Source organism: Saccharothrix tamanrassetensis, assembly GCF_014203665.1.
In the GTDB taxonomy this organism is placed as follows: domain Bacteria; phylum Actinomycetota; class Actinomycetes; order Mycobacteriales; family Pseudonocardiaceae; genus Actinosynnema; species Actinosynnema tamanrassetense.
In genome coordinates, this window is the sequence record NZ_JACHJN010000003.1 from 567,896 (window position 1) to 682,930 (window position 115,035).

The 115,035-nt window shown below is 70.0% G+C and carries 103 protein-coding genes, 1 tRNA gene, 1 pseudogene and 2 riboswitches (2 of these 107 only partly in view); of the genes and pseudogenes, 64 read left to right on the plus strand and 41 right to left on the minus strand.

Translation table 11 applies throughout. The features are described 5' to 3' along the window. On the minus strand, positions 1–525 hold the 5' portion of the coding sequence (locus FHS29_RS11835; protein ID WP_184690622.1) for a pyridoxal phosphate-dependent decarboxylase family protein. It extends 858 nt beyond the left edge of the window; the window shows 525 of its 1,383 coding nt (coding positions 1–525); it begins with the start codon at positions 523–525; its stop codon lies beyond the left edge, outside the window. Positions 526–596: 71 nt separating this feature from the next. Beyond that, a complete protein-coding gene (locus FHS29_RS11840) occupies positions 597–1,106 on the minus strand; it encodes an Lrp/AsnC family transcriptional regulator (protein ID WP_184690623.1) in 510 nt (169 codons plus the stop codon). Positions 1,107–1,165: 59 nt separating this feature from the next. On the opposite strand from FHS29_RS11840, the gene FHS29_RS11845 reads away from it, so the two are divergent. Together FHS29_RS11845 and FHS29_RS11850 are read left to right on the plus strand one after the other, a co-directional pair. Continuing rightward, a complete protein-coding gene (locus FHS29_RS11845) occupies positions 1,166–1,759 on the plus strand; it encodes a LysE family translocator (RefSeq protein ID WP_184690624.1) in 594 nt (197 codons plus the stop codon). 228 nt (positions 1,760–1,987) lie between these two features. After that, positions 1,988–3,247: an oxygenase MpaB family protein gene (locus FHS29_RS11850; protein ID WP_184690625.1), complete on the plus strand. Its 1,260-nt coding sequence runs from the start codon at positions 1,988–1,990 to the stop codon at positions 3,245–3,247. 87 nt (positions 3,248–3,334) lie between these two features. Here FHS29_RS11850 and FHS29_RS11855 read toward each other — a convergent pair whose 3' ends face one another. Beyond that, positions 3,335–3,799 carry a hypothetical protein gene (locus FHS29_RS11855; protein WP_184690626.1) on the minus strand — a complete coding sequence of 155 codons (465 nt, stop codon included), beginning with the start codon at positions 3,797–3,799 and terminating at the stop codon, positions 3,335–3,337. A 283-nt stretch (positions 3,800–4,082) separates the two neighbouring features. On the opposite strand from FHS29_RS11855, the gene FHS29_RS11860 reads away from it, so the two are divergent. From FHS29_RS11860 to FHS29_RS11895, 8 genes are all read left to right on the plus strand, one after another. Next, positions 4,083–4,295 (plus strand): EsaB/YukD family protein, encoded by a 213-nt coding sequence (locus tag FHS29_RS11860; RefSeq protein WP_184690627.1) that lies wholly within the window; start codon positions 4,083–4,085, stop codon positions 4,293–4,295. Positions 4,296–4,354: 59 nt separating this feature from the next. After that, positions 4,355–4,918, plus strand: a complete 564-nt coding sequence (locus FHS29_RS11865) for a ubiquitin-conjugating enzyme family protein (RefSeq protein ID WP_184690628.1) — start codon at positions 4,355–4,357, stop codon at positions 4,916–4,918. Continuing rightward, on the plus strand, positions 4,918–5,784 hold the full coding sequence (locus tag FHS29_RS11870; protein WP_184690629.1) for a Mov34/MPN/PAD-1 family protein: 867 nt from the start codon (positions 4,918–4,920) through the stop codon (positions 5,782–5,784). Before FHS29_RS11865 ends, FHS29_RS11870 begins: the two co-directional genes overlap by 1 nt. A gap of 8 nt (positions 5,785–5,792) precedes the next feature. Next, complete coding sequence (locus tag FHS29_RS11875; protein WP_184690630.1) at positions 5,793–6,059, plus strand: hypothetical protein; 267 nt, start codon at positions 5,793–5,795, stop codon at positions 6,057–6,059. Continuing rightward, positions 6,056–7,288 carry a ThiF family adenylyltransferase gene (locus FHS29_RS11880; RefSeq protein WP_184690631.1) on the plus strand — a complete coding sequence of 411 codons (1,233 nt, stop codon included), beginning with the start codon at positions 6,056–6,058 and terminating at the stop codon, positions 7,286–7,288. The genes FHS29_RS11875 and FHS29_RS11880 overlap by 4 nt, the downstream gene beginning before the upstream one ends. A 249-nt stretch (positions 7,289–7,537) precedes the next feature. Further along, a complete protein-coding gene (gnd, locus tag FHS29_RS11885; protein WP_184690632.1) occupies positions 7,538–8,977 on the plus strand; it encodes an NADP-dependent phosphogluconate dehydrogenase in 1,440 nt (479 codons plus the stop codon). Positions 8,978–9,001: 24 nt separating this feature from the next. Then, a complete protein-coding gene (locus FHS29_RS11890; RefSeq protein WP_184690633.1) occupies positions 9,002–9,616 on the plus strand; it encodes a rhomboid-like protein in 615 nt (204 codons plus the stop codon). Between the two features lie 398 nt (positions 9,617–10,014). Continuing rightward, positions 10,015–12,219 (plus strand): SulP family inorganic anion transporter, encoded by a 2,205-nt coding sequence (locus tag FHS29_RS11895; protein ID WP_184690634.1) that lies wholly within the window; start codon positions 10,015–10,017, stop codon positions 12,217–12,219. 311 nt (positions 12,220–12,530) lie between these two features. On the opposite strand, the gene FHS29_RS11900 is transcribed toward FHS29_RS11895, so the two are convergent. After that, entirely contained in the window at positions 12,531–12,848 is a 318-nt protein-coding gene (locus FHS29_RS11900) for a hypothetical protein (RefSeq protein ID WP_184690635.1), read from the minus strand. 195 nt (positions 12,849–13,043) lie between these two features. Between FHS29_RS11900 and FHS29_RS11905 the strand changes: the two are divergent. The 14 genes and pseudogenes from FHS29_RS11905 to FHS29_RS11965 form a co-directional block, all read left to right on the plus strand. Next, positions 13,044–13,889 (plus strand): annotated as a pseudogene (locus FHS29_RS11905) (helix-turn-helix domain-containing protein); the annotation flags it as partial. Between the two features lie 21 nt (positions 13,890–13,910). Further along, positions 13,911–14,102, plus strand: coding sequence for a DUF397 domain-containing protein (locus tag FHS29_RS38470; RefSeq protein ID WP_246440262.1), 192 nt, complete (start codon positions 13,911–13,913; stop codon positions 14,100–14,102). Positions 14,103–14,568: 466 nt separating this feature from the next. Further along, positions 14,569–15,237: a DedA family protein gene (locus tag FHS29_RS11910; protein WP_184690637.1), complete on the plus strand. Its 669-nt coding sequence runs from the start codon at positions 14,569–14,571 to the stop codon at positions 15,235–15,237. A 528-nt stretch (positions 15,238–15,765) separates the two neighbouring features. After that, positions 15,766–18,621 (plus strand): AfsR/SARP family transcriptional regulator, encoded by a 2,856-nt coding sequence (locus FHS29_RS37640; RefSeq protein WP_312864872.1) that lies wholly within the window; start codon positions 15,766–15,768, stop codon positions 18,619–18,621. Positions 18,622–19,144: 523 nt separating this feature from the next. Further along, positions 19,145–21,463 carry a chitinase C-terminal domain-containing protein gene (locus FHS29_RS11920; RefSeq protein ID WP_184690639.1) on the plus strand — a complete coding sequence of 773 codons (2,319 nt, stop codon included), beginning with the start codon at positions 19,145–19,147 and terminating at the stop codon, positions 21,461–21,463. Positions 21,464–21,717: 254 nt separating this feature from the next. Further along, on the plus strand, positions 21,718–21,906 hold the full coding sequence (locus FHS29_RS11925; RefSeq protein ID WP_184690640.1) for a hypothetical protein: 189 nt from the start codon (positions 21,718–21,720) through the stop codon (positions 21,904–21,906). A gap of 11 nt (positions 21,907–21,917) precedes the next feature. Continuing rightward, complete coding sequence (locus FHS29_RS11930) at positions 21,918–24,890, plus strand: helix-turn-helix transcriptional regulator (RefSeq protein WP_184690641.1); 2,973 nt, start codon at positions 21,918–21,920, stop codon at positions 24,888–24,890. A gap of 565 nt (positions 24,891–25,455) precedes the next feature. After that, positions 25,456–26,208, plus strand: a complete 753-nt coding sequence (locus FHS29_RS11935; protein ID WP_184690642.1) for an ABC transporter ATP-binding protein — start codon at positions 25,456–25,458, stop codon at positions 26,206–26,208. 4 nt (positions 26,209–26,212) lie between these two features. Further along, positions 26,213–28,720 carry an ABC transporter permease gene (locus tag FHS29_RS11940; protein ID WP_184690643.1) on the plus strand — a complete coding sequence of 836 codons (2,508 nt, stop codon included), beginning with the start codon at positions 26,213–26,215 and terminating at the stop codon, positions 28,718–28,720. A 443-nt stretch (positions 28,721–29,163) separates the two neighbouring features. Beyond that, entirely contained in the window at positions 29,164–30,444 is a 1,281-nt protein-coding gene (locus FHS29_RS11945) for an extracellular solute-binding protein (RefSeq protein ID WP_184690644.1), read from the plus strand. A gap of 83 nt (positions 30,445–30,527) precedes the next feature. After that, positions 30,528–31,424, plus strand: coding sequence for a carbohydrate ABC transporter permease (locus FHS29_RS11950; RefSeq protein ID WP_376774417.1), 897 nt, complete (start codon positions 30,528–30,530; stop codon positions 31,422–31,424). 5 nt (positions 31,425–31,429) lie between these two features. Continuing rightward, the gene (locus tag FHS29_RS11955) at positions 31,430–32,272 is read left to right on the plus strand and encodes a carbohydrate ABC transporter permease (protein WP_312864873.1); all 843 of its coding nucleotides are present in this window, start codon (positions 31,430–31,432) and stop codon (positions 32,270–32,272) included. 4 nt (positions 32,273–32,276) lie between these two features. Further along, a complete protein-coding gene (locus FHS29_RS11960) occupies positions 32,277–33,698 on the plus strand; it encodes a GH1 family beta-glucosidase (RefSeq protein WP_184690645.1) in 1,422 nt (473 codons plus the stop codon). 464 nt (positions 33,699–34,162) lie between these two features. After that, positions 34,163–34,636 carry an NUDIX hydrolase gene (locus tag FHS29_RS11965; RefSeq protein ID WP_184690646.1) on the plus strand — a complete coding sequence of 158 codons (474 nt, stop codon included), beginning with the start codon at positions 34,163–34,165 and terminating at the stop codon, positions 34,634–34,636. 103 nt (positions 34,637–34,739) lie between these two features. Here FHS29_RS11965 and FHS29_RS11970 read toward each other — a convergent pair whose 3' ends face one another. The 4 genes from FHS29_RS11970 to FHS29_RS11985 all read right to left on the minus strand — a co-directional run bounded on the left by FHS29_RS11970 (position 34,740) and on the right by FHS29_RS11985 (position 37,893). Beyond that, the gene (locus tag FHS29_RS11970; protein WP_184690647.1) at positions 34,740–35,771 is read right to left on the minus strand and encodes a LacI family DNA-binding transcriptional regulator; all 1,032 of its coding nucleotides are present in this window, start codon (positions 35,769–35,771) and stop codon (positions 34,740–34,742) included. Positions 35,772–35,911: 140 nt separating this feature from the next. After that, positions 35,912–36,310 (minus strand): hypothetical protein, encoded by a 399-nt coding sequence (locus FHS29_RS11975; RefSeq protein WP_184690648.1) that lies wholly within the window; start codon positions 36,308–36,310, stop codon positions 35,912–35,914. Between the two features lie 90 nt (positions 36,311–36,400). Further along, positions 36,401–37,498 carry a winged helix DNA-binding domain-containing protein gene (locus FHS29_RS11980; RefSeq protein WP_184690649.1) on the minus strand — a complete coding sequence of 366 codons (1,098 nt, stop codon included), beginning with the start codon at positions 37,496–37,498 and terminating at the stop codon, positions 36,401–36,403. Further along, complete coding sequence (locus FHS29_RS11985; protein ID WP_184690650.1) at positions 37,495–37,893, minus strand: hypothetical protein; 399 nt, start codon at positions 37,891–37,893, stop codon at positions 37,495–37,497. Before FHS29_RS11985 ends, FHS29_RS11980 begins: the two co-directional genes overlap by 4 nt. Positions 37,894–38,010: 117 nt before the next feature. Between FHS29_RS11985 and FHS29_RS11990 the strand changes: the two genes are divergently transcribed. The 3 genes from FHS29_RS11990 (at position 38,011) to FHS29_RS12000 (ending at position 43,288) form a co-directional block, all read left to right on the plus strand. After that, positions 38,011–38,559, plus strand: a complete 549-nt coding sequence (locus FHS29_RS11990) for a DM13 domain-containing protein (protein WP_184690651.1) — start codon at positions 38,011–38,013, stop codon at positions 38,557–38,559. A gap of 248 nt (positions 38,560–38,807) precedes the next feature. Further along, positions 38,808–39,803 (plus strand): AraC family transcriptional regulator, encoded by a 996-nt coding sequence (locus FHS29_RS11995; RefSeq protein WP_184690652.1) that lies wholly within the window; start codon positions 38,808–38,810, stop codon positions 39,801–39,803. A gap of 113 nt (positions 39,804–39,916) precedes the next feature. After that, entirely contained in the window at positions 39,917–43,288 is a 3,372-nt protein-coding gene (locus FHS29_RS12000; RefSeq protein WP_184690653.1) for a phosphodiester glycosidase family protein, read from the plus strand. A 549-nt stretch (positions 43,289–43,837) separates the two neighbouring features. Here the strand turns inward: FHS29_RS12000 and FHS29_RS12005 are convergent. The 3 genes from FHS29_RS12005 to FHS29_RS12015 are packed head-to-tail and all read right to left on the minus strand — an operon-like array spanning position 43,838 to position 47,602. Beyond that, on the minus strand, positions 43,838–45,901 hold the full coding sequence (locus FHS29_RS12005; protein WP_184690654.1) for a 3-hydroxyacyl-CoA dehydrogenase NAD-binding domain-containing protein: 2,064 nt from the start codon (positions 45,899–45,901) through the stop codon (positions 43,838–43,840). Beyond that, positions 45,901–47,103, minus strand: coding sequence for an acetyl-CoA C-acetyltransferase (locus tag FHS29_RS12010; protein ID WP_184690655.1), 1,203 nt, complete (start codon positions 47,101–47,103; stop codon positions 45,901–45,903). The genes FHS29_RS12005 and FHS29_RS12010 overlap by 1 nt, the downstream gene beginning before the upstream one ends. A gap of 55 nt (positions 47,104–47,158) precedes the next feature. After that, complete coding sequence (locus FHS29_RS12015; RefSeq protein ID WP_184690656.1) at positions 47,159–47,602, minus strand: GNAT family N-acetyltransferase; 444 nt, start codon at positions 47,600–47,602, stop codon at positions 47,159–47,161. Between the two features lie 106 nt (positions 47,603–47,708). Between FHS29_RS12015 and FHS29_RS12020 the strand changes: the two genes are divergently transcribed. The 8 genes from FHS29_RS12020 (at position 47,709) to glyA (ending at position 54,933) form a co-directional block, all read left to right on the plus strand. Then, entirely contained in the window at positions 47,709–48,857 is a 1,149-nt protein-coding gene (locus FHS29_RS12020; RefSeq protein ID WP_184690657.1) for an acyl-CoA dehydrogenase family protein, read from the plus strand. Then, a complete protein-coding gene (locus FHS29_RS12025) occupies positions 48,857–49,999 on the plus strand; it encodes a CaiB/BaiF CoA transferase family protein (protein WP_184690658.1) in 1,143 nt (380 codons plus the stop codon). Before FHS29_RS12020 ends, FHS29_RS12025 begins: the two co-directional genes overlap by 1 nt. A 468-nt stretch (positions 50,000–50,467) precedes the next feature. Continuing rightward, positions 50,468–50,629, plus strand: coding sequence for a hypothetical protein (locus tag FHS29_RS12030; protein ID WP_184690659.1), 162 nt, complete (start codon positions 50,468–50,470; stop codon positions 50,627–50,629). Between the two features lie 191 nt (positions 50,630–50,820). Continuing rightward, positions 50,821–51,309 (plus strand): helix-turn-helix transcriptional regulator, encoded by a 489-nt coding sequence (locus tag FHS29_RS12035; protein ID WP_184690660.1) that lies wholly within the window; start codon positions 50,821–50,823, stop codon positions 51,307–51,309. Between the two features lie 201 nt (positions 51,310–51,510). Continuing rightward, on the plus strand, positions 51,511–51,882 hold the full coding sequence (locus FHS29_RS12040) for a hypothetical protein (protein WP_184690661.1): 372 nt from the start codon (positions 51,511–51,513) through the stop codon (positions 51,880–51,882). 21 nt (positions 51,883–51,903) lie between these two features. After that, complete coding sequence (locus FHS29_RS12045) at positions 51,904–52,206, plus strand: DUF3817 domain-containing protein (RefSeq protein ID WP_184690662.1); 303 nt, start codon at positions 51,904–51,906, stop codon at positions 52,204–52,206. A 68-nt stretch (positions 52,207–52,274) separates the two neighbouring features. Next, positions 52,275–52,362: riboswitch (glycine riboswitch) on the plus strand. Between the two features lies 1 nt (position 52,363). After that, positions 52,364–52,452: riboswitch (glycine riboswitch) on the plus strand. Between the two features lie 105 nt (positions 52,453–52,557). Next, entirely contained in the window at positions 52,558–53,658 is a 1,101-nt protein-coding gene (gene gcvT, locus FHS29_RS12050) for a glycine cleavage system aminomethyltransferase GcvT (protein ID WP_312864898.1), read from the plus strand. A gap of 9 nt (positions 53,659–53,667) precedes the next feature. Beyond that, positions 53,668–54,933, plus strand: coding sequence for a serine hydroxymethyltransferase (gene glyA, locus FHS29_RS12055; RefSeq protein ID WP_184690664.1), 1,266 nt, complete (start codon positions 53,668–53,670; stop codon positions 54,931–54,933). A gap of 99 nt (positions 54,934–55,032) precedes the next feature. On the opposite strand, the gene FHS29_RS12060 is transcribed toward glyA, so the two are convergent. Further along, positions 55,033–55,698 carry a hypothetical protein gene (locus FHS29_RS12060; protein WP_184690665.1) on the minus strand — a complete coding sequence of 222 codons (666 nt, stop codon included), beginning with the start codon at positions 55,696–55,698 and terminating at the stop codon, positions 55,033–55,035. Between the two features lie 179 nt (positions 55,699–55,877). On the opposite strand from FHS29_RS12060, the gene FHS29_RS12065 reads away from it, so the two are divergent. Continuing rightward, complete coding sequence (locus FHS29_RS12065) at positions 55,878–57,935, plus strand: S9 family peptidase (protein WP_184690666.1); 2,058 nt, start codon at positions 55,878–55,880, stop codon at positions 57,933–57,935. A 600-nt stretch (positions 57,936–58,535) separates the two neighbouring features. Here the strand turns inward: FHS29_RS12065 and FHS29_RS12070 are convergent. From FHS29_RS12070 to FHS29_RS12085, 4 genes are all read right to left on the minus strand, one after another. Next, positions 58,536–59,378, minus strand: coding sequence for a spermidine synthase (locus FHS29_RS12070; protein WP_184690667.1), 843 nt, complete (start codon positions 59,376–59,378; stop codon positions 58,536–58,538). Beyond that, the gene (gene speD / locus FHS29_RS12075; protein ID WP_184690668.1) at positions 59,375–59,785 is read right to left on the minus strand and encodes an adenosylmethionine decarboxylase; all 411 of its coding nucleotides are present in this window, start codon (positions 59,783–59,785) and stop codon (positions 59,375–59,377) included. Before speD ends, FHS29_RS12070 begins: the two co-directional genes overlap by 4 nt. A gap of 58 nt (positions 59,786–59,843) precedes the next feature. Continuing rightward, positions 59,844–61,016, minus strand: coding sequence for a type III PLP-dependent enzyme (locus FHS29_RS12080; protein ID WP_184690669.1), 1,173 nt, complete (start codon positions 61,014–61,016; stop codon positions 59,844–59,846). A 74-nt stretch (positions 61,017–61,090) separates the two neighbouring features. Further along, positions 61,091–62,284, minus strand: a complete 1,194-nt coding sequence (locus tag FHS29_RS12085) for a metallophosphoesterase (protein ID WP_376774419.1) — start codon at positions 62,282–62,284, stop codon at positions 61,091–61,093. Positions 62,285–62,407: 123 nt separating this feature from the next. On the opposite strand from FHS29_RS12085, the gene FHS29_RS12090 reads away from it, so the two are divergent. The 3 genes from FHS29_RS12090 (at position 62,408) to pabB (ending at position 65,980) form a co-directional block, all read left to right on the plus strand. Then, positions 62,408–62,911: a SigE family RNA polymerase sigma factor gene (locus tag FHS29_RS12090; RefSeq protein WP_184690670.1), complete on the plus strand. Its 504-nt coding sequence runs from the start codon at positions 62,408–62,410 to the stop codon at positions 62,909–62,911. Further along, entirely contained in the window at positions 62,908–63,849 is a 942-nt protein-coding gene (locus FHS29_RS12095) for a hypothetical protein (RefSeq protein ID WP_184690671.1), read from the plus strand. The genes FHS29_RS12090 and FHS29_RS12095 overlap by 4 nt, the downstream gene beginning before the upstream one ends. Before the next feature lie 88 nt (positions 63,850–63,937). Then, positions 63,938–65,980, plus strand: a complete 2,043-nt coding sequence (gene pabB / locus FHS29_RS12100; RefSeq protein WP_184690672.1) for an aminodeoxychorismate synthase component I — start codon at positions 63,938–63,940, stop codon at positions 65,978–65,980. 78 nt (positions 65,981–66,058) lie between these two features. Here the strand turns inward: pabB and FHS29_RS12105 are convergent, their stop codons facing one another. Beyond that, positions 66,059–66,400: a histone-like nucleoid-structuring protein Lsr2 gene (locus FHS29_RS12105; RefSeq protein WP_015104119.1), complete on the minus strand. Its 342-nt coding sequence runs from the start codon at positions 66,398–66,400 to the stop codon at positions 66,059–66,061. 274 nt (positions 66,401–66,674) lie between these two features. Here FHS29_RS12105 and FHS29_RS12110 point away from each other — a divergent pair, with 274 nt between their 5' ends. From FHS29_RS12110 to FHS29_RS12120, 3 genes are all read left to right on the plus strand, one after another. Continuing rightward, positions 66,675–66,956, plus strand: coding sequence for a metal-sensitive transcriptional regulator (locus FHS29_RS12110; RefSeq protein ID WP_184690673.1), 282 nt, complete (start codon positions 66,675–66,677; stop codon positions 66,954–66,956). A gap of 151 nt (positions 66,957–67,107) precedes the next feature. Then, positions 67,108–67,181, plus strand: a tRNA-Leu gene (locus FHS29_RS12115). 85 nt (positions 67,182–67,266) lie between these two features. After that, positions 67,267–68,523 carry a site-specific integrase gene (locus FHS29_RS12120; protein WP_184690674.1) on the plus strand — a complete coding sequence of 419 codons (1,257 nt, stop codon included), beginning with the start codon at positions 67,267–67,269 and terminating at the stop codon, positions 68,521–68,523. Between the two features lie 2 nt (positions 68,524–68,525). Here the strand turns inward: FHS29_RS12120 and FHS29_RS12125 are convergent, their stop codons facing one another. Further along, the gene (locus tag FHS29_RS12125) at positions 68,526–69,686 is read right to left on the minus strand and encodes an NsdA family TPR-like regulatory protein (protein WP_184690675.1); all 1,161 of its coding nucleotides are present in this window, start codon (positions 69,684–69,686) and stop codon (positions 68,526–68,528) included. Between the two features lie 146 nt (positions 69,687–69,832). Here FHS29_RS12125 and FHS29_RS12130 point away from each other — a divergent pair, with 146 nt between their 5' ends. The 4 genes from FHS29_RS12130 to FHS29_RS12145 all read left to right on the plus strand — a co-directional run bounded on the left by FHS29_RS12130 (position 69,833) and on the right by FHS29_RS12145 (position 71,211). Beyond that, positions 69,833–70,102 carry a hypothetical protein gene (locus FHS29_RS12130; protein WP_184690676.1) on the plus strand — a complete coding sequence of 90 codons (270 nt, stop codon included), beginning with the start codon at positions 69,833–69,835 and terminating at the stop codon, positions 70,100–70,102. Beyond that, on the plus strand, positions 70,099–70,443 hold the full coding sequence (locus tag FHS29_RS12135; protein ID WP_246440166.1) for a hypothetical protein: 345 nt from the start codon (positions 70,099–70,101) through the stop codon (positions 70,441–70,443). The genes FHS29_RS12130 and FHS29_RS12135 overlap by 4 nt, the downstream gene beginning before the upstream one ends. Before the next feature lie 137 nt (positions 70,444–70,580). Then, positions 70,581–70,958, plus strand: coding sequence for a hypothetical protein (locus FHS29_RS12140; protein WP_184690677.1), 378 nt, complete (start codon positions 70,581–70,583; stop codon positions 70,956–70,958). 25 nt (positions 70,959–70,983) lie between these two features. Next, positions 70,984–71,211, plus strand: coding sequence for a transcriptional regulator (locus FHS29_RS12145; protein ID WP_184690678.1), 228 nt, complete (start codon positions 70,984–70,986; stop codon positions 71,209–71,211). 140 nt (positions 71,212–71,351) lie between these two features. On the opposite strand, the gene FHS29_RS12150 is transcribed toward FHS29_RS12145, so the two are convergent. The 5 genes from FHS29_RS12150 to FHS29_RS12170 all read right to left on the minus strand — a co-directional run bounded on the left by FHS29_RS12150 (position 71,352) and on the right by FHS29_RS12170 (position 75,295). Continuing rightward, the gene (locus tag FHS29_RS12150; protein ID WP_376774413.1) at positions 71,352–73,304 is read right to left on the minus strand and encodes a cell division protein FtsK; all 1,953 of its coding nucleotides are present in this window, start codon (positions 73,302–73,304) and stop codon (positions 71,352–71,354) included. A 230-nt stretch (positions 73,305–73,534) separates the two neighbouring features. Next, entirely contained in the window at positions 73,535–74,329 is a 795-nt protein-coding gene (locus tag FHS29_RS12155; RefSeq protein ID WP_312864899.1) for a hypothetical protein, read from the minus strand. A 23-nt stretch (positions 74,330–74,352) separates the two neighbouring features. Next, on the minus strand, positions 74,353–74,682 hold the full coding sequence (locus FHS29_RS12160; protein ID WP_184690680.1) for a hypothetical protein: 330 nt from the start codon (positions 74,680–74,682) through the stop codon (positions 74,353–74,355). Continuing rightward, entirely contained in the window at positions 74,679–75,014 is a 336-nt protein-coding gene (locus FHS29_RS12165; protein WP_184690681.1) for a WhiB family transcriptional regulator, read from the minus strand. Before FHS29_RS12165 ends, FHS29_RS12160 begins: the two co-directional genes overlap by 4 nt. Further along, entirely contained in the window at positions 75,011–75,295 is a 285-nt protein-coding gene (locus tag FHS29_RS12170) for a helix-turn-helix domain-containing protein (protein ID WP_312864874.1), read from the minus strand. Before FHS29_RS12170 ends, FHS29_RS12165 begins: the two co-directional genes overlap by 4 nt. A gap of 149 nt (positions 75,296–75,444) precedes the next feature. On the opposite strand from FHS29_RS12170, the gene FHS29_RS12175 reads away from it, so the two are divergent. Continuing rightward, the gene (locus FHS29_RS12175; protein WP_184690683.1) at positions 75,445–75,819 is read left to right on the plus strand and encodes a helix-turn-helix domain-containing protein; all 375 of its coding nucleotides are present in this window, start codon (positions 75,445–75,447) and stop codon (positions 75,817–75,819) included. Between the two features lie 147 nt (positions 75,820–75,966). Continuing rightward, positions 75,967–77,130: an NsdA family TPR-like regulatory protein gene (locus FHS29_RS12180; RefSeq protein WP_184690684.1), complete on the plus strand. Its 1,164-nt coding sequence runs from the start codon at positions 75,967–75,969 to the stop codon at positions 77,128–77,130. On the opposite strand, the gene FHS29_RS12185 is transcribed toward FHS29_RS12180, so the two are convergent. Next, complete coding sequence (locus FHS29_RS12185; protein WP_312864875.1) at positions 77,116–77,679, minus strand: NUDIX hydrolase; 564 nt, start codon at positions 77,677–77,679, stop codon at positions 77,116–77,118. The genes FHS29_RS12180 and FHS29_RS12185 overlap by 15 nt on opposite strands. A gap of 63 nt (positions 77,680–77,742) precedes the next feature. After that, positions 77,743–79,077 (minus strand): YopA family protein, encoded by a 1,335-nt coding sequence (locus tag FHS29_RS12190; RefSeq protein ID WP_184690686.1) that lies wholly within the window; start codon positions 79,075–79,077, stop codon positions 77,743–77,745. Between the two features lie 555 nt (positions 79,078–79,632). Here FHS29_RS12190 and FHS29_RS12195 point away from each other — a divergent pair. Beyond that, the gene (locus tag FHS29_RS12195) at positions 79,633–80,154 is read left to right on the plus strand and encodes a helix-turn-helix domain-containing protein (RefSeq protein ID WP_184690687.1); all 522 of its coding nucleotides are present in this window, start codon (positions 79,633–79,635) and stop codon (positions 80,152–80,154) included. Beyond that, a complete protein-coding gene (locus FHS29_RS12200; RefSeq protein WP_221455764.1) occupies positions 80,154–80,810 on the plus strand; it encodes a nucleotidyl transferase AbiEii/AbiGii toxin family protein in 657 nt (218 codons plus the stop codon). Before FHS29_RS12195 ends, FHS29_RS12200 begins: the two co-directional genes overlap by 1 nt. 699 nt (positions 80,811–81,509) lie before the next feature. On the opposite strand, the gene FHS29_RS12205 is transcribed toward FHS29_RS12200, so the two are convergent. After that, on the minus strand, positions 81,510–81,962 hold the full coding sequence (locus FHS29_RS12205) for a hypothetical protein (RefSeq protein ID WP_184690689.1): 453 nt from the start codon (positions 81,960–81,962) through the stop codon (positions 81,510–81,512). Positions 81,963–82,173: 211 nt separating this feature from the next. Here FHS29_RS12205 and FHS29_RS12210 point away from each other — a divergent pair, with 211 nt between their 5' ends. Further along, positions 82,174–82,815 carry a hypothetical protein gene (locus FHS29_RS12210; RefSeq protein WP_184690690.1) on the plus strand — a complete coding sequence of 214 codons (642 nt, stop codon included), beginning with the start codon at positions 82,174–82,176 and terminating at the stop codon, positions 82,813–82,815. A gap of 148 nt (positions 82,816–82,963) precedes the next feature. Here the strand turns inward: FHS29_RS12210 and FHS29_RS12215 are convergent, their stop codons facing one another. Next, positions 82,964–83,587: a maleylpyruvate isomerase family mycothiol-dependent enzyme gene (locus FHS29_RS12215; RefSeq protein ID WP_312864876.1), complete on the minus strand. Its 624-nt coding sequence runs from the start codon at positions 83,585–83,587 to the stop codon at positions 82,964–82,966. Between the two features lie 404 nt (positions 83,588–83,991). Between FHS29_RS12215 and FHS29_RS12220 the strand changes: the two genes are divergently transcribed. After that, complete coding sequence (locus FHS29_RS12220; protein WP_184690691.1) at positions 83,992–84,804, plus strand: hypothetical protein; 813 nt, start codon at positions 83,992–83,994, stop codon at positions 84,802–84,804. After that, positions 84,801–85,682 (plus strand): hypothetical protein, encoded by an 882-nt coding sequence (locus tag FHS29_RS12225; RefSeq protein ID WP_184690692.1) that lies wholly within the window; start codon positions 84,801–84,803, stop codon positions 85,680–85,682. Before FHS29_RS12220 ends, FHS29_RS12225 begins: the two co-directional genes overlap by 4 nt. A 94-nt stretch (positions 85,683–85,776) precedes the next feature. Here the strand turns inward: FHS29_RS12225 and FHS29_RS12230 are convergent, their stop codons facing one another. Both FHS29_RS12230 and FHS29_RS12235 read right to left on the minus strand, forming a co-directional pair. Beyond that, on the minus strand, positions 85,777–86,199 hold the full coding sequence (locus FHS29_RS12230) for a VOC family protein (protein ID WP_184690873.1): 423 nt from the start codon (positions 86,197–86,199) through the stop codon (positions 85,777–85,779). An 89-nt stretch (positions 86,200–86,288) separates the two neighbouring features. Further along, entirely contained in the window at positions 86,289–86,786 is a 498-nt protein-coding gene (locus tag FHS29_RS12235) for a pyridoxamine 5'-phosphate oxidase family protein (RefSeq protein WP_184690693.1), read from the minus strand. Positions 86,787–87,371: 585 nt separating this feature from the next. Here FHS29_RS12235 and FHS29_RS12240 point away from each other — a divergent pair. The 4 genes from FHS29_RS12240 (at position 87,372) to FHS29_RS38095 (ending at position 91,879) form a co-directional block, all read left to right on the plus strand. Then, positions 87,372–88,478 carry a sugar ABC transporter substrate-binding protein gene (locus FHS29_RS12240; protein WP_184690694.1) on the plus strand — a complete coding sequence of 369 codons (1,107 nt, stop codon included), beginning with the start codon at positions 87,372–87,374 and terminating at the stop codon, positions 88,476–88,478. 77 nt (positions 88,479–88,555) lie between these two features. Continuing rightward, complete coding sequence (locus FHS29_RS12245) at positions 88,556–89,452, plus strand: helix-turn-helix domain-containing protein (protein WP_184690695.1); 897 nt, start codon at positions 88,556–88,558, stop codon at positions 89,450–89,452. A gap of 178 nt (positions 89,453–89,630) precedes the next feature. Beyond that, on the plus strand, positions 89,631–91,532 hold the full coding sequence (locus tag FHS29_RS12250; protein ID WP_184690696.1) for a S8 family serine peptidase: 1,902 nt from the start codon (positions 89,631–89,633) through the stop codon (positions 91,530–91,532). 146 nt (positions 91,533–91,678) lie between these two features. Continuing rightward, positions 91,679–91,879, plus strand: coding sequence for a phosphatase PAP2 family protein (locus tag FHS29_RS38095; protein ID WP_376774420.1), 201 nt, complete (start codon positions 91,679–91,681; stop codon positions 91,877–91,879). A 53-nt stretch (positions 91,880–91,932) separates the two neighbouring features. On the opposite strand, the gene FHS29_RS12260 is transcribed toward FHS29_RS38095, so the two are convergent. The 6 genes from FHS29_RS12260 to FHS29_RS12285 all read right to left on the minus strand — a co-directional run bounded on the left by FHS29_RS12260 (position 91,933) and on the right by FHS29_RS12285 (position 100,602). Next, complete coding sequence (locus FHS29_RS12260; protein WP_184690697.1) at positions 91,933–93,663, minus strand: sigma-70 family RNA polymerase sigma factor; 1,731 nt, start codon at positions 93,661–93,663, stop codon at positions 91,933–91,935. 104 nt (positions 93,664–93,767) lie between these two features. Further along, positions 93,768–96,311, minus strand: coding sequence for an ABC transporter substrate-binding protein (locus tag FHS29_RS12265; RefSeq protein WP_184690698.1), 2,544 nt, complete (start codon positions 96,309–96,311; stop codon positions 93,768–93,770). A 225-nt stretch (positions 96,312–96,536) separates the two neighbouring features. Beyond that, positions 96,537–97,280, minus strand: a complete 744-nt coding sequence (locus tag FHS29_RS12270) for a GAF and ANTAR domain-containing protein (RefSeq protein ID WP_184690699.1) — start codon at positions 97,278–97,280, stop codon at positions 96,537–96,539. After that, positions 97,277–98,086: a GAF and ANTAR domain-containing protein gene (locus FHS29_RS12275; protein ID WP_312864878.1), complete on the minus strand. Its 810-nt coding sequence runs from the start codon at positions 98,084–98,086 to the stop codon at positions 97,277–97,279. The genes FHS29_RS12270 and FHS29_RS12275 overlap by 4 nt, the downstream gene beginning before the upstream one ends. Before the next feature lie 158 nt (positions 98,087–98,244). Continuing rightward, positions 98,245–99,261 carry an NsdA family TPR-like regulatory protein gene (locus tag FHS29_RS12280; RefSeq protein WP_512700865.1) on the minus strand — a complete coding sequence of 339 codons (1,017 nt, stop codon included), beginning with the start codon at positions 99,259–99,261 and terminating at the stop codon, positions 98,245–98,247. Positions 99,262–99,699: 438 nt separating this feature from the next. Further along, positions 99,700–100,602 carry an acyl-CoA desaturase gene (locus tag FHS29_RS12285; protein WP_184690875.1) on the minus strand — a complete coding sequence of 301 codons (903 nt, stop codon included), beginning with the start codon at positions 100,600–100,602 and terminating at the stop codon, positions 99,700–99,702. A 370-nt stretch (positions 100,603–100,972) separates the two neighbouring features. On the opposite strand from FHS29_RS12285, the gene FHS29_RS12290 reads away from it, so the two are divergent. The 3 genes from FHS29_RS12290 (at position 100,973) to FHS29_RS12300 (ending at position 101,963) form a co-directional block, all read left to right on the plus strand. Then, entirely contained in the window at positions 100,973–101,443 is a 471-nt protein-coding gene (locus FHS29_RS12290; protein ID WP_184690701.1) for a DUF5994 family protein, read from the plus strand. A gap of 212 nt (positions 101,444–101,655) precedes the next feature. Continuing rightward, on the plus strand, positions 101,656–101,808 hold the full coding sequence (locus FHS29_RS12295) for a DUF6307 family protein (protein WP_184690702.1): 153 nt from the start codon (positions 101,656–101,658) through the stop codon (positions 101,806–101,808). Further along, positions 101,805–101,963: a hypothetical protein gene (locus FHS29_RS12300; protein ID WP_184690703.1), complete on the plus strand. Its 159-nt coding sequence runs from the start codon at positions 101,805–101,807 to the stop codon at positions 101,961–101,963. The genes FHS29_RS12295 and FHS29_RS12300 overlap by 4 nt, the downstream gene beginning before the upstream one ends. Here FHS29_RS12300 and FHS29_RS12305 read toward each other — a convergent pair. Both FHS29_RS12305 and FHS29_RS12310 read right to left on the minus strand, forming a co-directional pair. After that, entirely contained in the window at positions 101,948–102,592 is a 645-nt protein-coding gene (locus FHS29_RS12305) for a response regulator (RefSeq protein ID WP_184690704.1), read from the minus strand. The two genes, FHS29_RS12300 and FHS29_RS12305, sit on opposite strands and share 16 nt — an antisense overlap. Continuing rightward, positions 102,580–103,803 (minus strand): sensor histidine kinase, encoded by a 1,224-nt coding sequence (locus FHS29_RS12310; RefSeq protein WP_184690705.1) that lies wholly within the window; start codon positions 103,801–103,803, stop codon positions 102,580–102,582. The genes FHS29_RS12305 and FHS29_RS12310 overlap by 13 nt, the downstream gene beginning before the upstream one ends. Positions 103,804–103,934: 131 nt before the next feature. Between FHS29_RS12310 and FHS29_RS12315 the strand changes: the two genes are divergently transcribed. Further along, positions 103,935–104,690, plus strand: coding sequence for an ABC transporter ATP-binding protein (locus tag FHS29_RS12315; protein WP_184690706.1), 756 nt, complete (start codon positions 103,935–103,937; stop codon positions 104,688–104,690). A gap of 3 nt (positions 104,691–104,693) precedes the next feature. Continuing rightward, positions 104,694–107,219, plus strand: a complete 2,526-nt coding sequence (locus FHS29_RS12320; RefSeq protein WP_184690707.1) for an FtsX-like permease family protein — start codon at positions 104,694–104,696, stop codon at positions 107,217–107,219. Positions 107,220–107,326: 107 nt separating this feature from the next. On the opposite strand, the gene FHS29_RS12325 is transcribed toward FHS29_RS12320, so the two are convergent. Continuing rightward, entirely contained in the window at positions 107,327–108,694 is a 1,368-nt protein-coding gene (locus tag FHS29_RS12325; protein ID WP_184690708.1) for a serine hydrolase domain-containing protein, read from the minus strand. Between the two features lie 224 nt (positions 108,695–108,918). Between FHS29_RS12325 and FHS29_RS12330 the strand changes: the two genes are divergently transcribed. After that, positions 108,919–109,794, plus strand: a complete 876-nt coding sequence (locus FHS29_RS12330) for a serine hydrolase (RefSeq protein ID WP_184690709.1) — start codon at positions 108,919–108,921, stop codon at positions 109,792–109,794. Between the two features lie 163 nt (positions 109,795–109,957). Here the strand turns inward: FHS29_RS12330 and FHS29_RS12335 are convergent, their stop codons facing one another. Further along, positions 109,958–112,099 (minus strand): ATP-binding protein, encoded by a 2,142-nt coding sequence (locus FHS29_RS12335; RefSeq protein WP_184690710.1) that lies wholly within the window; start codon positions 112,097–112,099, stop codon positions 109,958–109,960. A 208-nt stretch (positions 112,100–112,307) separates the two neighbouring features. Between FHS29_RS12335 and FHS29_RS12340 the strand changes: the two genes are divergently transcribed. Next, positions 112,308–113,339, plus strand: coding sequence for a hypothetical protein (locus FHS29_RS12340; protein ID WP_184690711.1), 1,032 nt, complete (start codon positions 112,308–112,310; stop codon positions 113,337–113,339). 5 nt (positions 113,340–113,344) lie between these two features. Here FHS29_RS12340 and FHS29_RS36265 read toward each other — a convergent pair whose 3' ends face one another. Both FHS29_RS36265 and FHS29_RS12355 read right to left on the minus strand, forming a co-directional pair. Continuing rightward, positions 113,345–114,994, minus strand: coding sequence for a ScoMcrA-related endonuclease (locus FHS29_RS36265; protein WP_221455766.1), 1,650 nt, complete (start codon positions 114,992–114,994; stop codon positions 113,345–113,347). 37 nt (positions 114,995–115,031) lie between these two features. Continuing rightward, a protein-coding gene (locus FHS29_RS12355; protein ID WP_184690712.1) for a DNA/RNA helicase domain-containing protein crosses the window boundary here: on the minus strand, positions 115,032–115,035 show its final stretch. It continues 1,844 nt past the right edge of the window; 4 of the gene's 1,848 nt are visible here — the last part of the coding sequence; the start codon falls outside the window, past its right edge — the gene reads right to left on this strand; it ends in the stop codon at positions 115,032–115,034.

Sequence of the window (115,035 nt, forward strand, 5' to 3'; positions counted from 1 at the left end):
CGAGGAGACGTAGACGGTCTCGTCACCGTCCACACCGGACCGACGCCACTTCCCCGACTTGCGGTGCAGCGCGGCGAGCATCGCGACCAACGCCGCACTGGACGCGGTGTCCTGGATGACCCCGCCGCCGACGAACGACTCGGGCAGACCCATCGCGCCGACCAGTTCGTCCATCAGGTGCTGCTCGACCTCCGTGCACGCGGGGGAGGTGGACCACAGCATCCCCTGCACGCCCAGCCCGGACGACAGCAGGTCGCCCAGCACCGACGGCAGGGAGGCGTTGGACGGGAAGTAGGCGTAGAAACCGGGGTGTTGCCAGTGCGTGGTGCCCGGCACCACGACCCGGTCCAGGTCGGCGAGCAGCCCGTCGAACCCCTCGCCCCGCTCGGGGAGGGCGGACAGCTGCGACCGCACCCAACCGGGCTCGACCCGGGAACGCACCGGCAGGTCGCCGAGCCGTTCGCGGTAGTCGGCGATCCAGTCGATCACCTCGTGGCCGATCCGGCGGAACTCGTCAGGCTGCATACCCGGACGTTAACGCGCGCCGCGCCGTCCCGGCCCCACCCGGTGTCCTACTCCGCGGAACCGACTGCCCTTCAGGGCACCCGGCGGCGGCGGTGGGTGGGGCGCTGGTCGTTCGGCGGCGTGAGGGCCCGGGTCTCGACGCGTTCCAGCACGACCGCGCTGGTGAGGTTGCGGACCTCGGTCCGCGAGGCGATCTTGTCCATCAGGAACGCCTGGAGGTGCGTGCTGTCCGCGACCGCGATGTGCACCAGGAAGTCGGCCTGGCCGCTGACGTGGAACAGCGACCGGGTCTCCGGCTGCGCCATGACGAACGCGCGGAACGCCGCCACCACCGGCCGGGTGTGCGGTCGGACGTTCACCGAGACGACGGCCTCCAGCGGCAGGCCGGTCAGCCGGGGGTCGACCACGGCGTGGAACCCCGTGATCACCCCGAGTTCGCGCAGCCGCCGGACCCGTTGCAGGCAGGTGGAGGGCGCCAGCCCGACCAGGTCGGCCAGGGTCCGGTTGGGCAGCGTGGCGTCGTTCTGCAACTCCTCCAGGATCCGCCAGTCAACCGAATCCAGTTCGGCTACCTCGTTCACAACCGAACACTGTACTGATCGGCTGGATCCACGCCGAACGTCACTTGGAATATCCGCGCGTGCACATCGCCTGGACTTCGTTCCTCCTGGCGCTGGTGGTGATCACGATCGTCCCCGGCCCCGACTTCGTGCTCGTGACCGGCAACGCCGTGCGCGGCGTCCGCCTGGGCGCCCTGACCGCGCTCGGCGTGGTGACCGGCCTGCTGGTGCACGCCGTGCTGGCGACCCTGGGTCTGTCCGCCCTGGTGGCAGCCGCCCCGGCAGCCCTGTGGGCGGTGAAGGCCATCGGCGCGGCCTACCTGCTGTACCTGGGCGTGATGACCCTGCGCTCGCGGGGCGCGACGGCCGCCCCGCCCCGCTCGGAGAAGTCGGTGTTCCTGCGGGGAATGCTGTGCGACCTGCTGAACCCCAAGGTCATGCTGACGTTCCTCAGCCTCATCCCGCAGGCCATGGACCCCGCCGCCCCGCCACTGCCGCAGGCGGCCTTGCTGTCGGCGGTGACCGTCGGCGTCTTCGCCGCGTTCTGGACCTGCGTGGTGCCGACGGCGGGCCGACTGGCGCGACTGCTGGCCCGGCCCGGGGTCCGCCCGGTCTTCGAACGCCTCTGCGGCGCCGCGCTGATCGGCATGGCGGCGTCCGTCCTCGCGGTGTGACCCCCGCGTCCGGGCCGTGCCCGATCGGAAGGCCGGTGCGCCGTGGTACCCGGAAGCGTTGACGTACCGCGACCTGCGGACATCCGCCGTCCCGGGCCGGCGACCTCCATCGGGTGAACTGTGCCGGCAGGTCGGCTCGCCGGCCGGGAGGCGTGCGTTACTGGCTGGAGCAGCATGTCCGGCCGTCCTCTGGAGACGGTGACCTCGCGCTCAAGGAGTGTCCACGCCATGACCGGCAACGAAGACTCCGGTGATCTCGGGCGGATGGGTGACCCGGTCGCGGAACGCGTCGTGGCGGAGCTGGTGGCCGAAGGCCGCCTGGGTGAGGTCAACCGGCTGTTGCGGGAGTGGCGGTCCAACGACCAAGCCCTGCCGGAGGGCTTGCCCGCCCCTCTGCGGGAGTTCCTGGAGCAGGCGCGCGGGGCCGTGCCGGACTGGGCCGACCAGACCCGGCTGAGGCGGGTGCGCGAGTTCTTCCAGGACGACGGCATCCACATCGGCGCCTCGCTCGCCCTGGGGTCCATGGCGCTGGCCTACGCCGTTCCGCTGGGCGCGAAGATGATGAGCCTGACCCACCGGCTGAAGTACCCCGAACGGCGCATGGCCAACACCGCGCAGTTCGTCTTCGACCTGATGAGCCCGGACCCCTTCGGCCCGGACAGCCGGTTCGTGGTGAGCGCGGTGAAGGTCCGCCTCATCCACGCCACCATCCGCCACCACCTGCGGGCGAGCGGCAGCTGGGACGAGGAGCGCGACAAGGTCCCCGCCTCGCAGGAGCACCTGCTGATCGTGTGGCTGGCGCTGTCGGTGCAGGTGATCGACTTCCTCGGCCGGCTGCGGGTCACCGTGACCGACGAGGAGGCCGAGGACTACCTGCACACCTGGCGGGTGGCGGGAACCTTCCTGGGCATCTCGCCCGACGCCATGCCCGACACCACCGCGCAGGCCCGCCAGGTGCTCGCCGACGCCCTGGCGCGCGGCGGCGGACCGTCCCCGGAAGGCGTCGAGCTGACCGGGCACCTGCTCGACCTGTACGCCGACGCGGTGCCCGGCCGCCTCTTCGACGGGATCGTCCCGGCCTACCTGCGGCACCTCGTCGGCAAGGACATCGCGGGGTGGCTGGAGGTCCCGCGCTCCTGGTTCTGGCAGGCCGCCCTGGGCGGGTACCTGTCGCTGGTCGGGCTGCTGGAGAAGGTCGAGGACCGGTTCCACCTGGGCAAGCGGGTCCTGGACAAGGCCGGGCAGGTCATCTGCGACCTGGAGTTCCGGATCCTGACCCACGGGAAGAGCGCCCCGCTGGAACTGCCCCTGGAGTTGGCCGGCTACAACCCCGACCCCGGGCAGGTCGCCTCGGCGGCACCGGTGGAACACGCGGGCGAGCAACCCGTGATCCCGGTGGAGGAGCTGGTGGCGGAGATCCTGCCCGAACCCCGCGCCGCGTCGGAGCCCGACCTCGCCGCGTCGCGGGAACCGGGGACGCGTCCCTGAGCCGGGCTGTCGTTGCGCGGCCCCGACTTCGCAGTCGTGACCGGCAGCGCCGTGCGCAGCGTCCCCCTCGGGGCTACCGCTGCACGTTCACTCGACCTCGAAGGTCTGGTTACCGGTGGTGTGCAGGACGGTGAAGTCCACCTCGGCTTCCACGGTCGGCCGCGCGCCGATGCGCGGCGTTTTGACGATCTTGAATCGCGACCTGAGACGGTCGGCCTCGGGAGCGCGGCGGAGGACCCTCGTCACAGCGGTGTCGTTGTTCGCGAGCAATTCGGTCAGCACGCTCGTGACCCGCTGCACGCTGTCGGCCGCACCTTCGGCCCCGATGGTCAGGGCGTCGTGATCGGGGCCCAATTCCACGTTGAAGGTCATCTTGAGGGAGTCCCGCTCGAAGACCTCCGTGGTTGCCACTTTGCCGAACCTCAGTTGCCTTTTCGCGAGCATTCCTCGTAACACGCGTGGCTGGTTGGACGGTCTGAGCAGCAGGTAAAGCAGGGTGAGGCTCAGGATCGCGAGCAGGCCGGTGGTGATCCCGAGAATTGCGGAGAGCATGTGCTCGTTGCTCCGATCCGTGGCCGTGAACGTCGATCGCTGAGTCGTTGAGCTTCCGCACAAAGTTACCGGTATCACCCGACCGGCGTAACGCTGAACGCTTCGCGATCGGTACCTGTAACGGCGGGGCCTACCACAGCGAACCCAGGACGAAGCATGTCGATGCTCTCGTGCCATGTTTTTGTGGCTGTGGACTGCGAACGATTGGATGAGCGTGTCCGACGGCAAGGTGACCCTGACGTTTGTACATCCGACAGCACCCTCGGAGACCCTGAAAGCCCGGGTGAGCCCCAGTGCCACGCCCGTGTACCTGGTGGAGCAGCTGGTCGCGGCGGGGTTCATCCCACCGGCGAGCAGCGTCGGCCAGTACAAGCTGCGGCGGGAGGACGGCGTGCAGCTGCTCGATGAAGTCACGCTCGAAGACGCCGGCGTGGTGGACGGGGCACAACTGACAGTCGACCACTCGGTGACCGGTGCCGTGTCGGGCGGGAGGTAGGCGTGCGCGGAGCAGAACTCGCCGAGCGATTGAGGTTCGACTACCGCATCTTGTCCGACATGCGTTGCCCGACTTTCGACTTCGAGGCTTACCGCACCAGTTGGGAGCTGGAGAAGCGGATCAACCCGATCCGCCACGACGAGGATGCGGCGCAGGCCAAGAAGTACCGTTTCCTGCTCCGTGTCCCCACCCTCGTCTCGGCGACGGAGTGGGCCGCCGAGACCGAGATCGGCATCGATGTCGACGTCGTCGACTACCCCCGGCGCCAGCCCAACACCTTCATCCTGTCCACCCACACGCCTTGGTCACCGCACTTCAAACCGGGCGCGCCGGTGTGCATCGGGGCGGAGTCCTGGGAAGCCCGCAACGGACACGTCGTGCTCGGCGACCTGGTCGTCCACCTCCAGCGCCTGTTGAACTGGGATGAAAAGGGCCGCGGGTCGGGGTATCAGGGGTGGAACGGCGCGGCGATCGACCACCACCGCAGAGTGCTCGGTGGTCGGCCGCTGAACGCCTCGGTCGTCTACGCGCAGTTGCCCGGTTGGCTGCACGGTGAAGTCCCGGGGCTCGAGTTCGACGTCGAAGTCCGGAACCGGCGGAATCGCGGATTCGAGGTGCTGTGATGGCCGACGCCGGATTCGAGGTGCTGAGTCGGGACAACGGTCTGCCCACGCGGTCCCGTCAGCACTTCAAGGGTTGCCCCACCTTCCGGGGTGACCGGACCGCAACCGTCCTGGTTGCTCCTGCGGTCGCGCTGGCCCTGCGCCGAGGGGCGGAGGCCGCACAACCGACCGAAGTGGGAGGTCTGCTGGTCGGCAGGCGTTTCCGCGACAAGCACGGTCCCTATGTCGTCGTCCTGGCCCATCTGCAAGCGCCCCTGGGCGACGGCTCTCCCGGTCGCATCACGTTGACGGCGGAACGGACCGCACAGCTTCGAACCCTTGCTGCCGCTCACCACCCGAGCATGGATGTCGTGGGTTGGTGGCACAGCCACAACGTGCCGAGCGAGTACAGCCGTGTGGACAGGGAATCCCAACTCCTGTGGTCCGACCCGCTGCACGTGGGCTTGTTGGTGTTCGCCGGAGGAACGCCCTGGGGTTTCTGCTACCTGGGGTCCACAAGCGTGTTGCTGTCGAGCGACACTCCCGTGTTGGCGGAACTCGCCGGCACGGACCGAGGTGAACAGACCCCCGGGAACCTCCAGTCGGGCCGCGGTGCGATACCCGGCCGGACCAAACTGCGGGCTTGGCGCAGGGTCCTGAAGCTGCGGCCGAAGCACAAGGGCGGCATCGCGTCCTCCGGTGGGAAAGGTCATCCGCCGGTCGTCTCGGTAAGCGGGGGTGAAGTGCCTGCCGCGTGGGGTGCTCCGCCACGCCGGTCGTGGGATCCGCAGCAGCACAATACGGCAGTCCTCTACGTGGTCATTCTTGTGCTCGCTTTGGGCGTCCTGGTCCTCGCGATCACTCTGGCCAACCTCAGTTTCCGCTGACCACTGCCGTGGACCTGACAGCGGTGATCGTCGTATTGGTGGTGGTCGCGGCACTCGGTGCGTTGGCGCTGTGGTACCGGGCGCGAATACCCGGAGATGAATCCGATCCGGACTTCGAGATCATCGCGCGACCGCAGCGACCGCGTCAACCGCCGCTGCCCGCTCCGGATCGTGGGTTCCACGTCGTGGCCAGGGATCACAACGTCGACGGATACTGCCTGCTCACCGGCATGCAGGTGAAAGAGTGCACATGCGACAAACATCGGACAGCGTGAGCGACGGAATTCAGTCCCGGTCCATTCTCGCGGGGTACGACCCGGCCGTCCTCGGTGAGGGCTCGGTGCTCATAGTGGGCGCCGGTGCGCTGGGGCAGAACATCGCCCAATCGCTCGCTTTGAGCGGTGTCGGAACCCTGCACCTGGTCGACTTCGACGTGTTCGAGGCGCACAACGCCACACGGTCGCCGTTCTTCCCCACCGCGGACGAGTTCGAACGGCACTCGGGTCTGAAGGCGCCGCAGGTGGCCGAGAGGTGCGCCGCCATCGCCACAGCCTCGCGACCGGACATGCGGGCGTCCGCGACCATGATCCAGCGACTGGGCGACCGGCCAATCGCGGCAGCGGATGTCGTAATCTCCGCAGTCGACAGCGTAACCGCCCGTGCATGGCTCAGCGAGCGCAGTCGACTCCACGGAAAGCCGATGGTAGAGGGTGGTTTCGCGGGATCGCTCTTCAACTTCTCGACCTTCTCGGCAGCCTCCGGGCGCGTTTGTTACCGCTGCCACAACCCGTTTCGCGAGTCGGCGGCCTCATGCACCAGATATGCGCTGGCCGCAGAGGCCGAGAATATCGTACCTGCCATCCAGACAGCCGCCGCCGTCCTCGGCGGTTACATGGCCGAACAGTGCATCGGACTACTCCACGGCAAACTTCCGTCGGACGACGTCCGGTATTACGGTGACATCCGGCGCGCCACTGTGTCGAAGGCGCGGTTGCAGGTGAACCCGCACTGCCCCGGCCACCACGACAACCTGCCGGTGCTGACGCAGGTCGACGTGCGTGACTGGGCGGGATCCGCAGCCGATCTCGCGACCGCTGTCGCGAACCGGGTCGGGCGGGGCGTCATCCGGCTGGCGGAGCCGTTCCACATCACCTACTCCTGTACCGGTTGCTCCCGGTTCTGCGCGGTCATGGCCACCGAATCGGCCTGGTTGGTCGACTCCCGATGTGTCGACTGCGGCGGTCCGTGGCAACTGTCCGACGCGAAGATGCCGTCATCGGTCGCCGAACTGCGCGTGCCTGACGACCTGGTCGGAGAAAGCCCCCTGGCTGTGGCGCCGATGGCCGTTCTCGGGGCCACCGAAGGAGCTTCCTTCGTGTTCGAGGGCACCGCCGGGCTCGGTCTTATCGTGCTGACCGACCAGCCGGTGGAGGCCACTGCTCCTGGCGAGGACGGTCGGCAGTGCAGCGGCCCGCCACAGGTGATTCCGGATCGGCGGCCCTAGGGTCGGGATTCGGGCGGGCCGGCAGGGTCCGCGGTCGCCGCCGTTCGGCTCCCGGTGGGTGGCCCGCCGCGGCACTGTCCGATGTGGTCGTGAGCCACCTACCGCCGCGCTCGTTCCGAGGTGGTCGCGGGCAGCGGGTGCCGGCGCGGCGGTCCGCTGGGTCCGCCGTGGACGGCCCGGCCGACGACAACCCCGAATGAGGGGCCGCACACACGTGCGCGCGGGCCGGGATTTGGGCAGGCTGTGGAGATGACCACCTCCGAGGCACCCGCGCGGATCGCCGTCACCGGGCTCGCCGTCATGGGCAGCAACCTGGCGCGCAACCTCGCCCGGCACGGCTTCCGCGTAGCCGTCCACAACCGCACGTCCACCCGCACCGAAGCGCTGATCGAGCAGCACGGGCACGAAGGCGACTTCGTGCCCGCCGAGACGCTGGAGCAACTCGTCGCGAGCCTCCAGACCCCGCGCCAGATCATCATCATGGTCAAGGCCGGCGCGCCCACCGACGCCGTGATCGACGAGTTGGTGCCACTGCTGGAGCCCGGCGACATGGTGATCGACGGCGGCAACGCCCACTACGCCGACACCCGCCGCCGCGAGGCCGCGCTCCGCGAAGCCGGACTGCACTTCGTCGGCGCGGGCATCTCCGGCGGCGAGGAGGGCGCGCTCAACGGCCCGTCGATCATGCCCGGCGGCTCCGCGGAGTCCTACCGGCACCTCGGCCCGGTGCTGGAGTCCATCGCGGCGGAGGTCGACGGGGTGCCGTGCTGCGTGCACGTCGGCCCGGACGGCGCGGGGCACTTCGTGAAGATGGTGCACAACGGCATCGAGTACGCCGACATGCAGCTCATCGCCGAGGCGTACGACCTGCTGCGCCGGGTCGGTGGCCGGACGCCCGCGCAGATCGCCGACGTGTTCCGCACCTGGAACAGCGGCGACCTGGAGTCCTACCTGGTGGAGATCACCGCCGAGGTGCTCGGCCACACCGACGCCGACACCGGTGCGGCGCTGGTGGACGTGATCGCCGACGAGGCCGAGCAGAAGGGCACCGGCCGCTGGACCGTGCAGGAGGCCCTGGAACTGGGCGTCCCGGTGACCGGCATCGCGGAGGCGGTCTTCGCCCGCTCGCTGTCCGGCCGGGTCGACCAGCGCACGGCCGTGCGGGACGCGTTCGGGCCGTCCGACGTGACCGCGCAGCCGGACGACGACCTGGTGGAGGACGTGCGGCTGGCGCTGTACGCGTCCAAGGTCGTCGCCTACGCGCAGGGCTTCGACCAGATGCGGGCGGCGAGCGCCGAGTACGGCTGGGACCTGGACCTGGGTGCGATGGCGACCATCTGGCGCGGCGGCTGCATCATCCGGGCCCGGTTCCTGGACCGCATCCGGGAGGCCTACGACAAGCAGCCCGAACTGGCGTCGCTGCTGGTGGACGACTACTTCCGGGACGCGGTGCGCAACGCCGAGCAGGCGTGGCGGCGGGTCGTGGTCAAGGCCGTGTCGGCCGGGGTGCCCGCGCCCGGCTTCGTGTCCGCGCTGGCCTACTACGACGGGCTGCGGTCCGAGCGGCTGCCCGCGTCGCTGGTCCAGGGACTGCGCGACTTCTTCGGCGCGCACACTTACCGGCGCACCGATCGTGGCGGCAGTTTTCACACTCTCTGGTCAGGTGACCGGTCCCAGGTGGACGCCTGACCCGTCCGGCCAGACCATGGCCGGGTGCGTGATCGCTTCCGGCGCAACCCGGTCACGGCGGGCTACCTGCTCGCCGTGGCGGGGCTCGCCCTGCTCATGCGGTTCGTGTTCGCCGAGCAGATGTCGGCACAGGTCAAGACCTCGCTGAGCACGAACGCGGGCAACCTCGCCGACCACCCGGTGAACGCCCTGCTGGGCAGCGCCTTCGTGCTGGACCCCGGCGACGGCCTGGTGTTCACCGGCCTGGCGCTGGTCGGCGTCGCGGTGTGCCTGGGGAACTTCGAGCGCGAGGTCGGCTCCTGGCGCGCGGCGGGTGTGGTGCTGGCCGGGCACGTCGGCGCGACGCTCGTGACGGCCCTGGTGATCGCCCGGGGCGCCTACCCGATGGACCTGACCCGCGTCACGGACGTGGGGGTCGGCTACGTCGCGTTCGCCGCCGCCGGCGCCGTGACCGTGCTGCTGCCCGCGGTGCTGCGGGGCCCTTGGCTGGCCGTACTGGTCGGCTACCCCCTGTTCACCGCCGAGTGGTTCGGCGTGGTCCCCCAGTTCGGCGCGGTCGGACACGTAGCCGCCGCGTTCATCGGATCGGGTTGTGGCGCGTTCGCCGTTCACCGGGTCTACGCGGCGGTCGGCCGCTAGCCCCGTCACCAGGGGTGACATCCCCGGCAAAGATCAACACGACCGGGTGGAACCGCTGTCAGGCACGGCACATCGTCGTCATCATGGTGGGGACGCGAGCTGTGCGACGCGGGCTGTGCCGACACGTCCCCTGTGCCGACACGGAGGTGCCACTGTGGCGACCCCCCACCACCGCGCCGAGGCCGAGCCGAGACTCGATGCCTTCTGGCCGCGCCTGCTGCTGCCCTTACCGCCGCGCTGACATCACCGCTGAGCACCCCGCGCCGGACCGGCGAGGGGGCGCTGCGCCCATGCCGGAATCAGGACACCCGTCTCAGCACCCGTCTCAGCACACCGTGTCGGAACGGCAGGCCGGAACACCCATGTCGGAACACCTGTGCCCGAACGAAGGGAAACCGATGAACCGCCCACGCCCCAACAAGTCCCACGCCGGCGAGCACACCACGGCCGGTCCTCCGGGCGGCCTGGCGACCGTGCTGCGCTACGACCTGCCCGCGTCCGTTGTGGTGTTCCTGATCGCCGTGCCGCTGTCCCTGGGCTTCGCCGCCGCGACCGGCGCGCCGCTGATGGCGGGCCTGATCTCGGCCGTGGTCGGCGGCATCGTCGCGGGCGCGCTGGGCGGGGCGCCGATGCAGGTCAGCGGACCGGCGGCGGGCATGGTGGTGATCACCGCGGGCATCATCGCCGAGTACGGCTGGGCGGCCACCGCGATGATCACCGTCGGGGCCGGGCTGGTGCAGGTCGCGGCGGGCCTGAGCAGGGTCGGCCGGGCCGCGCTGTCGCTGTCGCCCGCCGTGGTGCACGGCCTGCTCGCGGGCATCGGCGTGACCATCGCCGTCGGCCAGTCCGTGGTGCTGCTCGGCGGGCAGCCGGGCGCGACCGTGTTCGGCAACCTCGGCCGGCTGGTCGGCCCGGTGTCCCCGGCCGCCCTGCTGGTGGGCGGGGTCGCGGTGGCCGTGCTGGTGCTGTGGCCGCGCGTGCCGGGCTCCTCGTACCTGCCCGCGCCGCTGGTGGCGGTGCTGGTCGCGACGTTCGCGGGCACCGGGCTGGACGTGGCGCGGGTCGACCTGCCCGCCGAGGCGCTCAGCCAGGTCGTGCTGCCGCAGATGCCGTCCGGGACGTTCCCCGCCATCGCGTTCGCGGTGCTGACCGTGGCCGTGGTGACGGCCGTCGAGTCGCTGCTGTCCGCGGTGGCCGTGGACAAGCTGCACGACGGACCGCGCGCCGACCTGGACCGGGAACTGGTGGCGCAGGGCGTGGCGAACGCCGTCGCCGGGTCGCTCGGCGGCCTGCCGGTCAGCGGCGGCATCGCGCGCGGGTCGACCAACGTGGCCGCCGGGGCGCGCACGAGGGCGTCGACCGTGCTGCACGGCGTGTGGATCGCGGTGTTCGTGCTGGCGCTGGGCTCGCTGCTGGAGCTGATCCCGTTGGCCGCGCTGGCCGGGGTGCTGCTCGTGGTGGGCGTTCGGCTGGTGAGCGTGCCGCGGATGCGGACCCTGTGGCGGCACGGCGAGTTCACCGCCTACGCCGTGACGGCGGCCGGTGTCGTGGCGCTGGGATTGGTGGAGGGCGTGCTGCTGGGCGTCGCGGCGGCGGCCCTGCGGTCGCTGTACCGGCTGACGCACAGCTCCGTGCGGATCGAGGAGGAGCCCGACGGCTGGCGGGTCGTGATCCGGGGTTCCCTGGTGTTCCTCGGCGTGGGGCGCCTGGTGCGCGACCTGCGGACGATCCCGTTGGGCAAGCGCGTGGTGCTGGAGCTGCACATCGACTTCCTGGACCACGGGGCGTTCGAGGCGATCGACGACTGGCGCGCGGGCTACGTCCGGCTGGGCGGGCACGTGGAGGTCGACGAGGTGCACGACACGTGGTTCTCCAAGGCCGCGCGCGGGATCCCGGCGTTGCGCAAGACGCCGTTGTCGCCGCTGCCCCGGTGGTTCGCGCCGTGGTCGCACTGGCAGCGCCGGCGCGCGGTGACGCTGCCCCGGCCGCGCGAGGACGCCGACCCGATGATCCGGGGGATGCACGAGTTCGAGCGCTCCGCCGCGCCGTTGGTGCGGCCGTTCCTGGCGGAACTGGCGCGGCGCGGGCAGCGACCCCGGCAGCTGTTCATCACGTGCGCGGACTCGCGCGTGGTGCCGAACCTGATCACCACCAGCGGACCCGGCGACCTGTTCTGCGTGCGCAACATCGGGAACCTGGTGCCGGTGGACGGCGACGACTCGGTGGGTGCGGCGGTGGAGTACGCGGTGGAGGTGCTCGCGGTGGAGACCATCGCGGTGTGCGGGCACTCGGACTGCGGGGCGATGAAGGCGCTCGTGAGCGGGTCGGCGCGGCCCGGCTCGCAGCTGTGCTCGTGGCTGCGGGCGGCGGAGTCGAGCCTGATCCGGTTCCACGCGCCGGGCGCGGCGGAGCTGCCGGCGGTCGAACGGCTGGCGGTGGCGAACGTGGCCCAGCAGCTGGACAACCTGATGACCTACCCGAGCGTGCGGGAGGCCGTGGCGGCGGGGTCGTTGCGGCTGGTGGGGATGTACTTCGACATCTCGGAGGCGCGGGTGTACCTGGTGGACCCGGACCGCGACGGGCTGGAACCCGTGCGGACCTAGCCGGCGCGAACAGGCCCAGGCGAACAGGCCCAGGCGAACAGGCGCGCACGGAGACGCCCCCACGGAGACGCCCCCACGGAGACGCCCCCACGGAGACGCCCCCACGGACAGGCGCACACGGACAGGCGGGTGCGAACAAGCGGGTGCGGAGAGAGCGGCGCGAAGAGGTCCGCGGCGGAACCGGCCCCGGTCGGGGGTGCGAGGTCGGTTCCGCCGCGGGTGCGGTCGGGCGGCGCGGATGGGGCTCGATCATCGGGGGGAGGCGCGTCGCCCGGCGCGGAGCGGGTCGTGCCCGCTCGTCCTTGGGATCGCTACACCACGCTCCGCACGTGCTTGCGCCTGCCCGGCGACTCGGCGGCCACCGTCATCGCCAGCTGCGCGCCCAGGTAGGCGCGGCACGGTGCCGGCAGGCGGCGGCTCAAGCGCCTGGTCCGGCAGGTGGGGCAGCGGCCGTGCTCGTCCGGCGTGTGCTCGTCCAGCAGCGCCCTGAGCGCCGCCACCACGCGGGGCAGTTCGGAGCGGGCAAGTTCCGTCGCGGTCTCGTCGTCGCCGGTGGCTGCCAGCCGCACCAGCGTGTCGAGGTGCTCGTGCAGCGACTTGTCGAGCTGGCTGAAGACCGTCACGGACACCTTCAGCGCTCCTTCCCGGCCCTTCGGCGTTCGGTGTCGGTCTCCGGGGGCGTGCCCCGGATGCGTGCCCCAGCAGCCTGCGACCGCCGACCGGCCGACTGCAAGTTGCACTACACGAATGGATGACAGCCCTTTGCTCCGTCCGCGCACACCCCCGACACTCACTCGGGCACGGACCCACGAGGAGGTGTGGCGATGGCACGCGGGAGCAGCCCGACGCTCCGCAAGCGCAGGCTCGTCAGCGAGCTGCGCCGGCTGCGCGAGGAGGCCGCGCTGACCATCGAGGAGGTCGGCGAGCGGCTGGAGTGCTCCGCGTCCAAGATCAGCCGGATCGAGACCGGCCGGGTCGGGGTCACGCCGCGGGACGTGCGGGACATGCTCGCCGCGTACGGCGCGGACCCGGTCACCCTGGGCGAACTGGTCCAGCTGGCCCGCGAGGCGCGGCGCAAGGCCTGGTGGGACGAGTTCGGCGACATCGCGCCCGGCCGGTACATCGGGTTCGAGGCGGACGCCGACTCGGTGCGCACCTACCAGGGCCTGATGATCCCCGGCCTGCTCCAGCACGAGGGCTACACCAGGGCGCTGATCGCCGACGTGCTCCCGCACGCGTCGCCCGACGAGGTCGACCGGCGGGTCGCGCTGCGCAAGGCCCGGCAGGCGCTGCTGCTGGAGGAGGACCCGCTCACCCTGCACGCGGTGATCGACGAGGCCGCGCTGCGCCGGGTGGTCGGCGGACCCGCCGTGATGGCCGCACAACTGCGGAAACTCGGTGAGGTCGGAAAACTCGACAATGTCACTCTTCAGGTTGTTCCTTTCACCGCCGGCGGTCACGCTGCGATGGACGGACCGTTCGTGATACTGACATTCCCGGAGAAGTCGGATCCCGACGTGGTATACCTCGAAAGCACGCGTAGCGACGTCTATTTGGAGCAGCCGTCCGACGTCGTGAGGTATTCCGACATGTTCGCGCGACTCGCCGCGGCGTCATTGGGCACGGTCGAATCAATGGCGGTGGTCGAGCAGGTCGCCCGCGAACTCTCGCCAACCGGGAGTGAACAACCGATGAAGCAGGAGTGGCGCAAGAGCAGGCGATCGTCCGCCTCCGGACCGGAGTGCGTGGAAATCGCGTTGGACGGGGTCCGCGCGGCGGTGCGGGATTCGAAGAACCGCACCGCCGGCGCGCTGGACTTCGACGCCGGGCAGTGGTCCCGGTTCCTCGGCGTCGCCAAGAGAGGCACCTACGACGAACGCTGAGCCGGCGCCGGGCCGGACACCGTGGCGCGGGTCCGGCGCGGCGCCGGCCGGCCGACGAGTGGGGGCGGGCCCGTCAGGGCCCGCCCCTGACTTCGGTCGGGCCACCGGTACGACCAAGGTCTGATCCGGCACCAGACCCCGGGCCGATGCGCCGGCCGACCCGTTCCGGTGGACTCTTCGCCGGAAGGGGTGGTGTCGTGGCCCGGGTCTTGCGCCCTCGCGGTGTTCACCCGGGCGACGCCCGCCGACGACCTGTCGTTGTCGCACCGCTCGGAATGCCGCACCCCGGTAGCTCTAGCCTGCGCGGCGGGGGCGTCGGCGGTGATGGCACGATCCTGCGGAAATCCGGCGGTCCTCGCCGCGGCGCCGGCGGCCCGCCCGCACCGCGGCGACCGGCTCACGACGGCCGGGCACCGGCCGGTGGCCCTGCCCGTCGCGGCTTCGACCACTACCTGGGGGACATGACATGGCGTTTCTGACCGACGCGCTGGAGGGGCTCGCCGGACTGCCGCAGCCCGCCGTGCTGGCGGTGACCGGAGCCCTGACACTGGCGGAGTGCACGCTCGGCGTGGGCTTCATCGCGCCGGGGGAGAGCGCGCTGCTGCTCGCGGCGACGACCGTGACCAGCGTGCCGAGGTTCCTCGTCATGTGGCTCGTGGTGTCGGTGTGCGCGGTGGCGGGCGACAGCATCGGGTACTACCTGGGCCGCCGGTACGGCGACCGGATGCGGGACAGCAAGGTGGTGCGCAAGCTCGGCCAGGAGCACTGGGACAAGGCCGGTGCGCTGCTGCGCCGGCGGGGCGCGTGGGCGGTGTTCTTCGCCCGGTTCATGCCGGTGGTGCGGACCCTGGTGCCCGCGTCGGCCGGTGCGTCGAAGCTGGAGTACCGGCGGTTCCTGCCCGCTTCGATCGCGGGTGCGGTGTCGTGGTCGGCGCTGCACATCGGCATCGGGTCGGCGGCCGGCGCCTCGGCGAAGATGATCGAGTCGACCTTCAACGGCGCGATGTGGGTCCTGATGGGCGTGGCGGTCGTCGTGGGCGTGGTGGTGTTCCTGCGCCGCCGCCGGAAGGCCGCCGCTGCCGCCGCCCGGTCCTCGGCGGCGCGCGAGCCGCAGGAGCTGGAAGAGGTCGGCTGATCGGGTTCTCGCGGGGTTGTTGAACGATCCGGGCAGGGGGGCTTCGGATCGTTCAACAACCACCCGCGAGCAGCGCCGCCGCCAGGTCCACGCTGCGGTGGTCGGTCGTCCTCGGCCGGGGGTGGCCGAGTGGGGATCGTCGGGCCGATCCCCGGGATGGTCGAAGGGGCCACGTTCGGGGGTTCGGATCCCGAACGTGGCCCCTTCGACCGGGGGGAGGGCAAAGGGGAAGAGCCATCCCCTACCGGATGGCCCCTCCCCGTGGAGCTGGGGACGAGGGCGGGCCGGCGTTCCGCCGCCGCGGGCTGGATGCCCCTTGCACGCCGGCCTGCCCCCGTCGATCAGGGAGAGCAGCGGGAGTTCCGCTGTCTGGTCCAACCTCCCCCACCGGGGTTCGCCCTGTGTGGTTGGTCGGACACGCTTAGCGTAAGAATGCGGCTACAGCACGACTGGAGCCGGACTGAAGTGATCTCCTAGGCTGCGTCGTGTGGTCGGGTCAGCTTGAGCCCTTCGGCGAAGGATCGGTCGGTGGAGTACGACGGCGGGGAGCCCTTGCGGTTCGAGGTGCTCGGCCTTCTCCGGGTGCGGCGCGGCGAGCGGGAGGTCGACCTCGGCGCCGCCAAGCAGCGTGCCGTGCTCGCGGTGCTGCTGCTCGGCCGCAACACCCCGGTCAGCCGGAACCACATCATCGACGCGGTGTGGGGTGACGCGGCGCCCAGCAGCGCGGTCAACCTGGTGCAGACCTACGTGGCCGGGCTCCGCCGCGCGCTGGAGCCCAGCCGGGCCCGCCGCGCGCCCGCCGAGCTGCTGACCTCGGTCGGCGACGGCTACCTGCTGCGGCTGGACCCGGCGGCGGTGGACCTGGACGCGTTCGAGCGCGGTGTGGTCGCCGCGGGCCGGCTGCGGTCCACCGGCGACCTGGAGTCCGCCGCGCGCACGCTGGACGACGTCCTGGCGCTGTGGCGGGGCGAGCCCCTGGGAGGCGTGGCCGGGCTGTTCGCCGAGGTGGAACGCGGCCGGCTGGCCGAGCGCCGGCTCGCGGTGCTGGAGGAGCGGGCCGAACTGCTGCTGCTCATCGGGCGCGGCGCGGAGCTCGTGCAGGACCTGGCCGCGCTGGTCGGCGAACACCCGCTGCGGGAGCGCGGGCACGGGCTGCTGATGCGGGCGCTGTGCCAGGCGGGGCGGCAGGCCGAGGCGCTGGGCGTGTACCGCGAGGCGCGCCGGGTGCTGATCGAGGAGCTGGGCGTGGAGCCCGGCCCCGAGCTGCGCCGGCTCCAGCAGGCCGTGCTGTCCGGGGAGAACCCCGAGCCCGAGCGGCCCACCCGGCCCATCACGATCCCGGCGGCCGCGCCGGAACCCGTGCTGCAGACGATCCCCGCGCAGCTGCCGCGGGCACCGGTCGCGCTGATCGGCCGGGACGCCGAGGTGGAGCGGCTGGACGGGCTGCTGGCGTCCTACCCGTCCGGCGGGCTGGTGCTGGTCGTCACCGGGCCCGCCGGGGTCGGCAAGACGGCCTTGGCGCTGCACTGGGCGCACCGGGTGCGCGAGGAGTTCCCGGACGGGCAGCTCTACATCGACCTGCACGGGTACGACCCGAACCAGGAGCCGTTGGGCGCGGGCGAGGTGCTGAACCGGTTCCTGCGGACGCTGGGCGTGCCGTCCGGTGACATCCCGGTGACCGTGGAGGAGCGCTCGGCGCTGTTCCGGACGCTCGTCGCGGACCGGCGGATGGTGGTGATGCTGGACAACGCCCGCGGCTCGACCGAGCTGATGCCGCTGCTGCCCGGATCGCCGTCGTGCGTGGTGGTGACGTCGCGCCGGCGGCTGGTCGGGTTGGTGGCGCACGCCGACGCCCGGCTGGTGGAGCTGGACATGCTCGACACGGACGCGGCGGTGGAGGTGCTGGGCCGGGTCGCCGGCCGGGACGCCACCGAGGTCGGTGCGCTGCGGCGGTTGGCGGTGCTGTGCGACGGGCTGCCGCTGGCGCTGCGGATCGCGGCGGCGCGGCTGGCGGTGTCGCCGTCGCTGCGGGTGGCCGAACTGGTCGCCGAGCTGGACGACGAGCACGGGCGGTTGGCCGCGCTGGGCCTGGAGGACGAGGACTCGACGGTCCGGGCGGCGCTGGACGCGTCCCGGCGGGCGCTGTCGCCGTTGCCCGCCCGGCTGCTGGCGTTGCTCGGGCTGCACCCCGGGACGGACGTGACGGCTTACGTGGTCGCGGCGATGGCCCGGGTCCGGGTGTCCGAGGCGCAGCGGGCCCTGGACGCGTTGACGGCGGCGAACCTGCTGTCGGTCGGCGAGCCCGGCCGGTACGGGGCGCACGACCTGGTGCGGGTGTACACGCGGACGCTGGCGGGCGAGCTGGCGCCGGAGGTGCGCCACGAGGCCACCAGCCGGATGCTGGACTTCTACCTGCACTGCGCGGACCTGGCCGACGGGTTGCTGCCGGTGGGGCGCGGCAGCGTGCGGGTCGCGCCCGAGCTCGTGCCGCAGGAGGTGCCCCGGTTGACCGGGGCCGGCGACGCGACGGCCTGGCTGGACGCGGAGCAGGGGAACCTGATCGCGGCGGCCGAGTTCGCCGGGGACGGCGTGGAGCGGGCGTGGCTCGTGCACGCCTGGCAGCTGCCGTACACGCTGTCGCGGTTCTTCTGGCTGCGGGCCGATCGCTCGACCTGGTTGCGCACCACCGAAGCCGCGATGCGGGCGGCCACCTCGCTGGGCGACCCCGAAGCGCGGTTCGTCACCCTGTTCAACCTCGGGGTCGCCTTCTCGCAGTTCCAGCGGTGGGACGAGGCGTTGGTGCGACTGCGGGAGGCCTTGGAGGTCGCGCGGTCGAGCGGGGACGTGAACGCCCAGGCGCGGGCTCTGACGACGGTCGGCGACATGCTGCAGACGTTGGGGCGGATGGACGAGGCCGAGACGTTCTACCGGGAGGCGCTGGAGGTCAGCCGGGCCGCCGGGTCGCGGTGGGCGGAGGCCACGGCGCACCACAACCTCGGGCCCCTGTACCTGGCCATGCGGCGGTACGAGGACGCCAAGACCTGGCTGCGCGAGGCGGTGCGGATCTACCAGGAGGTCGGCGAGCAGTGCGGCGAATCGGTCTGCCACACCGATCTCGCCGCGGTGCTGCTGGAATCCGGGGAGTTGTCGGAGGCGGTGGCTTCGGCCCGCACCGCGTTGTCGGTGGCTTCGGCGGCGGTGAGCCCTTACCACCAGGCTTTGGCGCACGACCGGCTGGCAATGGTGTTCGACCGGCAGGGAATGGCCGGGGCGGTGGCGCACTGGCAACGGGCGCTGGCGTTGTTCACGGAGTTGAATGCGCCGGAGGCGGATCAGGTGCGGGCTCGGTTGGCGCGGGTCCGGTCGGCGTCGTCGGTGGGATGACGTTTCGGCGCGGGTTCGGGTGGGTGGGTCGAATCGTGCGCGAGTCGGCGGTGACGTTCCGGACGGGAACGCCGGGTTCTCCATTGTGGCTCGGCCCGATCTGCGGGGTTCACCGGGATTCGGCGGAATAGTGGAACGCCGCACCTCTCGCTGAGGTGGTCCTGCGGCAAGTCGCGGACGTGGTCCTGCCGTACCTCTCGCTGACGTGGTTTGCCGCCAAGGACACGGCGCTCTCCGCGCGAGCGGCGGTGGGGCAGTCCCTCGCGCGTCACGGGGTGGGTGGCCGGCGTGGTGGCGTAGCCGCGGAGGTTGGTGCTGTTGCCGCGGAGGTTGGTGCTGCGGGCGGTGTGTTCGCGCTGGTGATTGGGCTGTTCCGGGGGTGTGGAGGCGCCTTCCGGAGTCGGCGGATCCTCCGGGATCGGTTGAGTGGTCTGGACCTATTGACAGAAAGGTCTGGACCTATTTACGTTTCGTTGGCTCCACTCTGCGTCGAGGTCGCCGCCTGGTGCAGGAGGTACGGCTAGTGCCCAGAAGGTTGCTGCCGCTGATGGCTCTGCTCGCCACGGTGGCCGGATTCGTCATCGCTGTCGTGGCCCCGTCCACGTCCAACGCCGCCTCGGGGGAGGAGTGCCGCCCTGACGGCCTCTACCAAACCCCGGGCGTCGCCGTCCCCTACTGCTCGGTGTACGACACCAACGGCCGGGAGTCGTTGGGGACCGACCACTCCCGCCGGGTGATCGGTTACTTCACCAGTTGGCGCACCGGCAAGAACGGCGCGCCCTCCTACCTCGCCTCGGACATCCCCTGGACCAAGGTCACGCACCTCAACTACGCGTTCGCGCACGTCGACGCGGCGAACAAGGTGTCGGTCGGACCGGACGGGCCGGACAACGCCGCCACCGGGATGACCTGGCCCGGTGTCGAGCTCGACCCGAGCCTGCCCTACAAGGGGCACTTCAACCTGCTCAACAAGTACAAGAAGCAGTACCCCAACGTGAAGACGCTCGTCTCCGTGGGCGGCTGGGCCGAGACCGGCGGTTTCCTGAACCCCGACGGCTCCCGCAACGCGTCCGGCGGCTTCTACAAGATGGGCCAGTCGCAGGCCTCCATCGACACGTTCGCCGACTCGGCCGTGCAGTTCATCCGCACCTACGGGTTCAACGGCGTCGACATCGACTACGAGTACGCGACCTCCAACAAGTACGCGGGCAACCCGGACGACTACTGGATCTCCGACGCCAACCGCGGCACGCTGTGGGCCGGCTACGAGAAGATCATGAAGACGCTGCGGGAGAAGCTCGACCGCGCGTCCGCCGCCGACGGCAAGCACTACCTGCTGACCGCGGCCGTCCCGGCGTCCGGCTGGCTGCTGCGCGGCCAGGAGGCCTACCAGGTCACCAGGTACCTGGACTACCTCAACATCATGTCCTACGACCTGCACGGCGCGTGGAACCACTTCGTCGGCCCGAACGCCTCGCTGTACGACGACGGCAAGGACGGCGAACTCGCGGCGGGCGGCGTCTACGGCGCGTACGACGGCATGGGGTACCTGAACACCGACTGGTCGTACCACTACTACCGGGGCGCGATGCAGGCAGGCCGGATCAACATCGGCGTGCCGTTCTACACGCGCGGCTGGCAGGGCGTCACCGGCGGCACGAACGGGCTGTGGGGCAAGGCGGCGCTGCCGGACCAGACCAAGTGCCCGCCCGGCACCGGCGGCAACGTCGGCTCGACCACCCCGTGCGGCAACGGCGCGGTCGGCATCGACAACCTGTGGCACGACCTGGACAAGACCGGCGCCGAGACCCCGGCGGGCGCGAACCCGATGTGGCACGCCAAGAACCTGGAGAACGAGATCACGCCGGACTACCTGGAGCAGTACGGCCTGGACCCGAAGAACGACCCGACCGACCGGGTCTCCGGTTCGTACACCCGCCACTACGACAACACGCTGACCACGCCGTGGCTGTGGAACGCCGAGAAGAAGGTGTTCCTGTCCACTGAGGACGAGCAGTCCATCGCGGCCAAGGCGAAGTACGTGGCGGACAAGGGCATCGGCGGCGTGATGATCTGGGAGCTGGCGGGCGACTACCGCTTCGACAGCGCCAAGAACCAGTACACCATCGGCGACACCCTGCTCACCAAGCTCAACGACGGGCTGCGCGGCGCGGCGCCCTACGGCAACCAGAAGGCCGCCGGGACGCCCCCGTCGCAGGTGCTCAACGTGTCGGCGACGGTGTCCGGGTTCGCGCTGGGCGACAACAACTACCCGATCAACCCGAAGCTGAAGATCACCAACAACTCCACGACCACCCTCCCGGGCGGCACGAAGATCGAGTTCGACTACGGCACCAGCGCCCCGGGCAACATGTCCGACCAGTCCGGGTTCGGGCTGCGGGTCACCGCCAAGGGGCACAGCGGCAGCAACGTCGGCGGCATCAAGGGCGACTTCCAGCACGTCGAGCTGACCCTGCCGTCCTGGCAGACGCTGGCGCCGGGCGCCTCGGTGGACGTGGCGCTGAGCTACCAGCTGCCGATCGCGTCGCCGTCGAACTTCAAGCTGACCTTCGGCGGCAAGTCCTACGCCATCGCCTCGGACCACCCGCGGGCCGGCGGCGGACCCGACCCGACCGACCCGACCGACCCGTCCACGACGACCACCACGACCACGACCGACCCGGCCTGCGCGGTGGCCGCCTGGGACGCCACGAAGGTCTACAACGGCGGCAACCAGGTCTCCCACAAGGGCAAGAAGTGGCAGGCCAAGTGGTGGACGCAGGGTCAGGAGCCGGGTACCACCGGCGAGTGGGGGGTGTGGAAGGACCTGGGGGCCTGCTGAGGTCCCGGGCCTGCTGCGGCCCGGGGCCCGCGGGAACCGTGACGAGGTCTGAGGCCGTGAGGCTCGACAGACCGTGATCAGGTCCCGCCGAGGTCCTGCTGAGGCATCCCTTACCCGCCGTCTGCCACCCCTTACGGCGGCGGGTAAGGGAAACCAGCACGCCAACCCACGTGAACACCCGATGCCCGCCCGGGTGCCTCAGGACGACTCTTCTCCTCATCAGCGAGAACGAACGCAACGAGGAGACAGTCACCATGGAATGGACGCCCGAGGCACTGAAGGCGGAGATCGACTACCGGCAGGCGGCCCTGCGCGCCGACGCGGCGCAGTTCCGCATCGCCCGGCGGAGCGCCCCGCCGAAGCGGTCCTGGTGGCGGCGGGTGGGCCGGCGGGCGCACCCGAAGGTCCCGGCACCGCGAAATGGTCACCGCGACGCCGCCTGAGGTGTGCGAACATGCCACCCGTGGCACGCCTTGGTACCGGAATCCCCTTGGTGGCGCGTAGCCGGGAGATGACCAGGCTGCGCGCCGCCCTCGACGAAGCCGCCCGCGGCCAGGCGGGAGCCGTCCTGCTGGCCGGTGACGCGGGCGTGGGCAAGACGCGGCTGGTGGACGAGCTGTCCGCCGCCGCGGACGCCCTGGTGCTGACCGGACGATGTCTGGACATCGGCGAGACCGGCCTCCCCTACCTGCCCTTCACCGAGGTGCTGGGGCAGGTGCGGGAGGCCGGTCTGCTCGACATCGGGGCACGTCCGGCGCTGGGCAGGCTGCTGCCCGAACTGGCGCTGCCCGCGTCGCAGGACGGCAGCGGGCTGTCCGGTCTGCCGTCGCACCTGGTGGGGCGGCGCCCCGAGCAGGACGTCGGCCAGTTGCAGCTGTTCGACGCGGTGCACTCGATGCTGTACGACCTGGCCGAGGAGCGGCCGGTGCTGCTGGTCCTGGAGGACCTGCACTGGGCGGACGCGTCGACCAGGTACCTGCTGTCGTTCCTGTTCTCGCGGCTGCGGGCGCAGCGGTTGCTGATCGTGGGCACCTACCGGTCCGACGACCTGCACCGCAGTCACCCGCTGCGACCGCTGCTCAACGAGCTGGTGCGGCTGCCGGCCGTCCAGCGGCTGGACCTGACGCCGTTGAGCGCCATCGACGCGCGGTCGTTCGTGGCGGCGCTGGCCGACGACCTGCCGGACGACGTGGTGCTGGAGGTCGCGGAGCGGTCGGACGGCAACCCGTTCTTCGCCGAGGAGCTCATCGCGGTCGCGACCCGCGGCTCCGGCATCCCGTGGACGCTGGCCGAGGTGCTGCTGGCGCGGATCGAACGGCTGTCGCCGACGGCCCAGCACGTGGTGCGGGTGGCGTCGGTCAGCGGGCGCTCGGTGCGGCACGACCTGCTGCGACAGGTGGCCGGGACGGACGACGTCGCGTTGGACGCGGCGTTGCGGGAGGCCGTCCAGCACCACGTGCTGCTGGTGAACCGGGACGAGGTCTACATGTTCCGGCACGCTCTGCTGCGGGAGGCCGTCTACGGTGATCTGCTGCCTGGCGAGCGGGTGCGGCTGCACTCCGCCTACGCCTCGCGGATCGCCGCGACGTCGGACCGGGGCGCGGCGGCGGCGCTGGCCCACCACTCGTTGGAGAGCCACGACCTGCCCCGTGCCCTCCGGGCCTCGGTGGACGCCGCGCAGGAGGCCCAGGCCGCCGGCGCGCCCGCCGAGGCGCTGCGGCACTTGGAGCAGGCGTTGAAGCTCTGGCAGGCGGTGCCGGCGGCGGAACGCCCGGCCGGGGTGACCGAGCTGATGCTGCTGCGGCGGGCGTCGTGGGCGGCCGGGACGGCGGGGCAGCCGGAGCGGGCCATCGCGTTCGCGCGCAGCGGCACGTTGCTGGTGGACGCCGAGGCACCGGAGGAAGCCGCCGAGATGTGGCGGCGGTTCGCGCAGGCGCTGCAGGTGATCGACGGCACCGAAGACGAGAAGTTCTCCGCGATCGAGGAAGCCTGGCGGCTGGTCCGCGACCGTCCGGCCAGTCCGGCGCGCGCGTGGGTGCTGGCGGTGTGGGCGGCGGCGCTCAGGCACGACCGGAAGTACACCGAGGCGCGGGAACGGGCCGAGGAGGCAGTGCGCGACGGGCGTGCCGCCGGGGCCGAGGCGGCGGTGGCGGACGCGTTGGCCACGCTGGGGCTGCTGGACGAGGCCGCGTCCGAGGTGGAGTCGGCACGCGACCGCCTGGAGGAGGCCGTGGCGTGCGCGATGGAGGTGGAGGCGGTCAGCACCGAGTTGCGCGCCCGCTACTTCCTCGGGCTGCACCACTACGACCTGGGCGAGCTGGCGGACGCGGCGCGGGTGTTCGACGAGGGCATGGCGCGGGCCAAGCAGACCGGGCTGACCTGGAGTTCGTACGGCCTGGAGCTGCGCATCCTCCAGGTCCTGACGCGGTACTACATCGGGGAGTGGGAAGGTGCGGCGGTGGCCGCGGAGCCTCCCGGGCTGCGGGTGTCGAGCACCGTGTCGGCGCGGTTGGCGGCGGCCGGGACGCACGTGACGGTCAGCCGCGGCGAGTTCGACCAGGCCGAGCGGCTGCTCGGCGAGCTGCGGTCGGACTGGCACCGGGACCTCCAGATCGCGCTGATCACCGGCGGTACCGGGGCGGAGCTGGCGCTGTGGCGCGGGCAGCCGGAGCTGGCCGTGGAGCGGGTCTCGGACGCCATCGAGTGGACCCGCCGGGAGGGCGGCGACTGGGCGTTGGCGGGGATCCGGCTGGCCGCGCTGGGCGTGGCGGGGTACGTGGAACTGGCGGCCCGGGCCCGCCGGCGGCGGGATGCGGCCGCGGAGGGTGCGGCGGTCGGCGCGGGGCGTGAGCTGGCGGAGTACGCGCGGACCACGGCCGACCTGGGATCGCCCCGGACCGGGTCGATGGGGCCGGAGGGGCGGGCCTGGCTGGCCCGGGCGGCGGCGGAGGAGAGCCGGTTGGGCGGGGCCGGGGACACCGGGCTGTGGCGCGCGGCGGCGGACGCGTTCGCGTTCGGGTCGGTGTTCGAGGAGGCCGTGTGCCGGTGGCGGCTGGCCGAGGCGTTGCTGGCGGCCGACCAGCGGGATGCCGCCATCGCCGAGTTGCGGTTGGCGGACGCGGTCGCGGATCGGTTGGGTGCGGTGCCGCTGCGGGACGCGGTGCACCTGGTGGCCCGGCGGGCGCGGGTCGCGCTGCACGCGGAGGCCGCGCGGTCGCAGGTGGACCCGTTCACGCCTCGGGAGCGGTCGGTGCTGGGGCTGGTCGCGTTGGGGCGGACCAATCGGGAGGTGGGGGAGGAGCTGTACATCTCGGAGAAGACGGTCAGCGTCCACCTCACGCGGATCATGGCGAAGCTGGGGGCCAGTCGTAGGGCGGAAGCGGTGGCGATCGCTTATGACCGGGGGTTGTTGGACCAGCCTGGGTGAGGGGCTGGGGGGAAGGGTTCGGTTGGGGGCTGGGCGGGGCTGGGCTGGGGATTGGGCCGGGGGTGAAGGGCCGGCGGGGGTGGCGGGCCGGCGGGGGTGAAGCGCCTGAAGGGGTGAAGGGCGAAAAGCGTCCTCGCCGGACGGGCAGGCCGCCAAGGATCCCCAAAGGGTGAAGCTCTGCGAGCCTTCAGCGCTCTGCGAGCTTGAAGGCTCTTGAGCGTTGGTGGGTGGCTGCGTGTCATCCCCGTATGGCCTGTCGAAGACGACCACGCTTGTCAGGGCAGGTCAAGCGAAGGGCGTGCTTGACCAGCCCTGACAAGCGTGGTTGCCCTGCGGGCAGGCCATACGGGGATGACACGCAGCGGGTGGGGTGTGTGCGCTTGCTTGGCGCGCGGCGGGGGTTGTGGGTGGTCGGGTGTAAACCCGGTCTCGTGATTGCCCGACCTGGGGACTAGGGCGGGTCATACCGGAGGGGGATGGCGGGTTCCGTCGGCGAGGTGACGACTGTGTACGTGGGCGCCCCATAGCTTTTCCCTGTCCGGTTGAGCAGAGGGAATGAGGGAGCATGTCCGCACTGGTGTCCGACGTCGGAATCCGCACCGCTGTAGCCGCTTCGGGCCTGGTGAAGGTCTACGGCAAGGGCGACACCGCTGTCCGGGCACTGGACGGTGTGAGCGTCGAGTTCCAGGCCGGTCGGTTCACGGCCATCATGGGGCCCTCCGGGTCCGGCAAGTCCACGCTGATGCACTGCCTCGCCGGACTGGACAACGTGGACGGTGGGGGCGTGCACATCGGCGGGACCGAGATCACTTCGTTGGGGGACAAGGATCTCACCAAGCTGCGACGGGACCGGATCGGGTTCGTCTTCCAGGCGTTCAACCTGCTGCCCACGTTGACGGCCGAGGCGAACATCCTGCTGGGGCTGGAGTTGGCCGGGCGCAAGCCCGATCGGCAGTGGTTCGACACGATCGTCGACGTGCTGGGGCTGCGGGACCGGTTGAAGCACAAGCCGACCGAGTTGTCCGGTGGGCAGCAGCAGCGGGTCGCCTGCGCGCGTGCGCTGGTCTCCAAGCCGGACGTGGTGTTCGCGGACGAGCCGACCGGCAACCTGGACTCGCGGTCCGGGGCCGAGGTGCTCGACTTCCTGCGGATGTCGGTCCGCAAGCTCGGGCAGACCGTGATCATGGTGACGCACGACCCGGTCGCGGCTTCCTACGCCGACCGCGTGGTGCTGATGGCCGACGGTCACCTGGCCGGCGAGATCGACAGCCCGACCGCCGACTCCGTGCTCTCCGCGCTGAAGCACCTGGGGGCGTGACCGGATGCTGCGCACGATCATCGCGGGCCTGAGGGCCCGCACCGCCCGGCTCGTGCTGTCGTCGGTGGCGATCGCGCTCGGGGTCGCGTTCGTCACCGGTACGTTGGTGCTGGGCGACGCCATGAACGCGAGCATGCGGGACGAGTTCGCCAAAAGCGCCCGTGGTGTCGACGTCTCGGTTTACCTGTCCGGTGGCGGTGGTGACGTCAAGGGGATCACACCGGAAACCCTGGAGAAAGTTCGGCAGGCACCGGGCGTTGCGGGTGCCGATGCTCGCGCCTTCCAGCAGGTGCCGCTGATCGCGACCAACGGCAAGGCCAAGCCGGCGTTCGCGGTGCCGCTCGCGGCGACCGAGGAGCTTCGGGAGTACGACCTCGCAGACGGTCGGTACCCCAGTGGTGTCGACGAGATCGCGGCCGACGTCCGGACCGCCGAGACCGCCAAGCTGTCGATCGGCAAGACGGTCACGTTGCTGGGCAAGGACGACCAGAAGCGGGAGTACACCCTGGTCGGCACCTACAAGCAGGGTGTCGGCGAGGTCTCCATGTCGGGCAACGACCACCTCGTGCTGACGCCCGAGGCGTACACGGCGTTCAACCCGGAGCGCCTGCCGTACCAGGTGGTCGCGGTGGCGGCGGACGGGTTCACGCAGCAGCAGGTCGCGGACAACGTGCGCAAGGCGCTGGGCAGCGACATCTACACCGTGCAGACCGGCGAGCAGCTCACCGAGGACACGCTGCGGCAGGTCAGCTCGCAATCCGCCCAGTTCACCACGTTCCTGCTGGCGTTCGCGGCGATCTCGCTCGTGGTCGCGGCGATGGTCATCTACAACACGTTCACGATCCTGGTCGCGCAGCGGACGCGTGAGCTGGCGTTGATGCGGTGTGTCGGCGCGAGCCGCAAGCAGGTGTTCCGGGGAGTGCTGGCCGAGGCGCTCGTGATGGGGCTCGCGGCCTCGGTGATCGGCCTGCTCGGCGGGCTCGGGGTGTCCGCCCTGCTGCAGAAGGTGATCGGCGGCTTCGGTGGCGGTGCGGACGCCCCGGTCCGGGTGCCGGTCACGGCCACGACGGTGCTGGTGGCGTTCGCCGTCGGTGTGGTGGTGACCGTGCTCGCCGCGGTGCTGCCCGCCCGCAAGGCGACCCGGGTCGCACCGGTCGCGGCGCTGCGCAGCCAACTGGACAGCAGCGAAGAGGTGTCGCGCACCGGCAAGCTCCGGGTGCTGTTCGCGGTGCTGCTCGGTGTCGGCGGTGCCGGCACCATCCTCATGGGCATGCGGATGGAGGGCGAAGAGGCCCCGATGTTCGTCAGCGGCGCGGGCACGATGCTGCTGCTGGCGGCGGTGCTGGTGCTCGGGCCGTTGCTGGTCGGGCCGGTGAACCGGGTGCTCGGCGCGCTGCCGAGGGCGTTGTTCGGGGTGCCGGCGAAGCTGGCCTCGGCCAACGCGGGGCGCAACCCCAAGCGCACGGCCGCGACCACCGCCGCGCTGATGATCGGTGTGACGGTGGTGGCGATGGTGACGGTGGTCGCCAACAGCGCCAAGGAGACCGCCAACGCGCAGGTCGACCAGCGGCTGCCCGCCGACTACACGGTGACGTCCTCGGTCTACGACCGGCCGCTGCCGGTGGCGTTGGCCGAGCAGCTGGCGGCGGTGCCCGAGGTGGCGAAGGTCGCGCCGACCACGCAGCTGATGGGGGACCGCGGCTACTTCACCGGGGTGTCGAAGGACGCGCTGGGCGACCTGTTCCGGCCGACGGTCGAGAGCGGCGCGCTGGGCGACCTGCGTGAGGGCACCATCGCGCTGAACGCCGGCTACGCCGAGGAACAGGGCCTGGCGGTCGGCTCGACGACGACGGTGAAGACCGGGAACGGTTCGCAGGAGCTGAAGGTCGTGGCGCTGATCTCGGGGCAGCGCCTGGCCGACGGCGTGGTGACGCTGGAGACGTCCGCGAAGCTCGACCCGGTGTCCGACGGCTACGACAGCATCATGGTCAAGCTCGAGCCGGGCGTGGCGAACGGCCGCGCGGCGGTGGAGAAGATCACCGACGCCTCGCCGCTGGCGGTCATCGACTCGGCGGCGGAGACCAAGGCGCAGCTGAACGAGCAGCTCGACAAGGTGCTGGCGTTCGTGTGGGCGCTCATCGGCCTGGCCGTGGTGATCGCGCTGTTCGGCATCGCCAACACGCTGACGCTGTCGGTGCTGGAGCGGACGCGGGAGTCGGCGCTGCTGCGGGCGCTCGGGCTGACCAAGGGCCAGCTGCGGCTGATGCTGGTGGTCGAGTCGATCCTGATGGCGCTGATGGGCGCGGCGATCGGGCTGGTGCTGGGGGTCGGGTTCGGTTGGGTGATCACGAAGGCGCTGTCGTCGGACACCCTCGAACTCGCGGTCACCATCCCGTTCGGCCAGATCGGCGTCATGCTCGCGGCGGCGGTGGTGGCCGCCGTCCTCGCGGCCGCGCTGCCCGCTCGGCGGGCGGCTCGCACCTCGGTCGTCGCGGGGATGGCCGAGGCGTAGGGGGTGGGGGCCGGGTGGCCCGTTCCGCGTTCGGGGCGCGGAACGGGCCATTGGCGTGTCACCGCTTCCCCGGGGTGCTCCACGTGCTCACCGCCGGTCGTCCGGGCGCCTGGGGGCTCGGCGGTGCCGGGTGGTGCTGTCGAGCAGTGCGTGGTGGGTCGGGTCACAGGAATTTATCGCCGCACGCGTCATATCCGGGTGGGTAGGCCCTCTAACCAAGTGCGGGTTGGCTCGGGCGAGGGCCGAGCCAACTCGCCTTCCGATTCGGCCGGGTTGGCTCACCGCGTGTGGCAGTCGGTGACGGTGAGTGTGTGAAGCGCTTCGGAAAGTTGCGGAACGGTGTCGACCGTTCGTCCTCGGGTTGACAGTGAGGGGTGTCACTCACGACTGTGAGAGCGCTCTCACTGCGGGCCGGAGCCCGCCGGGCGCGTCGAGGAGGACGGATGAGCAGGACATCGGTCGGCCGTGCGGCGACGACCATCGCGATCGCCGTGGCCGCCACCATGACGACCGCCTGCGGTGGCGGGGGAGGTGACGCCGGCGACGGGCGGGTGCGGTTGTCCGTCGGCGTCTTCTCCGACTTCGGGTACGACCGCCTGCTCGAGGAGTACCAGGCGGCGCACCCCGGCGTCGAGGTCGAGCAGCGCAAGGTCAAGATGGAGCAGCACCACACGCAGCTCGCCACCCAGCTCGCCGGTGGCCGCGGCGCGGCCGACGTCGTGGCCATCGAGGAAGGCAACATCGCGCAGTTCCGCCAGTCCAAGGACAGGTTCGTCAACCTCGCCGACTACGGCGCCAAGGACTTGGCGTCGCAGTGGGCGCCCTGGAAGTGGAACCAGGGCACCACCGACGACGGCGACTTCGTGCTGGGCCTGGGCACCGACATGGGCAGCCTCGCCATCTGCTACCGCCGCGACCTGTTCGAGGCGGCCGGGCTGCCCGCCGACCGTGACGCGGTGGGCGCGCTGTGGCCGACCTGGGCCGACTTCCAGGCCACGGCCGACCGGTTCACCGCCGCCACGCCGAACGTGAAGTTCGTCGACGCCGCGCAGAACGTCTACAAGGCGGTCCTCGACCAGACCGAGGAAGGCTACTTCGCCAAGGACGACTCCTACATCGCCGACCGCAACCCGAAGGTCGCGGACGCGTTCGGGCTCGCCGCGAGCCTGGGCGAGAAGAGGCAGACCAGTGCCCTCACGCCGTTCAGCCAGGACTGGAACGTGGCGCTGAAGCAGGCCTCCTTCGCCACCACCACCTGCCCGGCCTGGGCGCTGGCGCTGATCAAGGCCGGGGCGGGCGACGAGGCCGCGGGCAAGTGGGACGTGGCCACCGCGCCCGGCGGTGGCGGCAACTGGGGCGGTTCGTTCCTGGCCGTGCCCAGGCAGGGCGGGCACCCCCGGGAAGCCTACGAGCTGGCGAAGTGGCTGACCGCTCCCGAGCAGCAGAAGCGGATCTTCAAGGAGACCGGCAACCTGCCCAGCGAGCCCGCCGCCTACCAGGACCCCGAAGTCACGTCGACCGTCAACGAGTACTTCAACCAGGCGCCCGTCGGCCGGATCTTCGGCGACTCCGCGGAAAACCTCAAGCCGACCTACCGGGGCAGCAAGGACTCCAAGGTGACCCCGGTGTTCAACAACGCCCTCAACCGCGTGGAGACCGGCAAGCAGTCCACTTCGGACTCGTTGGCGCAGGCTCTGCGGGAAGCGCGGGACGCCGTCAAGTGACGGTCGCACCGGCCCGAAGGGGGACGGGCACCAGGCGCCCCGTCCCGCCGCCGCACACCGGGCGCCCGTCGTGGCGCGACCGCCTGGGACGCCTGGACACCAGGTTCACGCCGTACCTGATCGTCGCGCCGTTCTTCGTGGTGTTCGGCGTCTTCGGCCTGTACCCGTTGCTGTCCACCGCCTGGATGTCGCTGCACGACTGGCAGCTCATCGACGGCGCACAGGCGTTCGTCGGCCTGGACAACTTCCGGGAGCTGCTGGCGGACAGGAACTTCTGGAACGCCCTGGGGAACACGCTCAGCCTCTTCCTGCTGTCCACGGTCCCGCAGTTGGTGGCCGCGTTGGGCTTGGCGGCGCTGCTGGACCGGGGTCTGCGCGGTCGGGCGTTCTGGCGGGCGGGCGTGCTGCTGCCCAACGTGATCTCCGTCGCCGCTGTGGCGTTGGTGTTCGCGCAGCTCTACGGCCGCGACTTCGGCATCGTCAACCACCTGCTCGGTCTGGTCGGCGTCGACCCGGTCGACTGGCGGGCCGAGACCTGGGCGTCCCACCTGGCGATCAGCTCCATGGTGATGTGGCGGTGGACCGGGTACAACGCGCTGATCTACCTCGCCGCCATGCAGTCCGTGCCGAAGGACATGTACGAGTCGGCGCTGCTGGACGGGGCGTCGCGGTGGCGGGTCTTCTGGTCGATCACCGTGCCGGGCATCCGCCCGACCATCCTGTTCACCGTCATCGTGTCGACCATCGGCGGCATGCAGCTGTTCGTGGAACCCCAGCTCTTCGACCCCGGCGGCACGGCCACCGGAACCGGCGGCACCGACCGCCAGTTCCAGACGTTGGTGATGTACCTGTACGAGAAGGGTTTCCGGCTCTTCGACGCGGGCTACTCGTCGGCCATCGCCTGGGTGCTGTTCCTGCTGATCCTGGTGGTGGCCCTGGTGAACTTCACGTTGACCCGGCGCATCGCGTCCAAGGGGTGAGCGCCGTGGCCACCACTGCCGCAAGACGGCTGACGAACGCCGGCCCGATCGCGTACGCGTCCCTGGTCGTGATCCTGCTCGCCTCGGTCTTCCCGCTCTACTACTCGTTCCTGATCGCGAGCAAGGACAACTCGGCGCTGGGCGACGCCTTCCCGTCCCTGGTGCCGGGCGGCAACCTGGTCGAGAACCTCGGCCGGGTCTTCGACACCGTCGACTTCTGGTCGGCGATGCAGAACTCGCTGATCGTGGCCGGAACGGTCGCGTCGAGCAACGTGCTGCTGGGCACGCTGGCCGGGTTCGCCTTCGCCCGGTTGCGCTTCCGGGGCAGCCACTCGCTGTTCCTGATCGTCGTGGGCACGTCCATGGTGCCCACGCAGCTCGGCGTCATCCCGCTGTACGTGCTGATGTCGGCCCTGGACTGGTACGGCACCCTGCAGGCCGTGATCGTGCCCGCACTGATCGGTGCGTTCTCGGTGTTCTGGATGCGCCAGGCCTGCGAGGAGTCGGTTCCGCAGGAGCTGGTCGAAGCGGCACGCATGGACGGCTGCTCGGTGCTGCGCACGTTCTGGCACGTGGCTCTCCCGGCCGTGCGGCCACAGGCGGCGGTCATGGGCATGTTCACGTTCATGACCGCCTGGAACGACTTCTTCTGGCCGCTGATCGTCCTGGACCCGAACGACAGTCCCACCGTGCAGGTCGCACTGTCCACTCTGGCCAGTGGCTACTACACCGACTACTCGCTCATGCTCTCCGGCGCATCCCTCGCGGTGCTGCCGGTCGTCGGGATCTTCCTCCTGCTGGCCCGCCAGATCGTCGGTGGGCTGATGCAGGGCGCCGTTAAGGGGTGAACACATGACCACAACCGACCCGGAGACCCAGGTCGGGCAGGAGCTGCTGCGGTTCCCACCGGACTTCGTGTGGGGTGCCGCGACAGCCGCCTTCCAGATCGAGGGGGCCACCGGGATCGACGGTCGGGGACCGTCGATCTGGGACACCTTCGCCGCTACACCGGGCAAAGTGCTGGGAGGCGACACCGGAGAACCGGCGTGCGACCACTACCACCGCTACGCCGCGGATGTCGGGCTGATGGCCGACCTCGGCTTGGGCGCATACCGCTTCTCGCTGGCGTGGCCGCGGATCCAGCCGACGGGCGCCGGGCGGGTCGAGCCGAGAGGGTTGGCCTTCTACGACCGACTGGTGGACGAGCTGCTGGAGTACGGCATCCAACCTGTCGCGACGCTCTACCACTGGGATCTCCCTCAGGCGTTGGAGGACCACGGCGGTTGGCGCAACCGTGACACGGCCTACCGCTTCGCCGAGTACGCGGCTTTGACGCACGCCCACCTGGCCGATCGCGTGCAGTTGTGGACGACCCTGAACGAGCCGTGGTGCTCGGCGTTCCTGGGCTACGGCAACGGGGTTCACGCTCCGGGCGTGGTGGATCCGCGTGCCGCGCTTGAGGCCGCCCACCACCTGATGCTCGGCCACGGGTTGGCGTTGCGGGCCATGCGGTCGTCCGCGCCGGCCGACCACCGGTTCTCGATCGTGCTCAACTTCTGCTCGACCTGGGCCGACCGCGATGACGAGGCCCATCGGGTGGCGGTCCGGAAGGTCGACGGCCTGCAGAACCGGTTGTTCCTGGATCCGTTGGGCGGTCGGGGATACCCCGCCGACGTGGTCGAGGACACCGCCTGGCTCGGCGACTGGCAACGGGTGGTGCGCGACGGTGATCCGGAGGTGATCGCCTCGCCGATCGACTGGATGGGCGTCAACTACTACAGCCCGACCCGGATCGCGCCTGCCCCGGCCGACCACGTGACCGAGGGGCCGTTCGCCGGTCTGAGGGGCGTGACCGTGCTGCCGCCGCGCGGGGAGTTGACCGGTTTCGGGTGGGAGGTGGACGCGCGGGCGTTCACGGAACTGCTGGAACGGCTGGGGCGGGACGTGGCGGTGCCTCTGGTGATCACCGAGAACGGCTCGGCGTTCCCCGATGTGTTGCGGGACGGGGAGGTTGTCGACGCGGACCGGACCCGGTACCTGATCGACCACCTGCGGGCGGTGCACACGGCGATCGCGCGGGGGGTGGACGTGCGCGGGTATTTCGCTTGGTCTCTGCTGGACAACTTCGAGTGGGCGGCGGGGTACAGCCAGCGGTTCGGCATCGTGCACGTCGACTTCGGGACGCAGGTGCGGACGGTGAAGCACAGCGGCCACACCCTGGGGCGCGTGATCAGTCGGAACGGCGTGCCGGCCGGCGGTTACGAGCCTGTCTGACGGGCTCCGGCCGGCGGTTCCGGACCTGATCGGTGGGGCTCCGGTCGGCGGGTGTGGGCCGGTTCGGCAGGGGCTCGGGCCGGTGGTTGCGGGGCGGCTTGGCCGGGGTTTTGGTCGGCGGGTGTGGGCCGGCTCGGCGGGGGCTCGGGCCGGCGGTTGCGGGGCGGCGGGTGTGGGGCGGCTTGGCCGGGGCTTTGGTCGGCGGGAGGGTTGGTTCGGTAGGGCTGTGGCCGTCTGTTGTGGCCTGCTCGACAGGGGCTTTGGCCGGCGGTTACGGGCCGCTTGACGGGCTGCGGGGGCTGTTCGGGCGGGCTTGGGCCGTGCTGAGCAGCCCCCGATCTCCATTCTTCCAGAGACCACCGACATTCCCGGAAAAACGCCCCCTGGGGCTCATTCTGCCGGCGACCACCGACAGACCCCGGTCGCACCTCTGTGGATCATGGAGGTTCGGATACGGTGCCAGGATGAGTTTCCGGTTGGCTGCGTACGCGGTGTGCATCGAGAGCGGGCGGGTGCTGGTCGCCCGCTGCGTGTCACCGACCGGCGAAAGCAACTGGACCCTCCCGGGCGGCGGGGTCGAGCACGGGGAGGACCCGTTCGACGCGGTGATCCGGGAGGTCGCGGAGGAGACCGGTTGCGACGCGGTGGTCGAGCGCCTGCTGGGCGTGGACTCAAGGGTGATCCCCGTGGCCGAACGCCGCGTGCCCGACCCGCTCCCGCACCAGAACGTCGGCATCTTCTACCAGGTCCGGATCACCGGCGGCGAACTGCGGCCCGAGCCGAACGGCGAGACCGCCGAGTCGGTGTGGACGCCGATCCCCGACGTCGCCCACCTTCACCGGTCATCGCTGGTCGACATCGGCCTCGCCCTGGCGCGGACCATGCCGGCCACCGGCCACGTCCCTCCCGTCCCGGTCGGCGGTCTGATCCGGCACTGAGACCGAAACCGCCGGCATGACGGCTCCTTGGGCCCTGTGACGGGGTGCGGACCGACGCGGCGTCGTGCCGTCCTGGACTCCACGCCCCGAAGTCGACGGCGGTTCAAGCCGAAGCGCGGCGCACCAGCACCGTGGGCAGGACCTCGCGGCGGGCCTTGATGGGTTCCTCGCGCAGCAGGCGCAGCAGGTGGGTCACCATGTGCTTCACCTGGTTGCTGGTGTCCTGCTGCACGCTCGTCAGGGGCGGCGAAGTGTGCGGCGCGATCATCGGGTGGTCGTCGAAACCCACCACCGCCACGTCCTCCGGCACCCGCCGCCCCGCCTCGCGCAGGGCGTCCAGCGCCCCGGCGGCCATCAGGTCGCTGGCGACGAACACCGCGTCCAGGTCGGGCACCCGCGCCAACAACGCCGCCATGGCCCGCTTCCCGCCGTCCCGCGAGAACCCGCCGTCCTCGGTCAGCAGGGCGACATCGGCCTCGGAAGCCCCGACCGCCGACCGCCACCCGGTGAGCCGGTCCATCGCCGAGTGCTCGTCCAACGGTCCGGTGACGGACACGATCCGCTTGCGCCCCAACGAGATCAGGTGCTCGGTGGCCAACACGCCGCCACCCTCGTTGTCGTGGTCCACCAGGTGCAGCCCGCGCAACGGACCCCAAGGCCGCCCGGCGTACACCACCGGCAGCGGCAGCCTCCGCGCCACGGCGGGCAGTTGGTCGCCCTTGTGCGGTGCGAACATCAGGGCACCGTCGACGTGCCCGCCCGCCAGGAATCGTTCCGCGCGCGCCATGTCCTCCGGCGAGTGCACCAACAACAGCACCATCTGCACGTCGACGTCGGACAACGACCGCGCCGCCGAGCGGATCAGCCAGGCGAAGTGGGGATCGTCGAAGATCTTCGGTTCCGGCTCGGAGAACACCACCGCGATCGCACCGGTCCGCCGCGTCACCAGGGCCCGTGCGGCGTGGTTCGGCTGGTAGCCCAGTTCCACCACGGCGGCCGTGACGGCTTCGTGGGCCTCGGGGCTGACCCGGGGCGACGCGTTGAGCACGCGGGACGCCGTCGCGCGCGAGACGCCCGCCTTGGCCGCCACGTCCTCCAGTGTGGGCCGGGCGCTGGAGTGCGGTTGGACGGACACGAGCACCAACTCCTCGCCACACCGAGCCTGACCGGACCAGCTTAGCCGGAGGTCACCGGCACGAGAGCGCTCTCACGAGGGGACGCGCCGGGGCGGTTGCCCAGCCGCTTCCCGGGCGGTCCGGCCCAGGCCGGCGCGGCTCAGTCCGGGCACTGCGGCGGCGGGTTCAGGTTCAGCGGGTGGCACGGCCAGACACCGGGTTCGTAGCTGCTCTTGGTGGACGTGGTCGTCGACGGCCTCGGGGCCTGGGTGGTCGGCTCTGCCGTCTGCACGGGCGGCGGCGGCGTCGTCGTGGTGGTGGTTTCCGGCGGCTGGGACGTGGTGGAGTCCCGCGCTGCCGACACCGGGTCGGTGGTGGCGGCCTTCGGCGGCTCCGACGGGGCGCTGGACGTCTCGGCCGACCGGGTGGTGATCCAGGTGGACGCGGGCGGTTCGGCTTTCTGCCGGTCGCCCATCCCGTCGATGTACACGCCGATCAGCACCCCGGTCAGCGCCGACGCCGCCACGGCCAAGCCGCTCGCAGCCCACAGCACCCGCACGGCCGACCTCCGGGTTCTCGTCGCTGGCGTACTTCTCGTTGTTGGCGCAAATGGTGCAGCGGCGAAACAGTACCGCTTGATCGGCGGGTCTCAGCCGATCCAGGTCACCTCCGGCGACCCGGCCACCCGGTCGAGTTCCGCGAGCACCGCTTTCCGCGTCCTTGCGGACAACGAGCGGAAGGGCTCTACGGTCACGGTCGTCCGGCGACCTTTGCGCTCGGCCGACCACACGCCGGCCATCAGGCCGTCCACCAGCAGCACCGGCGACAGCCAGCCCTGCGGCCGGTAGACGCGGTCCGGTGTGCCGCCGGCCAGCAAGTGCTCGGCGTGCCTGGTGGCGGCCACCACGTACTGGTCGAACGCGGGCAGCAGCCGCACGCCGGTCACCGGTCCGGCTTCCCGCAACGCTGTTATGGAATCGGTGCGGACCCAGTGCGGCGCACCTTCCACGTCGACCGGCGTGATCCGGTCGCCCAACGCCTTGAACACCCGGCCGCCTTCCGCCGGCTTCACGCCCCACCAGCGCGCGAAGTCCTCGCGGGTCGCCGGTCCCTGCCGGGCGAGGAACCGCAGGGCGATCTCGGCGACCGCGTCCGGCGGAGCCTCCCCGATGTCGATCCAGGTGTCCGGCCGGGTGAACCGCACGTACTGCCCCTCGCCGGGCCCGAACACCAGACGCCCCTGGAACGACGCGGGCTTGAGGTACGCGCCCCAGCTCTCCCGCAGCTTCTCGCCGATCCGCGGCGACGTGCGGCGCCCCACCTCGTCGGCCAGCTCGTTGCGGGTCAGCAACTGCCCCTCCAACGCCTCCGCCACGCCGTCCAGCAACGCCCGCAGCTCCTCGGCGGTGATGTCGAAGCCCCGGTACCAGACCGGCTTCAGGTAGTGCTCGTAGGTCGCGAAGCCGGCCTGCCACAACGCGTACTCGCGGGCCGGCAGCAGGTGCAGCGTGCCGCGCATGGACCACGTCTTGACCAGTGTCCGGTCCTCCCACAGCGCGTTCGCCACGAAGTCCGGGGCGAGCCCGTCGACCCGCGCGTGCAGCGTCGCCTCCGCCGAGGACATCAGCTGCGCGTGCAGCCCGCACAGCTCCGAGACCACGTCCAGCGCGTCCTCGGCGGGTCGCCGCACGTCCAGGCTGTGCGCACGGACGCGCCACGCGGCGACCTGCCGCCAGGTCAAGCTCACTTCCGCTCCTCCACGGCCCGCTCGATCGCGGCGAGCCTGCGCTCCAGGCTCGCGGTGCCGAGCACCCGGGCCAGTACCAGGGCCGCCCCGGACAGCCCCGCGACCAGCACCGAGCCGGTCAGGTGCCAGGTCGGGGCGTCCGCCGTGCAGGTGAAGACCTCGGTGAACCGCTCGGACGAGCAGGTCACGAACGGCACCGCGGCCACCCCCACGCCGGCCGCCGCGACCCCGCCCAGCAGGGCCGAGCCGAACGTGCGCATCAGCGGGAAGGCGGCGTTGGCCGCGCCGGCGGCGGCGATCACGAACAGCAGCGGCACGGGGTGCGGGAACGGGCCGAACGCCGCGCAGCCCAGCATCAGCGCGGCCACCACGGCGAGCCCGGTCCGTTCACCCACGCGGCGACCCTAACCCGCGTCCAGCGAGACGTCAGAACTTCGTAAGCCGTTTCCGGGACTCTGACGGGTGCCGGGTTCGTCAGAGTTGACAAAACCGGCGGAACGGAAGGGCGTGCGATGTCCAAGCGGGTAGTCGTGATCGGGATCTCGGCGGTGCTGGTGGTGGCACTGGCGGTGGGCTTGTACCTGTTCCAGCCCTGGCGGCTGGTCACCGACAGCACCGCCGACGAAGCCCTGCTGGTGCCCACCTCGACATCGACCCCCACCGGCTCGACGACGGCCGGCTCGACCACGGCCGCACCGACGACGACTGCGCCCGCGGGTCCGGTCGCCCTGGCGTCGGGGCCGTTCCGGTCGCTGGAGCACGAGACGACCGGCAGCGCGACCCTCGTGCGGCTGCCCGGCGGCGGCCACGCGGTGCAGTTCGAGGCGCTGGACACCAGCGACGGCCCGGACCTGTACGTGTACCTGTCGGACAAGCCGTCCGACTCGGCGGAATCCGCGTTCGGTTCCGGTTTCACCAACCTCGGGAAGCTGAAGGCCAACCGCGGCAACCAGGTGTACGAGGTGCCCGGCGGCGCCGACCTGGCAACCGTGCGCAGCGTCGTGATCTGGTGCGAGAGGTTCTCCGCCGGCTTCGCCGTCGCACCGCTGGAACAGTCGTGACACCGGCCGGAACCGGAACGCATTGGTCTCGACCAGATATAGCCTCTTCGCGCTATTGACGCATCTGGTCTAGACCACTTAAAGTGGTGAGCGCCACATCGTCCCTCGTCGATGGGCGGGCGGATGCCCCACCGACGAGGCGCCGGCTCACTGGGGTGGGCCACCGGGTGCGGCGGCGCGGTACCTTCTCTCTCCCCACACCGCGCCGCCGCACTCGGCCGTTCCCCGGTCCTGTCACACTGTGAGCGATGCTCACGAGGACCATCGCGATCCACTACGTCACGGCCGCTCTCCGCGGCGCTGTCCGGCACGGGCACGACGTTCCAGGGCTGCTCGCGTCGGCCGGGATCCCCGAGGCGCTGCTGGCGGACGACCGCGCGCGGGTGACGCCCGCCCAGTACAGCAGGCTGGTCCAGGTCCTCTGGGAAGCGCTGGACGACGAGTTCATGGGCTTCGGCCCGCAGCGCAGCAAGCGCGGCACGTTCCCCACCATGTGCCTGCTCGCGGTGCACTGCTCGTCGCTGGAGGACGCGTTGCGGCGCGGGCTGGCGTTCTACGGGCTGTTCGACGTCCGGCCGTCGATGGCGCTGGCCGAGCGGGACGGCGTCGCCCGGTTCACGCTGGCCGCCGAGGGCGTGGACGACCCGGACCGGTTCCTGGTCGAGTCGCTGCTGGTGCTGTGGCACCGGTTCTCGTCGTGGCTGATCGGCCGGCGCATCCCGTTGCGCGCGGTCGAGCTGGCGTACCCGGAGCCGCCGCACGCGGCCGAGTACCACTTGATCTTCGGGTGCCCGCTGCGGTTCTCCGCGCCGGAGACCGTGCTGACGTTCGACACCCGGTTCCTGCGGATGCGGGTCGTGCAGGACGAGGCCGCGCTGCGGCGGTTCCTGCGCAACTCGCCCGCGGAGCTGCTGTCCCGGCGGGACTACGGGGCGGACGCGTCGAGCCAGGTGCGGCGGATGCTCGGCGGCGGGGTGGTGGGCCTGGAGAACGTGGCCGCGCGGCTCGGGGTCAGCGCGCCGACGCTGCGGCGCAAGCTCGCGACGGAGGGGACGTCGTTCCGCGAGGTGCGGGAGCAGCTGTTGCGCGACCAGGCGGTGGCCAGCCTGGTGCGCGGCGGTGAGTCGGTGGAGGAGTTGGCGCTGCGGCTGGGTTTCTCCGAGGCGAGCGCTTTTCACCGGGCGTTCAAGCGGTGGACGGGGAACAGCCCTGGCGCGTACCGGACCGGAGCTGCCGGCCAGTGACCGGGTAGGCTGTTCGACGCTTTGATTACGGCCGAACGGGTGTATCCGGACAACTGTCAACCGGGTGGACTTGCAGCGAGAAACCAGTTCACCACATTGCTGCGGGAGATCCCGTGTCCAGACGTGCGTGGCCGCTCGCGGCGGCCCTGGTCCTTGCCCTGATCCCGATCCCGCCCGCCCAGGCGGCACCCGCGGAGCCGACCACGCCGTCGGTGGGTGTGCTCGACCTGCCCGATTCGGTCTCCACCAGGTCCGCCGTGGATCCGGCGCGGCGCATCGAGACCGTGCGCACCACCCGGCCGGTCGCGCCGGGTGTGTCGCTGAGCTCCTTCGACTGGTACGAGCCGGGCGACGCGGGCGGCTGGGTGCGCGGCGACGCGCTGACCGTCGACCTGACCGCCGGCACGAAGGTCGACTACCTGCACCCCGGGCACGTGACCAGCGCCGAACCCCTGTCCGTGCAGGCGAACCGCGACCGGGCGGTCGCCGCGGTGAACGGGGACTTCTTCGACATCAACAACTCCAACGCCCCTGAAGGCGTCGGGATCCGGAACGGCACCACCGTCAAGTCGCCCGCCGCCGGCCACCGGCGCGCGGTCGGCATCGACGCCGCCGGCATCGGCCGGGTGATGGACGTCCTGTTCGACGGCCGGGTCACCCGGGCCGACGGCGGCACGATCCCGTTGGCCCAGCTGAACAGCGCGTCCATCGGTGCCGGCGCGGTCGGTGTGTTCAACCCGCTGTGGGGCTCCTACAGCCGTGCCCGTGCGGTGCGGGATGCCACCCAGGTCACGGAAGTTGTGGTGCGCAACGACATCGTCACGGAGCTGCGGACCGGGGCGGGTGACGATCCGATCCCTGCGGACGGTTACCTCCTGGTCGGGCGCGAGGCGGGCGCGGACGCGCTGGCGGGCCTGGTGCCGGGGCAGCGGGTTACCGTCGACTACACCGCGAAGGCGGGGGACGGCAGCACGCCGAAGGCTGCGATCGGCGGCAACCAGTTGCTGCTCGAGGACGGTGTGGTCGTCGCGCCGGAAGAACCGCTGCACCCGCGCACGGCGGTCGGGTTCTCGGCGGACGGCAAGAAGATGTTCCTGCTGACCGTGGACGGCCGGCAGGCTCCGTTCCTGCTGGGGCTGAACCTCCGGGACGTCGCGTCGATGCTGAAGGAGATGGGCGCGCACAACGCCCTGAACGTGGACGGCGGCGGCTCGTCGACCATGCTCGCCCGCACCCCCGGCACGGATGCGGTGGCCGTGGAGAACACGCCGTCGGACGGCGGTGAACGACCCGTGCCCAACGGCCTGGCGCTCTACGCGCCGGAGGGCAGCGGGAACCTGACCGGGTTCTGGACCCGCACCGCGATCGACCCCCGGCGGGCGCCGGGCGCGGACACCGTGGCCGGGGGTCGTCCGGAACGGGTGTTCCCCGGTCTGACCCGGCGGTTGGTGGCCGACGGGTACGACGAGACCTACGGGCCCGCGCGCGACAAGGCGCACCTCTGGCAGTCGTCGCGGCCTCATGTCGGGTGGGTGGCGGACGGGGTGTTCCGCGGGCTTGCCAAGGGCACCACGAAGGCGATCGCGCGGCGGGGGAATGTGACCGGTGAGGTCGAATTGACCGTGCTCGGGCCGCTGACGCGGCTGTCGGCCACGTCGAATCGGCTCAGCCTCGCCGAGATCGGCAGCACCGGCGCGATCGGTGTCGTCGGCCACGACGCCGAGGGTTCCACCGCTCCGATCGAGCCTGATGACATCGGGTTGGACTATGACCGTTCGGTGGTCGACATCGCGGCCGGTGACCACGGTGCTCTGCGCGTCAAAGCTCTGCGGGCCGGCGCGACGACCGTCACCGCTCGCGTCGGTTCGAGCGTGGTGCGGGTGCCGGTGACCGTCGGGCTGGAGGAGAAGCTGGTCGCCGGCTTCGACGACGGCGGGTCGTGGACGTTCGGCTCGGCCCGGGGCTCGGGCTCGGTGACACCGGTCGCCGAGGGGCGTACGGGGGCGGGGTTGAAGCTCTCCTACGACTTCAGCCAGTCCACCGGAACCCGCACGGCGTATGCCATCCCGCCGAAGCCGATCGTGGTGGAAGGGCAGCCGCTCACGCTCGGGGCGTGGGTGTACGGGCACGGCCGTGGCGAGTGGACCGCGTTCACGGTGACCGACAACGCCGGCCTGACGCGGTCGTTGTACGGGCCGTACATCACGTGGACCGGTTGGCGCCACCTGGAGGTTCCGGTGCCCGCCGAGCTGGAGTTCCCGTTGCGGGTGAACAGGTTCTACACGATCGAGACCAAGGCCGACCGGCAGTACACCGGTGAGGTGCTGGTGGACGACATCGTGGCCAAGGTCCCGCCGCCGGTCGACCTCCCCGCGGCACAGCCGGTATCGGACCGCGTGGTGGTCCAGGACGGCACGGTCGGCGACCGTCCGTGGCGGTTCGCGGTGATGTCCGACGCCCAGTTCGTGGCCCGCAACCCGGACAGCGACCTGGTCCGTTCGGCGCGGCGGACGTTGCGGGAGATCAAGGCGCAGAAGCCCGACTTCGTGGTCGTCAACGGCGATTTCGTGGACGAGGCGGCACCTGCGGACCTCGCGTTGGCGCGGCGGGTCCTCACCGAGGAGCTGGGTGACGAGCTGCCTTGGTACTACGTGCCGGGGAATCACGAGATCATGGGCCCCGGCACGATCGACAACTTCCGCCGTGAGTTCGGCACCACGAACAGGGTCTTCGACCACAAGGGAACCAGGTTCGTACTGCTCGACTCGTCCACCGGAACCCTGCGGGGCGGTGGGTTCGACCAGGCCGTGATGCTCCGGAACGCCCTGCGCGACCACGGCGCGGTGCACTCGGTGGTGGTCGTGGAACACCACCCGCCACGCGACCCGACCCCGACCAAGGGCAGCCAGTTGAACGACCGACTGGAGGCCGACGTCGTGGAGGACTGGCTGGCGGACTTGCGCCGTGCGACGGGGAAGGGAGCGATGTTCATCGGTGCGCACGTCGGCACGTTCCACGCGTCGAGGGTGGACGGCGTGCCCTACCTGATCAACGGAAACTCCGGCAAGGCCCCGGCCGAAGGCGGCTTCTCGGGCTGGTCCCTGCTCGGTGTCGACCCGTCACCACGGCCGGGTCAGGACTGGATCGCAGCCGAGGTCCGACCTCACGTCGACGCGCTCACCCTGACCGCACCGGGAACGGTCCGCGTCGGCTCACCCGCCAAGCTCAGCGCGTCGATCACCCAGGGCGCACGGCAGGTCCCGGTGCAGTACCCGGTCAGCGCCGACTGGAAGGGATCGCTCAACGTCCACATCGGACAGCGGGACGGTATGCGCCCTTGGCACGTCGCCTGGCTCGACCCGGCCACCGGCACACTCACCGCGCTACGACCCGGCAAGGCCACGGTCGCAGTAACCGTCAACGGCGCAACCCAACGAACCGACATCACCACCGCCTGGCCCCAATGGGCCCGCAAGGCAGCATGACCGACAAACCCTTACCAACGCCTGACACAGCGCGCACACCGGCTTCAACGCCTGTGTGCGCGCCACACAGACCTGTCGCCTCGTGTTCTCCCCGTATGGCCTGCCCGCAGGGCAACCACGCTTGTCCAGGTAGTGCAAGCACGCTTCACCGCTTGCACTACCTGGACAAGCGTGGTGGTCTTTGACAGGCCATACGGGGAGAACACGACGCCCTTCCGTTTTTCCTCCCCGGAGGTCTGCCAAGCGGCGAGCGTCGCTCTTATTTCTAAGATCCGTGCGGTACCAAGTATGAATAGAGTCCTCGCCGGACGGGCAGACCGCCAAGGATGGGGGCAAAGCTCTTCGAGCTTTGCGGGCGTGGTGCTGTGTGTCATCCCCGCATGTCCTGGTCAAAGACAACCACGCTTGTCTTGGGGGTGCAAGCGAAGAGCGTGCTTGCACCCCCAAGACAAGCGTGGTTCGCTGCGCGCAGGCCATACGGGGATGACACACAGCAGGGTAGGGGTGTGCGCGGTGCGCGGCTGAAGCTGGGCTCCCTTCGTTGCTACGTCAGAACTTCTCGCCCTTGGTGGCTCGTTCGCGGAGCGAAGCGGGTGGGCGGAAGCGTTCGCCGTAGGTGTCGGCGAGGTAGTCGGCGCGTTCCACGAATTCGGTGAGGCCGTAGGAGTTGACGAACTGCAGAGTGCCGCCACTCCAAGGGGCGAAGCCGAAGCCGAAGACGCTGCCGACGTTGGCGTCGCCGACCGACGTGAGCACGCCCTCGTCCAGGCACCGCACGGTTTCCAGGGACTGGATGAACAGCAGTCGGTCCTCGACGTCCTGCTCAGTCACACCGGCGTCGTCCCGGGCGTAGCGGGCCAGGCCGGGCCACAGGAACTTCTTGGCGCCCTCGGGGTATTCGTAGAAGCCACCGCCGCCCGCCTTGCCGGTGCGGCCTTCCGCCACGAGTTCTTCCAGCACCTTGAAGGCCGGGTGGTCGCCCAGCGCGCCGGCGATCGACGGGTCGTCGGCGAGGGTCTGGTCGCGGATCTTCAGTTGCAGGGTCAGGGTGACCTCGTCGGACACCGCCAACGGGCCGACGGCCATGCCGGAGCGCTTGGCCACGTTCTCGATGAGGGCCGGCTTGACGCCCTCGGCGATCATGGACGTCGCCTCGGTCACGTAGGTGCCGAAGGTTCGCGACGTGTAGAAGCCCCTGCTGTCGTTGACGACGATGGGGGTCTTGCCGATCTGCAGCACGTAGTCGAAGGCGCGCGCCAAGGTCTCGTCGGACGTCTTCTCGCCACGGATGATCTCCACGAGCCGCATCTTCGGCACGGGTGAGAAGAAGTGCAGGCCGATGAAACGGGTGGGGTCGCTCACCGCCGAGGACAGGCCGGTGATCGGCAGGGTGGACGTGTTGGACGCGATGACCGCGTCCGGCAGGGCAGCGGACTCCGCCGCCGGCAGCACCTCGTTCTTCAGCTCGCGGTTCTCGAACACCGCTTCGATGACCAGGTCGCAGCCCGCCAGGTCGGCGTCGGAGTCGGTGGGGGTGATGCCCGGGATGCCGTTGGCACCCCTGGTGGCCGCCTCCAGGGTCACGTCCTTCAGCACGACCTCGATACCGGCCTTCGCACTGACCTCGGCGATGCCCGCGCCCATCATGCCCGCGCCGAGCACCCCGACCTTGGTGACCTTCGTGGCGTCCACACCGGACGGACGGGAGCGGCCGGCCCCGATCTCGTTGAGCTGGAACCAGAACGTGGAGATCATGTTCTTCGACACCTGGCCGGTGACCAGTTCGACGAAGTACCGGCCCTCGATCTGCAGCGCGGTGTCGAAGTCGACCAGCGCGCCTTCGACCGCCGCCGCCAGGATCTTCTCCGGGGCCGGGTACACGCCGTGGGTCTTCTTGCGCAGCACGGCGGGCGCCGCGGCGAGCAGGCCGTAGACGTCGGGGTCGCCGAACTTCACGTCCGGCACCGCGTAGCCGGGCTCGTCCCACGGCTGCCGGGGCGACGGGTTCGCCTTGATCCACGCACGTGCCTGGGCGATGAGGTCTTCCCCGGACGAGGCCAACGCGTGCACGATCCCGGCCTGCAGAGCCCGTGCGGGCCGCAGCTGCCTGCCCTCCATCAGCAACGGCAGTGCCGGCTGCACGCCGAGCAGGCGCACCAGGCGCGTGACACCGCCACCACCGGGCAGCAGGCCGAGCGTCGCCTCGGGCAGGCCGACCTTGATCCGGTCGTCGTCCAGCACGACGCGGTGGTGGCAGGCGAGGGCGATCTCGAAGCCGCCGCCCAGCGCGCTGCCGTTGACGGCCGCCACGACCGGCTTGCCGAGCTGCTCCAGCCGGCGCAGCTGCTTCTTGACGTCCTCCAGGAACCCCAGCGCTTCCGCGGCGTTCTCGGGGGTGAGCCGGATCAGCAGCTTCAGGTCGCCGCCCGCGAAGAAGGTCTTCTTGGCCGAGGTCAGCACGACACCGGTGATGTCGTCCCGCTCCGCCTCCAGCCGTGCGACGGCCTCGCCCATCGCCTCGTGGTACTCGGCGTTCATCACGTTCGCCGAGCCCGACATGTCCATGGTGAGGGTGACGATGCCCTCGTCGTCCCGCTCGTAGTGGATCGCCATCAGACCCTCTCGATGATCGTCGCGATGCCCATGCCGCCGCCCACGCACAGCGTGGCCAGGCCGCGGCGCAGGTCCCGGCGCTCCAGCTCGTCCAGCAGGGTGCCCAGGATCATGCAGCCGGTCGCGCCCAGCGGGTGGCCCATGGCGATCGCGCCGCCGTTGACGTTGACCCTCTCGTCGGGCAGGTCCAGTTCCCGCTGGAACTTCAGCACCACCGACGAGAACGCCTCGTTGATCTCGAACAGGTCGATGTCCTCCACCGACAGCCGCGCCCGGTCCAGCGCCTTGCGCGCCGCCGGGGCCGGGCCGGTGAGCATGATCGTCGGCTCCGAGCCGACCACCGCGACGGACAGGATGCGCGCGCGCGGCGTGAGGCCGAGGTCCCGGCCCGTCCGGGCGTTGCCGATCAGCATGGCCGCCGCGCCGTCCACGATCTGCGACGAGTTGCCCGGCGTGTGCACGTGGTCGATCCGCTCCACCGACGGGTAGCGGTCGATCGCCACCGCGTCGAACCCGAGGTCGCCGTGGAAGGCGAACGACGGCTTGAGCCCGCCCAGCCCCTCCAGCGTGGTCTCCGGCCGGATGGCCTCGTCGTGGTCGAGCACCACGAACCCGTTCTGGTCCACCACCGGCACGATCGACCGGTCGAAGTAGCCCTTGTCCCGGGCCAGCGTCGCCCGCTGCTGCGACTTCAGCGCGAACGCGTCCACGTCCTCGCGGCTGAAGCCCTCCAGGGTGGCGATCAGGTCCGCGCTCACGCCCTGCGGCACGAAGTTCGTGGCCAGGTTCGTCTCCGGGTCGGCCATCCACGCGCCGCCGTCGGACCCCATCGGCACCCGCGACATGGACTCCACGCCGCCCGCCACCACCAGGTCCTCGAACCCGGACGCCACCTTGGCCGCCGCCAGGTTCACCGACTCCAGACCCGACGCGCAGAACCGGTTCAGCTGCACGCCCGCCGGCCGCAGGTCCCAGCCCGCCGCCAGCACGGCGGTGCGGGCGATGTCCGAGCCCTGCTCGCCGACCGGTGACACGACGCCGAACACCACGTCGTCCACCGCCGAGGTGTCCAGGTCGTTGCGCCGCGCCAGCGCCGACAGCACCCCGGAGGCGAGGGTGATCGGCTTCACGCTGTGCAGCGAACCGCGCTTTCCCCTGCCACGCGGTGTGCGCACCGCGTCGAAGATCAAGGCTTCGCTCATGCTGCCACGGTAGGCAGTCGCGGCCCGCAAGCCCATGACCGCGGGGACTGACTTATTAGCTCACCGCGAGGTTCATCACCTCACCCTCGCCCGTGAAGCCCAGCCGCTCGTACAGCCGCCGGGCGGCCACGTTGCCCCGGAACACCCGCAGCTGCACGCGCCGCCACCCGTGCTCGCGCGCCCAGGCGAGGACTTCCGCCACCAGGGCCTCGCCGACCCCACGCCTGCGAAATCGGGGTTTGACCCACATGGAGTACAGGTAGAGCACGTCGTCGTGGTCCTCATGGGGCACGCCGGCCACCAGGCCCACCGGTTCCGGCGCTTCCGCGACGACCTTCACCCCCCACCGCGGGTGCAGCACCTCCCGCCAGCGGCTCTCGTCGTAGTCCTGCTCGCGGGACAGCGCCGAGCCGAACGCCTGCGGGTCGCTGGCCAGTGCGGTGAGCCTCAGGTCACGCCACGTCGCCCAGTCCGCGGGGGACAACCTTCGGAGGTTCATGCCCGCAGTGTTGCGCACACCCCTGACAATTGTGCTCACGAACCTCGGCCGGTTGTGGGTGTGGCGGTCATGGCGGGAGACCCGTGCCGGTGGGACCGTCGACACCATGCCTACTCGCCGTTCCGCCTGGATGACCGACGACCTGGACCAGCTGCGTCAGCTCGCCCGGACGTTCCTCGAGAAGGAATCGGTCCCGAACCACGAGCGCTGGGCCGCCCAGAAGCAGGTGGACCGGGAGTTCTGGACCAAGGCGGGCGGGCTCGGCCTGCTGTGCGTGTCCGTCCCCGAGGAGTACGGCGGCGGCGGGGGCACGTTCGCGCACGAGGCGGTGCTGCTGGAGGAACAGGCCCGCGCGGGCGACAGCGCCTGGGGCAACAGCGTGCACAGCGGGATCGTGGCCCACTACATCCTCGCCTACGGCACCGAGGAGCAGAAGCACCGCTGGCTGCCCAAGCTGGCCAGTGGCGAGTACGTGGGCGCGATCGCCATGTCCGAGCCGGGCGGCGGCTCCGACCTCCAGAACATCAAGACGCGCGCGATCCGTCGGGGCGACGAGTACGTCATCGACGGCTCCAAGACGTTCATCACCAACGGCGCGCAGGCCGAACTGGTGATCGTGGTGGCCAAGACCGACCCGGCCCAGGGCGCGACCGGCATCTCGCTGCTGGTCGTGGAGGCCCCGCTGACCTCCGGTTTCCGGCGCGGCCGGGTGCTGGACAAGATCGGACTCAAGGGCCAGGACACCGCCGAGCTGTTCTTCGACGACGTCCGGGTGCCCGCCGACAACCTGCTCGGCGCGTCCGAGGGCCAGGGCTTCATCCAGCTCATGCAGCAACTGCCGCAGGAACGGCTGATCATCGCCGTGGCGTCCGTCGCGGGCATCGAGGCGGCCGTCGAGCTCACCGTGGACTACGTGAAGGACCGCACCGCGTTCGGCCGGGAGCTGATCAAGTTCCAGAACACCAGGTTCAAGCTCGCCGAGTGCGCCACCGAGGCCAGGGTGACCCGCGCGTTCGTCGACGAGTGCATCCAGGCCCACCTGAAGGGTGAGCTCGACGTGCCCACGGCGGCGATGGCCAAGTGGTGGTCCACCGAGCGGCTGTGCGTCGTGGTGGACGAGTGCGTGCAGCTCTTCGGCGGCTACGGCTACATGACCGAGTACCCGATCGCGCGCGCGTGGGCGGACGCGCGCGTTCAGAAGATCTACGGCGGGACGAACGAGATCATGAAGGAAATCATCGCGAGGTCGCTCTAGTGGGCGGGCCGCTCGCGGGACTGCGCGTGGTCGAGCTGGCGGGCCTCGCGCCCGCGCCGTTCGGCTGCATGGTGCTCGCGGACCTCGGCGCGTCGGTGATCCGCGTCGACCGGGTGTCCGGTGGCACCGACGCGGCCGGTGGCGTGCCCGGCGACGTGCTCGGACGCGGCCGGCGGTCGATCGGCGTCGACCTCCGCCGGCCGGAGGGCGCGGACCTGGTGCTGCGCCTGGTCGAGCGGTCCGACGTGCTGGTCGAGGGCTTCCGGCCGGGGGTGGCGGAGCGGCTGGGCATCGGGCCGGCGCAGTGCCTGGCCCGCAACCCCCGGCTGGTCTACGGCCGGATGACCGGCTGGGGCCAGGACGGTCCGCTGGCCGACCGCGCCGGGCACGACCTCAACTACATCGCGGTGGCCGGGGCGCTGGAGCCGATCGGCCGGGCGGGCGCGCCCCCCACCGTGCCGCTGAACGTCGTCGGGGACTTCGGCGGCGGCGGGCTGCTGCTGGCGACGGGCGTGCTGGCGGCGCTGTACGAGCGCGAGCGGTCCGGGCGCGGGCAGGTGGTGGACGCCGCCATGGTGGACGGCGCGGCGCTGCTCACGACGTTCCTGCACGGCATGAAGGCCGCCGGGGCGTGGCCGGGGGAACGCGGCACCAACCTGCTCGACGGCGGGGCGCCGTTCTACGACGTGTACGCCGCCGCCGACGGCAAGTACGTCAGCATCGGCGCGCTGGAGGAGAAGTTCTACGCGGACCTGCTGGTCCTGCTGGGGCTGACCGGGCCGGACGTGCCGAACCGGCACGACCCGGCGCAGTGGCCGGCGCTGCGGGCGCGGATCGCCGAGGCGGTGGCCACTCGCACGAGGGACGAGTGGACGGCGTTGGCGGAGGGGACGGACGCCTGCCTGGCGCCCGTGCTGACGCCCGAGGAGGCGGCGGGGCACCGGTACAACACCGCCCGCGGCACGTTCGTCGAGGTGGGGGGATTGGCGCAACCCGCGCCCGCGCCGCGCTTCGACCGCACGCCTGCGGAGACACCCTCGGTGCCGCCGGCGGTCGGGCAGCACACGATCGAGGTACTGACGGCGTTGGGGCTGTCCGACGCGGAGATCGCGCAACTGCGGCGGGCCGGTGTCGTCGGATGACGTGCCCCAGGGTGATGCCCAGGGGATGGGATGCCCTGGGGATGACGCTCGGGAGAGGGATGCCCGGCGCCGGAAAAAGGGCGCGAGAAATCGCTCGGGGTGCGCGCGAGAAATGAGGACGGCCGGTGTCGGCCTAATGACGCACGGTGTGCGGTTCGGCGCATGTGGGTGATCTACGCGGTCTGCGGCGGAGTGCTGAAGATGTCGCGGAACCTCGGTGTCGGTGCCGGAGGGAGTGGGCGAGTGGCCCGTATCTTGGTCATCGGCCGGGGCCCGAGAGCGCTTGATCGTCCGTTCGGGTGACAGGCGCCGGGCTTCAGGCGTGGCTCCCTGGTGGATCCTACGCCCGGACGTGGGATGGGGGCGGGTTCCTCGCTCATCGTCCGGGTGAATGAGGGAGCATGGCGGGTAACACGGCGGGCACGGAGCCCGCCGTCCGGGCACCTGTGAACGGACGGAGAGGGACTCGTGAACGTCAAGAAGGTGGTGACGCTGGCAGCCGTCGCGCTGCTGCTGTTCCTCCTGATCACCCAGCCCGACCAGTCCGCGGAAGCGGTGAAGACCGCGATCGGCTGGCTCCGCCAGGGGGCCGAGTCGATCATCACGTTCGTCCGGAGCCTGTTCAACTAGTCCGCTCCCGGGATGGCCGGCGGTCCGATCACCGCCGGTGACGGTCGGATCTCCGCGTTGGACCGTCTGGGTGGAATGAGGGCTATAACGCCCTGGTAACAGGGTTTTTGACAATCCGGGGTCTAGCGGTTGTCGGTACCCGCTAATACGGTGCGCTGCATTGGCTGATCTTCGACCGACGAGGAGGCAGAATGGTCGAGGACTCCGGAGTCGACGAGCTGCTGCGGCAGTGGGCGGCTGAGCGCTCGGACGACGCCGAGCTGCAAGAGGTGAACCGGATCAAGGACGAGTGGCTGGCCGAGGCCCCGCCGTCCGCGCCGGGCATCCCCGTGCAGCGGGCGAACGGCGGGCCGCGCGGACTGGTGAAGGTCGAGTCCGCCGATCCGGCCTACGTGGCGGCGATGAGGAAGCGGGCGCCCGAGGTGCCCGAGGTCCTGCTCGCCGCCGCGGCCAGCTACTGGCAGCTGGTGGGCGACCTGTCCGAGGCGGAGCGGTGGTGGGACGCGGGCATCAGCCCGTTGGACCAGCGCGCTCTCGACTACCGGGCGGCCGGGCTCACGCCCGCCGACCTGGGACGTCGACTCGGACCGATGACGGTGCTCCAGCACCTGCGTCGGGGAAGCGCGGCGGCCTGGTGTGTGGCCAGGTTGCAGCGGCAGCGCCGGGACGGCGTTGCGTGAGGTTCGGGCGTCGCGCCCGTGAGGGGCGCGACGTGACTCGGGACCGGTAGGGCAGCGGGTGGTCGAAGTCGCGCAGCGGCTTCGCGACCCGGGCGCGGCCGTCCCCGGGCAGTCGGATACCAGCGCGAACCGGGAGGGCGGGCTCCTGTGCGAGGAGCCCCTTCCGACGGGAACCGCGCCGGCGAGAAGTACCCTGGCAGGGTGCCCGGCACCCTGCTGACCCCCAAGAGGCTGGCGATCGCCGCCGTCTGCGTGGCGTCGTTGGTGGTCTGCTGCGGCCTGGCGTACTGGCAGTGGGAGCGGTTCTCCCAGGCGGGCGGCACGTTCCAGAACCTGGGCTACGTCTTCCAGTGGCCGCTGTTCGGCCTGTTCCCCGTGTTCGTGGTGTGGCGGATGCGCAAGCTCGCCGACCGGCGCGGAGCCGAGGACGCCTCGCCGGAGCCGGTGGCGGCAGCCCCGGAGCCGGTGGCTACCGTGGAGCACGTCAGGACACCCGCGCACGACGACGAGGACGACGAGTTGGCGGCCTACAACCGCTACCTCCGGGAACTCCACGCGCGGGACCAGCGGTGAGCGAAGGCGGTCGGTAGGGCGATGAGCGGTGCGTTGGGCCGGTTCCGGTTCATGGCTTACGTGGTCGGTGTCGGCCTGCTCGGGCTCGTGGTCGCCATGTTGGTCAAGTACATCGGCGGCAACCCCGGCATGATGGCCGTCGTCGGCCCCGTCCACGGCTTCCTGTACGCCATCTACCTGGTCTTCACCGTGGACCTGGCGCTCAAGGCGCGCTGGTCGCTCAAGGGCACCGCGCTGGTGCTGCTGGCGGGCACCATCCCGTTCGTGTCGTTCTACGCCGAGCGCAAGGTGGTCGAGAGCGTCCGGGCGGAACGCGCCCTGTGACCGGCTCTTGGTTGACCGCGCCTACCAGGCACAACTAGCGTCTGGCGGTACCAACTGAACACGGCCGTCGATGTCGCGCGGGAGAGTCCCCACCAGGGGCGCCGAAGGAGCAACTCCTCCCCGGAATCTCTCAGGCACAGCTACCGCCCGACGAAGGCAACTCTGGAAAGCAGGCGTCACGCCTCGCCCACGGTGCAAGCCGCGCGCTGCGCGCGGCGAAGCTCTCAGGCTCATGACAGAGGGGGAGGCTCACTCGACGAGGAGTCTCCGATGGACCGTGTCATCCTTCTCAGCGGCAGCCCGACCGGCCCGGTCGGTCCCGTTGCCGTGCCCGCCACCAGGGAGGACCCCGTGGAAACCCGCCGGACGCCACTGCACGCCGAGCACGAGGCGCTGGGCGCCCAGTTCACCGACTTCGCGGGCTGGCGGATGCCGCTGCGCTACGACAGCGAGCTGGCCGAGCACCACGCCGTGCGCACCTCGGCGGGCCTGTTCGACCTGACCCACATGGGCGAGATCGTGCTGACCGGCCCGGAAGCCGGCCGCGCGCTGGACCGCGCCCTGGTCGGCAACGCGTCCGCGATCGGCGTCGGGCGCGCCCGCTACACCATGATCTGCCAGGCCGACGGCGGTGTCATCGACGACCTGATCGTCTACCGGACCGGCGAGCAGGAGTACCTGGTCGTCGCGAACGCGTCCAACGCCGCGGTCGTGTCCGCCGCCCTGGTCGAGCGCGCCGAGGGCTTCGACACGACGGTCGAGGACAAGTCGGTGGACTACGCCCTGCTGGCCGTGCAGGGCCCGGCGTCCACCGCGATCCTGTCCGGCCTGACCGCCACCGACCTGGCCGCGGTGAAGTACTACGCCTCGTACCCGACCGAGGTGGCCGGCCGCCCCGCGCTGCTCGCCCGCACCGGCTACACCGGCGAGGACGGCTTCGAGCTGTTCCTGGCACCCGCCGACGCCCCGCACGTGTGGCAGGCGCTGCTGGCGGCGGGCAAGCCGCACGACCTCCGGCCCGCCGGCCTGGGCTGCCGCGACACGCTGCGGCTGGAAGCCGGGATGCCGCTGTACGGCAACGAGCTCAGCGCCGACCGCACCCCGTTCCACGCCAACCTGGGCCGCGTCGTGAAGCTGGACAAGCCGGAGGACTTCGTCGGCCGGGACGCCCTCGCGCGGGTCGCCGAGCAGGGGGTGGACGCGCGGCTGGTCGGCCTGAAGACCACCTCCCGGCGCGCCCCCCGCCACGGCTACCCGGTGCTCGACGCGTCCGGTTCCCCCATCGGGGAGGTCACCAGCGGCGCGCTGTCGCCGACGCTGGGCTACTCGGTGGCGATGGCGTACGTGACCCCGGGCCACACCGAGCCCGGCACCGAGCTGGCCGTCGACATCCGGGGGAAGCAGGAGCCCGTGGAGGTCGTCGCGCTGCCGTTCTACAAGCGAAACTCGTAGGGAGACCACATGTCCGAGCACTTCAACACCTCCCTCGCGGAGTTCGACCCGGAGGTCGCCGAGGCGGTCGCGGCCGAGCTGGGCCGGCAGCAGGGCACGCTGGAGATGATCGCCTCGGAGAACTTCACCCCGGTGTCGGTGCTCCAGGCGCAGGGTTCCGTGCTGACCAACAAGTACGCCGAGGGCTACCCCGGCCGGCGCTACTACGGCGGGTGCGAGCACGTCGACGTCATCGAGCGGCTGGCGATCTCGCGGGTGAAGGAGCTGTTCGGCGCGGGCTTCGCCAACGTGCAGCCGCACTCCGGCGCGCAGGCCAACGCGAGCGCCATGGTCGCCCTGCTCCAGCCCGGCGACACCATCCTCGGGCTGGACCTGGCGCACGGCGGCCACCTCACGCACGGGATGCGGATCAACTTCTCCGGCAAGCTGTACAACGTCGTGCCCTACCACGTGTCCGACGTGGACGGTCGGGTGGACATGGCGGAGGTCGAGCGGCTGGCGGCGGAGCACCGGCCGAAGCTGATCGTGGCCGGCTGGTCGGCGTACCCCCGGCAGCTGGACTTCGCGGAGTTCCGCCGGATCGCCGACTCGGTGGACGCCTACCTGATGGTGGACATGGCGCACTTCGCGGGCCTGGTCGCGGCCGGGCTGCACCCGAGCCCGGTGCCGCACGCGCACGTCGTCACCACCACCACGCACAAGACGCTCGGCGGCCCGCGCGGCGGCGTGATCCTGACCAACGAGGCCGACCTGGCGAAGAAGATCAACTCGGCGGTGTTCCCCGGCCAGCAGGGCGGTCCGCTGGAGCACGTGATCGCGGGCAAGGCGGTGGCGTTCAAGCACGCCGCGTCCCCCGAGTTCGCCGACCGCCAGCGCCGCACGGTCGAGGGCGCGAAGATCCTGGCCGACCGGCTGTCCCAGCCCGACGCGGCGGCGGCCGGCGTGAAGGTGCTGACCGGCGGCACCGACGTGCACCTGGTGCTGGTCGACCTGGTGGAGTCCGAACTGGACGGCAAGCAGGCCGAGGACCGGCTGCACGAGGTCGGCATCACGGTCAACCGCAACGCCGTCCCGAACGACCCGCGCCCGCCGATGGTGACGTCCGGCCTGCGGATCGGCACGCCCGCGCTGGCCACCCGGGGCTTCGGCGCGGCGGACTTCACCGAGGTCGCGGACATCATCGCCTCGGCCCTCCAGGCGTCCCCGGACCTCGCGGAACTCCGCGGCCGGGTCGACGTCCTGGCGGCGAAGCACCCGCTGTACCCGTCCCTGTAAGGGCTTTCGCACGACGTGATCCCCCTCGGCCCAACCCCAGGCCGAGGGGGATCACGTTCTTCGGGGGACGGTCTTCCCGTTGGCGCGTGCGGGGGCGGGCTACGCGGCCGGTGCCGTGACGCCGGGCGGCAGGCACTCGACGTTGCGCTTGCCGTTCGGCTGGACCACGAACCACGTGCCGCCGACGCCCTGGCCCTTCCACTGGCCCGGCGCCTCGTCCTTGGCGTACGTGTAGAGCGCCCAGCCCGCCAGCGTGACCTGCTCGGTGCCGTCGGCCCGCTTGACCGTGCCGACCAGCGACTGGTCCACGCCCTCCAGCTTCGGCGCGCCGCTGGCCAGCAGCGGCGGCCAGGTCTCGGCGCACTTGCCCTCGCAGTTGGACTTCGGCGGGTTCGGCGCGTCCTTGTCGAACCGGTACAGCGTGCGGCCGTCGCCGTCCTGCACGACGTCACCCATCTTCGGCACGCTCTTGGCCACCAGCGTGACCGACGCCCCGGTGGGCGCGGGCGCGGCCTGACCGGCCGGTTCCTCCGCGGGCGCTGGGGTGGCGGGCGGTTCGACGAGCGGTTCCTCGGCGGGCGTCGCGGCGGCGGGAGGTGCGGCCGGGACGTCCCCGTAGTCGGCCTGCGCGGCGGCGCCCACCTGCTCGGTCTGCGCGACTTTCGTGCCCTGCAAGCCCACGGCGTTCGAACTCCACACGACCAGCGCGAGCACGGCCGCCATGCCGCCCGCGACGGCGATGGCGATGCGGTTTCGTCGGATCACACTCAACTCCTCCTCGGTCCGTCAATCGCTCCACCGACGACTACGGCCACCCCGGGGGTCCGGTTCAGCGGTGCACCAGGACAGGGGTCGCCGACGAACGTCGGACTACCGGGGGTCCGAGGGGGAGCTTGCGGTCGTCGCAACCGCGTCACGGGCAGGTGAGGCCATAAGGTGTCCCCGTGGGCAACGCGATCTCCTTCCCGCGCCAGCAAGCGCGCACCCAGCGGTTCACCCTCGGGGCTCCGCGGACCTTCACCGTCACACCCGACGGCGGCCACGTCTACTTCCTCCGCACCGCCACGGCCACCAGCCGGGCGAACGGGCTGTGGGTGTTCGACACCGCCACCCGCGCCGAGAAGCTCCTGGTGGACCCCGACACCCTGCTCGCCGACCCGGAGGACCTGTCGCCGGAGGAGCGGGCACGGCGGGAGCGCAGTCGCGAGCAGGCCGCCGGCATCGTCGGGTACGCGACGGACACCGACGTGGCGCAGGCCGTGTTCGCGCTGTCCGGGCGGCTGTTCGTGGTCGAGCTGGCCTCCGGCGCGGTGCGCGAGCTGCCGGCGGCGGGCAGCGTCATCGACCCCCGGCTGGACCCGACCGGCCGCAAGGTCGGCTACGTGGCGAACGGCGCGCTGCACGTCGTGGACCTCGCCTCGGGCGAGGACCGGGCGGTAGCCGAGCCGGACGGGCCGGACGTCACGTGGGGCCTGGCCGAGTTCATCGCGGCCGAGGAGATGCACCGCTACCGGGGCTACTGGTTCTCGCCGGACGGTGAGCACGTGCTCGCCGCACGGGTGGACAACGCCCCGGTGTCGCGCTGGTACATCGCCGACCCGGCCAACCCGGCGACCCCGGCCGCCGAGATCGCCTACCCGGCGGCGGGCACCGACAACGCGGTCGTCGAAGCGTTCATCATCGGCTCGGACGGCACCCGCACGCCGATCTCCTGGGACCGCGAGGCCTTCCCGTACCTCACGACGGCGAGCTGGTCGTCGCACGGCCGGCCACTGCTCCAGGTGCAGTCCCGCGACCAGCGCCACGTGCAGGTGCTCGCGGTGGGGCCGGACGGCGTGGAGGTGGTGGCCGACGACACCGACCCGCACTGGCTGGAGATCGTGCCCGGCGCGCCGGGCTGGACGCCGGACGGCAAGCTCGTGCGGGTCCTGCCCGTGGACGGTGCGAACAGGCTGCTCGTCGGTGATGAGGTGTGGACGCCGGACGGGTTCCAGGTGCGTTCCGTGCTCGACGTCGCCGAGGACGTCCTCGTCACCGCTTCCACCGACGACCCGACCCAGGTGCACGTCTACCGGGTGAACGCGGATGGCGTCGAGCGACTGTCCACTGAGGATGGTGTGCACGGCGCGGTGCGCGGTGGTGACGTCCTCGTGCTGTCGTCCAGCGGTCTCGGGCACTTCGGTGCGCGGACCACCGTGTCGACCGGCGGCGAGATCGGTTCGTTCGCCGAAACCCCTGTGCTCACGCCGGAAGTGCGGCTGCTGACCGTCGGTGAGCGCGGCCTGCGAGCTGCGTTGCTGTTCCCGACCGGGCACACCAGTGGCACCAAGCTGCCCGTCTTGCTCGACCCGTACGGCGGCCCCCACGCCCAGCGCGTGTTGAGCGCTCGCAATGCCTACCTCGCATCACAGTGGTTGGCCGACCAGGGTTTCGCCGTGCTCGTCGTCGACGGCCGCGGCACCCCCGGCCGTGGCCCCGAGTGGGAACGGGCGATCGCGTTCGACTTCGCGGGTGCGACGCTGGACGACCAGGTGGACGCACTGCACGCCGTTGCCGCACAAGAGGAAGACCTGGACCTGACCCGAGTCGCCATCCGGGGATGGTCGTACGGCGGATACTTGTCCGCGCTGGCCGTCCTGCGCCGCCCGGACGTGTTCCACGCGGGCATCGCCGGCGCGCCGGTCACCGACTGGCGGCTCTACGACACCCACTACACCGAGCGCTACCTGGGACACCCGGACGAGAGGCCCGAGGTCTACGACACGAACTCGCTCATCGACGACGCCCCGAAGCTGGAGCGCCCGTTGATGATCGTGCACGGCTTGGCGGACGACAACGTCGTTGCAGCGCACACCCTTCGACTGTCGTCGGCACTGCTCGCAGCGGGCCGCCCACACACCGTGCTGCCTTTGTCGGGCGTCACGCACATGACCCCGCAGGAGCAGGTAGCGGAGAACCTCCTGCTGCTCCAAGTGGAGTTCCTCAAGCGCTCGCTCGGCTAGCACCCGGCGCTGCCGCGCAGACCGCTGTCTTCGTGTTCTCCCCGTATGGCCTGCGCGCAGCGAACCGCGCTTGTCCTTGGGGCGCAAGCACGCTTTTCGCTTGCGCCCCAAGGACAAGGGTGGTTGTCTTTGACCAGGTCATGCGGGGAGAACACTAGTTTTTGCTCTTCCTCCCCGGAGGTCTGCCCAGCGGCGAGCGTCGCTTGTGGGCGTGGAGCGATCGAGATCTTGGTCGGTGGCCGCTCTGGGGCCCGGAAGATCGAATTAGTCGGTGACCGATCACGCTAAAAGAGAAAAGCGTCCTCGCCGGACGGGCAGGCCCCCAAGGAGTGGGGAAGTGCTTCGTGCCCTCCCTGTACGGCCTGCCGGAGGCAACCACCCTTGGGTTGGTGGTGCAAGCGGTGAAGCGTGCTTGCACCACCAACCCAAGCGCGGTCGGGCTTCGCCCAGGCCGTACGGGGAGAACACGAAGCACACGTGTGTGCTGAAGCACCGCCGCGCGGGCGCGGCCTGGGGAAGTGCTGCGGGTGGGGCGTTGGGGGCTGACGAAAAGGCCCGTTCCCGTTGCGGGCAACGGGAACGGGCCTCAGTGCGAGCGGGCTACGCCAGTGACTGCCGCACCAGGTACGGGGGGATCGAGTTGCCCAGCAGGGCCAGGTCGTCGATCGTCTCCGGCCGGTAGCCGCACTCGGCCAGCCGTTCGATCATCAGAGCGGTCGGGTCGGTCACCTCGTCGGCGCGCCCGAACAGGTAAGCCCACTCGTGCTCGTCCGAGCCGTAGTAGGCGACCGTGCCGAACACGTCGTTGAACCGCTGCCAAGAACGGATCAAGGTGCCGTTGCGCCACATGGTCTGGCAGCCGGCCTGCGTGACCACGACGCCGCCCGGAGTGAGCAGCGCCTTGCACATGCGCAGGAACTCCTCGCCGTACAGGCGGTTGTGCTGCGCCTCCTCCTCGCGCTCGTCCGGCAGGTCCACCAGGACGATGTCGTAACGCTCGGAAGTGGTGCGGATGTACTCCCAGCCGTCGGTGTACCGCACCCGGACAGGGCCTTCGCCCTGTTCGGCCGCGCCCAGTTCCTCGGGCGTGTAGCCGTAAGGCAGGTGCTCGGCGCACAGCTTCACGGCTTCTTCGTCGATGTCGATGTGGTCGACCGCGGAAGCGCCCGCGGCCACCGCCATCTGGCACACCACACCCTCGCTCGACCCGATGACCAGCACGCGGTCGACGCGGTCGGCGAGCAGCAGCGCCGGCACCATCAGCGCCTCGTGGTAGGTCAACTGGCTGAACTCGGTGCTCTGCCGGTCGTCGTCGCAGAACAGCGACAAACCCTGGGCAGTGCGGGCGACGACCAGGTGCTGGAACTTCGTCCGGGTGTCCACGACGACGTCCTCGACGTCCCAGAGCCTGGTCAGACCGGCCGCGAGTGGTTCGCGGATCAAGACTTCTCCTCACCGACGAGCGCGGGAACCCGGGTACCCCGGCTGATCGTGTCCGTCCGTGCGGACTCAGCTCCCAGCGCGTCGGCCAGCAACTGCACCGCGAGCGCGGGCTTGGCGCGCGTGCCGCAGGTGAACACGTCCACGAACACCGCTCCGACTTCCGGATACGTGTGGATGGACGCGTGCGACTCCGACAGCAGGGCCAGCACGGTGACCCCCTGCGGCTCGAACTGCTTGGAGACCACCTCCAACACCGTGGCATCGGCCTGGGTGAGCGCCTCGCCGAGCGCGTGTCGCAGGAACTGCTCGTCATCCAGCAGCTCCGGGCTCACGCCTTGCAACTCGGCCAGCACGTGCTGTCCTGCGAACAAGCCGACCGGCTCGGTTTCGCACGGGACTTCGGACATCAATCACTCCAAACATCTTCTGCAAGGTGGTAGAGCGTGGGACAAACAGGGAGCGTGCTCACCGCACGCAGTAGGTGGCCAACGGCTCGAAGCCGTTGAAGGCCACGGAGGAGTAGCTCGTGGTGTACGCGCCGGCGCACAGCAGGTCCACGTGATCGCCCGCCCGGAGGTCCAGCGGCAGGTCGTAGCAGGTGTCCTGGTACAGCACGTCGTCCGCGTCGCACGTCGGCCCGGCGATGACCACCGGTCCGGCCGCACCGCCGTCACGGCTGGTGCGCAGGGGGTACGCGATCGCTTCGCCCTCGGTCTCCGCGAGCCCGCCGTAGCGGCCGATGTCGAGGAACACCCAGCGGCGTTCGTCCGAATAGGACTTCTTCGACACCAGCACGACCTCGGCGCGCAGCACCCCGGACTCGGCCACGATCGCGCGACCCGGCTCGACCATCACCTTCGGCGCGAACTCCCCGAAGTGCCGGGAGACCGACGCGGTGATGGCGGCGGCGTAGTCCGCCAGTGGCGGCAAGGGGTCGAGGTAGCCGGCGGGCAGACCGCCGCCCAGGTTCACGGTTGACAGTTCGACGCCCTCGGCGCGCAGCTTCGCGGTGATCTCGGCGGCGTCCGCGATCGCGCCGTCCCAGCCGTTCGGGTCCAGCTGCTGCGACCCGGCGTGGAACGCCACGCCCAGCGGCACCAGGCCCAGGTCCCGGGCCAGCCGCAGCAGGTCGGTGGCCATCTCCGGCGCACAGCCGAACTTCTTGCCGAACGGGTAGGTGGATCCCTTGGTGTCGACCAAGATCCGCAGCATCACCGACGAACCCGGCGCGTGCTCGGCGACCGCGCGCACGTCGTGCTCGCTGTCGGACACGAACAGCCGCACGCCGCGCCCGTACGCGTAGGCGATGTCCCGAGCCTTCTTGATGGGGTTGCTGTAGGAGATCGTCCCCGGCGCGGCACCCTGGGCCAGGCACAGGTCGATCTCGTTGGGACTGGCGACGTCGAAGCTCGACCCCTCGGCCGCCAGCAGGGCGACCACCTCGGGCGTCGGGTTCGCCTTCACCGCGTAGAAGATCCCCACCCCGGGCAGGGCGTCGCGGATCGCGGTGAACCGGTCGCGCACCGTGGGCAGGTCGATGACCAGGCAAGGGGTGCCGGGTTGCTCATGGTCCAGGAAACGACGAATACGAGCTGTTGCCTCGTGGTGGAGCCGTTGGCCGGCAAAGCTCGTCTTCATCTCGCTAGGGATCCCCCTCCGCAACCGTGAGCTGGCACGGCCGTCCACTCTAAGCGCTCCCGGTGAAGAAAGCGCTATCGGCGGGCGAAGTTGTGATGCAGCTCCACCAACGTGATGTCCGGCGGAGCCCCCACCCGCACCGGTGGACCCCAGAACCCGGCGCCGTTGCTGGTGTAGACCTGCGTGCCGTCGAAGGTGGCCAGACCGCTGCGGACCGGTTGCTGCAAGCCGACCGCGAGGTGGAACGGGAACATCTGGCCGCCGTGCGTGTGGCCGGACAGCTGGAGGTCCACGCCGTGCTTCACGGCCTCCCGCACCTGCACCGGCTGGTGGGCCAGCAGCACCACCGGGTCGGCGCTGTCGCGACCGTCCAGCGCGCGTGCGAAGTCCGGCCCGTCGGCGAAGTTCGCGCCGGTGACGTCGTTGACACCCGCGAGGTCGAACGCCGCGCCGGCCCGTTCGACGCGCAGCCGTTCGTTGCGCAGCGGGTGCACTTCGAGCCGGTCCAGCTCCTTGAGCCACGGCTCCGCACCCGAGTAGTACTCGTGGTTCCCGGTGACGAAGTACGCGCCGTGCGTGCTCACCAGGTCGCGCAGCGGAGCCGCCGCCTCGCCCAACTCCTCCACCGTGCCGTCGACCAGGTCGCCGACGATGGCCACCAGGTCCACCTGCTGCTCGTTGATCATCCGCACGATCCGTTCGGTGTGCGAACGGCCGAGCAGCGGGCCGAGGTGGATGTCGCTCACCACGGCGATGCGGTAACCCGAAAGCCTGGGGTCCAGCTTGGCGAGGGTCACCGGCACGCGCTTGACGACCGGGTCGCCCAGGGCCTGCGTCGTGCCGTACCCGACCAGGCCGGCCGTGGCCGCGCCACCGACGACGGCCAGCGACCGGGCGATGAACAACCGCCGACCGGGATCGGTGCGGGCGACCGGCTGCCCGTTCGCCCGGCCACCCGCCGCGACCGGCTGTTCCGCCGGCGATCCGCCCACGGCCACCGGCGCCCGCCGGGCCGCCCGGTTCAGCAGCAACCGGGGGATCTCCAGCACCCCGAACAGGATCGCCAGGTAGAACGCACAGGCCAGCCAGAGGTACCCGGGCCACGCGAGGGCTGCCACGTTCAGGCTCAGACCCGCCATGAGCAGCACGAACAACCCGACCACGACCCCGGTGCCGATGCGCCGGGCGCGGCCGGGCACGGTGGTGTCGCGGACGGCCCGTCGCCACACGTAGTAGTGGGCCGCGCCCATGACGACGGCGAACAGCACGACGAACAACGCAGGGCCTCCCGAGTGGTGTGGTGCCAAGTCTCCACGAAACCCGCGGGATCGGTGCAACCGTGCGGGGCTCCACGCGCGTGACTAGCCCGTACCGCGGGATGGGGAGGACGAATGAGTGACCGGGACGCTGCGTTCGCGGAGTACTTCGCGGCGCGGTCCGACGCCATGCGCGGCACGGCGTACCTGCTGTGCGGCGACTGGCACCGTGCCGAAGACCTGGTCCAGGCCACGTTCACCAAGCTGTACGTGGCCTGGAAGCGGATCAACCGGCACGAGGCACTCGACGCCTACACCCGGCAGACCCTGGTCCGGACCTTCGTGTCCGAACTGCGCCGGGGCTGGTTCCGCAAGGAGCGCGTGAGCGACTCGACGCCGGAGACCGCGAGCGTCGGTCGGGGGTCGGCGGAGGACCGGTTGGTGCTGCTCGCGGCACTGGCCGAGGTGCCGCCGAGGCAGCGCGCGGTCCTCGTCCTGCGGTACTGGGAAGACCTGTCGGTCGAGGAGACCGCCAGGGCGTTGAACTGTTCCCAGGGAACGGTGAAGAGCCAGGCCGCGCGGGGGCTGCAGACGCTGCGCGGCCTGATCACCCCGCAGCAGGGAGAGAAGGTGCGATGAACGAGCACGAACTCAAGAACGCGTTGCAGGACGCGATGGTGGCGAGCAGCCCGCCGCCCTCGATGAGCCCGGAGGCTGCGGTCGAGGCCGGCCGGGCGGCGAACCGCCGGCGCCGGGCCACGTTGGGCGGCGCGGTGGCCGGTCTCGCGGTCGTGGCGATCGCGGTCGGCGCGGTGCTGGTGCCGCAGTTCACCGGTGGTGCCGGCGGCGGTGCCGTGATCGACGCGGGCGGGCAGTCGTCCGGGTCGCCGACACCGTCGTCGATCTCGCCGACGCCGCCCGCCGTCACGCCCACCGGCAACCCGTCGGCGACCGGGTCGGTGGTGCCGATGAACGAGACGGGACCGGAGTGGCCGAACGGGCAGACCGACCGGACGCAGACCAGCGGGCCACGCGCGGACAAGTCGGTGAGGATGCTCAACGACCTGGTCTCGGCTCTCCCGCAGGGTTACCAGGCAGTGGACAAGCAGCCGGTCGACCAGCGCTTCACCGGCAACCTGCGGCACACGCAGTCGCAGTTCAGCGACTACTACGACGGCCGCAAGGAGGTCTGGGAGTACCTGGCCGCCACCCCGGTGGCGCGCAAGGGCGACTCCTCGGCGATCGGGAAGCTGTGGATCCAGGTCACCACGAAGGGCGGCGAACTCGGGTCGATCTCCTCGCCGTGCGATGCGACCGAGCGCGCCTGGGCGATCCAGGGCACCTGCGAGGTGCTCGACGTCGGCGGTCGGAAGGTCGGCTTCATCACCGCCGATGCCGGCGGCGATCGGCCGGACCTCGACCAGTTGGTGATCTACAAGCACGACGACGGCACGGTGGTGATGGTCGGGCAGGCGCAGGGGTTCGTCCGGTCGGGGCACCCGGCGCTGGACGCGCTGCCGTTCACCCGTGACCAGTTGGTGGCACAGGCCACCGACGCGAAGTACCACCTGGACTGATCCGGGGAAGGACCGGAGGGGCCGGATGTGTCCGGCCCCTCCGGGGTACTCCGACCGGGTGGCGGTGCAGGTACCGTGCTGTGTTGCCATGCGGACCCTGCTGATCGACAACTACGACTCGTTCACGTTCAACCTGTTCCAGTACCTCGCCCAGGTGAACGGACGCGAACCGGTCGTCATCGCGAATGACGACCCGCGGTTCCGGATGTCCGATTTGCGCCGGTTCGACAACGTGGTGATCTCACCCGGTCCCGGCCGCCCGCAGAACCGCTCCGACTTCGGCCTGTGCCGCGCGGTGATCGACCACGCGGACCTCCCGCTCCTCGGCGTGTGCCTCGGCCACCAGGGGTTGTGCCTGGCGCACGGCGCTTCGGTCGGGCAGGTGGCGCCCCGGCACGGGGTGGTCGACCTGGTCCGGCACACCGGCGTCGACCTGTTCGCCGGGCTGCCCTCGCCGTTACCCGTGGTGCGGTACCACTCGCTGGCCGTCACTGGTCTTCCCCCCGAGCTGGAAGCCGTGGCGTGGGCGTCCTCGGACGACGTGCTGATGGGGGTCCGGCACCGTTCGCGGCCCGCGTGGGGCGTGCAGTTCCACCCCGAGTCGATCTGCACGGAGTACGGGCGCGAGCTGCTGACGAACTTCCGCGAGTTGAGCGGCGGGTCCGTGGGGACGGCGGAACCCGTGGTCCCGGCCGCTCCCGTGCTCCCGGCGGCTGTGCAGGCCCCTGCGCGGGAAGTGACCGTGCGGCGCGTGGAGGTTCACCCCTCACCGGAACGGGTGTTCTCGGCGCTGTACGGGGCCTCCTCGGACGCGTTCTGGCTCGACAGCAGCCTGGCGGGGGAGCGGGGGCGGTTCTCCGTCATGGGGGATGCCGGCGGGCCGTTGGCGCGAGTGGCCACCTACGACGTGTGGACCGGACGGGTCACCGTGGGGGACACCTCGTTCGACGGGCCGTTCTTCGACTGGCTGGAGGCCGACCTGGCGGCCCACCGGGTGGTGCCGCCGGACGTGCCGTTCGAGTTCGCCCTGGGGTGGGTCGGCTACCTCGGCTACGAGCTGAAAGCCGAATGCGGCGGCGAGGCGGCACACCGTTCGGAGCAACCCGATGCGGCATTCGTCTTCGCCGATCGGGCGCTGGTCTTCGACCATCTGGAGCGGTGCGTATACCTGTTGACGTTGACCGACCCGGACGGGTGGACGGATCGCACCGCGGCGTTCCTGGAGGCGTTCGACGGACGGCCCGTGGCGGAGGAGCCGATTGCAGGGGTGCCTGCGAACGGCGGCGTGGCGGACTCCGTTCGGCTGCGGCACGACCGGAGGCATTACCTCAAACTCGTGGACGCCTGCCAAGAGGCCATCACGGCGGGCGAGAGCTATGAGGTGTGCCTGACCAACATGGTGACCTGGCAGGGCGCCGTGGACCCGTGGCAGGCGTACCGCTTCCTGCGGGCGGAAAGCCCCGCCCCGTTCGGGGCGTTGCTCCGTTTCGGCGCACTCTCGGTGCTCAGCACTTCACCCGAGCGGTTCATCCGAGTGGACCGCCGGGGTGTCGTGGAATCGGAGCCAATCAAGGGCACGCGGCCGCGCGGGGCGACGCCCGAGGCGGACGGGGCTTTGCGCACAGCCTTGGCGACCAGCGCGAAGGACCGTGCGGAGAACCTGATGATCGTGGACCTGGTGCGCAATGATCTGGGCCATTGCGCGGAAGTCGGCAGCGTGGCGGTGCCCAGGATCTTCGCGGTGGAGAGCTACGCCACCGTGCACCAGCTCGTCAGCACCGTTCGGGCGCGACTTCGGGCCGGCAGTTCGGCCGTCGCGGCGGTTAGGGCGGCGTTCCCCGGCGGCTCGATGACCGGGGCCCCCAAGATCCGGACAATGCAGATCATCGACGGGCTGGAAGCCGGGCCGCGTGGTGTCTACTCCGGGGCGCTGGGTTACTTCTCACTGTCCGGAACGGCCGACTTCAGCATCGTCATCAGGACGCTGGTGGCGGACCGGGACAAGGTGAGTTTCGGGGTGGGCGGCGCGGTCATCGCGCTGTCCGACCCGGCCGAGGAATTCGAGGAGACGGCGGTGAAGGCGACCGCCCTGCTGAGCCTGCTCGGCACCGCGTTTCCGGACCGGGTGTGAATGTTGAAGACCGGCCTGACCTGCGGTTACCCCTGCGGCCGGTTTGTCGGCGACCGCAGGGGATAACCTACCTCCAGGTCAGGAGGCGTGGGCTTCCTGGAACTGCACGACCAGGCCCTGGGGAATGCGGCCGCGGTCGGAGATCTGGTGACCCTGGGCCCGCGCCCAGTCCCGAATGGCCTGCGCCTGGGCCTTGTCACCAGCCTTTACCGTGCTCTTGCCGGTGCCCTTGCGCTGCTTGCGGCCACCCGCGCGGCGCGCCTTGGCGACGAAGTCGGCCAGGGACTCGCGGAGCTTGTCCGCATTGTCCTTGGAGAGGTCGATGGAGTACTCCACACCGTCCAGCGCGAAGGTCACGGTCTCGGCGGCTTCGCTGCCGTCGAGGTCGTCGATGAGTTGGACGACGGTCTGCTGTGCCACTGTTCCTCCGTGTGTGCTCGCATAGCGCGTGTTGCCGTCGACTTGTATCTGCGCCACACGCTTCGGACGACACCATAGTGCACGGAAGGAATATCGCCTAACCTTTCGCCGCGAAAATGTGACTGATGCCCCCGGACGGGTCATTTCGGGGCTAAACCACTCGACCCGAAATGTGAGGCGTCCCGTACCCGTCACGCGTGGTGCCCGTCACACTCGGACGAGTGGCCTATCCTGGGGGACGGGTACCCGTCCAGGGTAGGGAAGGCCAGGAGCGATGCACGGTTACACAGCGGACAAGGACGCTTACCTCAAGCGCCTGCGCCGCATCGAAGGACAGGTCCGGGGCCTGCAGCGCATGGTCGAGAACGACGACTACTGCATCGACGTCCTCACCCAGATCTCGGCGGCGACCAAGGCGCTCCAGGCGGTCTCCCTGGGCCTGTTGGACGAACACCTGAAGCACTGCGTCGCCCAGGCGGTGGCCGAGGGCGGCGAGGTGGCCGAGGCGAAGCTGGCCGAAGCGACTGCGGCAATCGGCCGCCTGGTCCGCTCCTGACCGCAGCCCCACCCGCAGCCCACCCGCGACCGCGACTGTCGCCGCCCTGACGAAACCCGCCGCTCGGTTGCGGTCGGAGTGGAACGGGCAGCCGCGGCCGAGGGGTACGCGGCAGCCCGTCCGCCTGATCCAGTAGAGTGCTCACCCACCGGCCCCCGTAGCCCAATCGGCAGAGGCAGCGGACTCAAAATCCGTCCAGTGTGCGTTCGAGTCGCACCGGGGGCACACCGCCTGAGCAGGCGAAACAACTGAACCAAGATCGTAGATGTCGATCTCTGGCCATGGCCCTGTCCACGAGTACCCTGGGGTCATGGGCAGAGTTAGTGCTGCGCGCCGCCCGAAGGGCAGTATCCGGGAGCGCGGGAACTCGCTTCAGGTCCGGCTCTACGCCGGGCAGGACCCCGTCACAGGCAAGCCCGTCTACCTCGTCGACACCGTGCGCGGCACCGACGTTGCCGCGTACCGCAAGGCGGAGAACAAGCTCGCCGAATTCCGCACGCAGGTGAACAAACAGCGGTCCGCAGAATCAAGTGTGGAGCTGTCGTTCGCCTTGGACGAGTGGTTGCGGACGAGCGATATCGAGGACAGCACGCGCAAGACCTACGTCGGCTATATCGAACGGACGATCAAGCCTGCCATCGGCGGGCAGCCCGTGAAAAAAGTCAACGCACGGATGATGGAGAGCCTGTACACCGAGTTGCGCCGATGCCGTGCGCGGTGTGACGGCAAGCCGTACATCGAGAAGCACAAGTCACGCGATTCGCACGACTGTGCGGAGAAGAAGTGCAAGGCGCACAAGTGCAGCGGCATGGCCGCGTCCACGGTCCGTCAGATCCACTCGATCCTCAGTGGTGCGCTGGGCGCTGCCGCGCGTTGGGAGTGGATAGATACCAACCCCGCACTGATGGCCCGTCGTCCGAAGCAAAAGCCACCCGAGCCGGACCCGCCGACTCCCGCGCAAGCCGCGCGGCTAGTCGAGGAAGCCTTCCGCATGGACGATGACTGGGGCACCCTGGTTTGGTTGGTCATGACCACGGGGATGCGCCGAGGTGAACTCTGCGGCCTCCGCTTCAATCGCCTTGAACTTGACACAGAAATGATCCACCTTCGTCGTAACTGGGTAGGCGGGAAGGAGAAGGACACCAAGACTCATCAGATCCGCCGTATCGCACTCGACTCGGAAACCATGACGCTGTTGCGCGAACATCGGGCACGTGTCGCCGAGCGCGTTCGCTCGCTGGGTGGCGAATTCACCGATGACCTGTTCGTGTTCACCGGTACCCGCACACCTGATCACAAAGAGCCGTACTCGCCGAACGCCGTGACACAGCGATACAAGGACATGGCTGACAGGTTGAGCATAAAGACCCACCTGAAGCAGTTGCGCCATTATTCGGCAACCGAGTTGCTGACGGCCGGGGTGGACCTCCGCACGGTCGCGGGCAGGCTTGGGCACGGCGGGGGAGGCGCGACCACCCTGCGCGTTTATGCTGCTTGGGTAGCTGCGTCCGACCGCAAGGCCGCCGAGATCCTGGGGTCGAGGATGCCCAAGCGCGTTCGGAACTGACGTCAGCGGGTCAGCGCCTCAAGCCGACGGCGCTGACGCGTCGACCCTACTTGCGCGGCGAGAAGTCGCGCGCGTTCCGCGTGAGCTGTTGCCTCTTTATGCTCGCCTTTCGCGGTGAGCACTTGCGCGAGGTCGACACGTAGCGCGGTTTCGGCCCGAGTGAATGTCGGGTCGAGGTGATCGAGGACTTCGGAAAGCACGTCGACCGCTTCCGTATCACCGAGCCGTGCGAGTGCGCTGCCTCGCCATCGAGTCAGGTGGGTCCGGTCGAAAACCAGGAACGAGACCGCCTCATCACTTGGTTGCTCGGGCATCGAACGTGTCGCGGCGTCAAAAGCCCGTGCGCTGCTGTCCTGGTTGCCGTTCGCGGCAAGTGCCTCGCCATGACCGGCGAACAGCCACGCAGTGAGAAGGTCGGGAGATTCGCCCTTAGCTGTTTCACAGGCATAGCTGGTCAACTCGACTGCCGATGTCGTATCACTGAGATCCAGCAATACGACGGCTTGCCCCGCACATGCGTACGCTTCGAGGGCACGCGATTCTGCGACGCGTGCCGCACTGCGTGCCTTGTCGTAGTGCTCCCATGCCTCGCGAATCAGCCCTTGGTCGAGTGATTGCCAACCGGCGAGAGTCGACGCGTCCGCCAGAACCCCCGCAAGACTGATTCGTGTCCGGTGGTCCAGAACATCACTCAATAGCCGCCACATCTGGTCGATCTGAGCGCGCAGCTCGCCTAGCAACGTGGACGCTCCTAGGCGTCGATCAATGACTCGCGTGAGGTCCAGCTTCTGCTGAAGAAGTGATACCGTTTCCTTGTCGACAGCGCGCCCGGATGCGATGCGAGCCCGAAGCTCCGCAGCCTCATTCGACCACTCGTGCTGCGGCGAAGAATTAGCCGTTACGCGGGTCAGCAGTTGTTCGACCGGCACGCTCAACATCTCCTCGAGCAGCCTCCGCGTCCCCGGCCGAACCGGCCCCAGAGGTCGGCCGTCCGCCCGCCGCCCGGTCGCGAACCGGCGCACGTGTCGTGGGCTGAGCGTGGCGTCGATGCCGCGCTCCCAGGCGAACCGCGCGGCTTCCCTGCTGAACCCCTCTGCGGTCTTCCCGTGCTGCCGCAGCAGCTCCCCGAACAGCGTCCGGGAGTGTTCCGGTTCCGGCTTCATCGGCTGACCTCCGCGTCCATTGATGTCAGCGCTGATCAGTGTAGGGCCACCTGGGTCCGAATAGGTCCACGGCAGGCCCTTTGCCAAAGGTCGATCACATCGGACGCTGATGTCGGCGCAGAAGTGGTGATTCGGAGGTGGTGGCCGTGGTCGAGAGGGCAGTCGGCATCGACTGGGGAGGAACCGTGCTCTTCCTCGTCTGGCTGGTCTTGCCTCCGGTGTACGTGGTCGTCATCGGCCGTCACTACGCCAGGAAGTGTCAAGAGAGCACCGAAGCGGCCATACGGGTCCGTGACGAACTGCACGAGATCCAAGACCACCTGGGCGAGTTCGAGGAAGTGCTGAGCGCGCACCTCCGCAAGCTGAACGCGCGTGGGTCCGGGCCGGACAACCACGGAAGGACACCAAGATCATGACAGCAGTACTGGCCGATGATTCGGCAGGAGAGGCGCAGTCGGACCAGCCTCCCTCATTCACGGAAGCCGAGTTCGCGGCCTTGATCCAGGGGATGGTCACCGACAATGCACCTCGCGTGTTCGCCGTGGTGCAGGAGTACGGCGAACGACAAGACGCTCGAGTGGGTGCGTGGGGCATGGCGTTCCCGGAACGCGCTGATGTGGTGTCCGCAGACGGCACGTTCACCATGAGCCTCCAGCGTCCGGAAGGTGCGTTGCGTGCCTTCGAACCGCCAGGAGTGGCGGCTCGCCTGGTGTGGGTGGAAGGCGCTGACGCCGGACGTGGGGAGTCGGTGCGATGAGCGGCGGCTTGCAGACGGCCTTGGACTGTGTGGAGCGCGGGTGGCCTGTCATACCGGGTTCCTTGTGGCTCGACAACGGCTACGTTGACCCGGTTTTCGGCCGTGAGCGGGACGCCTTGGCGTTGTGCCCGGAGGACATGGCGACCACGGATGAGGACTTGGTGCGCCGTTGGTGGCCGGTGCTGCCGAGTCGGTTGACGCGTTCGGTGTTGGCGGTGACTCAGCCGAATCTCGTCGGGGTAGGGGTGGAGTTGGAGCGTGCGGAGCGTGCTGTGGCGCACGAGTCGTTCGCCGAATGTCCTACGCCCGTTGTGGTGATCCCGACACTGCCCAACCCGGCCGTGTTCCTGGTGTCCTCGTCGCGGGGGCTGATCGGGGAAGACGTGTTCCCGATCGGTGCGACGATCCCTCTGCCGCCTGCGGTGGCGGAAGATCAGCAGACGCGGTGGCTGTCGCCGATGGTCGAGTGTGAGTCGCTGATGGCCGGCGAGCAGTTGGCGTTGCTCCTGCGGTGAGTCCCTGGCAAGTGAGGAGGGGAGTATGCCGAACGTGATCTTGCTCCGTACCAAGACCTTTCGCACGGCTGCGAACCTCGCGGGGTACTACTCGGACTACGCGTTGGCGAAGGCGATGACTGTCAACCGGTCGACCGTGAAGCGGGTGCAGAGTGGGGATCTTCGGCCGGGTGCGGCGTTCATCGGTGGGGCGTTGATCGCGCTGAAGCCGATGACCTTCGAAGACCTCTTCGAGGTCGTTCCTTCGACGTAGTGACGGCATCGGCTGTGGGCCACACCTCGTGCAGAGGCGTGGCCCACAGCCGCTTTCGCCGAGTTGTGACGGGCTGTCCGTCTCATGTCACACGTGTCACGGAGGCCGGTTCGTGCTGGTCGTGGCCCACAACGGACCCGTCACACCGCTGTGACGCCGTGACGGGTGGTCGGTGTTGGTGGTGACGGGTCGTCTCCACAGAGACGGGTGACGGCGCTGCGGATGTCGGCTGTCAGGTAGCCCCTGACCTGACGGAGTCCGTTCGCGGTGGCGACGCGGTCTCGGGTGGGTTTGCAGCCCAGCTCTCCCATCCGGAGCCCGAACGCTTTCGCATCCACCTCCAGTTCGGTGACGAGTTCCGCTGTGGGCACGAACTCGCGTCCTCCCGGCTGGAGGTCGTCTCCGAGGTAGTCCACTACCGACGCGAGCGGTTCGGGAAGCTCCGCATCGTCGGCGCGCTCGGCCACGGTGCCGATAGCTCGCGCTACTGCCGCGTGATCGATCACCGGTCGGGTGTCGTGTCCGGCCGCGTGACCGCTGAGTGTCCCTTCCGCTTCCCGGAGTGCCCGGCCTTGCTGGCAGATGGTCCGCCAGTCTTCGTTGGGCATGTAGTAGGTGCGCACCGTGATGGCGAGGACGTCAGCCCCGGCTGTGGTCTCCCCGTCCGGTCGGAGGATGCCGACGCCCTTGTGTGAGGCCAGAAGTCGACTGCTGTCGTAGCCGCGCGTGTTCATCTGTTCGCCCAACACGATGTTGCTGTCCCGCCAGTCCATGACGCGTAGGGCGAACCTGGAGCCCATGACGGCCCGGAGGTTGCTGGGGATGGTCTTGCTGTCCGGGCGTTGGGTTGCCAGCACGAGCACGATGCCGGCGGCCGGTCCCTTGCGGGCAAGCCACGTCAGCAACTCGCCGATGTACTCGCCTGCGGTGAGCTTCTTTCCCTGTACGTCCAACGGTGTCCGGTCCTCCAACGGCACCTGCACCTCATCAATGAAGATCGCGGTCACCGGCATGTCCAGATGTGGGTCACGGGACATCGCTGGTGTGATCTTCGACTCCGGACAAACCTCGTCGTCAAGGTCCTGCATCCTGCGGTAGCGACCCTGGACCTCACCGACCAGTTCCACCAGCCAGTCCACGAGCCTGAGCACATGTTCGGTGTCGTCGCCGGACATGAACCGGTGGGCTACCTGTGCTGCGGCGTACCAGTCCTTCCCGGACTTGAAGTCGGCCACGTAGAGCCGCGTGAACGGGTCCAGGATCAGCCCGGCCGCTGCCAACCGCGCCGCGAACGTCTTGCCCTGCCTGGGGATCGCACCCACAAGCAACGACGTCCACACCAACGGCAGGTCCACCTTCCGCTGCCGTGCGTCCCGGCCGAACGGCACCGGCCGCCACGCATCCCACCGCTGCACACCCAGCAGCGGCGTCCGCATCGGTGCCGTGCCGTACGGGTCTTCGTCAGCCACCCACACCGCGACGCGTCCGGCGTGGCCGCCGTTGCCGCGTACCCGTTCCACGATGAGCTGTACTTCGTCCACCGCCAGCGCGGACGCCAACGCCTCACGGTTCTTGAGCACGTCGATGGCCTTGCGCGTGGCGGGCAGGTCGACCGTCACGGCCCACCCGTCGCCCTGCCTGGTGGCACGTTCGACCAGCCGCAGTGTCTCGTCTTTGCCGATGAGCTTCGCGTCGCGGAACGCGTCCACCAGCACCTGTGGGTCCATCGTCCACGTCAACGTGCGTGGCCCGGCCAACACCGGCTTGCGCCCCGGCGAGCCGTCCTTGCGCCGCCCGAGCACAGCCAACCCGACCACCACGACACCACCACCGATCCACAACACCCGATGCCCGTACACAAGATCGAGTGCGGCGCCGGCGACCGCAGCCACACCGACGACGGCACCGGTGACCTTCCACCGGAACAACGTCAACGCCCGGATGACCTCGAACTTGTCCGCCAACTTCTCCGACGCCTCCGCAGCCTCCCGGTAGTCCGCCACCCGCACCCACGAACGCCACCACCGCGCGGCAACCACCAACCCCCGCGCCACCGCACCCGCCAACCGGAACGGCGACCGCAGGACCGCCACGACGGAATCCTTGACCGCCTGCACCACCAGCCGCCGTGACTTCAGAGTGGCCGGCACCCGTGGTGAACGCATCCACCAGTTCGCCGCTCGACGTATCCAGCTCGGCCGTGAACGCGCTGGCCCGTCGTCCACGAACTCACCTTCAAGGACAGCGTTCACGAGTTCACCTGACGGCGTGCGTACAGGCAGAGAGCCGCTGTGCACGCCGCTGACATGATCCCCTCGCCCGTTCACGACTCACCCCCTCCCGACGCCATCTGACGCGCGAGCGTGGCCGCCAGGCGTGAAGAGAGCCCTCTAGAGCAACCAGTGACCTCACGGACCCACTTCGGCGTCACCACAGTCCCCGGCATCCACGCTTCCCGTGCCGCTGCCAGGTACTCGCCGAACGAGGTCCGAGCACCCGCCGACGTGCGCCCGGTGACTCGTGCCGGCATGGGTTCACGAACGCCGGTCGCCATAGGCTCAGGTGGACGCGCTTCGGTGAACGCTGCCGACACGGCTTCGGTCAACTTGTCCCGTAGATCGGTCACGGCTTCCGCAGCGACGAACACCACCAGCGGCGGCACCGAGTGCAACACCACCCCGGACAACGACCCGGCCGCGTACGACGCCCACGTGTTCATCACGTACGTGGCCGCCAACGTGAACCACTTCGCACGCCGTACCCAAGGCCCCGTCCGCACCCGGTACCGAGCCGTCACCTGCTCGGCCCGCAGAATCGCCAACAACACCAACGACACAGTCGGATCCAGCAGCCACGCAGCCAACCACGGCAACGACCAGACCTCCGAACCACCAGCCGCGAACTGCTGAACGTTGGTCATCGTGAAGCCCAACCCGAGCACAATCCCAGCCCAACACAGCCGGTCCACCTGCGCCCGCACCCGCTCGACCCGCAACGCCACCACATCCGGCCGCGCCTGATGCGCCCGCAGTACCGCCGCTTCCGCAGCCTCCCGCGCGAGCCGACCCGCACTCGTCTCATCGGTGGGCGCGGTGGGTGGCCGCCCGAAGGCGACCACCCTCCCCACACCCTTCAGGGTGCTCACCGCCGACCACCCCTACCACGCGAACCATCCACCGCAGTCACCGTGAGCGCCTTCGTCAGGCTGTACGCGGCGAACAACGCCGGCAGACCCAACACCACCCACAGCAACGTGGAGTCCCGACCGTGCGTGATCACAAGCCACTGAAGGCCCACGATCACTCCAGTCGTTACGAGCACCCGCCCCGTCAGTGACAGCAGACGAGCACTCGCACGCGCCGCATCGGCAGCGGCCTTGGCACGACGGGAACCGGCCCGCCATACCAACACCAGCGCCAGCAAGACACCCAACCCGGCCAACACCTGGGTAGCCGTCAAGTCGACCGTCATGACAACGGCCCCCTCTTGCCGCCCATCCGCTCACGCCGGGTGAACCAAACCCGGTGCAGCGCCTGAAACTCCTCATCGGACAGACCACTGCACACCCCACCGCTGTACGGCTCAGGCGTACGCAACTCCAACTCCAGACATGCACGCCACACCGGACACCCGACCGCCGACGGCACCGACAGCCCTCCACGCGCCACGGGTTCGGCATCCGGCCCGTACAGCCATACACACTCGGCAGCTCGGATGACGATCTCCAACACCACGTCATCCGGTACGGCGGCCAGCCGATCCAGATCGGCCGCAATCTCCTCGTACCGGGCATCGGAGGTCACCACGAGGCACCTCCGGTCACTCGTGCGACCTCCCGAGCGGTTCGCCGCTCGGCCGCCAGACCGGCGACATCAACGACACCGCCGGAGTTCACTGCCCGTTCGACCATCTCCTCAACGGCACGGGCGGGGACGACGTACCGGGTGCGCACCCGGACGGCGGGGAACGCGTCGTCACGGATGGCCCGGTACAGGGTGGATGGATCGATGCGCATTAGCCGCGCGGCCTCAGGCACCGTGTAGAACGTCGGCGAGCATGCGCCCGCACCACTTGTCGTGTTCACAGGACACCGCCTTGAAGACTGATTTCACCGCACTAGAAGCTGAGATAGGTGGTGATCGGCAGTGAAAATGCGCTGATACCGCTGATCACCCGCAATCTGCTCTGACCGGCGCGCTAATGTCGGCGCTCAGGCGGAGCGCGGAGGCGGATGTGAACGAGGACTGGTCGGCGGTCGCGCGCGCGATCAACGCCCGGACCAGAGAGCTGTCGATGAGGCAGCGGGAGCTGTCGGAGAAGTCCGGCGTATCGCTGGCGATCGTGCGGGAGATCCAGCAGGGCCGGATCGAGCGGCGACGCAACCCACGAACTCTGGAAGCCCTTTCGACCGCTCTCGAATGGCACCCACAGCACTTGACGGCGGTGCTCAACGGCAAGGAACCGCCGCACGTCGAACCGTCGGCCGTGTCCGCCGAAGACCCGGTCGTCCCGCTGCTGAACGCGATCATCCGGGAGATCAGGGGCCTTCGAGCCCAGATCGGTGTTCTCGCAAATCGCCTTGATGACCGACCACGAAAAGACGAGTAGCTTGCGGTAGCTGGCTGGCGTTCGCCTGCTTGTCATGGCAACAGCAGACCGCCGGGAAGGGGGTCCAGATAATTGCCGGCGACTAACACGCCTGCTGTTAGGTGGAGTTAAGTACGCAGGTCACGGCCTCAGGGGACGGGGGAGAACGTGGCGAAGCGACAGCGGGGCGGACCGCCTCTCACGCGCCTACAGGGCATCCGTGAAGCGTCAGGCAAGACGCAGGACCAGGTGGTGCGCTACCTCCGCACTCGTGGGCCGCAGCTCGGGGTGTCGGTCGCGTCGGAGTCGTCGCTGCACATCATGCTGTCGAGGTGGGAGAACGGGCACGTAGAGGTCACAGAACCTGGTTATCGCCGCTTGTTCCGTGAGTTCTACGGTCGGTCCAATGAAGAACTGGGCTTCCCGTCCGACTTGCTCAACGAAAGCACCGAAGAACTACGGGACCGACTGGTCATCGCGCGGAGTGTGGATCGCGAAACTCTCGACCTGTTCCAGAGTCAAGTCAACGGCATCCGTGGTTCCGACAAGCGATTCGGTGCGGTCGCCGCGCTCGACCAGCTCGACAACCTCATCAAGCAAATGGAGCAGATGCGGTCTTTCAGCACCAACACTGAGCACCGCAAGCGCTTAGCCGCAACCCTGACCGATGCTCGTACCCTCGCTGGTTGGAAAGCTCTCGACCGTGGTTCTCAGACTCAAGCTTGGGAATACCACGAAGACGCCAAAGTTTCCGCACAGCAGGCGGACTCCCCGTATCTGTTGGCGCATGCCGCAGCTCAACAAGCCGTAATACTGCTGGACATCGGCGAGCCGGCTGCCGCAGTAGAACTCTTAGAATATGCTCGCTATGTAGCCGAAAACCGAGCGCCTTCACTGATGCAGGCATGGCTCACAGCGGCCCATGGCGAAGGGCTCGCTGCCGCAGGTCGACACGACGATGCTCTACGTGCGTTCGACGACGCACACTCTCTTCTGCCGCAGGACCCGGCCGATCCAGAGCTGCCCTTCCTCCTACTCAACGACGCACACCTTTCCAGGTGGCGTGGGAGCGCGCTACTGCGCTTGGGAGACCACGAGGCAATTGAAGAACTGGAAGCAGCCGCACAGAAACTGCACACGTCGCCGAGTTCGGCAGTACGGGGCCAAGTGGGTATGTTCACCGACTTGGCCTTTGCGTACGCCGCCGCTGGCGATAGCCGGATGGCTCAGGAGTACGCACGGAAAGCGCGTCGTCTCGCAGCCCAAATCGGCTCCGACCGTCAACGGCGGCGGCTCGCAAACCTCGAACTACCCGAGTCAGGTAGTCCCTGAATTGCGCGAAGCCAAGTAGAACAACAACGGCACGATAGCTCCGGACCCCAACACCTCACCGCGCTTCACAAGCTCAAGCATGCGGTTGATCGGAATCCACTCGATCCGAGCAGCCTCTTCGGCGTCTGTAGGCTCCCCAACCTTCTCGGCCTGACGCCAGATATACGCGTTGACCGGAGCATCCACCATCCCCGGCAACGGCTGAAAAGAAGCAAGATGCTCCGGCTCCCCAACCGGTCGCCACCCAGTCTCTTCTTCGGCCTCCCGCGCAGCAGTAACGGCCGGATCCTCGCCCTCCTCGACGAGCCCACCAATAAGCTCATACCCCCACTGATCCACCGCGAACCGATACCGCCAGAGCGTTAGTACCTCTTCACGATCATTTAGCAATAGTGCAACGGCGACATGGTGAAGCGTGACAACGTGGTGCTCGAACCGGTTACCGTCAGGCGGTTCAACGTCCACCAGCTTCAGTTTTATCCAATAATTGTCGTAGATCTCCCGCTCGCCGTGGATGTTCCATTTCAGTTCCTCTGGGTAGTCTGACACGTCCGCAAGTCTACGAGAGTTGCTCGCCCAAGTCATTGCCCAAGGGGAGTTGGCCGGTAGCCGTCACCCCCATGGGACCGGGTGCGTGTCTCCAGCCCATCTTGGGGAGGCCATTCGAGAGCTGTATTGCCCCTTGTAGTCGAGCCAATAGAGGATGCAGGTCTCAAGAAAGTAGTGGGCTACGATTCTGCACTCGATCCATTGCTTGGCGGACCAGGAGAGGATTCTTTGGCTCGTGGGATGCATCACCTCGTTGCGGATCTTTGTTATGCAACCGAGTGCATCGCGCGTCACCCCGTCCCTACTCTTCAAGGAATCGCTGACATCTTGAAGGAATTCGAAGTGCCCGGGAATCGACATGTCGATTTTGGCGGCGTTCAGTATTCTCCCGATCAGGATATCCGCTGATGTGTTTCTAAAATAGTTTCCGGAAACCTCCCGATTTTCGACTACCAGTATGTTGTGTGCAAGGAGGAGAAGTCCTGTTACGTACCCGCCTACGGCCAGCTCGGGGTCGGGGCTTCGGTTAGCTTGTATTAGATACTTCAGAACTAATCTCAGTACGTCAGCTTTCAGCTCGTTTGTGCAAGTGGCAAGTACTTTTCTTCCGAGTTCTGTGAACTGTGTGTTTGCGATGTGGCTGTCGCGAAATGACTCAATAGGCTCAGCTGGGTCGACCCTTGCGCTGTCCCACTGTGTCCAGACCGCTTTGCGAGCGCTACTCCCGATCGGTAGCAGCGCGCTGGTGTGTCTCCCTGTCATAAGGGAGAAAGCAAAATTGAGACTCTTTAGTATGGTTCGAAAGTCTTCGCTTCTGAACTCTTTGTTATCGAACCTGCTGATTCGCCCTATGTGAGTGATTCCGTATCCGCGTGCGTTGATTAGGGATTTGTGGTAGTCGCGATCGGCATGTGCGAGCTTGTCCAGTCGAATTCGCCAATCGCCGAACGATATCTCCGTCCGTGCTCTCGCTATGCGGTTTCCGCCGTAGCGCACGAGTAAACCATCGTTCGACCTCCAGCCATTAGGGAGCAGGAAGTGCACCGCTGTCATTGTTCTGCTGGGGGCTAGCTCGAACCGCTGTAGTGATTGTTCGAGTATTTGGTAGTCATCGTTTGGCGTATCTTCTTCGTATGCCTTGTATTCGCGAGAGGCGGCGGCCGAACTGGGGAGATCGAAGTCTTTCGGCAGTTCGAGGTGTGGTAGAGGTTTCCAGATCGGGCCACTATCGTCCAAAAATTCATCGAGTAGGTTCGGCGGAGGTTCCTTTCCTCCTGATGCATGCAGCTGTACGTATGGCTTCCAGTTGAAATGGATGGTCCCAGTAAATGGATTTTCAGCCGCTGGGTCCAATTTGAAAGTTGTTTTCGCTAGAACGATCTGTTCATCGATTCCCATTCGCAGGTAAGGATGGTCGAGGCAGTCGGTCGCTTTGCGAACCTTGCTCGACTGGTCGCTTGGTGGGCTCGTGGGGTAAAATGTGAGGGGTCCGTCAGTTTTCTCGTTCGCAGGGTCGTGTGACTCACTCATTTTCCCTCTGTATGGTTGAGTAGTCGGGTGAAAGTAAGCTACATCCTCTAGGTACTTCGCGCAGCCTCAACCGGGTTGGACTGCTGAAGTCCCGAGAGAGGCCAGAGCTTGTCCATGAGGCTGTCCATGAACCACCTCCTGAGTTGCCTCTGATACCAAGATCGTCCCACTTGGGGCTAGCCTCAACCCAGGTCGCCATAGGTACCTTGGCTACGTAGCCGACTCAAAATCCGTCCAGTGTGCGTTCGAGTCGCACCGGGGGCACATCGCATTCGCCTACATCGGCCTCTGACCTGTGATCTTCCGGTCGAGGGTCGATCTTGTCCCCACCTGGTCGGTTCGTCGGGTGTCGGACCAGTTACGGGTTGTTGTCGTTGAGCCGACCGCGTACTGTATCCCTTCGGATACGTCGCTGGAGGCAGCATGGCGGACATGACGGAGATGCTTGTCCAAGCGAGGCGCGCTGCGGGGCTCAGTCAAGAGGAACTCGCACGTCGAGCAGGTACTTCGCGGCCGACGCTGTCCGCCTACGAACACGGACGGAAGTCGCCCACGGTGGACACGTTGGGGCGGTTGCTGGCTGAAGCCGGTCACGACTTGGTAGTCGTGCCCGTGCCGCAGGTTGTCGAGCACGTGACTTCGCGGGGTCGCGTGGTCTTCACGTTGAGTGAGCTTCCTCGGCTTCCGGTGGACCGGGCTTTTTCCGTCGTGACCCTGCCGATCCACTTGAACTGGTCCGCGCCGGAGCGGCGGTTCAACCTGGCCAGCCGGTCCGAACGGGCGCGCGTCTACGAGATCGTGCTTCGCGAGGGTGGGCCGGAGGACGTGATCACGTACGTGGACGGTGCTCTTCTCATCGACTTGTGGGACGAACTCGTCCTTCCTCGTGACGTCCGAGCCGCTTGGTCCTCGGTTGTCGGTCGTGCCGGGGCAGAGGCCGCGTGATGTCCGACGAGTCGTCTCCGGAGGGCTTGACCGACTTCCAGGTCGAGGTGGCCAGGGTGTTCTTCGGCCTTGCGGAGAGCGAGGGGTTCCTGCTCGCGGGCGGCGCGGCACTGGTGGCTCAAGCCTTGACCGACCGGCCCACACAAGACTTGGACTTCTTCGCCGGTCCTGATAGCGGAAGTGTTGTTGTCGCTCGGGACGCCTTCGAAACGGCCGCGCAAGAGCGGGGCTGGTCTGTGCGGCGCGTGCGGGACGGGGTGACGTTCTGCCGGCTGGTGGTTTCCGGGTCGGATTCGTTGGTGGTCGATCTCGCGCTGGACACGCCTCCCAGCAGGCCGCCTACAGCCAGCTTCATCGGGCCGACGTTCGACTTGGAGGAGCTGGCTGGCCGTAAGACGCTCGCCCTGTTCGACCGTGCGGAAGCTCGCGACTTCACGGACGTCTACGCGTTGGTCCAGCGTTATGGCAAAGAACTACTGCTTGCCCGCGCCGCTGAAGTCGACATGGGGTTCGACATGGCGGTCTTCGCGCAGATGCTCGGAACGCTGTCCCGCTTCGAGGACGGCGAACTCCCCATCCCCGGTGGCCGAGTGTCGGAACTCCGATCGTTCTTCGCGAGCTGGGCCGTCGAGCTGGTCGACAGCCTCGCTAGTTGATCATCCTTTGTGGATCGGTCGTCCATGGAGGTGTCCATGAACCGCTGTGCTGCCGTGCCTGGTCTACCTCAACCGGTGCAACTACGAGGCTCAGTCGCCAGTGGTGATGTCGATCGCCTGGCTTGCAGGTGGACTCAAAATCCGTCCAGTGTGCGTTCGAGTCGCACCGGGGGCACATACATGTCACGCACCGGCCGTCATCCGTGGTTGTGGTGCATCTGTCCGCAAGGTCCGGTTCGTCGGATCTGTCCGAGCGGTACGGGCCGTGGGAGATCGTGCACGGGCGGCTGCGGTTGTGGACCGCCGAGGGCACCTGGCAACGGACCCCGGACCGGGTGATCGTCAAGGACGGCCCGGTCGGAGAGTCGGAGCGGATTGCCCTGGCGCGCAAGAAGATGGTCATCGCCGGAACCGGCACGTCGACCCCGCACCGAGCTGCGTGGGGCCGAGGAGTCGGGCGTCGAGACGATGACCGGCGAAGCTTTGACGTTGCTGTACAACAGGTTCCGTGTCGCTGACAACCTCAAGGGGTGGTCCTCCGCGAGCGGGAGAACCACCCCTTGGGGTGCGCCGGTTGACCAGCGGATCGATCAGAAACCGGTCAACAGGCGAACGGCTCGGCTGCCGGGTTGCCGAGGCGCCGGCGGGCGGCAGGTCGCCGGGATGGTGGCTGCAGGCGCCCGGCTCGGCTCCGCGCGGCTAGCAACGTTGCCAGGAGCCCCAGTTGCCGTTGCCCGGATCGATGCTGCACCAGAACGAACCTCCCCCGGAGGCCACGTACACCTCGACCAACCGCATTCCGGTGCTCTGGTCCCAGTGCACGTTGGAGATGAGATCCGCCCTGCCGTTGTGCGGCATCTGCTTCCACCCGCCGCTGCCCGGCCACGCGTGCCAGATCGTGCGGTCGGGCGCGATGCCGAAGGCTTCCAGTCGGCCACTGAGGAACCAGTTGACCTCCCAAATGGTCGTGGCGTCGCGGAACGTTCCCGTGTAGCCGTAGTAGGTGGCCTGGTACGACAGCGCTCCGACCGGATCGGCCGCAGTGGTCGGTGACGCGGCGACGGCGGTGGCCGGCGACATGACAGCCACCAGCGCGGCGGCCAAGAACGTTCCCGACAACAGTCGCGCCGTTCGGCGCAGCAGAGTCGACATGGATGAACTCCCCTCTTCGAAGAACAAGTCAGCGATCGACCGCGGTGACACACCGATGTGCCACCGGATTTCCCCCACTCGAACCAAATGCCGGTCATATCCGCAACCGGCGGATGGCCGTGTGGATCCAGCGTGGCAAGGGGCGCGCCGGCCTGCCAAGGGCATCGGCCTGTCCCGGACAGCTCACCGGTGTCCTGCCTGGCAGGCGGCTGTGTCCGGTCCGCCGGACAAGACCGGGAGGGCACTGGCCGGACGTGGTGCGATCATCCATGATGAACCGATGACCTTGAATGAGATCCAGCCGGAGTCGGCGCACGACGTTCCGAAGTTCATCGGCCTGCTGCGGCTGCTCAAACAGCATTCCGGCCGCACTCTGCGCCAACTGGAGGAGAAGGCGGCGGAACAGGATTCGGTGCTGCCTCGAAGCACGGTGGCCGACATGTTGCGCGGCACAGGCCTGCCCCGACCGGAATTGCTCGCGGCGTTCGTGCGAGCCTGCGACGACGAGCAGCGGCTGGCGCAGTGGTTACGCGTGCGCGAGCGCCTGGCCGTCGACCCGCACCTCGACCCGAGCCCGGCGGCCACCGCTCTCGACCGCGCTCACGACGCGGATCCCGTGCTTGCGGCCGAGCCCTCGCGGTGGGGTGCGCGGGCGGTCGCGGCGTCGGTCGTCGCCGTGCTCGCGGCGATCGTCCTGTTGCTGGCCGTGGTGATGTCGGTGAGGACGGCGGGCTCGGACGTGGAGATCGTGGAAGGCCGGCACGCGCCGTCGACCAGCTCGAGCGGTGACGATCACCGGGTTCTCTCTGTCGGCGGAGATGGTCACCGGTTCAGCGGCGGGAGTCGCACGTGACATCCGCAAGCACGTCGCACGTACCGCATCGCTGGTGAATCGGCACCCGGCGGCACACGGTCGCGGGGGTTCGGGGGTGCGGGTGGGTGCCGGTCGTCGGTCTCGTGTCGTGGTCGGGTGCTGTCCGGCGAGGGGGTGGTGTGGGTGGTCAGGCAGTCGTCAGCGTGAGGACTCCGGGCCCGTCGAGTTCGTCGAGCGTCACCCGTCGCCCGGAGAGTGCCAGTAGCAGCGCGAGCGCGGTTCCGCGCACTTCCGGGCCGTCTCCGACCGACAGGTCGGCGTCTGTCGCCGTGAGCCGGAGGCGGGCCGCCAGTTCCTTGGCTCCACCGAAGGATGCCGGGGTGCGGGCCTGGAGGCGCAGCGACCTCACGACGACCTCTCGCGGGTAGGCGCGGGTGAGGCCCAAGGGTCGGCGGATGTCCTCGCCGTGGACGACCTCCTCGACCAGTCGGCTCTCGAGGTGCGCCGGAGGGGTCGACGTCCGGGTCGCCACCTCGCGAAGCCGCTCCAACGTCTCCTGGGGCGAGGCGCCGCGCTCGCGTTGCACCCCGCGTGCGTTCTGCCGGTGGAAGTCGAACCGCGCCCGGACGAGGCCGGCCACGAAACCGAGGCGGGTGGTCCGGGCGGTGTCGACCAGGTGGGCCACCACGTCGTGCACCGTCCATCCCGCGCACAGCGACGGCTTCGCCCATTGCGCGTCATCGAGGTGCGCGAGGTCGTCGATCAGGGCCGCCCGCTCCGCGTGCACCATCGACCAGACGTCGTCCTTCACGGCTTCTCCTTCGCTCGCCCGCAGTGTGTCCGTCGGGTGAGACTCGCGGCACGGCCGGAAGTCGTCGCTCGGTGAGCCGGATCACCGTGACGAGCCCGGATCACTTCGGAGACCACTTGCCCGCCACGTGTTCCGAAGGTTCCTCGGCCGAGGGGCTGGGCGGCTCGAATTGTCGCCGCACAGACCGAGAAGCGTGCACGGAAGCTGATAGTTGTTCATCGAAGTGCCCGCTCGTTCCACACGACCGGTGATCGTCGTCGAGGCGCTCGATGATCAGCCACCCAGATTCGGAGCCGGTAGCGTCTCGAATTCTATATGACCCTTTCGGGTGAACGGGCGTAACGCTCACGGAGGCTGCGGGCGAATTCCGGGATGAAGGGTGTTCGTGGCGGAGGTGATCGGTGATGATCCCAGGCTGGCGTGCGTTCAGCGCGGCTTCGAGTGCGCTGGTGCTCCTGGTCGGCTGCGGTTCGTCCGCGGATTCGGGTCGCGGAGCGGCGTCCGACACCGGAACCAGCGCGACCGTTGATACCCGGCTGGACACCATCGGCCCGGAACCGACCGACACCGCCGAGCGCACGCGGGGGAACGGCGATCCCCCGGTGATCAACGTCGGCGGCGCGCGACTGGATGGCAAATCCGACACGACGGCGTGGCCACCGAAATTCGAACTGTACGAGGGTCAATCGAAGGCGGCACTCTGCAAGGCGTTCGCTCTCGGTGCGGATGCGTCCGTTCCCGTCACGGTGGACGTTTCGCTTTCCAGCAGCCAGTTCTTCAAGCTCCTGCCGGGCGGGGAGAATTGCAACAACACCAACCAGGGCGACTGTCGCGGCTTCACTTTCCGGCCAGGGGATCGGGCGACTCAGGGATGCCGGGTCAACATCGAGGCGTCACGCCCCTCCGGCGGTCGGGCCCAAGCCACGGTGACGTTCACCTTCCAGAGCCGGTGCACGTCGACGGCCGGGAAGCCGTGCGACGATCCGAAGGTCGCCGCCGCTGCGCCGTCGTCCGGCAACCCGGTCCTGGTCGCGTGGACGCCACAGGTGGACGCCGTGACGGCAGAGGCGATCCCGTGCCTCCTGGAGGAGCGTGAGTTCGTCGACGGCCGATGGGTCTGTCCCTCGACGGAGGGGTCGTCGAAGTCCACGCCGCCCAGCACCGCCCGGACCACAGCCGTCCCGACCAGCCGGGTCGCGGTGCCGCCCACCACATGACGACCCGTGCCTCCCGAACCGAGTCCGGGACGCTTCTCGACCGGCTGCAGTCGTTCGCCACGATCGCCGCACCCACCACGCTCGTGGCCGCGTTGCTGTTCTACTTCGGCTACGTCTCGACGCTGGTGCGGTACGAGTACTTCGGGGTCGACCTGAACGCGCTCGACCTGTCGACCATCGAACTCCTGCTGCTGGGCACGGAGGTCATCTTCCCGCCGGTCGCCGGCCTGCTCACGCTCCTCGTCCTGGGTCTCGTCGCTCACCGCGGCGTACGGGCGCTGGTGCGACGGCCGAGGTCATGGGCGCCGAAGGTCGTCGGTGCGCTCCTGTCGGTCCTCGGCGCGGCCCTGTTCGCGCGGGCAGTCGTCGGCATCCTGGTGGTGCGCGTGTCGCGCGACGAATTCCCCGGTGTGACCGCCATTTCGCTGGGTTTGGGCCTTCCGCTGCTCGTCTACGGGGTGTGGACGTACCGCTACCACGCCGGACCGAAACGCGGCCGGTCCAGGTCTTCGGACGCGCTGCTGGTGACCGCGCTCGGCGCGATCGTGGTGCTCGGCCTGTTCTGGGCGACGAACAACTTCGCGGCGGCATACGGACGCGGCAGGGCCGCCGAGCTGGCCGCCGCACTGCACACCCGACCGCTCGTGGTGCTGGACCTGGAGCAACAGCTCTACCTGCCGGACGGCATCAGGGGAGTGCACCAGTTCCCGCTGCCGAACTCGGACGGCCGGCGCTTCCGCGTGCGGTGCCAGGGCCTGCGCCTGCTGACCGAGGCCGGCGGGCGGCTCTTCCTCGTCCCCGACCAGTGGACGGGAACGAGGAGGACCGTCGTGGTGCCCTACGACGAGTCCGTTCGGATCCAGTTCCTGCCCGGGTGAGTTGTGCTCGCCGAAGAGTCGTCGTGCACCCTGGGGCGGCCGTGGCGGATGGGCGTTGCCCTTCTTCGCGAACGCCGTGCGGTTCACCGGCGGGTCACTTGATCGACTCGGCCAGCGCGACGATGATGCCCGCGGGGCCGCGGAGGTAGCAGAGCCGGTAGCTGTCCTCGTACCGCACGACCTCGCCGACGAGTTCGGCTCCGTGTGGCCGCAAGCGGTCGAGGATGTCGTCGATGTTCTCGACGGCGAACATGACGCGATGGCTGCCCAGCGTGTTCGCCGGAGCGCGCGGGTCACCCTCTCGGCTCGACGGCGTCTGGTACTTGGTCAGCTCAAGCCGTCCGTGGCCGTCCGGGGTGCGCATCATCGCGATGTCCGATCGGACTCCCTCCAGCCCGACGAGGCGATCCACCGCGCTGCCCTCGACTGTCGCCTCGCCTTCCAGCTCCAGGCCGAGTTCGGCGAAGAACGCCTTGGCGGCCGCGAGGTCGTCGACGACGATGCTGATGTTGTCCATCCGCTGGATCGTCCCGCGCTCAGGGGCGGTGTCATTCACGCTGATCTCCTTCGGGGCAAGCGCTTTCCATCGGCGGCACGTGCGCGTGTTCAGGCTCGCCGGCGTTCCTCCTGCCGCTGCATGAGTTCTTCGATGGCGGTGGGCAGAGTGGTCTCGAAGTCGATCAGCTTGGCCCAGGTCGGCTTCACCACGACCCGGACCATGCCGTCGTAGAGCGACTTCACGCCTTCCTCCCACTCGGACCGTTGCTCGGGCGTCATCTCGTAGGTGCCGTTCCACCGGAGGTACTCGTCCGGGATGCCGTCGACGGCATCCAGCTCCGCCCGGCCGCGGATGAGCAGGATCCTCGGCGGGTGCGACTCGGTGTCGATCGTCAACGCGACCGCGGGGTTGCGGCGCAGCGCCGGGAGTTTCCGCGCGTTCGTCGCGGTGCACATGACGATTTCCTTGCCGTTCCAGACGATCCCGATCGGGATCGCGCGCGGGGTGCCGTCCAGTGCGGTGAACGCCAACCTGGCCAGGTCGCGGGCCAGCAGTTCCTGGCTGAGTGGACGGTTCAGTACCTCGTCAACGGCGTGCTGGTCCATGGTTAGAGCCCCTCGGTCGTCGTAGCGGCGGGCGCTGGATCCGGCGCGGTGATGTCGGTGCCGTAGATGTGGATGACATCATCGTCCAGCAGGCACTGGTCGCTGCGGGCATGGCGTGGCCACCATGCCAGGGCCGGCACTGCACATCCACCGCGCGCCCGGAATCGAGGCCGGCGTCCTTCTCGACTTCCGGCGGCATGTCTGTCTACCCAAGGCGACCCGCCGGACGCTACACGCTGAAGTGATCGACCCTGTTCGGGACACGAGTGCTCGACTGGTGGGGCTCCCGCAATCCGTAGTCGTGAGGGACTCCTGGGTTCGAGCTCGGGAGATGCACGCCGATGCCGCTGGTCGCCGGGGCCGAACGGGAAGCCGGTGGCTGCCCTCCTTGGCGGCTGGGCATCTGCGCCTTCTGCGTTGTTGACCGCAGAACTGCGTGTTGGCGCTGGTCCGAGTCGGGCATACCCGGGCCACTGAGCACGCTGGTGCCCGGATGTGCGGAACCATCGTCGGGTGGACGGGGTCGGGCAACGGGCGCACGCGTCGTCCGCGGGGTCGGTGGTGCAGGCGGGTCGGGATGTCACGATGACCGTCGAGCACCACGTGCACCCGGCGGCGGTGTGGCCGGTGTGGGTGGGGATCGCGGTGGCGGTCACGGCCGTGGGTGGGCTGGCGATCGCGGACGTGCTGGCGGGCGGGGTGCTGCTCCGGGCGGTACCGGTCTGGACGATTCCGGTGGCGTGCGCGCTGGTCGCGGCTTTGCTGTCGTTGCGGCGGAAGCACCGCAGGAGTCCGTCGCGGCAGGTGTTCTTCGTGACGTCGGCCTTCAGCCAGAAGTACTGGCTCGCCGGACTCGTGCAGCGCCTGCACGGTGTGCTGGACCGCAACGGCATCGACCTCGTGCTGAAGGTGCCCGACCGGGACTACGACGCCGCCGCCCAGGCACACCACCTGCGCCGGATCGTGACCGCGAGCCGCGACTACGTCGGCGGGTTCGTGCTCGCCTCCGAGGTGCACCGGCTGCGGCCGGACCTGGTCGAGTTCTGCGCCGAACTGGCGGTGCCGGTGGTGTTCACCGACGTGGAGCCGTTCGACGACGAATCCCGCTACCCCGACAACGCGGCCTTCGTCGGCTACCTCAGCGCCGACATCGGCACGCTGGCCGGTCACTGGCTGGTGGCGCACCTGAAACCGAAGGGCTTGCCGCGACCGCACGTGCTGATCGTGGCCAGTCGGGAGCACCGGGACCGGCAGGAGCAGTGTGCGGCGGTGCTGCGGGACGGTCTGACCGACGTCGTGATCACCGTCCACGACGGCTGTGCGTTCTGCCGCTCGCGCGCCTACGACGCGGTGTGCTCCCACGTCGACCTGCTCGACCCGGGTCGGGACCGCTTGGACGCCGTGTTCTGCACCAACGACGAGATGGCGCTGGGCGCGGTCGACGCGCTCCGGGCGGCGAACTCGCCGGTCACCGCCGACACGGTGGTCATCGGCGTGGACGGCACGCTGGAGGTGCGGACCATGATCGACGACGGCACGAGTCCGCTGCGGGCCACCGTGGTGCAGGACTCCCACCGGCTCGCGGAGTGCGCCTTCCACGTGCTGGAGAGGATGCACAACCACCGCGAGACGTCCAAGCGCACCATCCTCAACCCCGAGGTCTACCAGGGACGCACCACCGGCGGCGGCTGACCGTCCGGCGCGCGACGGGTGCGTGGGATGCCGACTGATGCTGGAAACCGTGCTCCGGTCGGACTACTGTCCGGTAAGTGCCCGAGTCGGCCGAAGTCCGCCTGAGCCCGTTCGCCGAGGCGCTGCGTGGTGCGATCCGGCAGCGCGGCGCGACGTTGGAGCGCCTGGCCGAGCACCTGCGGGACAAGGGGACGCCGGTCAGCCTCGCCACCCTGAGCTACTGGCAGTCCGGGCGCAGTCAGCCCGAGCGGGCCGTGTCGCTGGCGGCGCTGCGCAACGTGGAGCGGTTCCTCGGCATGCGCAGCGGCGAGCTGGCCGGGTTGCTGGACGCGCCGCGGCCACGCGGCAGGCTGGCCCACCGGGTGCCGACCCCCGTGCCGATGTCCAAGGTGTGGCCCGACGCGCGGTCGCGGCACCGGGCGTTGGACGGGCTGAGCCCGCGCGACGAGACCCGGCTGACCAGGCTGAGCATCGTGTCGCGGCTGGAGATCGGGCCGGACCGCACCGAGCGGCACCAGTGGAACCGGAACATCCTGCGGGCCGAGGAGGACGGCGTCTCCAGCATGGTGCTGCTGTTCTGGGCCGACTCGGACCAGCCGCCGCCGGTCCTGGTGCCCACCCGCAACTGTTCGATCGTCGCGCTGAACCAGGACGAGGAGGCCGGTCTGGCGGCGGCCGAACTGCAATTCCCGCGACCGCTGGTCCGGCACGAGACGATCATCGTCGAGTACGAGATCGAGCAGCCCGGTTCGTTGCCCGCGACCAATCACGAACGGCGCGGGCGGATGCCCACCCGGGAGATGCTGATCGAGGTGAAGTTCGACCCGCGCGCATTGCCGGCGCGCTGCGAGCAGTTCTCCGAGATCGGCGACAGGCACCTGGTGCGTCCGCTGACCTGGGACGACACCTACACCGTGCACGCCCTCGGATTGGACCTGCGACCCGGCGCGTTCGGGATTCGCTGGGAGTGGTGAATTTTAACTGTTAGCCGGGAAGCGCTTTAAGTATTAACCGGGGTTGACCGATCCGCTCTGTTCAAACGCGGTTCCGGGTGTCAGGATTCCGGCGCGCAGCAACCCTGCTGGACGGGTCGAGCAAGCCGGCCGATTCGTCCACGCGCTCCATCCCTGCACAGTGAGGAATCCGGCTGGAATGAAGCACACCCTCTTGCGGGCGGCGGTGCTGGTGGTCGCGACGGCCGCCGGCGTGGCCACTGCCGCCCTCCCCGCCTCCGCCGACGCGACGATCCAGGGCGTGGACGCCCCGGGCGCCATCAAGGACCGCTACATCGTCAAGCTCAAGGACGTCCGGTCCGCCGCGGCGGTCACCGGCAAGCACGGTGGGCGCGTCCGGCACAAGCTGGACATCATCAACGGCTACTCGGCCGAGATGACCCTCGCCCAGGCCAAGGCCGTCGCCGCCGACCCGGCCGTGGCCTCCGTCGAGCAGGCGTACCGGATGGTCGTCCAGGACACCCAGAACAACCCGCCGAACTGGGGCGACGACCGCATCGACCAGCGCGACCTGCCGCTGAACGGTTCGTTCAACTACCCGTCCAACCCTGGTCAGGGCGCGCACGTCTACGTGCTCGACACCGGCATCAACGCCAGCCACGTGGATTTCAGCGGCCGGATCGCCGCCGGCGCGGACCTCGTGGACAACGACTCCACCCCGCAGGACTGCCACGGCCACGGCACGCACGTCGCGGGCACCGCAGCCGGCACCACGTACGGCATCGCCAAGAAGGCCACGGTCCACGCCGTCCGCGTGCTCGACTGCCAGGGCTCCGGCGCCAACGACGACATCATCGCGGGCATCAACTGGGTCAAGAACAACGCCGTGAAACCCGCCGTGGTCAACTACAGCATCGGCTGCTCGCAGCGGTGCTCCGACGCGTCGGTGGACAACGCGGTCAGGTCGCTGATCTCCAGCGGCATCCAGTTCGTCCAGGCGGCGGGCAACTCGACCGACGACGCGTGCTACTACAGCCCGCAGGCCGTGCCCGAGGCGATCACCGTCGGCAACGCCAACCGGACCGACAACCGGTCCTCGTCCAGCAACCACGGCACGTGCCTGGACCTGTTCGCGCCCGGCGAGAACATCGTGTCGGCGTCGCACTCCGGCAACACCGGCTCGGCGACCATGACCGGCACCTCCATGGCGTCCCCGCACGTGGCGGGCGCGGCGGCGGTGTACCTGGCGAAGAACCCGTCGGCGAGCTCGGCGGCCGTGCGCGACGCGTTGGTGGGCAACGCGACGCCGAACAAGCTCAGCGGCATCGGCAGCTCGCCGAACCGCCTGCTGTACACCGCGTTCATGAACGGCACGACCCCACCGCCTACCGGCTGCGCGGGCACGAACGACGCCGACCACGCGATCAACGACAACGCGACCGCCGAAAGCCCGGTCACGCTGGACGCGAAGTGCGGCACGGCGGCGGCCAACGCCACGGTGGACGTGAACATCGCGCACACCTACGTCGGTGACCTGATCGTCTCGCTGGTCGCGCCGGACGGCAGCGCGTACGTCCTGCACAACAACGCGGGTGGCGACGCCGACAACCTCGTGCAGACCTACACCGTGAACCTGTCCAGCGAGGCGGCGGCCGGCACGTGGAAGCTGCGGGCGCAGGACACCGAGACCAACGACGTCGGCCGGATCGACAGCTGGACCTTGAGGTCCGGCGCCACCCTGGGCGGCGGCGGCACGACCTGCGCCACGCTGTCCAACGGCACGGACGTGGCGATCGCCGACAACCGCACGGTGGAGAGCACGATCACCAGCACCTGCACCGGCACCGCGTCGGCGACGAGCACCGTGACGATGTCGATCCCGCACACGTTCCGGGGTGACCTGGTCATCGACCTGATCGCGCCGGACGGGAGCGCGTACCGGGTCAAGAACTCCGACGCCAACGACAGCGCGGACAACGTGACGGGCACGGTGACGCTGAACCTGTCGTCGGAGTCGCGTTCGGGCACCTGGAAGTTGCGGGTGCAGGACGTGGCCGCCAACGACACCGGAACCATCGACAGCTGGTCCCTGACTCTCTGACCAGTGTGTCCCTGCCACGAACGGCCCCGGCTCCGGCCGGGGCCGTTCGTGGTTCTCCGGCTGCGGCAGCAGAGCGGAGCGTGGGTGGTCGCCGGCCGGAGGTGGAGGTCGGCCGGTGCCGAGCGTGGGCGGTGCCGAGCGTGGGGGTGGTGCTCGCGGTCTTGATGGCGTTTGCACGAGTGTTCGTCGGGGCCCACTACCCGCATGATGTGATGGTCGGCCTGCTGCTCGGCGCGATCGTGGCGTGGCCGGTCGTCCGGCTGTGCACCACAGTGCTGCTCACTCGGTTCGCGGGGCACCGAGTGGTCGGCAGGCTGTTGCTCGCCACGCCGCCCGCTCCGCGGTAGTCGGAGCGGGTCAGGCGGACGGTGCGCCGTCCACCAGATCGGTGGAGGTGCGGCTACTTCTTCGGCGTGATGGTGATGGGCAGTTCCACCCGCGCCGGCGGGACCTGGCCGGAGGTGGCCGTGCCGGTGATGGTGCCGCTGCTCGACTTCGGGCCGGCGAGCAGCCGGAAGACGAACGTCACCGAGGCGCCGGCGGGCAGGTCCTGCCCCGCCGTGCACGTCACCGTGCCCTTGCCCGCCGGGCATCCCACGATCTGCGCCATCTCGCCGTCGAACCGCACCAGTGGCCCGCGGCGCAGGTTGCCGCCGGGCCCGACCACCTGGACGCCCTCGGGCAGGGAGAGCACGAGTGTCGCCGGGGGAACGGGAGTCCGGCCGGTGTTGCGGAGGGTGATCGGCAGGTCGGTCGGTGGTCCGCCGGTGGTGATGGCGAACCCGTCGGGCACGACCGCCACCAGTGGTTCCGGAGCGGGGTTCGCCGGGGGTTCGCCGGGGACCGTCCCGCCCGGCGGGACCGACGTGGACGTGCCGCCGGTGGGCGCCGTCGTGGTGGGGGAGTTCGGGTCGGAGGTCGTGGACGGGCCGGTCGGCGACGTCGTCGTGGTCGTGGTCGTGGTCGAGCCCTGCTGGCTCACGTTCGGCGTGGGCGGCGCGGCCTCGGCCGGCGGGACGGCGGTCTGCTGCCCGACGCCCAGGCTCCACACGACGGCGACCACCGCTGCGGTCGTGGAGGCTCCCGCGCCGAGCCAGTGCGAAGTCGACGTGACCGTGCCGGCCGTGCCGGCCGCAGTGGCCGCAGTGGCCGCAGTGGCTTCCGTCGCGCCCACGGTCGCCAGGTAGCCGGAGGTGCCGACACCGAGCACCAGCGGCGCGATGACCGCCCGCATCGTGCCGTTGACGTCGGCCAGCTCGTCGGCCAGGGCGCGGCAGTCGACGCACTTGTCCAGGTGGGCGCCCACCTGGGCGCTCTCCCGCCGGGCGAGCCCCCGGCGGGTCCACGCGCCGAGCTTGGCGACGGTGGCCCGGCAGCGGTTCGACGGGGTGCGCGCCAGGTGGGCCTGGAGGTAGGCCTTCTTGAGACCTTCGCGGGCACGGTGGGCGAGCGCGGCGGCGCTGTTGGCGGTGAGTCCCATCAGCGGCGCCAGTTCGGCCGGGGACTGGCCTTCGACCTCGGTCTGCCACAGCACGGTCTGCCAGCGTTCGGGCAGGCTGGCGAACGCCTTCGTGGCCAGCGAGCGCTCCAGCATCGCCACCGCCGGGTCGTGGAACGGCACGGCGGTGACGTCCTCGACGCCCGACACCGCCGTCACGTCGTCGGCCAGCCGCACCCGCTTCTCCCGCCGCGTCCGGTCGTAGGCGGTGTGCCGCAGCGCGGCGAACAGGTAGGCGCGGAACGCCGAGTCCGGGCCGCGCCCGGCGCGCAGCGTGTCGAGCACCTTGGCGAACGCCTCCGACACCAGGTCGTCGGCTTCGGCGCTCGACCAGGCCAGCTGCCGGGCGAGGTTCCGCGCGGCGTGCACGTGGCGCTCGTAGAGCTGCCCGTACGCCCCGGTCGCCCCGCTGCGCACGGCCTCGATCAGCTCGGCGTCCGAGGGCGGTCGGGGCGGTCCGGCGGCAGGCTCCGCCTGCGGGGTTCCCCCAGCTTCCGGAGCCTTTGCGGCCTCCCCAGCTTCCGGGGCCTCCGCAGCCTCCGGGCGGAGGGTCCGGTCGAGGTCGCCGCGCAGGGCGGCCACGTCGGCGGTCAGCCACCGGTCCAGGTCCTGCTCGTCGGGCTGGCCGATCACCGGACGCCTCCCCCTCGGTACGGTGTGTGAGGACTATCTTCCGGGACCATATAGAAGACCCGGCCGCCGGCTGCACCGACCAGCCCCCCGACCCGCCCGCCGGCTCAGGTGAACGCGACGACGTAGGTCAGCACGATGGCCAGGACGTAGGCCGGGTAGGCGATCCGGGCGGTGCGGGTCAGGGTCCGCTCCGCGTCGGTGTGGCCCTTCGACACCAGGCGTTTGCGCAGCATGGCGATGAGGACGCAGGTCGCCGCGAGGAAGATGAAGGCGTAGTAGCCCCATTCCAGCGCCACGGTGTAGCTGACCGACGGGAGCTGGGACGTCACGTTGTTCAGCAGGACGGCGGTGCTCAGGATTGCCGTCACGCCCATCGACACCGGGGCCGCGCCGTCGTTCGCCTTGAAGAACAGCGACAGGTAGGTGACGCCGATCAGCAGGATCAGCGGCAGCAGGTTCTTGACCAGGAACGGGACGACGTCGCGGGCCACCTGCACCTCGGCGGTGTACTGGCTGTAATAGACGCCGGTCGCCGCACCCGTGGCCAGGGCGTCGCCCAGGGCGTCGCTGCTGCCCACCGTGCGCTGGAAGAACCGGGCGGACTCGGCCTGCCAGTTGGGGATGGCGTTGATGTCCGCCTCGGCGTTCGTGCCGCTGCGCAGGTAGTCCTCGGGCGACTGGTTGAGGATCTCCTTGTCGGTGACGTAGACGACCTGGTCCGCGGTCCGGGTCCGGTTCTGCAACAGGACGTCCAGGTGCTGCCGGTCGAACGGGAAGCTGCGGAAGTCGAAGCTGTTCTTGAAGCGGTCCGCGACCCGGTAGAGCCGGTAGGTGTGGCCGTCCTCGGTCACGTCGCGCAGCGGGGTGCCCAGCTTCAGGTCGGGCTTGACGGCGTTGACGAACGTCACGTCGGACGCCACGTGGTCGCCGGTGTACTTGAGCCACAGGAAGAAGTCGACGAAGTAGGTGCCGTCGCGGGAGTCCAGGTCGCGGACCTCGTTGAGGTTGATGCCGGTCGCCACCACCTGGCGGCGGGTCAGGTAGCGGTCCGCGACGGCCACCACGGTGCCGTTCGCCAGGCCCTTGCGCAGCGCCTCGTCCGACGGCGGCTCGTAGATGGTCAGCTGCACGGGGGCGGAGACGAGCCTGGTGCCGTCGCTGGTCACGAAGGAGACCGACATCTGGGCCGAGCCGGTCGGGTTGAAGTACAGCGGACCCAGCAGGGCGGGGAAGGAGTTCTTCTTGTCCTTCAACGACAGCAGCGCGTCGCGGATGCGGCGGCGGTCGTCGGTGCGGTTCCGCCCGTAGTCCAGGCCGCCGGTGCGCATGGCGTGCAGCCCGACGTTGAGCGCCTGGCGGGCGGTCGCGGCCGGCCACAGCGGCCGTTCGCCGTAGCGCTGCTCGAAGTCCTTCGCCCACACCAGGGCCGGGCCGGACAGCGAGTCGGGGGCCAGCGGGGTGCCGAGGAACAGGTCGGCGGTGAACAGGCCGGGTCGGCCGCGCTCCCGTTCGGCCGCCAGCAGGGTGTCGTGGAACGCCTGCGTGCCCATCGACGCCGTGCCGAGGATCGGGGCGGTGACGCCGGCCTCGCGGAGGCGTTCGACCACCTCCGCGCCGTGGGCCTCGTCGGCGGCCAGCACGATCGGTGCGGCCGGGTCCTGACGGGTGAGCGCGTCGACGGTGCCGTCCAGGGACGCGTCCGAGATCGGCAGTTCGGCGGTGACGGTGCCGAAGGCGCCGAACGACGTCACGAACCCCTCGTGCGCGGACTGCCCGGACTCGTCGTCGGCGTAGGCGATGGCGGCCGTCCTCGCGCCCAGCACCCGGGCGGCGTAGACGGCCAGGAAGTCGCTCTGCGTGCGGTTGCCGAACATGCTGCGGAAGTACCAGTCGTTGTGGTCGGTGATGCGGGGTGAACTCGCGGTCGGGGTGATCGCGGGGATCCCGGCGGCGCGGTAGACCGGTGCGGCGGCCAGCGCGGTGTCGCTGGTCCCGTGGCCCACCACGAACAGCACCCGGCCCTCGCGGACGATCTCCTCGGCGATGCCGCGTGCCTTGTCGGGTCGGTCGGCGTCGTCGTACACCAGCAGTTCGACCGGGTGCCCCTGCACGCCGCCGGCGTCGTTGACCTCGTCGAGCCGCATCCGCAGGCTGCGTTCCACGTGGGCCGAGTTCACCGCGCCCGGGCCGGTCAGCCCGGCCACCAGCGCGACGTGCACCGGCTCGCCGCCTTCCCCACCCGAGGCCGACCAGACGCCGACCGCCCCGGAGAGCACCAGCGCGGCCAGCCCGACGGCCACCCACCTGCGCGGGCCGAACCGGCTGGTCCGCGGTCGCGCGGTGGCCCCCGGGCGGGGCGGCTCGACCAGGTGCCCCACCTCGGCCGGGGGGCGGCCCTCGACCCGCCGCAACGCCTTGAGCGCGCGGTCGGTCGCCGGGTCGGTGGTGAGCCGGTAGGCCCGTTCCAGGCAGAACCGCCGTTCGGCGTCGTCGGTGACCACCTCGGCCAGCCAGCGCCAGGCCGGTTCGTACTCGCGGTCCTCGGCCAGCGCGGCGCACAGCAGCTCCCTCGCCCGCGCCGGCTCCGATTCGCGCGACCTGATCGCCTGGTGGGTCAGCGCGACCGCGCTGACGGGTTCCTGTGACACGGGAGAGGCCTTCCGGAGTCGATCGGGCCGCGCGTGATCGGCACGTGCCGCTGATCGGACTATCGGCGCATCCGGGGCCGGCCGGTATCGCTCGATCAACTGAAACCCGCCGGCCGGGACCGCTGCCTTCGCGCCACCGGGAGTTCGGGCGGCTGCGACGGGTCCCGGGGCCGCCGACGCGCGGCGGGGGATCGGCCTGTCCTTTGTGGACGCTCTCCGGCGGGTTCACCGGTTCGCCCGGCTGTTGCCGGACGTGGTGTCGTGGATGGTCAGGGAGCCGTCGATGACCGCCTGGGCCACGTCCAGCAGCTTGCGGTTGGTGGTGCGGGCGTGCGAGCGGAGGGCGGCGAAGGCGGCGTCCACCGGGATCCGGAGTCGTTCGGCCAGCACGCCCTTCGCCTGTTCGATCAGGACCCGGCTGTTGAGCGCGGTCTGGAGCTGTTCGGTGACGACCTCGTGCCGGCGCACGATGCGCTCGTGCAGGATGCCGATGGTGGCCATGTCGGCCAGCCCCTGCCCCAGTTCCAGCGCCGACGCGCTCAACGCGCCGGTGGTGGAGGTGAACACGCTCATGGTGCCGATGACCTCGTCGCGCAGCCTCATCGGCAGGGCGTGCACCCCTTTGAACCCGGTGTTCAGCGCGGCCTCGGTGAACTGCGGCCATCGGCCGTCGGGCTCGTCGAGGTCGGCGCAGCTCACCAGGGCCCCGTTGCGGTAGCAGTCCAGGCAGGGGCCCTCCGAGTTCTGCAACTGGAACAGCTCCAGCAGCCTGGCCTCCTCGCTGGAGGCCGCGACCGTGGTCAGCGTGCCGTGGTGGTCGACCAGGAGCAGGCCGCAGGCCGTGACCCCCAGCAGGTCCGCGCAGCGGCGGGCGAGGAGGTCCAGGAAGTCGATCAGGTCGAAGTCGGCCACCAGGGTGTCGGCCAGCATGATGAACGTCTCCCGCACATGTCGGTCCTGGGTTGTCATCGGTCCTTGCCCTCCTCATTCCCGTCGCCGGGAGCATCGCCGTCCTCGGCGACCGCGAAACGCCGCGCCGCACGGTCCTGCCCGTCGCCGCCGAACCGCAACCGGCGGCCGACCACGTCGGCGGCCACCGCACCCAGCGGCCGGTCGCGGGCGAACGCGTGCGCGCGCAGCCGGGCCAGCGCGTCCGTGATGCTCAAGCCGAGCTGCACCGACACCATCCCGGCCGCTTGGTGCACGTGCGCGCCGTGCACGGCGAACCCGATGTCGAACAGCCGTGCCAGGGACGGGTTGATGTTGCCACTGCCGTCCAGGGCCAGCACCAGCACGGTGTCGGCGCACACCAAGGCCCCGGACAACTCCCCGCGGCCGGGCAGGCCCGGCCGGTCGCGGTAGCAGGCCAGCACGCCGAGCTTGGCCGCGCCCGCCCGGACCGGCATCGCGATCACCGACCGCACGCCCAGCCGGGCCGCCTCGGAGGTGAACACCGGCCACCGGGCGCAGGCCTCCGGGGCCCGCAGATCGGCCGTCAGCACCGGCGCACCCCACGCGAACGCGTCCAGGCCGGGGCCTTCGCCGACCGTGGACTGGAGTTCGTCGAGCCGACGGCTGTGCTCGTCGGTGGCGAACACGGGCTCGTGCGCCCCGCCGTCGCGCACCATGGACAGACAAGCACCGGTTGCCTCCGTCAGTTCGGCGCACACGACGCAGGCGTGCCGCACCGACACCGGCTCGCCCTCCCGCCGGGCGAGCGCGTGCAGTCGCGCCCAGACCTGCGTCGACGGTTCACCCAACGCGTGGATCGCCACGGCGTGGCCCCCCGCGGTTCACGTCGGCCATGCCCGCCTCCCACCGCCCACCTGCCCGCGGATCGCCGCACCTGTGCGGGTCGGCGAGCGGCGCTGCCACCAACTGACGGGCCTGGCACCGCGGTGGACGCCATCGCGCGGTACGACCCCGTGCCCGGTCACGGCGGGCCGTCCCGGGCCGGCTGGAACGCCCGGATCCGCTCCACCAGCGCGCGTGCACCGGGGTGCGCCTTGCGGCGGGCGGCCTCGTTGCGCAACGGCCGCAGCCGATCGGCGGTGCGGGTCGACACCAGCTGCCCGCACAGCGTGACCACCTGCTCGCCCAGGGCCACGCCGGCGTCCACCTGGTCGTCCAGCAGGTAGCAGGTGGCCAGCGAGATCAGGCTGAACGCCCGGCTGCGCGCCATGTCGGGGCCGAAGCCGTCGACCGCCTCCTCCAGCGCGGGCACCGCGAGGGCCACGTGCCGGGGGTCGACGGTCTGCGCCAGCTCGGTGCGGACCACACCGGTGATCGCCGCCCGGTCGGCGGCGGTGAAGAACGCCACCCACCCCGGCAGCGGGCCGTCCCCGGCCGGCGTGCCGCCCACCCGGGCCAGCAGCGCCACGGCGTCGTGCTCCGCGCCCAGCCGGGCCAACGCCCACGCCTGGTTGGCGTTGAGCAGCGCCACCTCCAGTGCCGAACTCGTCCGGGCGGCCCGTTCGCCGAGCTGGAACTCGGCCAGCGCCCGGGCGGTCGCGCCGCCGTGCAGCCGCACCCGGCCCATCCGGTAGTAGACGTTGGCGGTCAGCGACGCGTTGCCGACCGAGGCGGCCAGTCGCAGCGCGGTGGTGAAGTGCCGGAGCGCCGCGTCGTCCAGGCCGGTGTCGAAGGACGCCCACCCGGCGAGGTTGTGCAGGTCCGCCACGGCGGTATGCAACGGGACGACGACCTCCCCGGCGCCGGGGAGGTCCAGCAGCGCGACGGCCGACGGCAGGCGCGCCACCGCCGCCGCCCTGGAACGGCCACCGCCGTAGCGGTAGTCCAAGGCCCGCAGACCGCTGGTGAACGCTTCCAACTCCGCTACGTCGGCTGCTGTCACCCGCGGTGGTCCACTCCCGCCTGGTTCCCTTCCCGGTGGTCCCTTCCTGGGTTCCTCGGGATCGTCCACGGCCCCAACGGGTTCGGGCCCGAGCATCGCTCACCTCCGGCAGACGCCAACCACGGGCAGTCCGCCGAGGTCCGGAGCGGCACGTACGGGGCTAAGCGTCCCACGTACGTGGCCGTACCACCGGTCAGCTGAACCCGAACGGGCTAGTGGAAGTGCGTACGACCACCCGATAGGCGTGCGGCTTCGCTCTCACCGGGTGGCAACCGCCCGCGTCATGCGCGACAGGGGCGGTTCCACCGAGCGGTGTCCGACGAGACCGGGTCGTTCCACGCACCTCGTGGTGAACGCCATCGGCTCACTGGAGCCCTGACTGTTCGACGGCCGTACCGGCCCTTGGGGTGGTGAGGTGCACGTGGTCCGGAGCCGATGCGGCACTCCCGACAAGCGCGACACTACACCCGTTTTCCCTGGTCGGACGATCACGCACGGGTGGCCTTCGCCGGTGTCGTTCACCGCGGTCGGCGGTCAGGCCGTATTGCCCTTCAGGTTGCGGGCCAGCCGTTCCGGCTTCGGCCAGCGGACCCTGGTGGCCCAGCCCAGCAGCTCGAAGCCCCGGATCAGCCGGGCCGAGATGTCGAGCTGGCCGCGCCGGACGCCGTGCCGGGCGCAGGTCGGGTCGGCGTGGTGGGAGTTGTGCCACGACTCGCCCATGGACAGGATCGCCAGCGGCCAGAAGTTCGCCGACTTGTCCCGCGCGGTGAACGGCCGGTCGCCGATCATGTGGCAGATCGAGTTGACCGACCAGGTCACGTGGTGCAGCACGGCGACGCGGACCAGGCTCGCCCAGAAGAACGCGGTCAGCGCACCCCACCAGCTCATGCTGATCAGGCCGCCGGCGAGGGCGGGCGCCAGCAGGGTGACCGCGGTCAGCACGGGGAACAGGCGGTCGACCCGCTGGATGTCCCGGTCGGCGAGCAGGTCGGGGGCGAACCGGGCGGCGTTGGTCTGCTCGCGGTCGAACATCCAGCCCATGTGCGCGTGCCAGAAGCCCTTGGCCAGCGCCCGGCCGGAGGTGCCGAACCGCCACGGCGAGTGCGGGTCGCCCTCCCGGTCGGAGAACGCGTGGTGCCGGCGGTGGTCGGCGACCCAGCCGACGACCGGGCCCTGCATGGCCATGCTGCCGGTGACCGCCAGCGCGATCCGCAGGCCCCGGTTGGCGGTGAACGCGCCGTGCGTGAAGTACCGGTGGAAGCCGACCGTCACGCCCAGGCAGGTCAGGGTGTAGAAGAACGCGGCCAGGCCGATGTCGACCCAGCCCAGTCCCCAGCCCCAGGCCAGCGGCACGGCCGCGGCCAGCGCCAGGGCCGGCACCACGGCGAACAGCTTGACCAGGAACATCTCGGTCGAGGACTTCTCGCCCGCCAGCATCGGCTGCGGCGACCCGGGGGCGCGGTCGTGGGGGAGGGTGGTCCGGTTCATCGAGCGGTACCTCCGTGCGTGCGGTGGTGGGTCTCCCGCCGCCGGGGTCCTGGGCGATCGAGTGGGGAGGACGACAGCCGGCGCAGCAGCCGGAGCGATTGCCCTCGGGAACGTCGAATACCCGCTGGCCCGGGGGCGAAACCGGCGGGCTCGCGGCGTTCGCGCCGGACCGTTCCGGCGGTTGGCGGGCACGGGGAGCTCCCCGGTGGCGTAGCGTGGGGCGTACCGAGGGTATGTCGAGCGCCGGTGGTCGAACCGGTGTCGCCTTGGGCGCACGACGAACCGGTCGGCTGGTCCGGCCGGAGGCGGGAGCGCCGGGATGACCTCGGACCTGCTCACAGCGACCACCGACCCGGCGGCGCGGCAGCGCGGCGTGCGGTTCGCCCTGAAGCCGGGCGCGGCTCCGCGCGGGCACGTCGACGGGGCCTGGTGGCCGTGGTCGACCGACCCGGCCGCCGAGTTCCCCGCCCTGGTCAGGGCGTTGGCCGCGCGCGGACCCATCCGGCGGGCGTCCTACCACCTCGGCGTCTGGGACGTCATCGGGCGCCGGCTGACCGTGGACGGCGTGGTGGTGCGGATGGAGGGCTTCCACACCACGCAGCCGGACACCGTGACCCTGATCGGGCCGCACCTCACCCGGACCAAGCTGCTCCTGGTGCCGCCGGGCACGCCGGGCGACACCGCCCGTGCCGTGCTGCGGTCCGCGGCCGACCCCGACAACGCCTCCACCGCCGAAGAGATCCTGACCTCGCTCGGCGCACCCCGGAGCACCGTCGCCGTGCAGGGATGAACCCCTTCGCGGTGCTCGACTTCCGCGCGCCGACCGTCCACTGTGGAATGGGCTTCGAAGGGCGATCCGGCCCGTTCGCCGGCCGTGCGGCGGGCCGTGGTGTACTCTTCGGGTATCGGGATTCGCGCCATCGCGCACCCGAACCCACCTCGCGCCGTGCGGCCTCCGGTTCAACCGTGAGCACGCACCGGGCGCGGAGAAAGTCGGAAACCATGTCTACCCAGTACGTTTCCCGTTACGACGCCCGAGTGGACCTCGTGCGCCGGACGCTGCGGGAGCACTCGAACCTCGAAGAGAAGGCGGCGGCGGACCTCGCGGTGCACGTCCTGCACGTGTTGGACCACCTGCCGGAGCAGGTGCGATGACCGAGCCGAACGACCTCTTCAGCCACCCGGACACGCACCGGTCGGAACCGGCGGACGGCCACCGGGACGACCGCCAGCGGTCCTACACCGACCTGTTCCGCGAGCCGGTGGACCCGTCGCAGCCCACCGGGCAGCCGGGTCAGGCGTTCAGGTAGGCCAGCACGGCGAGGACGCGGCGGTGGCCGCCCTCGTCGTTGGGCAGGGACAGCTTGGTGAAGATGTTGCGGATGTGCTTGAGCACCGCGCCTTCACTGACCACCAGGGTGTCCGCGATGGTGGCGTTGTTGTGGCCCTCGGCCATCAGCGCCAGCACCTCGCGCTCCCGGGCGGTGAGCGTGGCCAGCGGGTCGTCGGGCTTGCGGCGGACCAGGAGTTGGGAGATCACCTCCGGGTCCATCGCCGTGCCGCCCTCGGCGACCCGGGTCAGCGCGTCGACGAAGCGCTCCACCTTGCCCACCCGCTCCTTGAGCAGGTAGCCGACCCCGCCCACGCCGTCCGCGAGCAGTTCGGCGGCGTAGCTGTTCTCCACGTACGCCGACAGCACCAGCACCGGCAGCCCGGGGTGCACGCGACGGGCCTCCACGGCGGCGCGCAGGCCTTCGTCGGTGAACGTCGGGGGCAGGCGGACGTCCGTCACGACGGCGTCCGGTCGCATCCCGGCGATGGCGGCCAGGAACTCCGTGGTGTTGTCCACCGCCGCGACGACCTCGATGCCGGCGTTGCCCAACAGCAGCGTCAGGCCTTCGCGCAGCAGCACGTCGTCCTCGACGATCACGACCCGCAAGGCAGCTCCACTCGCAACACGGTCGGGCCGCCGAGCGGGCTGCTCAGTTCGGCGTGGCCGTCGAACGCGTCGGCACGACGCTGGATGCCGACGATACCCGTTCCCAGGTTGCCGTCCGCCCCGCCCCGCCCGTCGTCGCGCACCGTGATGAACAGCTTGTCGTCGGTGGCCTCCAGGCGGACGCTGGCGTGCTCGGCCGCCGAGTGCTTGGTGATGTTGGTCAGCGCCTCCGCGACGATGAAGTACGCCGCCGCCTCGATCGCCGCCGGCCGCCGGCCGATCGGGGCCACCTCCAACGTGCACGGCACCGGGCAGCGGGCGGCCAGCGCCGACACCGCGCCGTCCAGGCCCCGGTCGGACAGCACCGGCGGGTAGATGCTGCGGACCACGTCCCGCAGTTCGGCCAGGGCGTCGATCGCGGTGTCCTGCGCTTTGCGCACCAGGTCGAACGCGGCCTCCGGGTCACGCGCGCGCATCTGGTCCGCGATGCCCAACTGCATCACCACGGCCGCGATCCGGGCCTGCGCGCCGTCGTGCAGGTCACGCTCGATGCGGCGCAGTTCCGCCCCGTGCGCCTCCAGGGCGCCCGCGCGCGACGCGGTGAGCTCGGCCACCCGGTCGACCAGCGAGACGCCCTCGGCGGGGGAGAGCATCCGCTGGGCGAAGCGGGCCTGCCACCGCGCGAACCGGGGCAGCTGCAGCCACAGCAGGCCGTAGAACACGCCGATGGCCACGGCCAGGGGCGCGGTCGACCACGAGTCCACGACGAAGCCGAGCGAGGTCTGCACCCCGCCGGGGACCAGCCACCAGTACACCGGGATGAACAGGTGGTTCACCGCGCTGATGGGCAGCGCGACGGCGAGCGTCCCGAGCAGCAGCCCCACCGGGCCGTGCACGAGCAACCACACCAGGTCACGCCTGGTCGCCGGGTCGGTCAGCACCGTCCGCACCTGCGTGAGCACCGGCCCGTCGGGCAGCCGGTACGCCGCCGGGATCGGCGTGCCGAGGAACGCGCCCGCGCGCCCGCGCTCCACGTCGACCAGCCTGCGGACCAGCCGCAGCGCCTCCGGCACGGCGGGCAGCCCGATGCTGATCAGGCTCAGCCCGGCCACCAGGAAGATGCCGGTCAGGGCGAGCAGCGACAGCAGCGCCGTGCCCGCGCCGACGAGCAGGTACCGGGCGGCCGTCCACACAGGAGCAAGGCGGGTCATGGCTCGATTGTGCCCAACGATCCGCGTTCGCACGGTAGTGCGGGCACTACCCCGGTCGGGCTGCCTGAGGGATCGAGATCCGGCCGGCCGGGCCGCAGGCTTCTCCACGACACGACGGAGAAGGGAACGTGATGGTGGCAGGAACGGTCGCCGTGGACGCGGCACACGCGTTGCGGCTGGAGTCGGTGCGCAAGGTCTACGGCTCGGGTGTGAACGCGGTCACCGCGCTCGACGGGGTCACGGTTGGCCTGCGCCGGGGCGCCTTCACCGCGGTGATGGGCCCGTCCGGCTCGGGCAAGAGCACGTTCCTGCACTGCGCGGCGGGCCTGGACCGGCCCACGTCGGGACGGGTGCTGCTGGGCGAGACGGACTTGGCGGGGCTGAAGGAGAACGCGCTCACCGAGTTGCGCCGGCAGCGGATCGGGTTCGTGTTCCAGGCCTACAACCTGATCCCGGCGCTGACGGTGGAGCAGAACATCACGCTGCCGCTGCGGTTCGCCGGCACGCGCCCGGACAAGGCGTGGCTGCGCGAGATCGTGGAACGGGTGGGCATCGCGAACCGGCTGGAGCACCGGCCGGCCGAACTGTCCGGCGGGCAGCAGCAGCGGGTCGCCATCGCGCGTGCCCTGGTGACCCGGCCGGAGGTGCTGCTGGCCGACGAGCCGACCGGCGCGCTGGACACCCGGACCGGCCGTCAGGTGCTGGAGCTGTTGCGCGGTTTGGTGGACACCGTCGGGCAGACCGTGCTGATGGTCACCCACGACCCGGTCGCGGCGTCCTTCGCGCACAGCGTGGTGTTCCTGGCCGACGGCCGGCTCGCGGGCGAACTGCACCAGCCGACCCCGGACCTCGTGGTGCGGCGGCTGACCAACCTCGGGGAGTGGTGAGCCGTGCTGAGCATCGCCTGGCAGTTGTTGAAGGCGCGCAAGGCCGCGTTCATCGGCGCGTTCCTGGCCGTCCTCTGTGGCACGGCGGTGGTCGCCGGGTGCGGGATCCTGATGGAGTCCGGTATCCGGTCCGGGGTGCCCACCGAGCGGTACGCCGCCGCGACGGTCGTCGTCGGCGGCGGGCAGGTCGTGCGACCCGAGGGCGCAGCCGCCCCGCTGTCGTCCCAGAACGTCGGCACGCTGCCGACGGTGCCGGACACCCTGGTCGGGAAGGTCTCGGCGGTGCCGGGGGTCGCGAAGGCCGTCGGGGAGTCGACGTTCCCGGCCCGGGTGGTGACCGGCGGTGTGTTCGACGCGCTGGGCCACAACTGGGACTCCGCCGTGCTGACGCCGTTCACGTTGCGGGACGGGCGTGAGCCGGCGAGCGGGGACGAGGTCGTGCTGGACGCGGAACTGGCCGAGCGAGCCGGTGTCGCGGTGGGCGGGCGGGTCGAGGTCATGACCACGTCGACACCGACCGGGTACGACGTAGTGGGCATCGCCGCGCCGGCGCAGGGCGTGACCAAGCAGTCCGGGCTCTACTTCACCGCCGCGCAGGCGGACCTGCTCTCCGGGCGGCCCGGTCGATTCCACGCCATCGGTGTGTTCGCCGAGCAGGGCGTGACCGATCTCGCCGAACGGGTCGAGCAGGCGTTGGCGGGCGAGGACGTGACGGTCGCGGAGGGCAAGGACCGGGGGACGGTGGAGTTCGCCGCGGTCGGGGAGTCCCGGACGATGCTGATGGCGATCTCCGGGTCGTTCGGCGGCATCGCGATGATGGTCGCGGTGTTCGTGGTGGCGGGCACGCTGGCGCTGTCGGTCGAGCAGCGGCGGCGCGAACTGGCCCTGCTGCGGGCGATCGCGGCGACCCCGAGGCAGATCGGGAAGCTGATCGGCGCGGAGACCACGATGGTCGCGGCCCTCGCGGCGGCGCTGGGCTCGGTGGCGGGCATCTTCGTCGGGCACGGCCTGCGGGACGCGTTCGCCGCGATCGGCGTCATCCCGCACGAGTTCGCGCTCTCGGTCGGCCCGCTGCCGCTGCTCGTCGCGTTCCTGCTCGGCCTCGGCGTGGCCCGGCTGGCGGCGTGGGTGGCGTCCCGCAGGCCGTCCCGGATCCCGCCGACCGAGGCGTTGGGCGAGGCGGCCGTGGAGCGGCCCGACCCGGGGCGCTGGCGGGGCGTGGCGGGGGCGGTGTTCCTGCTGCTCGCCGCCGTGATGGCGACCATGCCGCTGTTCCTGGACGGCGAGGTCGCGATCGTCATGGCGTCGACGTCCGTGCTGGTGGCCGTGATCGGCATGTCGTTCCTCGGCGCGCGCGCCGTCGCGCCCATCGTGCGACTGGCGGCCGTGCCGCTGCGGAAGTTCGGCGCCACCGGCTTCCTGGCCGCGGCCAACAGCCAGGCGAACCTGAAGCGGGTCGCCGCCGCGCTGACCCCGTTGATGCTGTCGATCAGCTTCGCGCTGGTGAGCTTCTTCAGCCAGACCGTCACCACGGCCGCCGGCGAGCGGGAAACCGAACTCGCCACCGCGGCCGACTACGTGGTGTCCGCGCCCGGCGGCGTCTCGCCCGAGGTGGCCGAGGCCGCACGGGGTGTCGACGGCGTGGAGGCGGCGGCCTCGGTGGTCCGGACCCGGGTGATGGCGGAGGTCCAGGACGGCGAGTCGACGCGGATCGAACGCGTGCCCGCGCTCGGTCTCGACGACAGCCGGGGCGCACTCGACCTCGGTGTGCTGTCCGGGAACCTCGCCGACCTGCGCGGCGACACCATCGCGCTGAGCAAGTCCGAAGCGAACTGGCTGGACGCGCGCATCGGCGACGAGGTGGAGCTGTTCCTGGACGACGGCCGGCCCGTGAAGCTGCGACTGGTCGCCACCTTCGACCGCGACCTGGCGTTCGGCAAGCACGTGCTGCCCGCCGAGCTGGCCCGGGCGCACTCCGCGGCCCGCCTGGACAGCTCGGCCCTCGTCCGGCTGACCCCGGACGCGGACCGCGCGGCGGTGGCCGGCGCGCTCGCCGAACTGGCCGGCCGCTACCCCGGCACGACCGTCACCGACCGGTCCGCCATGGCCCCGGCCGAGAACAGCGACCGCCGCGTCCAGTTCTGGGTCAACCTGGTGGCGGTGGGCGTGATCCTGGGCTACATCGCCATCTCGGTGGCCAACACCCTCGTGCTCACCACGGTGCAGCGGCGGCGCGAGTTCGCCTTGCTGCGCCTGGTCGGCGGCACCCGCCGACAGGTGCTCCGGATGATGCGCGCCGAGGCGCTCACCCTGGTGGGCATCGCGATCGCGGTCGGCACCCTGATCCCCGCGATCCCGCTGGTGCTGCTGAGCAGCGGCCTGATGGGCACACCCCTGCCGACCGGCCCGATCGGCGTCTACCTGGCGATCATCGGCTTCGCGGCCCTGTTGGGCCTGCTGGCCCTGGGCTTGCCGACCCGGCTGGCTCTGCGCGCCAGGCCGATCGACGCCATCGGGATGCGGGAGTAGATGGAGTGGTGCGCGGCCTCACGGGAGAGGACGGCCGCGCACCACATTCCACTGCGTCACGACGTGATCGCCGTGACGCAGTGAAACCGAGAACCCGTGCGCCGGGGCTACTCCGCCTCGGCGCGACGCGCTGCCCGGCTGCTGAACAGGTACTCGGCACGGCCCCGCTCGTCCGAGCCGACGAGGGAGTACACCGGGTAGCGGCCGTGCTCGCGCTCGATGCCGATCAGCCGGTCGTCCGCCAGCCGGACCACTTCGACGCGGCGGCGCGCCATGATCATCCTCGCCTCGTCGGTGCGCGGGATGGTCTCCACCCAGCCCCGGCCCTCGTCGTCCACGGTCACCGCGTACGCGATCATGGGCGTGTTGTAGACACCGGAAATCCTTGCGGCGTCGAGGGGTTCCGAGGTCGCGGGCGGCGTGGGGAACGCCGGCACGTCGGCGCCCGCGTACTCGCGCAGCACCCCGACGACGAGTTCCTCGTACACCTCGAGCCCGGCCACGCCGTTGGTCAGCAGTGCGACAGCGATGCCGGCGCTGCCGGAGATGCGCAGGAACGCGGCCTGCCCGATGGTGCCGCCGTCGTGGCCGAACACGTCCGCACCGAAGTCGAACAGCTCCCAGCCCAGACCCCACTTCGCGGCCAGGCCGGCGGTGAAGGGCACGTCGGTCTGGGGCTCCCGCATGGCCTTGGCGCTCGCCTCACCGAGGATCGGGCCACCGCCGTCCAGGTGCGCCTTGGCCCAGCCGAGCAGGTCACGGGCCCGCATGGCCAGCAACGCCCCGGCGGGGGCGTTGGACGCCGCCAACGACCAGACCGGTGCGACCACGTCGCCGTCCTCGCCGGGCAGGTGGCCCACGGCGGCGCGGAACAGGATCGCCTCGTCGGCGTTGGTGGCGATGTGCGTGAGACCGAGGGGCTGGGCGATCCGCTCGTGCACCACCGCTCCGAACGGCTTGCCGCGCAGCACCTCAACCAACCGGCCCAGCACCACGTACCCGCTGTTGCAGTAGGAGAACATCGCACCCGGCTCGTGGACCTGCTCCGCGTCCGCGATCGTCGCCAGGAACTTCTCCACGGCGTCGTCGCCGCGCCCGGTGTCGTGGAACAGGTCGCCGTCCATGCCCGACGTGTGGTCGAGCAGCTGTCGGGTGGTGATGGCGGCGTTGGCGCGGGCGTCCGCGATCCTGAAGTCCGGCAAGTACTCCACCACCGGCTCGTCCAGGTCGACCAGGCCGTCGTCGACGAGTTGCATGACCAGGGTCGCGGTCCACACCTTGGTGATCGAGCCGATCTGGAACACCGAGTCGGTGGTCGTCTCCACGCCGGTGGCCAGGCTCAGCACACCGGCGGCGGCGTCCACGACCTCGCCGTCCACCAGCACCGCCGCCTGCGCACCCGGCACCCCGTGCGCGGCGACCAGCTCGGCCAGCCGACCGGGCAGCCAGGCGGCGATCTCTGCACTGCGTGACATGCGTTTCTCCTCGCGGTGGGGACTCCTGTGTCCGAGGTCGGGCCGCCCGTGCCGCCGGGCCGGGTGTCGGTGCGACGAATTTCCCCCATGGTGCTGGTGAAGCGGTTGTGCGGGCTTCGTCGGATCGCACAACTGTGCGTCGTCCGGTTCGTCGATCACGACGACGCGCTCAGGGCTCCGGTAGTCGTCAACTGAAGCCCGGCCCGCGACGGAGGGGAACGGACATGGAGACCGCGAACGATGTGGTCGGTGAGATCCGGGAGCGCGCCGACGAGGTCGGTGTCCGGGTTTGGCTGCACGCCACCGATCTGGACGGATCCCGTCGGGTGGACGTCGACGGGGACGAGCCGGTGGTGTCGGCCTCGGTGTTCAAGGTGCCGGTGGCGGTGGAGCTGGCCAGGCAGGGCGTCGCGGGGCAGGTCGACCTGTCCGAGCGGATCACCTACGTGGCCGGCACCGGCACCGACTCGCCGTACGGGCTGGCGACCTACCGGCACGACGTGACCATCTCGTGGCACGACCTCGCGGTGCTGATGATCGGCGTCAGCGACAACGTGGCCACGGACCTGGTGGTGGAGCGGATCGGGCTGCCCGCCGTGGCCGCGCTGCTGGCCGACCTCGGGTTCACGCACACCGCCGTGCCGTACGACTGCGCCGGGATGTTCGAGTGCCTCGGCCCGGACGTGACCCCGGAGTTCTTCGCCGGGCTTTCCCGGGAGGAGCTGTTGGAGCTGCCCATCCTCCAGCCGGCGCTGACCTGCCGGACCACCGCCGAGGAGAGCACCCGGCTGCTGGGCATGGTGTGGCGCGACGAGGCCGCGCCCGCCGAGGCGTGCGCCGACGTGCAGTACTGGCTGGGGCACCAGGTGTGGCCGCACCGACTGCGCTCCGGGTTCCGCGAAGACGGCATCAGGGTGTCCGGCAAGACCGGCACGCTTCCCTTGGTGCGCAACGAAGTCGGTGTCGTGGAGTACCCGGACGGCGGTCGGTACGCGGTGGCGGTGTTCACCGAGGCGTTCGACACGCGGATGCAGGCGCCGGAGAGGGACGCGTTCATCGGGTTCGCGGCGGCTCGTGCGATCTCCTGGCTGCGTGCGTGAACACCGGTCGGGTGCAGCGGTTCACCGACGCGCTGCCGTCCCTCGGCAGCGCGTCGAACGGCAGCGCACGAGACCCGACGCACGACGAAGATCGAGAACGGTCAAGGTACTTACAGCACGGAGGAGCACGCACCCATGCGCAGGTAAACGCTCTCCGGTGGGGTCAAGGGATCGTGGCCATCAGGTCGCGCACGGCGTCGGCTTCCGCCGGCCGGTGCTGGGAGCGGTACAGCGCATGAGCTCTGGCGAGGATTTCGCGGGCTTCCCGGTGTTCGCCCAGCCCGGCCAGCGAACGGCCCAAGCCCGCCAGGCTGTCGGCCGCGCCGTAGGCGTTGCCCAGTTGCTGCCGCAACCTGAGCGCGTCGCGGAACAGTTCGGCGGCCGTGGCGTGTTCGCCGGAACGGATGTGGACATCGGCCAGGCAGTCCAAGGACGCCGCTTCGCCGTCGAGGTCCCGCAATTCCCTCGACAGCTCCAACGATCGTCCGCACAGCGCCCGCGCCGTCTCGTGGTCTCCCAGCCTTGCCTGGTAGCTGCCCGCGAGGTTGAGCGCCCGCGCCTCCCACATCGGGCTGTCGGCGCTGCGGAACAAGGGAATCGCCAGCATCGCGTGCTCGAGGGCCGTCGAGTAGTCGTTGCGGACCTCCCACGCATAGGCGAAATCCTGGTGCGCACGAGCTTGTTCGCGGACATCCCCGACCTGCTCGGCCAGGTGCAGCGCGGCCGTCAGGTGCTCGACGGCTTCACGGTGGTGGGACTTCCGCGAGGCGGCGTAGCCCAGGTACCGGTGCGCCCGGCCGGTAAGCCCGTCATCGCCCAGCGCCCTCGCCGCGCCGAGCGCGTCCTGCCACATCGCGAAGTGGTCGTGCACGTGCCCACGCCGCCAGTGGAACGTGTCGAGCGCATAGGCCAGTTGCCACACCTGGGAGTGCCAGCCGCGAGCCACGGCCAGCCTGCACGCCGCGAGGAGGCAAGCGTGCTCCGCGTCGAGCCAGGCCAGTGCGGAGGCGCGGCCCCGGAATCCCGATGGGCGGCAGTCGGGCCCCGGCTCGGCGACCAGCGTCGGTCTCCGCCGGCCGTCGACCTGGGCCGACGCGGCGACCGCGCTGTGCACGTAGAAATCCACCAATCGCTGCTGGGCGGCGGTGCGCTCGGCAGCGTCGTCGACCTGCTCGGCCTTCTCCAGGGCCCATAATCGAACCAGGTCGTGCATTCGGTAGCGGCCGGGCGCGTGGTTCTCGACCAGGTGCGCGTCCACGAGGTTGCGCAGCAGCCGGCGGCTCTCCGCATCCGTCGTCCGCGCGAGGTTCGCCACGGCGGGGAGCGTGGTGTCGGGCGCGGTCACCTCGCCGAGCATCCGGAACAACCGCGCCTCGGACTCGGACAGCGCCCGGTACGAGGAGTCGAAGACGGCGCGCAGGTCGTTCTGCCGGATCCTGCTGTGGAACGCGTCGAGCCGCTGCTCCGCGTCGCGCAACTCGGCGACGAACTCCTCCAGCGGGAAGTTCCGGTACTGGCTCGCCCGGGCGGCGAGGATGCTCAGCGCCAGCGGGAGCCGGCCGCTCAGCCGGATCAGGTCACGCACGGCGTCGGGTTCCGCGTCCACGCGGTCCGTGCCCAGGTAACCGACGAGCAGCCGCTTGGCGGCGTCGGTTGTCAGCACGTCCAGCGACAGCAGCCGTGCGCCGTGCGCGGTCGCCAGGCCGTCGAGCGCGCGCCTGCTCGTCACGAGCACCGTGCACGTCTCGCTGCCCGGCAAGAGCGGTATGACCTGCTCCTCGTCCACCGCGTTGTCCAGCACGACCAGCATCCGACGGTCGGCGACCAGCGTGCGGTAGAGCGCGGCCTGCCCGTCCAGGTCCGCCGGCATCGAGTGCGGGGCGACGTGGAGCGCGTCCAGGAACCCCCGCACGGCTACCGCCGGCTCCAGCGGCTCGTCCGCCGGGTCGAAGCCCCTCAGGTTGACGTAAAGCTGCCCGTCTGGGAACCGGCCGCGGTTCTCGTGCGCCCAGTGCAGCGCCAGCGACGTCTTCCCGATGCCGCCCATCCCGCCGATCGCCGAGATCGCGACCGTCGCCCGCGCATCGCCGTCCACGGCCTCGGTCAGCGCGGCCAGTTCGGCGTCACGGCCGGTGAAGGAACGCGGCCGAGCGGGCAACTGGCGCGGCGCGGGTTGGTCCGGCGTGGCGGGAACGTGCAGGTGCACCCCACCGGAGATGTTCTCCGCCTGCACGGCGGCGCCGAGCAGCACCGCGTTGACCTCGTTGGCCGTCGCGCCTTTCGGTGCGGTTTCCGGCGGACACATCTGTCACTCCAGGCGTTGTTGCCGAGACGAGTGACCGCGAGGATAGCTCGATGGGAATCGATCGTCGGGCAGTTCCCCGGATTCACCCGAACGCCACGAGAATAAGTGGCATCGATCCACTGTGGACGATATCGGGTGGAGGTGCCCCGGTCGATGTGGGATTATTCCACCCGGTAGTGCGCGCGTTCGACCGACCAGGGGATTCGCCTTGACTCGTTTGTTGATCCAGCCGGTGGCCAACCCCGAAGCCGAGCGCAACCGGAGGAAGACCCTGCACCACGAGGTCGACTTCCGGGTCGCGAGGCACTGGTCGGCGCTGACCGGCGACCAGCGCGCACTCCTGTCGGGCCTGCACCCCGGCGGCACGGCTCCGTTCTGGGGCACCCGGGCCTTCCTCGACCGGCGGATGGCCGAGGTGACGGTGGGCGACGTGGCGCTCTTCGCCTGGAAGGGGCACATCCGGGCGATCGGCGAGGTGGGTGCGTCCTTCCGCAGCCCGGCGTTCGCCGACACGCTGTGGAAGGAGGCGCCGGACGAGGACACCTTCGTCAACGTCTACAGCATGATCGGCTTGGACGACACCGTCCTCATCCCGTACCGCACCCTCAAAGCGGTGTCGGGCGGAAAGCTCCGCGGTCCTTTCCTGCAAGGCGTCGTGATCGACGACGCGGTGGTCGTGGACCAGGTGATCAGCGGTCTGGGCATCGACCGGTCGACCGTCGCGGCCGCCGAGGAGGCGCGCGAGGAGTACATCCGGTCACAACTCGAACGAGGCCTGGCGATCGAACTCGAACGCATTCACACCACTCAAGCCACCTATTCCCGCTCCGCGCGTTCCATCACGGTCCGCCGGGCCGAGTCGCTGTTGGTCCACGAATACGCCGAGGCCAATCCCGAGGCGCGCTTCGAACGCATCACGTCCGAGGCGGGGATGTCCGACATGTACACGGTGGGCTCCGAGGGCGCGGAGGTGGTCGAGGCGAAGGGTGGTATCAGCCGGGACCGCGTCCGCCAGGCCGTGGCCCAACTCCTGCACTACGCGCCCCGGTGCCCGGACCGCGTCGTCCGCCTGACGGCCCTGTTCCCGGCCCGTCCGGCTGATGTCGACATCGAACTGCTGCACAGCGTGGGCATCGACTGCGTGCACCGGACGGGCCCCGGCGAGTTCGCCAAGATCCCCGCCCCGGCCGCCCGACGCGTCCACATGCTGCCGGTGTGGAACGACGACTTCCCCGAATAGCCCGGTCAGGCCGGCGGGGTGATGTGGCACAGGCTCCGGTGGTACCGGACGTGCGCGTCGTCGATGTCGTGGTCGGGATGACGGCGCAGCTCGCCGACCTCTTCGCTGTTGTGGACCAGCCGGACGACGCCCTCGTCGTCGACGTAGATCCCGAACCGGTCGAACTGCGCGTGGCAGTTGGGGCACAGGCACAGCGCGTTGCTGATGTGGTCCGGTCCTCGGTGAGGCTCGCCGAGGCCCCTGATGTGCGCCGCCTCGCTGTGGAAGCCGACGCCGGTGAGGAGGCGGGTGCCGCAGAACTGGCAGGTGTCGTCGTAGAGCGCGGTGACCTCCTCGGCGATGCTCCGGATCCGCTCCGCGGTGTCGCCGCTGCGCTGCCGGCGCGAAACCGGAGCCTCGCGGTCACCGGCGGGCTTGGAACGGCTGCTCGCTCGCGCGTAGCCCTCGAGTCCCAGCCGCGCCAGCAGGTCCTCGTCCTCGGCGATGCGGTTGAGGTGACGGCTGCGCAGAGCGGTGATCGCCCTCGTGCGCACCACGACGGACTCCAGCAGCCTGTCGCACTCGTCGTCGAACCCCGCGAGCGGATCGGTGTTGTCCAGGTCCACTGTCCACACGTCGGTGTTCTGCAAGTGCCAGAACAGGTCCGCGACGACCTCGGGACCGGGGTCGTCGTCGAAATCGCGGAGCAACTCGCCGACACCGCTGCGGAAGTCCTCCTCGCTGTGCCACCTCTTCCGGTGTGCCACTCGTTGGCCGATCGTCCACAGCAGGGCGAGCGCCTGGCGTTTCCTGATTCGCTCCGCCGGTTGGTCGCGGTCGAGGGTGATCAGCCGGTTCAGCATGTCCTCCGCGGAGAACAGCCGCGGCTTCGCCACCGTCGAGTCGCGGGCCGGTGACTCGAGCCGGAAGGCGTCGGGCGCCTGCATGAAGTGCCGCACCGTGCCCAACCCCGCAGCGTTCAACGCGGGGCGTGCGTCGAGGGGCGGGTCGTAGAGGCGGACATCGCCCAAAGCGGCCATGTGCGTGAAGGTCCGGCCCTGCCGGTCCGATCCCCAGATGGAGGCCGCAGCCTGCTCGTTGTCGAACAGGTGCAGGATCACGGCTTCGGCGACGAAGGCGTGTTCGGCGTGGAACAGCACGTGGTCGCCGACCCGGCGTGCGGCCAGAGCTTTGGCCTTGGCGTGGTAGCCGTACTTCGGAGCCGTGTTGCCCCACAACTTCGCGACGCCGTCGGGGTAGAGGGCTTCGAGTGCGGCGAGGTCCGGCCCGAGCGCCTCGGCGTGCTCTGCCAGTACGACGCCCTTCACGACGGTGTTGGCGAAGTGCGCAGCTCCGCCGTCGCGAAGGCCGCGCGGCTGGAGGAATACCCGACCAGGAGGAGCCATGCCCTCGACGCGGAAGCCGAGTGCGGCGAGGTGTCGTCCCACGGTGGCCCGACCGCCGCTGAACTCGTCGGGTGTCAGCGCCGTGCCCGTCAGGTGCCTGTGCGCGACACCCACGATCGCTTTGGAGTCGTACCTCCTGCCGCCGTGGACGAGCAGGTACTGGCGTGCCTCGGCGTATCGGTACTTGGCCAGGAATGCGTCCTTGCCCAGTTCGTCGTACTCGGCGATCGCGGCCGACACGTCCTGCCGGCGGACGTCTGCATACCCCATGATCCGAGAATAGGAGGGAGCACCGACATCCCCGGGGTCAA

What these genes read in the sequence shown, in the direction of transcription:
- FHS29_RS11850 (WP_184690625.1), top strand. Translation starts at nt 1,988, where the DNA reads ATGACCGGCAACGAAGACTCCGGTGATCTCGGGCGGATGGGTGACCCG.
- FHS29_RS11855 (WP_184690626.1), bottom strand. Translation starts at nt 3,799, where the DNA reads ATGCTCTCCGCAATTCTCGGGATCACCACCGGCCTGCTCGCGATCCTG.
- FHS29_RS11865 (WP_184690628.1), top strand. Translation starts at nt 4,355, where the DNA reads ATGCGTTGCCCGACTTTCGACTTCGAGGCTTACCGCACCAGTTGGGAG.
- FHS29_RS11870 (WP_184690629.1), top strand. Translation starts at nt 4,918, where the DNA reads ATGGCCGACGCCGGATTCGAGGTGCTGAGTCGGGACAACGGTCTGCCC.
- gnd (WP_184690632.1), top strand. Translation starts at nt 7,538, where the DNA reads ATGACCACCTCCGAGGCACCCGCGCGGATCGCCGTCACCGGGCTCGCC.
- FHS29_RS11895 (WP_184690634.1), top strand. Translation starts at nt 10,015, where the DNA reads ATGAACCGCCCACGCCCCAACAAGTCCCACGCCGGCGAGCACACCACG.
- FHS29_RS38470 (WP_246440262.1), top strand. Translation starts at nt 13,911, where the DNA reads ATGAAGCAGGAGTGGCGCAAGAGCAGGCGATCGTCCGCCTCCGGACCG.
- FHS29_RS11910 (WP_184690637.1), top strand. Translation starts at nt 14,569, where the DNA reads ATGGCGTTTCTGACCGACGCGCTGGAGGGGCTCGCCGGACTGCCGCAG.
- FHS29_RS11925 (WP_184690640.1), top strand. Translation starts at nt 21,718, where the DNA reads ATGGAATGGACGCCCGAGGCACTGAAGGCGGAGATCGACTACCGGCAG.
- FHS29_RS11930 (WP_184690641.1), top strand. Translation starts at nt 21,918, where the DNA reads ATGCCACCCGTGGCACGCCTTGGTACCGGAATCCCCTTGGTGGCGCGT.
- FHS29_RS11935 (WP_184690642.1), top strand. Translation starts at nt 25,456, where the DNA reads ATGTCCGCACTGGTGTCCGACGTCGGAATCCGCACCGCTGTAGCCGCT.
- FHS29_RS11940 (WP_184690643.1), top strand. Translation starts at nt 26,213, where the DNA reads ATGCTGCGCACGATCATCGCGGGCCTGAGGGCCCGCACCGCCCGGCTC.
- FHS29_RS11945 (WP_184690644.1), top strand. Translation starts at nt 29,164, where the DNA reads ATGAGCAGGACATCGGTCGGCCGTGCGGCGACGACCATCGCGATCGCC.
- FHS29_RS11960 (WP_184690645.1), top strand. Translation starts at nt 32,277, where the DNA reads ATGACCACAACCGACCCGGAGACCCAGGTCGGGCAGGAGCTGCTGCGG.
- FHS29_RS11965 (WP_184690646.1), top strand. Translation starts at nt 34,163, where the DNA reads ATGAGTTTCCGGTTGGCTGCGTACGCGGTGTGCATCGAGAGCGGGCGG.
- FHS29_RS11990 (WP_184690651.1), top strand. Translation starts at nt 38,011, where the DNA reads ATGTCCAAGCGGGTAGTCGTGATCGGGATCTCGGCGGTGCTGGTGGTG.
- FHS29_RS11995 (WP_184690652.1), top strand. Translation starts at nt 38,808, where the DNA reads ATGCTCACGAGGACCATCGCGATCCACTACGTCACGGCCGCTCTCCGC.
- FHS29_RS12005 (WP_184690654.1), bottom strand. Translation starts at nt 45,901, where the DNA reads ATGGCGATCCACTACGAGCGGGACGACGAGGGCATCGTCACCCTCACC.
- FHS29_RS12010 (WP_184690655.1), bottom strand. Translation starts at nt 47,103, where the DNA reads ATGAGCGAAGCCTTGATCTTCGACGCGGTGCGCACACCGCGTGGCAGG.
- FHS29_RS12015 (WP_184690656.1), bottom strand. Translation starts at nt 47,602, where the DNA reads ATGAACCTCCGAAGGTTGTCCCCCGCGGACTGGGCGACGTGGCGTGAC.
- FHS29_RS12020 (WP_184690657.1), top strand. Translation starts at nt 47,709, where the DNA reads ATGCCTACTCGCCGTTCCGCCTGGATGACCGACGACCTGGACCAGCTG.
- FHS29_RS12035 (WP_184690660.1), top strand. Translation starts at nt 50,821, where the DNA reads ATGGTCGAGGACTCCGGAGTCGACGAGCTGCTGCGGCAGTGGGCGGCT.
- FHS29_RS12045 (WP_184690662.1), top strand. Translation starts at nt 51,904, where the DNA reads ATGAGCGGTGCGTTGGGCCGGTTCCGGTTCATGGCTTACGTGGTCGGT.
- glyA (WP_184690664.1), top strand. Translation starts at nt 53,668, where the DNA reads ATGTCCGAGCACTTCAACACCTCCCTCGCGGAGTTCGACCCGGAGGTC.
- speD (WP_184690668.1), bottom strand. Translation starts at nt 59,785, where the DNA reads ATGTCCGAAGTCCCGTGCGAAACCGAGCCGGTCGGCTTGTTCGCAGGA.
- FHS29_RS12080 (WP_184690669.1), bottom strand. Translation starts at nt 61,016, where the DNA reads ATGAAGACGAGCTTTGCCGGCCAACGGCTCCACCACGAGGCAACAGCT.
- FHS29_RS12090 (WP_184690670.1), top strand. Translation starts at nt 62,408, where the DNA reads ATGAGTGACCGGGACGCTGCGTTCGCGGAGTACTTCGCGGCGCGGTCC.
- FHS29_RS12095 (WP_184690671.1), top strand. Translation starts at nt 62,908, where the DNA reads ATGAACGAGCACGAACTCAAGAACGCGTTGCAGGACGCGATGGTGGCG.
- pabB (WP_184690672.1), top strand. Translation starts at nt 63,938, where the DNA reads ATGCGGACCCTGCTGATCGACAACTACGACTCGTTCACGTTCAACCTG.
- FHS29_RS12110 (WP_184690673.1), top strand. Translation starts at nt 66,675, where the DNA reads ATGCACGGTTACACAGCGGACAAGGACGCTTACCTCAAGCGCCTGCGC.
- FHS29_RS12120 (WP_184690674.1), top strand. Translation starts at nt 67,267, where the DNA reads ATGGGCAGAGTTAGTGCTGCGCGCCGCCCGAAGGGCAGTATCCGGGAG.
- FHS29_RS12125 (WP_184690675.1), bottom strand. Translation starts at nt 69,686, where the DNA reads ATGAAGCCGGAACCGGAACACTCCCGGACGCTGTTCGGGGAGCTGCTG.
- FHS29_RS12135 (WP_246440166.1), top strand. Translation starts at nt 70,099, where the DNA reads ATGACAGCAGTACTGGCCGATGATTCGGCAGGAGAGGCGCAGTCGGAC.
- FHS29_RS12140 (WP_184690677.1), top strand. Translation starts at nt 70,581, where the DNA reads ATGGCGACCACGGATGAGGACTTGGTGCGCCGTTGGTGGCCGGTGCTG.
- FHS29_RS12145 (WP_184690678.1), top strand. Translation starts at nt 70,984, where the DNA reads ATGCCGAACGTGATCTTGCTCCGTACCAAGACCTTTCGCACGGCTGCG.
- FHS29_RS12160 (WP_184690680.1), bottom strand. Translation starts at nt 74,682, where the DNA reads ATGACGGTCGACTTGACGGCTACCCAGGTGTTGGCCGGGTTGGGTGTC.
- FHS29_RS12190 (WP_184690686.1), bottom strand. Translation starts at nt 79,077, where the DNA reads ATGGGAATCGATGAACAGATCGTTCTAGCGAAAACAACTTTCAAATTG.
- FHS29_RS12195 (WP_184690687.1), top strand. Translation starts at nt 79,633, where the DNA reads ATGGCGGACATGACGGAGATGCTTGTCCAAGCGAGGCGCGCTGCGGGG.
- FHS29_RS12200 (WP_221455764.1), top strand. Translation starts at nt 80,154, where the DNA reads ATGTCCGACGAGTCGTCTCCGGAGGGCTTGACCGACTTCCAGGTCGAG.
- FHS29_RS12205 (WP_184690689.1), bottom strand. Translation starts at nt 81,962, where the DNA reads ATGTCGACTCTGCTGCGCCGAACGGCGCGACTGTTGTCGGGAACGTTC.
- FHS29_RS12220 (WP_184690691.1), top strand. Translation starts at nt 83,992, where the DNA reads ATGATCCCAGGCTGGCGTGCGTTCAGCGCGGCTTCGAGTGCGCTGGTG.
- FHS29_RS12225 (WP_184690692.1), top strand. Translation starts at nt 84,801, where the DNA reads ATGACGACCCGTGCCTCCCGAACCGAGTCCGGGACGCTTCTCGACCGG.
- FHS29_RS12230 (WP_184690873.1), bottom strand. Translation starts at nt 86,199, where the DNA reads ATGGACAACATCAGCATCGTCGTCGACGACCTCGCGGCCGCCAAGGCG.
- FHS29_RS12235 (WP_184690693.1), bottom strand. Translation starts at nt 86,786, where the DNA reads ATGGACCAGCACGCCGTTGACGAGGTACTGAACCGTCCACTCAGCCAG.
- FHS29_RS12240 (WP_184690694.1), top strand. Translation starts at nt 87,372, where the DNA reads ATGACCGTCGAGCACCACGTGCACCCGGCGGCGGTGTGGCCGGTGTGG.
- FHS29_RS12250 (WP_184690696.1), top strand. Translation starts at nt 89,631, where the DNA reads ATGAAGCACACCCTCTTGCGGGCGGCGGTGCTGGTGGTCGCGACGGCC.
- FHS29_RS12270 (WP_184690699.1), bottom strand. Translation starts at nt 97,280, where the DNA reads ATGACAACCCAGGACCGACATGTGCGGGAGACGTTCATCATGCTGGCC.
- FHS29_RS12280 (WP_512700865.1), bottom strand. Translation starts at nt 99,261, where the DNA reads ATGCTCGGGCCCGAACCCGTTGGGGCCGTGGACGATCCCGAGGAACCC.
- FHS29_RS12285 (WP_184690875.1), bottom strand. Translation starts at nt 100,602, where the DNA reads ATGCTGGCGGGCGAGAAGTCCTCGACCGAGATGTTCCTGGTCAAGCTG.
- FHS29_RS12290 (WP_184690701.1), top strand. Translation starts at nt 100,973, where the DNA reads ATGACCTCGGACCTGCTCACAGCGACCACCGACCCGGCGGCGCGGCAG.
- FHS29_RS12295 (WP_184690702.1), top strand. Translation starts at nt 101,656, where the DNA reads ATGTCTACCCAGTACGTTTCCCGTTACGACGCCCGAGTGGACCTCGTG.
- FHS29_RS12300 (WP_184690703.1), top strand. Translation starts at nt 101,805, where the DNA reads ATGACCGAGCCGAACGACCTCTTCAGCCACCCGGACACGCACCGGTCG.
- FHS29_RS12310 (WP_184690705.1), bottom strand. Translation starts at nt 103,803, where the DNA reads ATGACCCGCCTTGCTCCTGTGTGGACGGCCGCCCGGTACCTGCTCGTC.
- FHS29_RS12315 (WP_184690706.1), top strand. Translation starts at nt 103,935, where the DNA reads ATGGTGGCAGGAACGGTCGCCGTGGACGCGGCACACGCGTTGCGGCTG.
- FHS29_RS12325 (WP_184690708.1), bottom strand. Translation starts at nt 108,694, where the DNA reads ATGTCACGCAGTGCAGAGATCGCCGCCTGGCTGCCCGGTCGGCTGGCC.
- FHS29_RS12330 (WP_184690709.1), top strand. Translation starts at nt 108,919, where the DNA reads ATGGAGACCGCGAACGATGTGGTCGGTGAGATCCGGGAGCGCGCCGAC.
- FHS29_RS12335 (WP_184690710.1), bottom strand. Translation starts at nt 112,099, where the DNA reads ATGTGTCCGCCGGAAACCGCACCGAAAGGCGCGACGGCCAACGAGGTC.
- FHS29_RS36265 (WP_221455766.1), bottom strand. Translation starts at nt 114,994, where the DNA reads ATGGGGTATGCAGACGTCCGCCGGCAGGACGTGTCGGCCGCGATCGCC.